Genomic DNA, 115,343 nt, shown 5'->3' on the forward strand with positions numbered 1-115,343 from the left:
CCATTTTATGACTTTACCGTGCCGGTTATTTTAGGTGAACATGTAACTACTGATTCAGGTACTGGTTGCGTACATACTGCCCCTGGACATGGTGTAGAAGATTTTGTTGTTGGCAAATTATACGACTTAGAAGTGGCTAACCCTGTTGGCGCTAATGGCGTATACCTTGAAGATACGCCATTACTTGCCGGACAACATGTATTTAAAGCCAATGCCAGTGTGGTTGAGCTATTAAAAGAAAAAGGTGCGTTAGTGCATCATCATGCGTTAGAGCATTCTTACCCGCATTGCTGGCGTCATAAAACACCATTAATTTTCCGAGCTACGCCGCAGTGGTTTATCAGCATGGACAAAAAAGGTTTACGTCAAGATTCATTAAACGAAATCGAAAAAACACAGTGGATCCCTGACTGGGGTCAACGTCGTATTGAGTCTATGGTTGAAGGCCGTCCTGATTGGTGTATCTCACGTCAACGTACGTGGGGCGTGCCTATGGCATTATTCATTCATCAAGACAGCGGCGCCTTGCATCCACGTAGCATTGAACTCATTGAAGAAGTTGCCAAGCGTGTAGAAAAAGAAGGCATCCAAGCGTGGTTCGATTTAGAGCCAAGCGAACTCATCGGTGATGATGCGAATGAATACATTAAAGTACCTGATACTTTGGATGTGTGGTTTGACTCAGGTACCACCCATGAGTCAGTTATCAAGGCACGTGAAGAATTTGACGGTATTGCGGATTTATATCTTGAAGGCTCTGATCAACATCGTGGTTGGTTTATGTCATCAATGATTTCATCAGTAGCGATGAATGGCAAAGCGCCATATAAGCAAGTGCTTACTCACGGTTTTACAGTTGATGTTAAAGGTCACAAAATGTCTAAGTCATTAGGCAACGTGATAGAACCATCAAGTATTACTAAAACTTTAGGCGCAGATATTCTACGTTTATGGACAGCATCTGTTAACTACACACAAGAAATTACTGTTTCTGATGAGATTTTTAAACGCCAAGCTGATGCTTACCGTCGTATTCGTAATACATCACGTTTCTTATTGTCTAACTTAACCGGTTTTGAACCAGCCAACCACATGGTTGCTGTGGAAGATATGGTTGTGCTTGATCGTTGGGTAGTTGATAAAGCGGCACGTTTACAAGAAGAAATTATCAACGCGTATGATGAGTATGAATTTCATGTAGTAGTACACAAGTTAATGAATTTCTGTACTAACGAGCTTGGCGGTTTCTATCTTGATATCATCAAAGACAGACAATATACCGCTAAGAGTGATTCAAACGCACGTCGTTCATGTCAAACGGCTATGTACTTAATTGCTGAAGCAATGACGGCATGGATGGCACCAATCTTGTCATTTACAGCGCAAGAAATCTGGCAAGCATTACCGTTACCAGTTAGTGGTGAGCGTGATGAGTTTGTCTTTACTGGTGTTTGGTTTGATGGCCTTACTAAGCAAGAAGAGAACAATGAATCTTCAGATGAGCTTGGTAATGAATACTGGACAGAATTGCTGACTGTTCGTGGTGAAGTTAACCGCGCCTTAGAGCAAGCAAGAAAAGATAAGTCTGTTGGTAAGGCACTAGAAGCGCAAGTTACCCTGTTCGCTGCTGCTGATCTAGCGGCTAAGTTAGCGAAACTAGGTGATGAGTTACGCTTTGTATTGATTACCTCAAAAGTAACCATTGAAACTGTTACAGCAGCGCCAGAAAATGCGCTTGAAACTGATGTGGAAGGATTGTGGTTGAGCGTTGCACCAGCAGAAGGTACTAAATGTGAGCGTTGTTGGCATGTAACTACCGATATTGATGAAAGTGAAACACACCCAACATTATGTGGTCGTTGTATCACCAATATTGATGGTGCTGGTGAAACAAGACAGTTCGCTTAATTCGAACTGTCAATTTGAAGTGAATTTTACTTAAGTTAGCTCAGCTAAATCAATTAAAGTATTTCAATTGAAGTAAAGTTATCAAGCTATTATCCGCGAGAAGATAGGTCGTTGGTAATAGCTTCTTTCATTAAAACACTTAATTACAACACTTAATTGTGCTAAATGAGATTATCAACATTGAAAAAATTATTTAATGACACTGGATTACGCTGGTTATGGTTGACGTTATTGTGTTTAATCATCGATCAAGTAACTAAACACTGGGTCGCGGGTACTTTCGAATATGGTGAAACATTGTCTGTTTTGCCCTTTTTCAACCTCTATTATGTGCATAACACTGGAGCGGCTTTTAGCTTTTTAGCCGACCAAGGCGGTTGGCAACGTTGGTTTTTTACCGCTATTGCTAGTGTTGCCAGTATTGTTTTTCTGGTCTGGATGGCAAAAACCCCCAAACAACAACGTTTATTAAGTATTGCTTTTGCGCTGATTTTAAGTGGTGCGGTAGGTAACTTAATCGATAGAGCTTTATTTGGTTATGTTATCGACTTTCTCGATTTTTATTGGGGCGATTATCATTTTGCTGCTTTTAATATTGCCGATTCAGTTATTTTTATTGGTGCGGCCTTGATGATCTTTGAATCTTTCACCAATAAAGATGCTGCTCAGGAAGCTAACCCAGAAGCTGTTGATGAAAGTAATAACGACAAACAAAAGAAAAAAACTAATAAGATAGGTAGTTAGTAATGACCGATTCAATACAGACACAGATCCAAAAAGACTCAAATATTCTTGTTCATATTACTATGAAATTAAGTGACGGCTCTGCTGCCGATAGTACTAAAGTAAACAATAAACCAGCAAAAATAATCATGGGCGATAACAGTATTTCTCCTGCTTTTGAGGCTGAGCTAATTGGTTTGAAAAAAGGTGAGTCAAGAGAGTTCACTCTAGCAGCTAATGATGCCTTTGGTGAGACTAACCCAGATAATATTCATTATATGGGGCTTGATAAATTTTCAGCGGAAGTACCGGCAAAAATAGGTAATATTATTACTTTTACACAACCCGGTGGTGAATTACCCGGTATGATTAAAGAGATTAATGGTGATTCGGTTACTATTGATTTTAATCACCCATTAGCAGGACAAACGGTTACGTTTGTTATCGACTTAGTCGACATCCTTTAAAATATTCGATCCGTTTAAATGCCTTTTGCTCTTTATTGCGAACTTGTTTTCTAGAAATATCACATAGATAAACTATGCATCATTTCTAACGCCTCGAGCAAGAAAGCATTTAATTCGAACAAATATTATTATAAATTTTAAAGATAATAGAAAGATATAACCAACTATATCCAACTTTATATAGGTAAGTAAGTATTGTGAATTATTTGGCTCTTGATGCTTCAACGGAAGCATGTTCAGTAGCACTGCAAGTAAATGGTAAAGTCTTTTCTCGTTATGAACTTTGTCCACAGTCGCATAGCCTACATCTACTGCCAATGATAGATGCAGTGCTTAATGAGGCGAGTATTAAATTAGCAGATCTTGACGGTCTAATATTTGGTCAAGGGCCAGGCAGTTTTACTGGTGTTCGTATTGGTGTTGGCGTAGCTCAAGGGTTAGCTTTTTCAGCTAACTTACCTGTTGTTGGCGTTTCTAGTCTACAAGCTATGGCCCAAATGGCTTATATGAAACACGGACAAAAGCAAGTTATTGCCGCAATCGATGCGCGCATGTCGGAAGTTTACAATGGTTATTATACCTTGGATGAACATGATGTTATGCAAGCGCAGCAAGCTGAAGCAGTTACTCCGCCTGAACAATTAGCAGAGCAGCTATCGGCTGTTGTAACTACGCCATTCTATGCAGTGGGTACAGGTTGGGATGCGTATTCTGAAAAATTAAGTGAAAAATCAGGTGAGCAATTGTTCGCATTGCAAACTAATAATGGCAGTCCTGATATTTTATTCCCAAGCGCTGAAGCGATGTTGGTAATCGGCAAAATAAAGTTAGAATTAGGCCAGGGCGTTAGTGCAGAAGAAGCACAGCCAGTATATGTTCGCGATACAGTTTCCTGGAAAAAGCTTCCGGGTAAATAACTCAAAATTATAATGGTCTAAAACTATGACAGGTAATAATCTCAGGAAACTATCTGACGAAGTTATATCACGAAGTTATATCACGAAGTAATGGCAACAATCTATGATCGTAAAATATGGCAGTAAAGTATGACTAATAGCCCACAAAGCTCCTCCGCCAGCTTTTGGCAAAAATACCAATTGTATTTCTTGTTGGTAGCGGCCATTATCATCAGACAAATTCCGATTGTGTCTATCCCACTAAATTGGTTGGAGACATACTTTCATGAAATAAGTCATGGTATTGCTGCATTGCTTACTGGTGGCGAAATCATCAGTATTCAACTGTATGCTACAGGCGCTGGTTTATGTACTACCCAGGGTGGCTTGAGTTTTTTTATTACTGTTTTTGGTTATGCAGGAGCAACACTTTGGGGCTGGCTGATATTTAAATTAGCGAATAGTCATCAACGCACCGCACAAATTTTTTCCGGCTTAATGATTGTATTACTGCTTGCTTCAATTATATTTTGGGCAAGAGATTTGTTTACTATGATTATCATCGCAAGCTTGGCGATTATGTTTGTTATGACTATAAAAATGCGTCGTTTGCATTATCTACAATTATTACTAAAATTCTTTGGTTTGAGTATTCTGTTAAATAGTCTATTTAGTCCAACTTATTTATTTGATGGTCGAGATTTAGGTGATGGGGCTGCTTTAGCTTCAATGACAATGGTACCTGAACTCGTTTGGGTACTGTCATGGTGTCTGCTAGCACTAGGTGTTCTTTACTCCTTAATTAAAACCAACAAAAAGTCTTATTCTTAAATCAAGGGCATAACCCTTATGACTGATCCCGAAAAAAGTAATGAATGCCTAATTGATGTAAGCAAAATTGACGAGATCAGCTATAAACTAGATGATTTAACCTTAGCTGCAATAGCTTGTGGTAATAAGGATCATCAGCCAGTGTTATGTTTACATGGTTATTTGGATAATGCCGCCAGCTTTTTACCTTTAATGCAGCAAATAACACAAGAAAGAAATTTACTGGCTGATAAGTATGTCATAGCCTTGGATTGGCCTGGTCATGGTCACTCGGACCATCGTAATGTTGGTGCTCACTATCATTTCTTTGACTATGTTAGTGATTTAGTGGCTTTGTTCAAACTCAATAACTGGCCAGCAATCGATATTGTTGCTCACTCAATGGGTGCTATGGTTGCTAGTGCATTCGCCGCCGCTTTTCCTGAAAAAGTAAAATCACTGACCTTGATTGACTCATTTGGTTTCATTTGCGCACCAGTAGAAGAAACAACTAAGCAGTTACGGCATGGCGTTTTAAGTCGTATCAAGACTGTTAAGTCTAGTCGATCATTTACTGAAGATACGGCGGTTAAAGCCCGTATGAATGTGTCGGACTTACAGATTGACCATGCTAATTTAATTGTACAAAGATCATTAGTAGCGGTTAAGCCTGAGTTAAACAGAAAAACAGCAGAGGAAGGTGCTAGTACTTTATATCGTTGGCGTTCAGACTCTCGCTTGCGTACTGTTTCGCTTTATCGATTAAGTTTAGTGCAGGGGCAGCAGCTGTTTAGCGATATTAGCTGCCCTTTACAATTAATATATGGTGATAAAGGCATGGACATGGTTAACACTGGGCTGGAGCAGTATTCCTCATGTATTACTAACTTAACTATTACCAAGTTAGATGGCGGCCATCATGTACATATGGAGCAAACTCAAGAACTATCATCTTTACTCAGTGAATTTTTAAGTAAAATTAAAACAAGCGTTTAAATTGGTGGCGCAACGAGCAAAAATTTGATAAAACAGTGGTATTAAAATAAGAGTTACCCGAAAATAAAATAATTGTCAGAATGATTAATGTCTAATTACCTACTGAGGAAAGCCATTGTGGAAAAGATTTGGTTAGAAAAAAGTTACCCAAGTGACGTGCCGTTTGAAATAGATGCCGATAAATATCCATCTATTGTCGCCATGTTTACTAAATACTCTACTCAGTTTAGTGAAAAAACTGCTTTCATCAATATGGGTGCTTCAATCTCCTATGAAGAGCTTGCTATACAAGCACAAGCATTTGCTGCTTACTTACAACAAGATTTAGGTTTAGAAAAAGGTGATAAATTCGCCATCATGGTTCCTAACTGTTTACAGTATCCCATCGCATTATTCGGTGCTTTACTAGCAGGCCTTACCGTTGTTAATGTTAACCCTTTGTATACTGCCAGAGAGCTTGAACATCAGCTAAAAGACTCTGAAACGAAGGCAATGCTAATCATAGAAAACTTTGCTCAAACGCTTGAAAAAGTAATTGATAAGACGCCAGTAAAACATGTCATCATGACATCTCTAGGCGATCGCCTAGGCTTAGTTAAAGGTACCGTTGTAAATTGTGTAGTTAAGTACGTGAAAAAAATGGTACCTGCTTTTAACCTGCCAAATGCGGTACGTTTTAATAGTGCTTTAACTAAAGGCATGAAGCTTAATTTGTCCCCAGTTGAATTATGCGGAGATGATTTAGCCTTTTTACAATATACCGGTGGCACCACAGGTTTATCAAAAGGTGCAATGTTAACGCACCGTAATATGGTGGCAAATTTACAACAAGCTAAGGCTGCGATTTGCCCATTATTAGAAGAGGGTAAAGAGTTGGTGGTAACCGCTTTGCCGCTTTATCATATCTTTGCTTTAACGGCGAATTGCCTAACATTCTTCACCATGGGGGGCACTAATTTACTTATCACCAATCCAAGAGATATGCCGAACTTTGTTAAAGAGTTATCAAAGTATCCATTTACTGCTATTACTGGGGTTAACACTTTATTTAACGGTTTATTAAATACCCCAGGTTTTAATGAGCTTAACTTTAGCACATTGAAAATGTCACTTGGTGGCGGTATGGCGGTGCAACGACCTGTAGCTGAGCTTTGGCAGAAAATTACTGGTACTCGTTTGTTAGAAGGTTACGGTTTAACTGAGTGTGCACCACTAGTGACACTAAGTCCGCATAACCTTGTCGCCTATGATGGTAGTATTGGTATTCCAGCTTCTTCAACCGATGTTAAAATTATACGTGATGATGGCAGTGAAGCAGATATTGGCGAGTCAGGTGAAATGTGTGTCAAAGGGCCGCAAGTGATGCTTGGTTATTACAATTGTCCAGAAGCCACTGCTGAAGTTCTAAAAGATGGCTGGTTCGCTACTGGTGATATAGCTATGATGAATGACAAGGGTTGTTTCACTATAGTAGATCGCAAAAAAGACATGATTATTGTTTCTGGGTTTAATGTTTATCCAAATGAGATTGAAGAAGTACTGGCCATGCATGATGGGGTACTAGAGTCCGCTGCTATTGGTGTTCCACATGAGGTTTCCGGTGAGGTAGTTAAGGTATTTGTAGTAAGTAAGTCGGATGACTTGACTGAAGAATCACTGATTAAACATTGTCGCGAAAACCTTACTAACTATAAAGTCCCTAAACTGGTTGAGTTTCGTCAGGAGTTACCTAAAACCAATGTTGGTAAAATATTAAGAAGAGAACTTCGATAAACTTTCTGATTAGTCGAGAAAGTATCTCGTAAGTTATAATCAATAAAAAAGGCAAGCTCATTGAGTTTGCCTTTTTTATTGATAAATTGTCTAACGTTTTACTCTAGACAAATAAGCCTACTGGGCTTTTAACGTTTGGCCATTTACTGCGACACTATCATCAGACATTAAATAAACATATAAAGGCATAATATCTTCTGGGCTAGTAATCTCTGCTTTATCTTCTGCAGGGAAAGCACACGAGCGCATATTGGTATTTGTCGCGCCAGGATTAATTGCATTGGTACGTAAAGTTGAATCATCATATTCATCAGCAATAACTTGCATCATACCTTCAGTAGCAAATTTGGACATACTATAAGCTCCCCAATAAGCACGACCTTGATTACCAACACCAGATGAAGTGAAAACTAGAGAAGCCTTAGGTGATAATGCTAATGTTGGTATCAGTGCTTGGGCCAGCAGGTATTGCGCCGTGACATTAACTTTCATCACATCATTGAATACTTGCTCGTGAATTTGAGTAAATGGCGTAAGCTCACCTAAAATAGAAGCATTAAGTAATGCTCCATCTAAATGACCGAATTGGTCAACAATAGTTGAACACATATCAATATAATTTTGCTTAGTGGCACCTTTTAGGTCTAAAGGGATAATAGCAGGCTCCGCTAAACCAAGGGCAATAATTTCATCATAAACAGCTTCAAGCTTACTCACCGTTTTACCAAGTAAAATAACGGTAGCGCCTAATCCGGCATAAGTTAATGCAGCAGTGCGGCCGATACCGGCGCCAGCACCTGTAACTAGAATGGTTTTGTTGTTTAAGCAGGCATCTTTTATCGAATAATTAAACATATTAAGTTCTTTTAGCTGTGAGTAAGAAAATTGCCTGTCTATTCTACGCGTTGCTATTTTCATTGACGAGAAAAAAGTTTATTAACAGCACTAAACAGCGCAAAACAATACAAAGAGGTACAAAATCATACAAAAAAGTAAAAAAATACTAGCACCTTGTGACATCTTGCGGTAACTTTGACTGGTCTAACGAGTTATTCAAACGTTAGTTTGAACTTTAGTTTTATTAATAAGGTGCATACTGAAAGTAAAATAACTTTAACAACTATACATAATAAAAAATTAAGGCATTGGGGAATTCAACATGAAAAAGCTAGCTCTCAGTCTTGCGATTATTAGTGCACTAGGTTTAAGCGCCTGTGGTAGCGAGTCAATCGAAGATGTACAACAAGAAGTTAAAGATAATGGCTCAGCGGTTATGCCGTTAGCACGTATTGTTTTTGACCCTTCTAATGGCGTTTTATCAGTCCCTAATGATTTATTATTCTCGGGTTCACCTGATGGTACCTTACATATGCCTATCAAAAGGGATGATGAGGGCAATATAATTTCAGGTGAAAAGGATGAAGAGGGCAATGAGATTGAATCGCCTAATTATGCTGAACCATCAACTGCAATGGGAGCTATAGATGGTTGGTCAACGACTAATCCATTTGTACTTGCTATTGATTTTCCTGTGGGCACTTCACTTGATGGCAGCTCTGTGGTAAATCCTGCTTCAGTAAAAATATTTGAAACCTTAATGGGTGGTGATCCTGGTTGTGAAGAAGTGCCTCGTGGTGCAGCTTGTACGGTTGTTGGTGAATTAACCTTTGGTGTTGACTTTGCAGCTCAAGCATCTGGCAATAGTATTGCAATTATTCCTTTAAAGCCCCTTAAAGCGAAAACAACTTATATTTTAGCGTTAACCAATAACTTAAAAGATAGTAATGGTACCGCTATTGCGGGATCAGGTACATATGAAGCAGTTCGCCAAGACTTGACCACTAACCCGTTAGCAACAGATGACCAAAAGAGCTTGCAAGGTGTTATAAATAGCTATGAAAATGCTATTGTGGTAGCAGGAGCCGATAAAGATGCCTTAATTTACACTATGGCGCTAACTACACAATCAACCACTGACGTATTGGCTACTGCAAAAGCTTTAATGGCTAATAATGTACCTGCGATGGTTGCTAATGCAATGAAAGGTATTCCAACAATAGGTGTTCAAGATACCGGAATGTCTGTTGCTAATATTTTGGCTCCTTATCCTGAAGGGCATCCTGATTTTGACAAAAATAAAATCCCACAGTCATTAGTTCCTTTATATTCTACCGCTAACTTTATGCAAGGTAGCATTACTTTACCGTATTACTCTGGTGTGCCTAGCGTTGAAAATGGCATGGCACCTGTAAATGATTGGTGGAAGTCTTTATGTGACTCTGGCGCTATATTAGCTGGTGTAGCAGCAAAGATTGCTGCGGGGGAACTTCCTGCGGAAACAATTCCTGCTGAGCCTATAAGTGTTGATGATGGCACTTGTATGGCAATATCGGCGGCAAAAGAGTTACCTGCTCCAGGTCTTAGATCTCTAGGTTTTGATGCAAAGCGTCACTTAACCAAATTTAGCCCCGTTCCTAAAGCAAATACGAATATGCCTGTTGTTGTGCAAATGACCACGCCAGATGTCAACGTAGCGAATGCTGTTCGTCCAGGTTTAAATTTACCTGCTGATTTAGTTCAGCCAGACAGTGGTTGGCCTGTTGTTATATTGCAGCACGGTATAACATCGAAAAAAGAAGATATGTTAGCCATAACAGGTATTCTTTCAGCATATGGTTTTGCCACAGTTGCTATTAATCATCCTTTGCATGGTGATCCTGATGCCCTTGGTGGTTTACTTCCTGGTGGCAGTCGTGGTTTTGATATAACTGGTCCTGATGGTATTCCTGATGGCATTGATGATATTAATGCTTCAACAGTTTCAGCGACACATTATATGAACCTAGCTAGTTTACTAACTACTCGTGATAATTTACGTCAGTCAACATCCGATTTAGTTGGTTTACGCTTAGGTTTGAATTTCTTAGGTGGTCTTCATACTGAAGGTAATCCAATAAAAGTTGATGGTAGTAATGTACACTTCTTAGGACATTCTTTAGGTGCTATTACCGGTATAAACTTTGTTGCTCTAACAAACTCTGCACTTGATGCACAAGTAGACCCATTATTTGCCGTTAAAACTAATACGCAAGCAATGCCGGGTGTGATGATTGCTAACCTCTTGATGGAATCAGGTTCTTTTGGTAATTTGATAAAAGCCAACTTAACTTACAGCGCTTCACCTGAGTTTAAAGCTATGGTTGATGCAATGTACCCTCTAGATGCTAATGGTAGGACAACTGCAACAGAAAAAGAGATGGTTGCAGCATACTTAGCTTTTTATGCGGCATTAACTGCTGAACAACAAGCTGGCTTAAATGCTACTTTCACTCAATTTGTCTTTGCCGCGCAAACGGTAACTGATGCTGGAGACCCTGCAAACTATGCCAATATCATTAAAGTAAATGGCACACCAACACACTTAATAGAAGTCGTGGGTAATGGCGTTGATAGTGATGGCGGTGTATGTAAAGACATCTTAGCCACTGATAACTGCTCTGATCAAGTTGTACCAAATAGGGTAACTACTACACCATTTGGTGGTACTGAAGGTGCAATAACTTTACTTGGTTTGCCAATTGTTAGTAGTGATACTGAAGGCTCTGGTGCGGTACGCTTTATGTATGGCCATCATGGTTCAATATTAGATCCAGTTCCTAACAGCGTTTCAGTGCAGGATCCTCTTATTACAGGTGCCGTCACTCAAGAAATGCAAGGTCAAGTTGTCGGGTTCTTCGCTACTATGGGGCAATTGATAAAAGTGACTAATACAGAAGTTATTAAATAAATTTAATTTGTATATCTTATGATAGAAAACCCTCATTTGAGGGTTTTTTTTTGCTTGATTTTTATGTTTTTTAACATTTGTTTGCAAGCGAATAAAATAGTGTAGAATTAGCGTCATTTCTTTACACTTAAATCCTCAGGAGTTCTTTTGGAATTTTTATATGAATACGGTTTGTTTTTAGCAAAAGCCATTACCTTTGTTTTAGCTGTTATCGCTATTATTATTGCTATCGCAGGTGCAGCTGTAAAACAGCAGCACAAAAAGGGTGAATTAGATATCACCGACTTGTCTGAGCAATTTAGCGAGACAGAAGAAGACATCATTCATGCTTTATTAACTAAAGATGAATTTAAAGAAAAAGAAAAAGCAGATAAAAAGCTAGCCAAAGAAAAGGCAAAGGCTGACAAGGCAAAAGCTAAGTTAGCTAAACCTGGTGAAGAAACCGAGCCAACTAAGGCTCATGTTTTTGTTGTTGATTTTAATGGCAGTATCGACGCTAAAGAAGTTAGCTCTTTACGTGAAGAAGTAACAGCGATACTTTCTGTAGCAAAACCGACAGATGAAGTATTTGTTCGTTTAGAAAGTGGCGGCGGTATGGTACATGGTTATGGTTTAGCCTCGTCACAACTTGATCGTATTCGTCAGCATAATATTCCCTTAACAGTATCGGTTGATAAAGTAGCTGCTAGTGGCGGTTATATGATGGCGTGTGTTGCCAATAATATTATCTCAGCACCCTTTGCTATTTTGGGTTCTATTGGCGTTATTGCTCAAGTGCCAAACTTTAATAAGTTATTGAAAAAACATGATATTGACTTTGAACAATTTACTGCCGGTGAATTCAAGCGTACTGTTACCATGTTTGGTGAGAATACCGAAAAAGGTAAAGAGAAATTTATCGAAGAGTTAGAAGAGACTCATGTGTTATTTAAAAACTTCGTTAGTGAACGTAGACCGAGTTTAGATATTGTCAAAGTAGCAACGGGTGAGCATTGGTTTGGTACAACAGCGCTTGAGCTTGGTTTAGTTGATAGCATCCAAACGAGCGATGATTACTTACAAGGGAAAAGTAAAAGCCATAAAGTAGTCGCGATCAAATATGAAGTGAAAAAAGGCTTGGCTGAAAAGTTTTCTAAAGCGGCTTCGTTATCAGCAGAGAGTTTTTTAGGCAAGTTATTCCAACGTAATAATATTTTCCCTGGTTAATATTTATCATCCAGAGTTCTGGTTAATTATAGAGTTAGTATGATAAAAGAAAAGCCTTGCGGATATTACTCGGCAAGGCTTTTTTGTTTTCTACTAAGTAATTTAAACGTTAGTGTTTAGTTATCTTTTAAATGTTTAAAATCTATTTCTTCAATATTATGACCCGCTTGCGGATCAACATACATTTCGTTGTCAAATTGATCTTCACTCTTAGCTACAACAATACTCACCATGCTATCACCGGTAACATTAACTGCGGTTCGAGTCATATCAAGTAATCGATCAACACCAATGATAAGGGCAATACCTTCAACAGGTAAGCCAACTTGTTCTAACACCATAGCAAGCATGATTAAACCAACGCCAGGTACGCCAGCAGTGCCAATTGAGGCGAGGGTAGCGGTAAGTACAACAGTTAAGTAGTCAGCCAATGTTAAGTCTTGGGTAAATACTTGCGCGATAAAAACAGTTGCTACACCTTGCATTATCGCTGTGCCATCCATGTTAATGGTAGCGCCTAGCGGCACGGTAAATGAAGCAATAGAGTTTTTAACGCCCATCTTCTTTGTTGCCGTTTCTAATGTGACAGGAATGGTAGCGTTTGAGCTAGCTGTTGAGAAGGCAAAAATAGCGGCGTCACGCATTTTCTTTAAAAAGATAATTGGATTCAAACCAGTTAATAATTTTAAAATAACCGGGTATGTCACTAAAGCATGGATAACTAAGACAAAAAACACCACTAGGAAATATTCAATTAAATTACCGAAGGTGGTTAATGAAACAGTAGTAAACAGTGTCGCCAGTAAGGCAAATACACCATACGGGGCAATATTCATTAAGATAGTAACTAAGCGCATGATTACTTCACTTAAGTCTTCAAAAAATGAAGCTATGCGTTCACCGGCTTTGCCTGAAAGTGCAATGGCAATACCAAAGAGTAGGGCAAAAACAATTACCTGCAACATGTTACCTTGAGCAAAAGAAGCAAATGGATTGGTCGGAAACATTTGAATAATAACTTGTGCTAAAGAAGGGGCTTCTCTACTCGTAAAACTACTGTTAGTTACCATATTAACTCCTTCTCCAGGAGCAATGATTAGTGCGATGAAAATAGCAAAACTAATGGCGATTGCCGTAGTTGCCAAATATAAAGCTATAGCTTTACCACCAATTCGACCAAGTTTACTGGTATCTTTTAACGAGCAGACCCCACAAACCAGTGATACAAATACCAATGGCACAACCAACATGCGTAAACTGGCCATAAATATTTGGCCAATAACCTCTAACACACCATCAACCAGTAGGCCTTTTAGGGATAGATCAAATAAATAAAGGTTAATGACTTTGTCAGAGCCGTTAGGCATTAACCATTGTAAAAAGGTACCTAATAAAATACCGGCCACCATGCCAATAACAATTCGGCTAGTTAAACTGGTTTTTTTGAGCACAGTGGGGCTGGTTTGTTCTATTGTCATAGTATCTATATTACTTCGGCTAGGTTGTAAGTTATGTTGTAATTATTATACATCTATTACACATCCAATTTTCAGCGTTAAGATTAACAATAATTATCCGGATTAAGTACTATTTTATTCATTATGTTTCTAAGGGGATAAAGTTACAATTTGGTTAACGAATTAAGCAAATGTAATTTTTTTCTAATAATCAGTACCTTTTTGTTATTTATCGGTTAATATGGTTTATTAAGTATTATTAAAAAAAGAAACTGAGGATGCTTTTATGCAGTTACTTCGACGTTTAAGTTTTACCATGTTACTAATGTCAATGATGACACTTGTGGCGTGCGGTGATGGAGATGGTGACCTTACAGGTGACGGTACAACACCAACTGAAGAAATAACATTAACCATGGCAACGTCTGATGGTGAACTATCAGCAGCTAATGATATTACCATTTCTACAACGGTTGCTAATAATGGTAAGGGTGTGGGTAATAAAACAGTTACTTTTAGCTTAGCGGTTGTAGGCTCTGCTACATTTGATCCGATTGCAGGAACAGCAACAACGGACGCTAATGGTGTTGCAACAATAGTGGTAAAAGTAACCGATATGAAAGGCTCTGTAAATGTTATCGCAAGCTATGAAAGCACAGTTAATAATATTAGCTTTGATAGTGCTGGCGATGGCGAGAGTACAGGTGGTTCATCCGGTGGGGCTAAAATTAGTATTGAAAAGTCTGAGGGTGATTTATCGGCAGCTAATGATATTATTATCTCGGCTAGTATATTAGCAAATGACACTAATGAAGGAGTGGCAGGACAACTTGTTACCTTTACCCTAAATGACTCGGCCATGGCAACTCTTGACCCTGCTATAGGAACCGCGGTTACTAATGATTCAGGAATAGCTACAATTACTGTTAAAGTAACTGATGTTGCGGGCGGTGTTGAAGTAACAGCTAGCGTAGGAACTGATTCTAATCTAGCGGTTACTAGTGTTAGTTTTACCAGTGTCGGTGATGGTGTGAAAGTAGTTGAAGGTGAGCCTAAAGCTGCCTCTATTAGTTTATTTGCTAGTTCACAACAATTAGCTTCAAGTGGCTCACAATCTATTGTATTGACCGCCATTGCAAAAGACATAAATAATAACTTGCTTGAAGGCGTTACCATTAACTTTTCAACTGATTCTGGCGCGCTCGGAAAAATACTTGATGAGAATGGTGCTAGTTCGAGTAAAACAGGACCAGATGGTAAAGTTGCTATGACATTATCCACGCTGGATGAACCGAGCAATAGACTGATTACGGTAACTGTTCTTACTGGCGATATTTCCGATTCGTTAGAGATAGAAGTGGTGGGAACTACCTTGACTTTAACAGGTACAAGCTCTTTAGCACTAAATGATGAAGCAAGTTATATTATTAATGTTTTAGACTCGGATGGTAATGGGGTTGCAAAAACAGCTGTTGCTATTTCATTGTCTGGTATATCAACTGAAACCCCTGCGGGCAACGTAGCTGATATTACGCTTCCCACTACTAGTAGTGTTACTACCGATAATGAGGGTCAAGCGACCTTAAAAGTAACTGGTACTACTGGAGGGACGAACAGTCTTATTATAAAGGCATTGAATGCAACAACAATTCAAAACGTTTCAGTTCAATCAGACTCTTTCTTATTTACTCGTTTTACCAATGGTACAGACACAGTAAACCCTTCTAATACGCCAATTGTTCCAGATGTATCCTTAGCTCAAACTGCTTCGGCGACGTTAACATGGCTTAGGGATGGGGCTGTCGTTGCTGATGGCACCTCTGTTACATTTACCACAACCCGTGGTGTGTTATCCGTTAACTCTGCAACAACAATAGATGGTAAAGTGACTGCAACTTTAACATCAAATGATGCCGGTAAAGCCTTAGTTACTTTAGTTGGCACTGATATTGTTTCTGGCAAAGCTATCGAGTTAACCAACCAGCTAGAGTTCGAATTTTTTGCTAGTACTGCAGCAACGATTAAAGCACAAGCATCACCTAATTCTATTGGTCCTAATGAGCAAACGTCGACAATCTCAGTTGTAGTAAATGATGCGAACGGTAATTTAGTTAAAAATAAAAAAATTAAGTTTGTATTAGAAGATGTTAGTGGCGGTACAATTTTCCCGGCAACAGCTGTGACAGATAGTAATGGTAGTGCTTCCACTATTTATACTTCAAATAGCACATCCGCTAAAGATGCAGTGTCTATAACCGCAGTTGTAGAAGATACTCCAGCAATAACGGATACTGTTAATTTAACTGTTGCTAACCGTGAGCTATTTATAGCTATTGGTACTGGTAATGAAATTGCAGTGCTCGATAATACGGATTATATCAAAGAATACTCAATCTTTGTTACTGATGCGGAGTCTAATGCGGTTGCAAACGTTGAACTCACAGTCTCAGCCATTCCTGAAAATTATTATAAAGGTCAGTGGATACAAGTTTATGATGAAGAAGTTTTTCAAGGGTGGGCGGCAGCAGGACTGATAACACTCGGTCCAAAACCAACGACTGCGGCGGAGAACAAACAAGCGTGTAGAAATGAAGATGCCAATTTTAATGGTATTCTAGATGCCGGGGAGGATGATAATAGTGATGGCGTATTAACACCCGGTAACAAAGTTTCGATAAGTGGTACTTTTGTTACCGATAGCGATGGCCGATCAGTTATTCGTATTATTTACTCGCAAAGTTATGCGCAATGGTTAGATATTAACCTCATTGTTTCGGGTAAAGTTACAGGTAGTGAAGGCTCTGCTCAGACTATATTTACCTTACCGATTGCAGCTGAAGATACTAATCAAGAAGCAATAACACCCCCGCATCAGGGTGTTGGACCTATAGGACCATTTGGTTTCAATAAAGATTGTAGTTTAAGCGTTGCTATTGGAGGCTAATATTGCATTAGCTAAAGTAGTATTTGTTAAAAAAGGCTCCTAAGGAGCCTTTTTTGTATTTATCAACTGAGTACCTATGACTCTATGACTCTATGACTATATAAACACTCAGTGGATAGTTTTTAATAATAAATTACTTTGCCATCTCTTTCAGTAAAAATGCCGAAATTTCAGCACCCACTTTTAAGGTTTTTTCTTGTCCTGCGACGCCTTGGCCACAGCTATCAGTAAAAGGGGCTATCTCCATCATATCAGCACCTGTAATAGGGTACTTAGCTGCTAGGGCGCGTAATATATCCATAGCATCACTTGGCATTAAACCATCAGGCTCAGGTGTACCAGTAGCGCTAGCAAAGCTGTCATCTATGGCGTCAATATCAAAACTTACATACAACTCATCAATGTTTTCATCTTTAAGTTGTGCAAAGATGTTTGATATCGTTTTTTCGATACCTTGACTTTTAATATCTTTTGCCCAATGCTGCCTTACGCCAAAAGTATCTTCCCAGTGACTTTGTGGTCTACCACTAGAGCGAATACCTACTTGAATTAAATGATGCTTTTCAGGTAAGTCATCTAAAATATGGGTACACCAAGAGCCAAAACATAAATCAATACCTAAGCGCTCTACTAATAAGTCGGTATGAGCATCAAAGTGGATTATTGCGGCACGTTTACCTTGTTGTTTTTTGGCTTGTAGGTAAGCTTTGGTTAATGGATAGCTGACACTGTGATCGCCGCCAATACCAAAAATTCCTTTTTCTGGAAACGCAGCATAAAAATCATGCAATACATCTTCAGTGATACTTAATGGGCTAATCGGGTAAGCACTATGTTCATCTTGATAAAGCGCCTTTCTGCAATTGGCTATTGTTGCTTCGTTTAAATACTTGTCAGATAATAAATGTGGGATAACACGCACATCACCTAAATCAAATGCGGTTAATTCAGGGTAAGACTCTAAAAGGGTGGAGCGCAAAAATAATGGACCCCAATTAGCACCACGTAAAATTCCACCGCCACAATCTGATGCTATACCTAAAATAACAGCTTTAGATGCCTCTGGAAGTTGTTTTAATGAAGCTTTCCATAAATCTTCAATACCAACCGCTTGTCCGAAAATAGTTTGATGTAGTTGCTCTTTACGCTCTTTAGCAGTGTTTACCGTAAATACGCCATTACCCGGTGGGCATAAACAATTGCTGAGTTTGTCATAAAGTGTGGATGTTATTGTTGTCATGTAAGGTCTCAGTTAGGTTATAAACTTGGGTTATCAGTGACAGCAGATGACCCCTATACTTTTATTTTTTAAAATTATTTAACATTATGCTCTTATGTTTTATCGTAAAGTCGATTATGATTGCCGCTAATCGTAGGCAAAATGTGACTAAGCGCACAGTGATATCAAATAATGTCTATTATAGCTAAAACCACTAAGTGGGTGAATAGCATTTCCTGTGAAGTAAAATAATTACTTGTCAGTTTGCATATTTATAGATATACCTATAAATAGTTATGCAGAGAATAACTTTAAATAATATGTTTTTTTTATCGCTAGCAGTGTCGTAACAAGTACGCTCGCACTTTGTTGACTAGATTAGCGTCTGAATAAAAAGGCAAAAAATAATTTGCCTTTATCGAAGGATTATAAATTTTTATGGCAAAATCACTGGTTATTGTCGAGTCGCCAGCCAAAGCGAAAACAATTAATAAATATTTAGGCAAAGACTTTATTGTAAAGTCTAGTGTTGGTCATATACGTGATCTTCCGCACAGCAGTACGGGTAAAAAAGTTGCTGCTAAGTCTCCGGCTGAGGTGCGTAAGATGGCACCTGAAGCAAAAGCAAAATACAAAGCTAAGCGTGATAAACAAGCGCTAGTTAATAGGATGGGCATAGATCCCGAGAAAAACTGGGCAGCCAATTATCAAATACTGCCAGGTAAAGAAAAAGTTGTTAGTGAACTGCAAAAGCTGGCAGAAAAAGCTGATGTTATCTATCTCGCAACCGATTTGGATCGCGAGGGAGAGGCGATTGCTTGGCATTTAAAAGAGATTATTGGTGGCGACGATGAAAAATTCCGCCGGGTTGTTTTTAATGAAATAACTGAAAGCTCTATTCAACAAGCGTTTTCTACCCCTGGTGAACTGAGTATGCCAGGTGTTAATGCTCAGCAAGCGCGGCGTTTTCTCGATCGTGTGGTTGGCTTTATGGTCAGCCCACTATTGTGGAAAAAAGTTGCCCGCGGTTTATCTGCAGGACGAGTTCAATCTGTTGCCGTGAAGTTAGTCGTTGAAAAAGAACGTGAAATTAAAGCGTTTGATCCAAAAGAATTTTGGGACATCGCTGTTGATACTCATGCAACGACTGGTGAAGTGTTAATCCTTGATGTTACCCATGAAAATGGCAAAGCTTTTAAACCAACAACTGAAAAAGAGACTAATGCCGCTTTAGCAATATTAAACCCGGCTGATTATGCTGTCAGTAAACGTGAAGATAGACCGTCAAAAAGTACACCGTCGGCACCTTTTATTACTTCGACATTACAGCAAGCAGCCAGTACTAAATTAGGCTATGGCGTTAAACGCACTATGGGTTTAGCTCAACGTTTGTATGAAGCGGGTCATATAACTTATATGCGTACCGATTCAACCAACTTGAGTAAAGACGCTGTAGAAACGTGCCGCAAATATATTGCTGATAGTTTTGGTGAAAATTACTTACCAGAAAAAGCAAAAACATATGGCTCTAAAGCTGGTGCACAAGAGGCGCATGAAGCAATACGCCCATCAAATGTTAAACTTGAGGCTGCATTTCTTGAAGGTATTGAACCTGATGCGAAGAAGCTTTATGAGCTTATTTGGCGTCAGTTTGTTGCCTGTCAAATGACAGCAGCGCGTTATACAGTTAGTACCTTAACGATTAGCGCCGCTAACTTTGATTTAAAAGCTAAAGGACGAGTGATGCAGTTTGATGGTTGGACTAAAGTTCATCCACAGCTAAGTAAAGGTGATGATACTCACTTGCCTGATTTAAAAGTGGGGGAAAAACTCACCTTAGATAACATTGAGCCAAGCCAACACTTTACTAAACCACCAGCACGTTTTGGTGAAGCATCATTAGTAAAAGAGTTAGAAAAACGTTCAATTGGTCGACCTTCGACTTATGCTTCAATTATTTCAACGATTCAAGATCGTGGTTATGTTCGATTAGACAAAAAACGTTTCTACGCTGAAAAAATGGGTGAGATTGTTACTAACAGTTTATCTGGCAGCTTTGAAAAGTTAATGAGCTACGAATTTACTTCGAACATGGAACAAGAGCTTGATGAGATAGCAGGTGGTACTGCTGATTGGAAAGCTGTTTTAGATGAGTTTTATAAAAACTTTACCAAACAATTAGCAAAAGCAGACCAACCATCAGAAGATGGTGGTATGCAAAACAATGAGCCAGTATTAACCGATATTGATTGCCCGACCTGTAATCGTAAGATGGGTATACGAACTGCTCAAACCGGCGTGTTTTTAGGTTGCTCTGGTTATGCATTACCGCCAAAAGAACGCTGTACCAAAACCATGAATTTAACCGCCGGTGAAGAAGCCGAAAGTGTTTTAGCAGAAGATGCTGAAACCGAAGCGCTTATGGCAATGCGTCGTTGTGATAAATGTGGCACCGCGATGGACAGTTACCTGATTGACGAAACACGTAAGTTACATGTTTGTGGTAATAATCCAGTATGTGATGGCATTGAAGTTGAAAAAGGTGAATTTAAGATTAAAGGTTACGATGGTCCAATTTTAGATTGTGACCGTTGTGAATCGCCAATGGAGTTAAAATCTGGCCGTTTTGGAAAGTATTTTGATTGTACTAACGAAGAGTGTAAAAATACCCGTAAGTTATTAGCCAGTGGTGAAGCTGCGCCACCGAAAGAAGACCCGGTGCAATTGCCTGAGCTTGAGTGTGAAAAGTCCGAAGCCCACTTTGTTCTTCGTGATGGCGCGGCCGGTATTTTCTTAGCCGCAAATACCTTCCCTCGCTCAAGAGAAACTAGAGCGCCGAAAGTAGCTGAGTTACAAAGGTTTAGAGATAGAATCTCAGAAAAATTCTATTACTTGGCTGATGCACCAGCAGAAGATAATGAAGGTAATTTATCCGTAGTTCGTTACAGCCGTAAAACTAAAGAGCAGTACGTAATGACGGAGATTGCCACTGATGAGGGCAAGCCAAAAGCAACGGGTTGGACTGCAAAGTACATTGATGGTAAATGGGTAGAGGATATTCCTAAGCCGAAAAAGAAAGCAGTTAAGAAGCCTGCAGCAAAGAAGGCAAAAGTAAAGAAAAAAGCGAAAGATCCAGCTGAGTAAATTCACTCTGAGCAGGTCAAAAAAAATAGATACCCTTTGGTATCTATTTTTTTGTCTGGGGTATTATTAGGGATAGCGCTAATCTAAGTGCTCTAATCAATGCCCTCTAATGCATCTAATACCTTTCTTGCTTGGGCCAATGTACAATCTGTTTTAGCCATTAAGGCGGTGATCGTAATTCCGCTCATGGGGCTTGCTAACGCTAAAAGGCTTTCGTGACTTAAATGTTGATACTCTTTTCGGAGTAGTTTAACGAGCCAGAACCAGCTTTCTTCTTGCTCTTGTTCAATAAATTCAATTATGGCTTGTATTTGACTGAAGTTGGCTTTTAGTTGCCAGTTTCTAGAGCGACCAATACGGCTTAAACCACAACCTAATTGTTTTATATGAGCTTTCAGGGCGTATGCTTTCAATGTTCGTCTAACAAAGCTTGGTAAGTTTATGGCGTTAATTATTTCCACTGGGATTAGGGGCTTAGATAGTTATAAGAAAGCCAGAAATATTCTGGCTTTGACGAGAGGTTACCATTTTTTCTTCGGTTGGAATAATAAATCCAATTCGTCTTCTTCACTTTTAGCTTTTTTCGCGGCATCTTTCGCATTGGTATGTTTTAAAGCATCGGTAATATCTTCTAATTGCTGAGTAATATCAGCTTGTTTCGCGGTAACATAATCATTTTTGACTGGGCTATTTGCTAAACTTTGCAAGGCCTTCTCAAAGTATTGTCTGGCTGAGCCAAGCATTTCTTTATTAAATGCTTGAGTACCCCGCTTGACTAAACTTTCAATGTTGATTTTTAATTGCATAGCCGCTAATTTTTGGTCTTCAGCGGTAAAGGTTTGTGCATCTAAAGCACCTTTACTTTGCTCTGACTTAAGCACGACTCTCAATTTTTTAATACATTGTAAAATGCCAACAAGCTGTTGTTCATTATCAGGCAAGGTAAAGCTATCTTCCATACCAGATTGGCTTTCAGCCAGATCTTCTGAGGCTTTTAATCGAGACGTTAATTCTTGTACTCTTTTTTTAATGCCTTTTACTTCAGGCATCAGCTCTTGCATAGTTTTAGCTGCATTTAAACTGCGGCGGTTTAATATTTTCACAATATTAGGATTGCTAGGTAAGTTAGCTAAATTAAAAATGAGCTCTTCGCTTTCATCAATAATTGCTTTTTGCTTAGAAACTTTTACACGCTTTTCTGCTTCTAATTTTTCTTTATGTTGTTGAATAGAGCTAACAACAACAACAATGACAATTAAGGCAATAATTAAACCAACAATAATAGCGACCATCTAAGACTCTCTTGAATAAATTAACTGCTAAACAGTCTACAAAAATTGTTATGTTTAGCATAGAGCTAGTTGCACATTTGGCTTAAAAAAAGCTCGGAAAATAACAATTGTGTCTACAGTATAACTAAGTGAAAAATATTTTTACCAAATTTAATAATAAGTGGATAATTATATTTACAAAAAGTAAAAATATAATGGAATAAATGTTCAATTAAGTATATTATTTTGGCATAAGAAGGCCACAATTCGCATTTATTAATGCTACTTGAGTATTTATATGAAATTACAGCAATTGCGCTACATAGTTGAAGTGTTAAATAACAACTTGAATGTTTCTGCTACGGCAGACAGTTTATTTACCTCCCAGCCAGGCATCTCCAAACAGGTGAGAATGCTTGAAGATGAATTAGGTATTCAAATTTTTGGCCGTAGTGGTAAGCATTTAACTCATGTTACAGAGGCCGGACAAGATGTTATTGACATCGCAACCAAAATTCTTTCAAAAGTAGAAGGTATTAAGGCTGTTGCCAGAGAGCATACCCAACCTGATGAAGGTAAGTTACGCATAGCTACTACGCATACTCAAGCACGTTATGCCTTACCAGATGTAATTCAAGGTTTTATTAAAAGATACAGTAAAGTGTCTTTGCATATGTCACAAGGGACACCGGCACAAATAAGTGATGCAGCAGCTAAAGGTGATGCAGATTTTGCTATCGCCACCGAGTCATTACATTTGTACAACGACCTGGTAATGTTACCTTGTTATCACTGGAATCGAAGTATTATTGTTCGTCCAGATCACCCGTTAGCTAAAAAGCAAAGTATTACTATAGCTGATATTGCGAAGTACTCGCTAGTTACTTATGTTTTTGGTTTTACCGGTCGTTCGGAACTTGATGCGGCTTTTGATAGCGCAGGGGTAAAACCAAAAATAGCCTTCACAGCTACTGATGCGGACGTTATTAAAACTTATGTGCGTCTAGGGGTTGGGGTTGGGGTCATTGCTTCAATGGCAATTGACCCACGTATCGACAGTGACCTTGTTGTGATTGATGCAAGTCACTTATTCAAAGCAAGTACAACTAAGATAGGTTTTAGACGAGGCAGCTTTTTACGTGCCTATATGTATGATTTTATTCAAAGATTTGCTCCACACTTAACTAAAGATATTGTCACTCGAGCTATGTTATTAAAGAATAATCATGAAGTTGATGAGTTTTTGAAAGATATAGAATTACCCACTCGATAAAAACCATATAACTAGAGCAATACTTACTTTTTGCTCTAGTTATAAATACATCAAATTAGCCATGTAAGTTAATAAACTTCGTTAACAAATCATCTTCACTTTCGACATTCTCTGCATCTGGTTTTACACAGTCAATAGGACAAACACTTACACAAGTAGGCTTTTCATAGTGGCCTATACATTCTGTGCATTTATCTACGTTTATTTCATAAACTTTAGCGCCAAGGGTGATTGCTTCGTTAGGGCATTCAGGATCACACATATCACAGTTTATGCAGCTGTCTAAAATCTTTAATGCCATATTGTTAATTTCATGTACTTAATGAGATGTTATTAATCGCCGGTATAGTCATCATTATTATCATCGTTGAATTGCAATTATTTAGTTTATTTGTTCTGTGCAAAGGGATGACGCGTAGTGCCACCTTCATCTAAATAGCGCATGATAATGCCAAAATCTAGTGTTAGCTCTGTATCAAGTTCAATAGCTACTTTATGGCCAGAGCCTTTAGCATCAGTGATAACTTCACCTGTTTTACTGTTAATCATATAAGTTAAGGTAAAAGTGTGGTTTCCTGCTGGTGTCATTAGTTCAAGTTGGTCGCCGGTAAGGAACTTATTCTTAACGTCAATTTCAATCAAGCCATTTTCCTGATTTAGCCCGAGTACTTCGCCGACAAATTGCTGAGTATCACTCTTTGAATAGCCATATTCATAGTTTTGAGTATCGCCGTGGCGGTGACGCTGCAAGAATCCTTCAGTGTATCCACGATGTGCTAGGTGCTCTAAATCAGTATTTAAGCTTGGGTTAAATGCTCTATCAGCTACTGCATCGTCAATGGCTTGGCTATAAACTTGCGCGGTTCTTGCGCAGTAATAAAATGATTTAGTTCGACCTTCAATTTTTAATGAATGCACACCCATTTTAACTAAACGTTCTATATGTTCAACAGCGCGTAAATCTTTAGAATTCATGATGTAAGTGCCATGCTCATCTTCAAATGCAGGCATATACTCACCAGGGCGACCTTGCTCTTGAAGTAAAATAATATCGTCAACAGGTTTTTCTGGTGGTAGTAACATGTCCTTTTCAGGCGTATAAATATCAACATTGTCAGGCTGAATTGCGATAATATCACCGGTTTCAGTTTCTTTTGCTTGATGAGTATCATACTTCCACCGACAAGAATTTGTGCAGGTTCCTTGGTTCGGGTCTCGTTTATTGATATAACCAGAGAGCAAACAGCGGCCAGAGTAAGCCATGCAAAGTGCGCCATGAACAAACACTTCTAGTTGCGTTTCAGGACAATGAAAGCGGATATCTTCAATTTCATCTAGAGAAAGCTCTCTGGATAATATTACCCGTTCTACGCCTTGTTGCTGCCAAAACTTGACAGTGGCCCAATTGACCGCATTGGCTTGCACTGATAGGTGAATTGACGTGTCAGGAAAATTTTCTCTAACAAGCATAATTAAACCGGGATCGGACATAATTAATGCGTCTGGTTTCATGGCAATAATAGGTGCTATATCTTTAAGGAAAGTTTTTAACTTGCCATTATGTGGCGCAATGTTATTAACTAGATAGAATTTTTTACCTATTTGGTGGGCTTCATTTATTCCTATTTGAATGTTTTCTAAACTGAATTCATTATTTCTGACACGTAGAGAGTAGCGCGGTTGGCCTGCATAAACAGCATCAGCACCGTAAGCAAATGCATAACGCATGTTTTTTAAGCTGCCAGCGGGAGAAAGAAGTTCAGGTTTGATCATGGGGTACTCAAATTAATGAAGGAATGGATCGAAAAATCAGCGGCAAATTATACTCAATAGCTATTGGCTCTGCCATTTCGAATTAAGGCAAGCATGATCTAGATCAACGTTTACTCTGTACTTGCCAGAAGCGCGGTGAGGACAAGCTGCATATGATAAATAACTAATTTAGCTATTAGCTTGAAAAACATTAAGAAAACATATTACTTTTAAAAAAATGTGCTACTTTTAAAAGTAAGCACAATAAAAATAAAGGTGGATTTATGGCAACTGAAAATGCCCTGTATACTATTTTGACAGAGAAGATTAAACAAGACACTCTTGTACTCCCGACACTACCTGAGGTTGCCTTAAAAGTAAGAAGTGCTGCGGATGATCCCGATATTAACTTAAATCATATGAGTGATATTATTGCTCAAGACCCTGCTTTATCTTTAGGTATGCTAAAAGTTGCAAACAATGCTATTTTGGGACGTAGTGTGAAAGTTGAAACAGTGCCACAAGCAGTAACACGTATTGGCTTAAGACAAATTAAAAGTATTGCAACGGCAATGGCAATTGAACAAGTCTTTGTATCACATAATGATGTTGTGACTATGTACATGAACAAGGCTTGGCTTAAAACTATTGATATTGCTTCTGTAGCAATTAGCTTGATGGATTTATATCTAAAAAAGCACAAACATACATCGCTTTCTCTTGATACTATTACCTTGGCGGCGCTGGTCCATAATATTGGTGTTTTACCTATTTTAACAGAGGCAGAAAATCACCCTGATGTTTTTGCTAACCCAACATTTTTACAACAAGCCATTATTAAGTTATCAGGACGAGTAGGGGGAGCTATTACTCGTAGCTGGGGATTTTCTGAGGAGTTTACTCTATTGGCTGAAAGCTGGAGTGATTTAACAATCCTACCTACAGAGGTACACTATCTAGACTTCATTCGAGCTGGAGCTATCTATCATAATGTTTTTAAAAACGAGTCAACGAAAGAGGCACTTTTAGGCAGTTATACTAAGAAAGGTCTTTTACCTGAAATAGATTATATGGATTGTGATGAATTTAAAGAAAAATGTGATGCAGTCAGAGCTATGTTTATTTAGCTAGTAGTTCATCGCGATATTATAGACAGTTGTGAAGAAGAAAAGGGCGGAATAAAATCGCCCTTTTTATTTGATTAAATTAAAGCTATGTTAATCTTTTTCTAAGTGATCTGTTGTCTTCATAGAAAATTCAGCCAATAAATCGATAATAAATCGGTTGATCTCCCCAGCCATCAGCGCAAAATCAGCATCAAGTTTAGCAACTACATCATCACTATCAATATCGTCATTTTGTTCGTGTATAACATCAAAAAATTTAAGACGTTTTATCGCTAGATCATCACATAAAATAAATGAGAGTGATTCATCCCACTCAAGTGCTACCTTCACTACATATTTATCGGCATCAAGGTGTGACTTGATCTCATCACCAATAAGATCTTGATTCTTTACCCTAACAATAGCGCCATCATCACCTAATGCGTTAAATTCGGCCTCCATTCCTAGGGTAAACTTACCACCTAAGCTTTGATTATTTAACCAATCAGTCATTGTTTCATCAACACAAATATCTGGATCAAAACTGGTAACAGGGAGAGTGCCAAGGACTTTTCGTAATAAGGCTAATAAATCTTCAGCTTTACCACGTGAACTTGAATTGATAACAATAATATTGTTAACAGGGCTGATGTAGGCATGAGTATCGGTAATACGGGAAAAAGCACGCGGTAATAATTCAAAAGTTATATCTTCTTTGAATTGCTCTTTTTCTTTTTTAGTCGCGCCACGTCCCTGTTCTTGCTCAAGTAGATTTACTTTTTTTTCTACCATATCTTTTATAACTGATGCCGGAAGCATCTTTTCTTCTTTTCGTGCACAGATAAGAAAATTACCGTTTGCAGTATGAACACTCGTGTCACCGTGTTTTCCTAATGCGTTTATCCAGCCAAAATGAGCTATCTCTGTAGAGCCTAATGGAGTAAACAGGTGCTCTGATAAGTGTTTTTCTAAGTCTTTCTCTGACCACTCAAATGGGCGAGTGAAAGCAAAAAAGTAAAGGTTTTTAAACCACATAAGTAAATCCTAGGCTGATAAGGGAGTATTTTGCCGATTATCATACCTGAATTCTATTATTTAGGCAGTAGCTTTTAACTATACCTCATATCTGGAAAAGTCATACTGTAGCTTAAACCTTCATTCTCTTTAGAGGACGCGTCAATGGATCCATTAAGTGTATCTACAATAAGATTTTTTATAATATGAGTTCCTAAACCGGTGCCACCTTTATTTGCTTGAGTTGTATAAAAAGGGTCGAATAACTTCTCAAGCTGTTGCTCATTGACTCCCACGCCGTTATCGCTATAAAGAATTATTAACCTTTGCTGCACCATGCTTATATCGATAGTCATTTCGCCGCGGTTTATATTAGGGAAACCATGGGCGATTGAATTGATAATTAAATTAATGATAATTTGTGCTATGGCGCCAGGGTGGGTATAAATTTCAATATGGGGATCGCAATGAACCTTAATGCAGTGGGTCGTTTTTTTTAGTTTAGGGTGAATAGACTGAATGATCTCATCAAGATATTTAGCAACATTAATTAATCTAACTTTGTCATTGGTTTGATCTACCGCTACTTGTTTAAAGCTGGTAATTAATTCAGCCGCCCTTTGTAAATTATTTAGTAGTAAGTCAATACTCTGTTGTGCATTAACAATAAAGCTATCAATTGTGCGCTTTGACAGCTTTTTCTCATTTATATCTTGCTGTAATTTATTGATGACATCGGATAAATAACTTGTTGAAGTAATACTGATTCCAATTGGTGTATTGATCTCATGGGAAACCTCTGCACTAAGTTGTCCTAAAGAAGACATTTTTTCAGCTTCTAATAATCTATCCTGTGCTTTGCTTAATTCAATTATGGAACTTTTTAAATCTTTGTTTGTAGTGATAAGCGTACTTTCTGTTTTACGCCGACGACTGTTTTCAGCTTCTAATTGATGTTGTTGTTTTAACATTTCTTTTTGCTGAACCTCCATGCGCAATAAAGTACTGCTTAGTGTTGATGTTTTTTTAGCAACTTCTTGTTCTAACAATAAGTTCTGTTCATCTAATTTATCATTGGCTGAATTGGTTTCTCGTTGGGATAGCGCAAGTTTATCTTTAAATTCAATGAGTTCATCAATGAGGTTGTTGTAAGCGTCCTCAAGGATATTTAACTCATCTCTTTCATTATTCATGCTGTGAAACTTAGAGGCTTCTGGATCATGAAGATCAAGTTGCTTCATTTGGTCGGTTAGTTCTTGTAATGGTTCAGTGAGTAACTTGGTGAAAGCTAATGAGAATAGGAAGACTAAAAAAGCCGTTTTTACAATGGCATTACCAATGAGAAAATATATTCCGACCTCAATTCGACTAAATATAACATCATTACTTGACAATAAGGTCACAGTGCCAACGGTAGTTGTGCGCCCTGAAAATTCGAAGATAAGTGGGAATGAATGACCAAATAACCCTTCACTTAGAGAGCTTATACTTTGATGTTCACTATAAGCTTCTTGAGACGTTTGAGCAGGCAGAGTCAGTACTTCACCAAGCTGAGTGATAATGTCATTTGCTTCGTCAGTAACTGTTATTCCCTTAATTAGCGGAATGGCGATTAAGCCTTCTGAAATGTCGACAGCTTGTTTAGTATTTAACTCCCAAACTGCACGAGTTAGACTGCCGCTAATTGTTTTCTGTAAAGTGAGCAACTCACTATTGATGTGACTTTTGGTATTAAAATACTCAGCTATAATTTGCACGCCAGTAACACTGATCGTTAAGATGAAATAAACAGAAAGTACTCTTGTTAGCAGCTTACGCGATATGCTGGTTATTTTCATATCAGTTATCTTTTAGGTAATTTTTAGGAACTTATTGTTAATTCTAGTAAATCATTTTTAAAGTGCGCGAAAAGAACACATATGGTCTAAAATTATAGTACTTATTCTATCATTCTAACTGAAGCATTATTTTAATTAAATAAATAGTATGACCTCTATAAGTATTATTTATGAATATATCTTTACGTTTGTAACAAAACTTTAATAAAGATCTTGTAGAGTACCCACATTAGTTCAATTACTTACAATTAAAATTATTTAGGAACACTTATGAAAGACGTTAAAAGCTGTATAGTATTAGCAGTTTGTTCATTATTGACTATGCCAGCATTAGCAGCAGATAAAGAACCTAGTCAGACCCCCAAAAACAAAGAAGTTATCGATTTTTACGGGAAATTAAATATCTCATTACAAGCAACCGAAGAAAAAGGTGATTCTTTTAATGAGTTAAAGAGTAACGCTTCTCGTGTTGGCGTTAAAGGTAAGTATTATTTAGATAGCGGTTTAACGGCAATCTATAAACTTGAATGGCAAGTTAACGTTAATGATGACACTAAAGATACATTAACTGCTCGTAACCAATGGGTTGGTATAAAAGGTAACTTTGGTGAAGTCACCGTTGGACGATCAGATACTACTTTAAAAGTATCACAAGGTAAATTTGACTTGTTCAACGATTATGAGGGGGACTTAAAACATCTTTTTATTGGCGAAAACCGGGTTGCTGATTCGATTACTTATAAATCACCTGCCTATAATAACCTTCAAATACTGACCAGTTATATTATTTCTGATGACCATGATGCTAGTGATCCTTATTCAATAGGCATATTTTTTGGTGATTTAAGCTTGAAAAAAACCGACTTTTTCTTATCTGTTGCCCATGATGAAAACATGCCTGTTAAATTCAAAGGTGTTGACAGTGAAGGTGAATCAATTTCAACGACTGAACCTCTGGCTAATACACGGGTTACAGGTATGTATAAATTTGGCAAATTACGTTTAGGAGCAATGTTTGTTGATACCGAAGTTGTTACTACCGGAAAGTCCGAAACAGGGTATGCTGCCAATGTCTCTTATAAAATAGGTAAAGTTCTGGCTAAGCTTGAATACCAAGAGTTCGCTGGTGCTGATGCTATTAGTGTTGGCGCAGATTATAAATTGGGTGACAAGACTAAGTTGTATGCTTGGTACACAGATAGGGAAGGTAATGTTGTTGAAGGTAATGACGGTAATTTCTATAAATTTTCTGAAGCTGGTAAATATTTTGCTGTAGGCATGGAGCAAAAATTTTAGACCTTAGACCTTAGATATTAATATGAAACAAAGCCGCTAACTCATTATGTTTTAGCGGCTTTGTACATCTATTAACTTGCTAAATTATCAAGCTTGCTTGATAATTTTCATTTTGTCATAAAACTGTCACTTAACTTCTGCACAATAACTTATCGAGTGTAATTTTTTGTTAATATTCATTAGCAACAGTAGATTACATCAGTTAGCCATATTAATAGGATGTATACATGAGCCGTAAAATTTTAGTTGTTGAGGATGAGACCCCAATCAGGGAAATGATTAGTTTTGTATTAGATCAAAATGGTTTTAATGCCATTGAAGCTTGTGATATAGAGCAAGCCTTAGCTAAAATCCATGAACCTTATCCAGACTTGATATTACTTGATTGGATGTTACCTGGTGGCACCGGAGTTTCGTTGGCAAAAAAGCTAAAGCAAAATGAATATACCCGTAATATTCCGGTAATCATGCTTACGGCCCGTAGTGATGAAGACGACAAAGTAAAAGGCTTTGAAGCGGGTGTTGATGACTATGTCACTAAACCCTTTTCGCCTAAAGAGCTTATTGCTCGGATTAAAGCGGTAATTCGTCGAGTTTCGCCTACCTCTCTTGAAGAGGAAGTTGATTTTCATGGTTTAAAGCTTGATCCTGTTGCCCATCGTGTTGCTATTAATGGCCGAAGCTTAGAGCTAGGGCCGACAGAGTTTCGTTTATTGCACTTTTTTATGACTCATACCGAGCGAGTGTACTCAAGAGAACAATTACTTGATAATGTATGGGGCACAAATATTTATGTTGAAGACAGGACTGTTGATGTGCACATTAGACGCCTACGAAAAGCCATCTCCGGCGAAGGGCATGATGATTTTGTGCAAACAGTTCGAGGAGCAGGTTACCGCTTTTCGAGTAAATTAAAAAAAGTCAGTTCTCTATAACTATACCTCTGTTGGAAAGTAATTAGACAAGCATGCATTTCCGTTTATCTTTTAAAATCATTATATATCGTTTATTCGCCTTATTGACTGTAAGTGCATTGGTAGGCTGGCTATTTGATTATGTGTTGCTAGCCATGCTTGCTAGTAGTATTTTTTTATTAGTTTGGCATTATCATCATTTATTTAAATTAATCAATTGGTTGTGGCGCTCTAAAACACTTTCTCCGCCTCAGGCAAGTGGGGTGTGGGGCTACTTATATGATGGTTTGTATCGTCAAGTTAAGCAGCAGCGTAATAAGCAAAAGCAGTTAAATGAGAAAATTCGCCGTTTCCGTGATGGCGCTGAAGCCCTCCCTGATGCGGCATTAATGTTGTCCAAAGAGCTCACTATTGAATGGGGTAATAAAAAGGCACAACGACTTTTAGGCGTTCGCTGGCCCGATGACTTTGGTCTACGCATAGATAACTTACTTCGAGCGCCTGATTTTTCGGAGTATTTAGCCCATGAAAACTTTGAATCACCTTGTTCGCTAATTTCCCCTATGCACCCTGAAGTGCAGTTAGAAATTAGGATTATGGCTTATGGTAGTGATCATGTTTTGCTATTAGCCAGAGATATTTCTAATATTCAACGGTTAGAGGAAATGCGTCGCGATTTTGTTGCTAATGTCTCTCATGAGTTAAAAACCCCTTTAACTGTTGTACGGGGTTATGTTGAGATGATCCAGGCCTCACAAGAAACATTTGAGCCACATTGGCAAAAAGCATTTCAGACTATTGAAGGTCAGGTTTCTCGAATGGATCGTTTAGTGGAGCAGTTGCTGAATCTAGCTAAAGTGGAAAATAATAGTTATGACGAGAAGCAATCAGTCAATATGGTGCAATTAATTCGCACTTTAGTTGAAGAAATAAATTGGCTTAATCAAGATAAACAACATCAAATTACCCTAGATATCAGTACTGATATTAATATTATAGGTTTTGAAACTGAGCTAAAAAGTGCTTGCGCTAACCTTTTATCAAATGCGATAGCTTATACCCCACCCAATGGTTGTATTGACGTAAGTTGGCAACTATTAGGTAATAAAGCTATTTTTTCAGTTAAAGATAACGGTGATGGTATTAAACCTGAGCATGTGAATCGTTTAACTGAACGCTTTTATCGTATTGATAGATCTCGATCGAGAGATACAGGTGGTTCAGGTTTAGGTTTAGCAATAGTCAAACATGTCTTGCATCACCATCAAGCTGAATTAGTCATTAGTAGCCACTGGGGACAAGGCAGTGAGTTCTCCATTCACTTTGATCAAAGTACCCTGGCTGATACCTCGAGTTAACTTGTTGGTCGTCATAATTGTGTAATATAACTTACATATAATCGTCATATTCAATTCGTATAGTGTTGATAATCAAATCGTTCAAGCTCTTATCGGAGATAACCATGAGTTTAAAGAAAATTATAAGTATTATTAGTTTATCAAGTTTAGTTAGTTTCTCAGCACTGGCACTCGATGAAAATTTACCAGAGTATACTAAGGTCAGTGGTATTTCAGGAAACGTATCCTCTGTTGGCTCTGATACCTTAGCGAATATGATGACCTTTTGGGCTGAAGACTTTAAACGAACTTACCCCAACGTAAATATTCAAATTCAAGCTGCGGGCTCATCTACTGCACCACCGGCTTTGACAGAAGCAACATCGAACCTTGGCCCAATGAGCCGCAAAATGAAAATGCGTGAAATTGAAGCTTTTCAAAAACGCTATGGTTATAAACCGACTAGAGTCAGGGTTGCTATTGATGCCTTAGCTGTTTTTGTTCATAAAGATAACCCATTAAAAGGATTAACTATTGCGCAAGTTGATGCAGTATTCTCAAATAATCGTAAATGTGGGGCAGATAAAGATATTGACCGTTGGGGAGACCTAGGCTTGTCAGGAGCATGGACCGGTAAAGATGTGCAGTTATATGGACGAAACTCGGTTTCTGGAACTTACGGTTACTTTAAGAAGAAAGCTCTTTGTAAAGGTGATTTTAAAAATAGTGTTAACGAACAACCTGGTTCAGCATCAGTTGTACAATCAGTGTCAGCTTCACTTAATGGTATAGGTTATTCAGGCATTGGTTACCGTACTTCTGGAGTTCGTGCGCTACCGCTAGCTAAAAAAGGTTCAACCTTTATTGAAGCGAATATGGAAAATGCTATTTCAGGTAAATACCCACTATCGCGTTATTTATATGTATATGTTAACAAACACCCAAATAAAGCACTGCCGCCAATGGAAGCAGAGTTTTTGAAAATGATTCTTTCCAAATCAGGTCAGAAAATTGTAGAAAAAGATGGTTATATCCCTTTACCTAGCAAAGTCGTTGCTAAAGAGTTTAAGAAATTAGGGCTACTCTAGTTTTAATTTATCTTTAAGTCTAAATAAAGCGAACTCAACCCTGAGTACGCTTTCATCCTTTTCCTCTATTTACTCCTTATTACTGTCATTACCTCTAATACCAAATACCAAATACCAAAAAATTGAATTAATGTTTAGGGTTAAAAGATAGATAATTTTTATATTTCATTGATATAATGTAAGTCAGCTTTTTGTTACTGCTTATTTTGAAGGAAAGGTATGGAAATTATTTTAGCTAACCCGCGTGGCTTCTGTGCGGGTGTTGATAGAGCCATTAGTATTGTTGAACGTGCTCTCGATTTATTTGGTGCTCCTATCTATGTTCGTCATGAAGTTGTCCATAATAAGTTTGTTGTTGATGGCCTTAAGGAACGAGGGGCTATTTTTGTTGACGAACTAAATGAGATACCTGACGATAATACCGTCATTTTTAGTGCTCATGGTGTATCTAAATCCGTTCGAGAAGAAGCAAAAGCTAGAGCGTTAAAAGTATTTGATGCCACTTGCCCCTTGGTAACTAAAGTGCATATGGAAGTATCCCGTGTTAGCCGCAAGAATATTGAGTGTATTCTCATTGGTCATGCAGGTCATCCTGAAGTAGAGGGAACTATGGGACAATATAGCTCAGAGTCTGCGGGTATTTACTTAGTTGAATCACCTGAAGATGTGGCTAAATTAGTAGTTAAAGATCCAGGGAAACTATATTTTTGTAGCCAAACGACGCTATCAGTGGATGATACAATGGATGTTATCGCAGCGTTGCAAGCCAAGTTTCCGCTAATAGAAGGACCCCGAAAAGACGATATTTGTTATGCAACGCAAAATCGCCAGGACGCAGTTCGTGAAATAGCCGATAAAGTTGATCTAATGTTGGTTGTCGGCGCAAAAAATAGTTCTAACTCTAATCGTTTAAAAGAATTGGCAAGTAAAATAGGTGTTACATCTTATTTAATTGATACCGCTGAAAATATTGAAGAAGAATGGTTATCGGGTGTCAATAAAGTAGGGGTTACTGCGGGAGCATCTGCACCAGCAGTGCTAATAAAACAAGTTGTTGAAGCTTTAAAAGGTTATGGTGGTCATCAGGTTATAGAGCATCCCGGTAAAGAAGAAAGCATAGTATTTGCAGTACCTGCTGAATTGCGCTAATCTTAGTTTACTAATTGAATGTAAAAAACTTGTTATGTTGACGCTTTGTTGTGATTTTTATATGCAAAGTGTTAATGTGCAGTTGTCGGTTGATATGTATTAACATAAGCCTACTTCATATTCGTAATATATCATTTTCAGTGATTTAGGATGAATATTAATAAGACTTAAACCGTGAGTAGTCGCTGTACACATTAAAAAATAATGATTAAGTGTTAGAAACTACTCAGAATGAGTTGTGCTGCTATATACATTTTAAAGTCGTAACACGTTCTTTATGTATAGTTGGTGCAGCTAAAAAATGACCATGGAAATGGTAGGGTAGTTATAACATGCAGTTAAAATGTCAAAGAATAAAACCTCAATTTAACCTTGTCGTCAGAAATCTGCGTTGGCCCATTTCTGTTTGCACAAAAATCAGTTTACTGATCTCTTCAATTTGTTTCGTTAAAAATAACCCTCACCCTCCTTACTACCTCCTATGTTTAAACCTTTTATTAAGGAAGGATTATGAATAAATCTCTTTTGCGGTCTTTAACTAATAATACTCAAAAAGGCATGACCTTTATTGAGGTGCTTGTTGCCTTGGTAATAATGGTCACAGGGATATTAGGCGCAGTTGCGATGCAAGTTACCGCCAAACAAGGCAGCTTTGATGCGATGCAACGTTCAATAGCATCAAGTTTAGCGCAAGATATAATTGCAAGGATTAGGGCTAATGATGCTAATAATTTAGCCGCTTATGCTACAAATGGTATAGAAGATTATGGCGTTACGTTGAATCCATTGCCGGCAATAACGTGCAATGGAATTAATGCCCAGTGTACCCCTGCACAGATGGTTACTAATGATATATTTGAATGGGAGCGTGCTTTAGTTGGCGCAGATGTAACTTCAGGCGTACAGAATTCTGGTGGGCTGATTAATGGCCGAGGCTGTGTTTTACGAACCGGCAATGCATTAACTGTTGTTGTTAGTTGGCAAGGGCGAAATGAAATGACTGATAGTCAAAAAAGTGATGGTTGTGGTGCCGCAGGCAAAAAAAGGCGTCAAGTTGTTGTTCAAGCATTTATTATATGAAAATCTCTACTTGTAGGCTAAATATGAATAATCGAAAATTGTCGCGTTTCCGTCCTATCGCAAAAGGGTTTACGCTCGTAGAACTAATGATCGCGCTATCCATTGGTTTAGTACTTTTTGCAGGAGTTATGAGTGTTTTTGTTGGCATGCGTACTACTACTGTTGAAACGTCTAGTTTCGGAGAATTGCAAGAGAATGGGCGCTTTGCTATTAGTGTTTTGACAGATGACTTACTCAGACAGAATTTTTGGGGAGATCTTTCAGGAACATTCAGCCAAAGTAGCTTAACTACCATCCCTGGCGCTCCAGGTAATGATTGCGTTGGTGGAGGGGTGAATAATGCTACTTTCCCTCAGGCAATTGGTCCATTTCGTACTTTATGGGGGCAAACTATAGCTGCAGGAGCGTTAGACCCCTTAGGTTGTTTTATTATGCCAGCAAATACCCAGACAATGGTCGGCTCTGATGTTATTCAGATAAAAAGGGTTATTTCTAATCCTGTTGCTGTACCCGTTGTTGGAAATTATTACTTATCATCAAATTTATCAACCGGTGGTGTTTTTGCTGCAGGAGCCGCTGTTCCCGTCGTTAACAATGGAAGGTTGTGGCAATACCAACACCATGTTTACTATGTTAGACAAGAAACTGTTGGTAATAACCTTGTTCCAGTATTAATGCAGGGACGATTAACTAATCTAAGCATGAACTTTTCTCCAGTAATTGATGGCATTGAAATGATCCGCTTTATGTATGGTGTTGATACCACTACAGATCCTTCGCTACCAGGTTATGGCGTTGTTAATGCCTATATATCTGCAGGTGCTATGAATCAAAATTTGTGGGATAACGCTGGTGGGAGTCGAATTTTGGCTGTTAAAATGTTTGTTTTAGCGAGAGGAGCTTTACCTGATCCGCAATACAATAATACTAATACCTATCAACTTGGTGATTTAGCTTTCCCTGTAAACGATAATTTTAGACGCTTACTTTTTAGCTCTACTGTCACATTGTATAATACAAGTGTGGACTCTTGGCCATAAATAATAAACACGCAATAATGAGCGAGATAATAATGACTAAATTTCATAACAAAGCAAATCAAAAAGGTGTTGTCCTAGTAGTATCACTTGTATTTTTGGTTGCTTTGACAGCTGTCGCTGCAGCACTGATGCAAAATAGTACTACAGATATGAAAATGTCGGGTGCGAGTGAAGAGAAATCTGTTGCATTACAAGAAGTAGTTAGCGCTGTCGATGAGGTAATATTTAATCAAGTAGCCCCCGGTCAAAATAATAGTTTTAGCAGACCCGTGGCAGGTAACTTTCCAATAGTAGATCAAAATATTTTATTACCGGGTACAGCAACATATGCAACCGCCGCTGTAAATGTAGCAAATAATCAATTTAACTTAGATATTACCTGCCCACACTTGAAGTTAGCATCATCTACAGAAGTATTTAGTTGTAACATCTTAACAGTAACAGCTAACCGGAACTACGGCAGAACTGGGCAAAGTAATATTTCAGCTAATTCTGGCATAGCACAACAATTATTAAAATAAGGGAATAGAATTTAACTTCATATTCTCTTTCAACTTAAGTTAATTACATGGTGTCGTACATAGATTTTGGAGTAGTCAAAATGAACTTGTCAAAGGAAAGAAATACAGTGACAAAGGTAGTTAAAAGAAGATATAAAACATTCGTTAGCTGTATCACTACAGTATCATTATTATTAGTCTCTACTTCTGGCTTTAGCGAAGATATTGAACTTTATATAAGTGATACCATAAAGAAAACAGAAAACCGTCCAAAAGTCCTTATCATTTTCGATAACTCAGGCAGTATGTCCAATAATGGCGATTACTTCAAAAAAAAATATGATCCCAGTTTTACATATGACGCACTTCCGGGGTTATCTAAGAAGTCAGGAAAACGAATTTATTTTTCCAAAGGCGATTCATCTGTAAGCAGTGTGCCTATTCCTGATAGCCCTACAGAAACTCGCTTATTTTTAAAAAAACTTAATGGTTGTCAAATCGCACGCGATAGTCTTGATAAATATGGTTTATACACAGGAAGAGTGCGTGAATATACTTTCCAAGGTAACTCCGGAAGTTGGACAGAAATTCCCGAGAAGACAGGGGAGAATATTAAAGTTATCGATTGTGAAGATGACGTCGATGCATTAAACGCTAATAATAAAAAGATGATTAATAGTGTAGGAAGTGCACAAAGCATTCCTGATGGTTTTCCTATTGATGGTGAGGGCTCTCAAGCCGCTCCTCAACCTCACACGCCTAACGCTACTAACTCTAATGTTACTTGGTCAGGGCAATTCGTTACACTTTATACCGATAATTATCTTAGATGGAGTCAAAGCACTAAAGAGGTTATTGGTACAAAATATAAGTCTCGATTAGAAGTCGCTAAAGAGAGTGTTACCAGCTTGATAAACTCAACCCCTAACGTAGATTTTGGTTTGCAAGTCTTTAACGGTAATAGCGGCAGTGATAATGATAATGGCGGGCGTATTGTACATGGTATTCAAGAGTCGACCTTAGATTCACGGACTAAGTTGCTTGGGATAATTGATAATTTATTAGGCAACACTTGGACACCTTTGTGCGAAACGTTGTACGAAGCAACTCAGTACTTTGGCGCTAAACCAGTGTACTATGGCGATGATGATGACTTTGTCCCTAAAAGAGATCCAGACATCGAAAAAAGTGGCTCTTATATAAGCCCTTTTTCTGCATGTTCGGATAGAGTCTATGTAGTACTTATAACTGATGGTTCGCCAACTTATGATATTGATGCCGATGATGAAATATTTAAATTGCCAGCTACAGGACAAGACCCTTTTTTAGTAAGCGACAACTTTTTTGTTAATGGTTATAAAGAGTATGATGCCGAGTGGAGTTACTTAGCAGCACTTGCTGGCTGGATTAATAATAATGATTTAAATCTTAACCTTGATGGTAAGCAGACCGCAGAAACTTACACTATCGGCTTTGGTGAAGACGCTAAGAAAGACGCAGCACCGCTACTTATTGAAACCGCAAAGCGAGGAGGGGGGGAATATTTTTATGCTGAAGATAGTGCTTCGTTAACCACCGCTTTAACAAATGTTCTCGCTAACTTAGAACCAAGTAATGACTCTTTAACATCTGCATCAGTAGCCGCAAATAACTTTGATAAAACAGAGACTCTAGATGCAGTTTATTATGCGATGTTCCAACCTGATAGAGGGCCAAGGTGGCAGGGTAACCTGAAAAAATACAAAGTCTCAGACAGTATTCAAAAAGGCATCAATGGGGTTGCTGCAATAAATGAAGCAACGGGACACTTTTCTGACGACGCACAAAGCTATTGGTCCAGTACTAAAGATGGGAATAGCGTACAAGAAGGTGGTGTTGCTGAAATGTTACGCAATAAGTCTAATCGTATAATTCTCAGTGATTTAGGTGAAAATAATGCTTTGGTAGGGCTGACATACGCAGAAGCAAGCAGTAGCGAAGTGTTTGAAACACAAAGCGAATTAGCGACAGCATTAGACGTTGCGGATGATAAAGTTGCAATTGAAGCTAGTCTTAATTGGATTAATGGCAAAGACGAAGATGATGCCGATGAAGATGGTGATAAAAATGAGAATAGAGAGGATGTTTTTGGTGACCCTCTACACTCGAAGCCTGTCGTAATAAATTACGGTAACGATAATATCTATATCGCTGTTGGTACCAATCATGGGGTACTACATATGTTTAAAGACATTGATAGTACTAATACTATAGAAGAAACCTGGGCATTTATGCCAAAAGATTTCATTTCAAATATTAAAGCATTACGGGAGAACTTTACTTCCGCTGACAAGGTTTATGGTGTCGATGGACTCATAACAGCTCACATCACTGATAAAAATGGTAATGGTATTGTTGATAGCGATGATAAAGTCTGGCTGTTTTATGGTTTTCGTCGAGGTGGGAATACCTATTATGCCATGGATGTTACTGACCCTACCAATCCGTCTGTAATGTGGATCATAAAAGGCGGAGATCTAAATTTTGAAGAGCTAGGACAAACCTGGTCGCAACCAAAAATAGCATATTCACTCTTAAATGTTGTAGGTGGAAAAGCTAAACCCGTACTAATTTTTGGTGGCGGATATGATATTTCAAAAGACTCACACGGTATCGGCGGCGTAAATGGAGAAGATAACCTAGGCAAAGCTATTTATATGCTTGATGCGGAAACGGGAACATTACTATGGAGTTTATCACCTACAGGAGACACTATTTTTACTGGAACCGATAGTATCCCTTCTAGTATAGCAACTCTAGATAGCGATGGAGATGGCTTAACTGATAGATTATATGCAGGTGATACTGGCGGCAATGTTTGGCGTATAGATATGCCTGGTAGTGATACAAGTAAATTTTCAGTCTTTAAACTTGCTAGCTTAGGAAACGCAAACTATGCATTATCTGATAAAACTCTAGCTAGGGACAGGCGTTTCTTTAATGAGCCAGCTATAGTTAGAGCCTTTATAACAGAAACAATAGATTCCGGTCAGAGGGATTCCGACAATAATCCAATAATTGTTCAACAAGACATCCCTTATGATGCTGTGTTACTAGGAAGTGGAGATAGAGCCAACCCTATCGGAACAGATACTAATGATGTGTTTTTTATGATTAAAGATATCAACATTAAAACACAGCAATTTATTGGGGTAGGCACCCCTACTATTCCTGCTATTCCTACGCCTATTACCATAAATAATTTGGCCGATTATACCAATAACCCTTTTGGGGCTTCATTAACTTCGCAAGAAAAAGAGACCTTGTCACTTCAAGTCAGTTTAATGTCTGGCTGGTATATGGATTTAGAAGAAAAAGGGGAGAAAAGTACTTCATCAGCATTAGTGATTAACAATGTTGTCAATTTTACTACTTTTATACCAGCGCCACTAGGTGTTAACTCCCTTAGTTGTGATTTACCTAATGGGCAAGGTTGGTTATATGCTGTTGATTTAGCTTTGGGAGTACATAAGTACAATTGGCAAACAGAAGATCCAGATAGCGACGATAATAGAAAAACGCTTATCAGTGAACAGTTTCTGGGGTCTCCAACGCTAATAGTGACAAAAACACTCAATCCCGAGACTAATATTTTAGAGCCGGATGGTAATATTATAGTCGGTAGGGAAATAATACCCGTAGGATTTCAGTTGCAAACCTTACGAACCTACCTTTATGTAACGGAGAATTAGATTTATGTTTAGTCATCATGAAAATATAAATGGGCTTAATAGGGGGAAGTTGAAGGGGTTTACTCTTATAGAGTTAATGATTACCGTTGCCATTATTGGTATATTAGCCATGGTTGCTTATCCTTCTTATAGTGATTATGTTGTGCGCTCAAATAGAGCTGAAGCACCTCTTGAGTTAGTCCGTTTAGCTAACTTACAAGAACAGTTATTTGTTGATAGTAGGGCTTACACTACAAATATTAGTGTTTTAGGTGTAGGTACTACTGCCGTATATGAAACGCCAAATAGGCATTATTTAATTTCATCAGCTGTTGTGGCCAATAGTTTTACATTAACAGCGACAGCGCAAGGTGCACAGGCTACTAATGATGCTGCTTGTGTAACAATTACAATTACAGATACAGGTAGGAAATTGCCAATTGCCTGTTGGGGAGGATAATATGAAAAACCTGATTATATCAACTTGTTGTGTTTGTTTGTTTGTTTTGTTTTCTGCTCAAGCGGTAGTACCTGGTGAGGATAGCAATGCAAAATCCTCTGAAAAAAATAAAAAAGTAACAGCTAAGTGTCATGTCACTCTTGTTGATGGTACCGAAGCAATTATATTCAGGCTAACTCAACCTAGAAGACTTTCTGAATTAGCTCATAATATGTCAGGGAAAAGAGTCTCAACTCAAAAGTCTCTAGAAAGAATAAAAGTATACCGTTCTTATCAATGTGTATTAGAGGGCGATGAGTTTACAAGTCTGAAAGCTAAGACATTGGATAAGAAGACCCCACGTTAGCGGCTGATGCTCCTTTTTTATTGAAAAGCGATACTCCGTAAAGGGTATCGCTTTTTTACTAATAGAGCCGGGAAAATTTATTATGATTATTAATTACATACAATGTTGTTATTATTTCTATCTTGATCCTTTCCATCGCCATTATTATCGGAGCTTAGGTAAGGTCTGCCTGACAAAGACAAGTCTATACCGCGAGAATAATCAGTAAGTCCTCTAGGACAATAGGTAAATAGACCAATATTATTATTACTGAGTTGGCCACTAGGATTATAAGTTACGCTATTAAAAGCAAACTGGAGTCTATCGCCTGCTTGAATTGCCTCTCGCTCCCTTATTAAGCCATCAATTGATACCACTCCGACCCTACCAGCCCAGTTATTAATATTTTGACAAGTATCATTAGCTTGCAGTGAACATAAACTTGCATTTTGCCCTGAGTTAATAGCAGCATTACGGGTTGTTAGTAATAAACGTTGTAGTTCAGAAACCTCGTTATCAACACGCATCTTGGCAGTAAAGCTGCTTAAACTCGGTATAGCAATTGTCACCGCAATCGCTCCAATAGCAACAGTTATCATAAGCTCAATTAAAGAGAAGCCTATATTTCTTTTTTTTGAAAAAACGTGTTTTTTATAGGTAAGAACTGTGGGTATTGTAGGACAACCATGTTCGGTCTTATTTAGATTTAATGAAATGTAACGCATAATATTTAACCAACTAATACAACTTATTTAATATATATAACACTTTCCTTGAAAACTCGCTAGTACTGCATGCTGTTTAAACCCGGGCATGCAGTACTATTTAGTTATTTATGGCTAAATCTCACTACTCGGTACGCTCGTTGGACTAATATGCTCAATAGGATAGCAACCTAAAACTTTGATGAAATTAGTGTGTGGGGTCATTTCTTGAATTGCTTCTTGCAAGGCAAAACTCTTTAAATTGGATTCTACATCAATATAAAACATCTCTTCCCAAGGTCTTCCCTGAATAGGGCGCGACTCAAGTTTGCACATATTAATGCCTTTTTCTTTAAGTACTAACAAACACTCAACTAAGGCGCCTGCTTTTTGGCCCGTAGCAAGAATTATTGCCGTTTTAGCTGGGATTTGCTCAGCAACATCAACGGCTTTTCTAGCAACTAAAATAAAGCGAGAGTGGTTTTCGGTTTGATTAGCAATTGACTGCTCAAGGGCGTGTAGTTGATATAACTGGCCACCTTCCTCACTACCAATAACGGCAATGGTATCGTCTTGCAACTCTGCAACTTGTGCCATTGCATCTGCTGTACTATCACAATACTCAATACGAATACCGCTTTGCTTATCTAAAAAATTACTACATTGAGCAAAGGGTTGTCCGTGTGCATAAATAGTTTTTATTTTTGTTAAACTGGTATTTACCGCGGTTAATAAACAATGCTCTATAGGCTGAGTAATTTCACCTACTATTGATAAGCTTGTGTGCTGAAGTAAGTCATAGACCTCATTAATACTACCTGAACTGGTATTCTCAATAGGAAGCATGCCGTAATCAACTTGTCCTGATTCAACCTGTTGTAATATATCATAAAAATTTTGACAGCCTGATTCTATGATTTTTTCTGCTCGGCGTGAAAAGTAACGGTGACTTGCAAGGTAACTATATGAGCCTTTATCACCTAAAAAAGCAACACTGACTGTTGGTACTTGAATATCAGGATTCGCTAAACTTTGTAAGTATGCTTGCTGATTTAAGACAGAGTCTTCGATAATTGTTTGAAATACACTGGTAACATAGTGAGCATCTAAACCTAAACTTTTGCCATGTTTGATTAAGCGTATTAAAAGCTCTTGCTCACGCTGTTGATCTCTAATCGGGCGAATTTGTTGTACTTTACTCTTGGCTACATTCAGTGTTAATGCACGGCGTTTTGCAAACAAGGCTAATAAATCCTGATCTAAAAGCGTTATTTCTTGGCGTATTTCATTTAAATCTAACTTATCGCTCACTTGTTTACCTTTTTAATGTTGATTGTCTGATACTTTGAGTAGTTACTCTAGCTAGCTTAACCAAATAGTGTCAACTACTTCTTTAGACATTTTTTGTTAATAGATACCTTTTAGGGCATGCATTGAAAGACTATGGCAAAGCTACAGAAAGTGGCAATTGCCCATATTACTGATCTCAATAAGCCCATATTTAATAGATATAAAATATTATATAGCACTCTTGAAACAACATGAACGACAGCTAAAACTAATATTGACTGCTGAGTATTTCCCGTGGCGAGTGCTAAAATAACGGCCGGTGCAAAAAGGATTACTGACTCAAAAGCATTTTGATGTGCTGCCAGAGCACGAGCGCCAAAACCTGTTAGCTTACTTTGCTGTTCTCTCGGATGATAATTATTGTAGCCACCCAGTTTAGCCATAGAAAAAGCTACAGGTGCTTTTGCTAAAAGTGGTAAAAGTAATGCTGAAAATAAGCAAAGAATTAATATAGTCATAGTTTATCTCGTAAAATTTCTTGTATCTCTGTGTTGATATTGAAGCTGTATTAAGTGCAGTTTAATAACTTAGCAATGTCAGCTTATAGGCTGTTTTTCCGGGTAGAAATGGTGAAGCTATACCTTCTTCCCAGTCACTATGTCCTTTGCCATAGTAAGGGCTCCAGGGATGCCCAGATTGACTGGTTGGCATATGAAAGAGCCCCTCACTTTCAAAACCTGGTGAAATTACCATGCGCTCGGAGGCGCCAAAGGTTTTGCCTTGTACTCTTGGCATATAGCTGTCACCGGGTAATGCTTTATTAGGCATATCTAGCCAATAGTTTAATAGCGGCAGGGCACTACTCAGTGGGTGTTTTATCGCTGAGTTATTTTGCTGCCCCCAAGTTGCCGCTTCTAATGCTTGGTTATCTGTCATATCTGCAAGTGTTAAGTCCAGAGCCTTAGTAAATACATCTTGCCAACTGGCCTCACCTAACATCATGAAGTTTTCTGGTTGCTCATTAATTAAATGCCATAAAGGCACTTCAATTTGATTGCGAATACTTTTGAAATTAAAAGTTGTATCAATGTTTGTTAAACTATTATTCAACTCGAAAAAAACACTATTTCTCAAATTTATACGAAAGTTACGAATCAAGCGATAACTAACCGAGTCAATACTTGCTCTTAAGGCTTCAGCTTTTTCTAACAAACTCTTAACCTGTTTAAAGTTTGTATGTTGTGCGAGTACTTGTTCAGTTAACACTGATTTTAGAATGAACTCTTGCCACCGTTGTAAAAACACGGCTTCATCATCTAAGCCTATTTTCAGTAAGCTTTGTTCGTCAAATTTTTCCAGATTGAATAAATTATCTCTAATTTGTTTAGACCTAGCACCAAGGGCGTAACCACCATTGCCAAGCTTTTCCAACATCTCGCCACCTACTACCCGAGAATTGGCTGTCCATAACCTTTGATTTTCGGGATTTTTAATCTGGGGATATTGCTCGGGAGTTAAGTAGCCTTGCCAGCCATTTTTACCTGAACTCCATGATGAAGGTGTTTCTCCTATCATGCCTTTTTTATGTGGAATTGGTCCCATAATAGTCCAGCCAATATCACCGCTTTTATCCACAACCAACATATTTTGAGAGGGAATTCCTGAACGTGCGGCTATGTTAAAAGCTTGGTCAACAGTTGTTGCTCGCTCTAGTTCAGTTGCCACTAAATTCACTGCCTCTTTGTCATGGGCAACCCAGCGATAAGCGAGTAAATCACCTTGATGGTTTTTACCAATAACGGGTCCCCAGATCGTTTCTCTTACGGTGATTTCTTGTGCTTTTTGCCCTTTAACTGCTATTACTTGTTTATGAAAAGTAAAATCTAAATAGCCGGTTGGCGACAAGTATTGGTTATCGTCAGCATTACTTGTTAGGGCAATAACATCGCTGTAATCACCATAACTGTTGGTAAAACCCCAGGCAATATTGCCATTACTACCAATAACCATATTAGGGGTTCCTGGTAAAGTAGCACCCGTTACTTTAATTTGCTTAGCAATAGCGTTTGAACTATTAGCTATTTCATTTGGGTATTCAAAAGAAGCGCGAAACCAAGTATTAGGCACACGAAGTCCAAGGTGCATATCATTAGCTAATATTGCACTTCCTGTTGCGCTTAACGCGCCTGAAATCGCCCAACTGTTAGAGCCAGGTAGATGATCTCCTTGGTATTTATCTTCCTTATTACTGGCTAGTTCACTGGTTGTTCTATTTTCAATGTTAAAACTTGAAGCAGAGGGCCAAACACCTTTTGGCATAGATGCTTGGGGTAACCGACTACCATCAATTGCGGCATCCCAAATACTACCTTTGGGATCTAAAAAAGCGTAGACATCACCGGATAAAACAGCTTTCATTAAACCGAGAGTGCGCTCGCGCCTACCATCATGATACTGAAGGTCAATGTACATACTAAAAATAGTGAGGATTGAGTCTTCTTCGCTCCATTGCACAGGCTCTTGTTGAAGTAATAAGTACTCAAACGGTGAAGAGTTTAGGTATTTTAGTCCTTGATTGACACCTCGTGTATAGGCTTTAACTAAATTAAGTTGTTCTTGAGGTAACTGAGCAATTATTGCTCTTGCTCGATCGCGAAAGCGATGCCTACGAATTGACTTGTCATAATCAAGTGCAACAGCGCCAAAAAGGCTTGCCAATTCACCTGCAGAATTTCGTCTTAATAGATCCATTTGAAAAAAGCGTTCTTGAGCATGAACAAAACCCAGCGCTACAGAGATATCAGCTCTATTTTGTGCTTTTATGGTGGCAATTCCCTGCTTATCTCGCTCAATTATTGCCGTGGTTGTTAAACCAAAAACTGTTTTTTTACCATTTAACACAGGTAAGGCGCTATCTACTTTACTGTAAAGCCAAGTTAATGCTGTAGCTAATACCAACAAACTGATAAGCATGATGCCGGCGATTATTGTTTTTATCTTTTTCATGGATTAAGGATACAGCTAAATAAAATTGATAGTGCAGGGTAACGCATAATCTCTTTGGAGAATATTTTTAGTTACGTTTTTAGTCAGACTTTAACTAGGTTTATAGTTAAGTAGGGAATTTAAGCTAAGTTGGTAGGCAATAATTATAACTTAGGGGGGATATGTTTTTATTAAAGAAAACTCTTCTTCCTTGCGGGAAGAAGTAATCTAAAGCTACCATTGAGCAATAATGAGTTAAGTTTAAAACTACTCGAATCAGCTTTAACTAAAGTTGATAGAGCCATTACATTTTTCTTTCAATATATCACCTTCTGGTGATAGCTCTTGCTGTTCGCTAACCTTTACTTTAACGGGGGAGCTGAAATATGACATAAATTGATTTAGCTTGTCACTAACGGTCATAGCACTACTAAAAAATTCATTGGTATGTTTAGCAACATTTATGGCTAAGTTTGCGTTTCTAGCTGTCAAAATAGAGCGGCTTGATAGAATTAAACCAGAAGAGAAGTTGTTACTGTATTGCACAGGTAGCTTAGTTGGTACTTTTCCTATTGCTCTAATTATATTGTAATTGTTGTGTGTAGCAGTAAGCGCATTATTAAGTTGTAAATGTTGGACTTTAACTGAAGGTTTGGCAATGGCAGGCGAAATAGTCATTAATGCGACCAATGTGATAGTAAAACTAATTAACAGTAATTTAATTGATTTCATTGCCTATATCCTTTTAGCTATGCCTGTATTTGGTTAAGTGTGGAGTTGTTTCTACCACCTTGCATTTTTATCTCTTGAGCATGTTTTCTTCTACTCTAAAGTTTACTTAATTGTTACAAATGTTACTTTAAGGTATATCTGAACATTATACTAGCAAGTTGAGATAAGCTGCCTCATTCACAAGATAGATGGTAAAAGCCTCGGACTGAAGTAATGTAAAACGAAATAATTAGCTCTAGAGCAAAGCCATTATCATAGATAGAACTGGTTAAGCTAATAAACATTTCAAATTATTTAAATGAGTAACAACAAATTTAAGCAAGGTGAGTGATTGCTATCACCTAATTTGTATGTTTTTCGTTGTACATAAGGGTAAGAACTGACGCAATTACTTAATTTATAATTGCGTCAGTATTGATTTTTTCAGGGGCAGAGCTGACTGTTGATATGGTAACTACAAAAGCTACTGTAATTATAAATTAGCTTAGCTGATGTTTTTTTTCTAAACGATACTGATGTAATAAAGGCTCGGTATAACCATTCGGCTGTTTAGCGCCTGCAAAGATTAGTGCTGTAGCTGCATTAAAAGCAATACTGTTAGTAAAGTCATCGCTCATTGCTTGATAACTGGTATCACTTACATTTTGCTGATCAACAATAGCGGCCATTTTCTGTAAACTTGCTTGCACTTGTGCTTTGCTACATATGTTATGTATTAACCAGTTGGCAATGTGTTGACTAGAAATACGTAAGGTGGCTCTATCTTCCATTAAGCCAACATTATTGATATCAGGAACTTTAGAGCAACCGATACCGTCATCTATCCAGCGTACCACATAGCCTAAAATTCCTTGGCAATTATTGTCTAACTCATCACTAATTTCCTGCTCACTCCAATTAGTATTTTTAGCCAAAGGAATAGTTAAAATATCATCTATACTGGCTTGCTTACGTTTGCTAAGTTGCTTTTGTAAATCAAATACATTCACCCTGTGGTAATGCAATGCATGCAGTGTAGCTGCGGTAGGAGAGGGGACCCAAGCTGTATTTGCACCAGCTTCAACATGGTTTATCTTGGTTGCCAACATGTTTGACATTTGATCTGGAATTGGCCACATGCCTTTACCTATTTGTGCTTTTTGGCTAAAACCACAAGCCAATCCTACGTCAACATTGTTATTTTCATAGGCACCAATCCAAGGCGTTAATTTAATATCTGCTTTTCTAGCCATAGCACCTGCCATCATTGAGGTGTGTATCTCATCGCCAGTTCGGTCTAAAAATCCGGTGTTGATAAATACCACGCGATCTTTAGCAGCAAAAATGCAGTTCTTTAAATTAACACTGGTACGCCTTTCTTCATCCATAATACCCATTTTGATGGTATTTTTTGGTAATGATAACGCGGTTTCAACACGAGAAAACAGAGTATTAGCAAAAGCTACTTCTTCAGGCCCATGCATTTTGGGCTTAACAATATAAATTGATCCTTCACTACTGTTAGAAAATTCGCTATTACCTTTTAGGTCATGCAAAGCAACCAAGGAGGTAATCATTGCATCGAGTATGCCTTCGGGTATTTCATTACCTAGGTTATCAATGATGGCATTGTTGGTCATCAAATGACCAACATTACGAACGAACATTAAACTACGACCTTTAAGGGTAACAGTATCACCATTAAGTGTTTGTACACTCAGGTTATCATTCATGGTACGGGTGATGGCTTTACCCTTTTTATTAAGTGTTGCCGATAACTTTCCTGTCATCAAACCTAACCAATTTCTATAAGCGAGTACTTTGTCTTCGCCATCAACTGCCGCCACAGAGTCTTCACAATCCATGATGGTTGTTAAAGCCGACTCAAGCATAATATCACTTAAACCCGCAGCATCTTCTTGACCAATGGCGCTGTTATCATTAAACAATAAACTTAAATGCAAACCGTTATGAATTAACATCAATGATTCTGGTTTGTTAATACTACCAGTGAAGCCAATAAAAGCTTCTGGAGCTTTCAATGGGCTTTGTTGGCCGTTAACCAAACTAACTATCAGCTGTTGTTCGGTTAAATGGTAGCTAATAGCGTCGTTATGGCTACCAGATACAAGTGGCAAGGCCTGATCTAAATAATTTTTGGCAAAAGCGACAACCTTCTTACCTCGTATCGGGTTATATGTTTTACCTGACTGTGCGTCATTTTCATCACTTATTGCATCACTGCCATAAAGAGCATCATATAAACTTCCCCATCTCGCGTTCACCGCGTTTAAGGCAAAGCGTGCATTCATAATAGGTACAACAAGTTGCGGGCCAGCCATTAGTGCTAATTCATTATCAACATTACAGGTATTAATACTAAAATCGTCTACTTGCGGTACTAGATAATTAATATCAGTTAAGAATTTTTTATAGTGAGAAAAATCAAGCGGTTTATTATTTTGATGATAGTTATCAATACTGGCTTGTAGAGTATCTCGTTTTAATAAAAGTTTTTTGTTTTCAGGGCCCAGCTCACTAATGATATTAGAAAATGTTTGCCAAAAATGCGTTGAACTAATAGCGGTACCTGGTAATGCTTCATACTCAATAAAATCAAAAAGACATTGGCTTATTGTTAAATTCTCTTTTGTTACTGTCGTTGACATTGTTACTTCACCTTATTTTCAATACTTGCTATTAAACCGCCAAGAATGTTTGTATAAAAGTTTCTATTTCTAGTATCACTTTAATAATTGTTTGCCAATTATAGGTGTAGAAATAACTATTAGTGATAATCCTATGGCTTATTATCACTGCTGGCAATAGTACTTTGAGGCTATTATTTTCTATAGGAAAATAATATCTTTAGATGTGTTTGTGCTAAGTAATTGTTAAGTAATGTATAATTATTGCTTTTTATAGAGGTATTTAATGGCGATTGATATTATTGTACTTTATGATAAACACCATTCATATTGTGAATGGTGCTTGGAAAGCGGACAGTTAAATAAATTTTAACTAAATAATTGCTGTAATAATGGGATTAACCATGGGCTTATCAGTGCAGTGAGTAATGCCGATAAAATGAGTGAAACTGAACTGTATGCACCATGCTCAGCACTGACTCTAACCATAATTGCGGTACCAATAACGTGACTCGCACTTCCTATCGCTAAACCTTGAGCTTTGGCTGATTTTACCCCGATGAACTCAAGCCAAGCAGGTCCTAGCAAACCACCAAATAGACCGGCAACCATTATCGCAAATGCTGTAATAGAGCTATCACCAGATAATTGCTCTGTTAACGTAATACCAATGGGGGTGGTTACAGACTTAAGTGATAAAGCTATAGCTATTTCGGGCGCTTTAATCAATATCATTGCCATAATAAAGCTAACGCTAATTACCGCAGCAATGCCTAAAGCTAAAATAGACATAATCTCTCGCCAATGAAACTTTATTTGCCTGAGCTGTTGATAAAGTGGGAAGCCCAGTGCAACAATTGCAGGCTCTAACAATAGATTTAGCAATTGCGTGGTTTTACTGTACTCCTGATAATCAATATCTACCAAGAGTAGTAAAGGTACTAATATGGTGATGGTTATCAACATTGGGTTTAGCCATATTGACTGCCACTTTTGTTGGAGTCTAGCCGATAATTGATAGGTTGCCACCGTGATCATTGTGATGATAAAACTTGCTAAAATAGGGGAGTTAATAAGGAAGCTGTTAATCATAATTTCGCCTGATCAGATAAGCTTTCATCAGCTGGTATAGATCTAATTAAAAAACGCTCACTGAGGAAGCCTATGACAGTCAGTAAGATAAAAGTCGAGCTGAAAATGATAAAAATTAAAGCTATACCGTGGTTTTGAATTAATTGGAAGTGATTGATTATGCCAACGCCGGCGGGAACAAAACAAACACCCATATGTCTAACAAGCCACTGATTAGTTGTTGACACCTTTTTTGCACTAAACCAATTTAATTGTAAAAAAATAGCATAAATAACCATACCGTATAAGCTCGCAGGTAAACCCGCCAACAAATGATTAGCAAGTTTTCCGAGCAGTAAACTTATACTGATGGCAAAAAGGGTGTAAAGCACATTTTTCATGGTTAGTTAACTATTCTCCTGGCATTTTATTGCAGCAGCAATAACTAATTGCCTGAACCAAATATGGCTAGCATCATGGTGAAGTAAAGGGCTCCAGATCATTTTTAATTCTATATCAGGAATGTCAAATGGAGGCTTTACAATAGTATAATTACTGTCATTCTTGTGCAAAAGAGCTGCTTTTGTCGGTAAAGTGGCAATTAAGTTATCTTCATAAGCTAGTTGCATAGCAACGTGATAATTACGAGTGAAAACCTTTATGTCACGTTTCTTGCCTAATCGAGCAAGCGCTTCATCAACCCAACCTAGTTTTTGAACATCTTTGGGGTCCATACCCACACCCACACCAAAGCCTGTTTTTGAAACCCATACATGTTTGGCGCCTAAATAAGCATTTAAATTAAACTTACTAACTAAAGGACTATCTGCACTTAATAAACAAGAAAAAGAGTCACGCCAAATGGCTTTTTGATGGAAAGATTGTGGTAATTCATCAAAGCGGTTAATCGCCATATCAATCTTACCCGCTTCAACGTCATGAAAGGTTACATCACTGGGGGTCATAATATCGAGCGTAATATTAGGAGCAACTTCGTTTAATGCTTTTAATAGAGTAGGGATCAGTGTTGATGCTGCGTAATCACTGGCCATGATTCTAAAAACACGTTGACTGTTAAATTCGTTAAACTCTTCTTCCCCTTGTAAAGCCTCTTCTAATTCAAGCAAAATTTTACGAATACTTGGTGCTAACGATCGAGCTCGTTCTGTGGGAACCATGCCATCAGAAGTACGTACCAAAATAGGGTCGTTAAATAATGTTCTGAGTCGTTTTAAGCCATTGCTCATTGCTGGTTGAGTAATGTTAAGTTGGCTTGCTGCCCGAGTAACATTTTTCTCACGCAATAATACATCTAAATAAATAAGTAAATTTAAATCAATTTTAGAAATATTCATGTCGTTAATGGCTCTCTCAATAAATATAAGTCAGGTAGATATAAGCTAAATGTAGGGCTAATTCAATGAGTTTTTACCATTTAACTGATAAAACTGGTCGATAAGTGCCATAAATATGTTTGTACATTCATACTGTGAATGCTAGTTATTGTGATTATATATTTTAAAAATACCCTAGCCATGAGTTATTGTTTTTGTAGTCCGGTATGAAAGCTTACTTTTTGACATTCATTCTATGTATACGAACATCAGGGTGAGACGTTAACAGTCAATACTAATAACTATTTATAACGATAACTTTATCTACAACAAGACTTTTGGAGAATGATATGTCTAACTATCAAAGTGCAATAGAAGCGGTTAAAGCAATTAAAGAACAAGCAGGTAGCTCTTGGGATGCTATTAACCCTGAGTCTATTGCTCGTATGCGAGCACAAAACAAATTCAAAACGGGTTTAGATATTGCTCAATATACGGCAGACATTATGCGCCGCGATATGGATGCTTATGATGCAGATAGTTCTAAATATACTCAGTCTCTAGGTTGCTGGCATGGTTTTGTTGGCCAACAGAAAATGATTTCTATTAAGAAACATTTTGATGGTAAAACAGATCGTCGTTACTTGTACCTTTCAGGTTGGATGGTAGCTGCACTTCGCAGCGAGTTTGGTCCTCTTCCTGATCAATCTATGCATGAAAAAACGTCAGTGGCTTCTTTGGTTGCAGAACTTTACACTTTCCTACGTCAAGCGGATGCACGTGAATTAGGTGGTCTTTTCCGTGAGTTAGACAAAGCAAGTGAAGGCGACAAAGCCGCTATCCAGGAAAAAATTGATAATCACGTTACTCACGTTGTACCTATTATTGCCGATATCGATGCGGGTTTTGGTAATGCAGAAGCGACTTACCTAATGGCTAAACAAATGATTGAAGCGGGTGCTTGTGCGCTTCAAATTGAAAACCAAGTTGCTGATGAAAAGCAATGTGGCCATCAAGATGGGAAAGTAACGGTTCCTCATGCTGATTTTCATTCTAAGATCCGAGCATTGCGTCACGCTTTCCTAGAGCTAGGTATCGACAACGGTATTATCGTTTCTCGTACTGATTCTGAAGGTGCTGGTCTTACTAAAGAAATTGCAGTGGTTAAAGAGCCGGGCGATCAAGGTGATATTTATAACTCATTCTTAGACGTTGAAGAAATTGACGTAGCTGATATGCAAGAAGGCGATGTATGTTTCAACCGTGACGGTAAGTTAGTGCGCCCTAAGCGTCTACCTTCTGGTTTATACCAATTCCGCCAAGGTACGGGTGAAGAGCGTTGTGTCTTTGATAGTATCGAAGCAATTAAAGCCGGTGCTGATCTGCTTTGGATTGAAACGGCGACACCCAACGTTGCTGATATCACGGCAATGATGAATGAGGTACGTAAAGAAATCCCTAATGCGAAACTCGTTTACAATAACAGTCCATCATTTAACTGGACGTTAAACTTCCGACAACAAGCATTTGACGCCATGGTTGCTGAAGGAGCTGATGTATCTAGCTACGTTCGCGCTGATTTGATGAATGTAGATTATGATAATACTGAATTAGCGACTGCAGCTGATGATAAAATTCGTAGCTTCCAAGCTGATACCTCACGTGAAGCGGGTATATTCCATCATTTAATCACGTTGCCTACGTATCACACCACTGCATTATCTGTAGATAACTTAGCGAAAGAGTATTTCGGTGATGCAGCTATGCTAGGTTATGTTGAAGGAGTACAACGTAAAGAAATTCGTCAAGGTATCGCCTGTGTTAAACACCAAAATATGTCAGGCTCTGACATGGGTGATGATCACAAAGAATACTTTGCGGGTGAAAACGCACTTAAAGCAGGTGGCGAAAAAAACACCTCTAACCAGTTTTAGTTAGTTTCGATTAGTTCCCGAACCAACTGATGACAAAACCAGCCGTATGGCTGGTTTTCTATTTATATGGATAATTTTTATTGCCTAAAGCAAGGCAAAGTGATTATAGATAATAAAAAAGGCTGTCTTCATCATTGAAGAACAGCCTTTTGTGTTAATGAGCCTAACTAACCTGAACTCTGGATAAGCAGCACTTGCTCAATATCCCTTTTATCCGATTTTCAGCGTTAAAACGTCGATAAATAACCCGTTATTCATAAACGTTTTGTCTTGATTATCGAATAAATTGAATAAATCGAAACATTGATAGAGTATATCACTACTTAATCTTGTAAGTTTTGTTGCTAATAACCTAAGTTATTGTTTTTACTTAAATATAAAGTACTCATTATCCAGGATTCAGGCTAACTAAGTCAAAGCTGTTAAGCAAAAATTAGAAGCTATAAACTAGCGTCACAGAGGTTTCAGTATTAGTATTTTCAAAACCTTCCTCTACTTCAGTATCGTAATCAACACGAAAAGCGAATTTAAACTGTAATGATTCAATTAGCTTGGTTGTTAGTGAGGTTTCTGATTTGTAGACACTGTTTTTATCAGACTCAAATGCTTGCTTAGCAACAAAGTATTGTTTAAATTCAACAAAATCATTGATTTGTTTAGTATATAACGCTTGCGCTTGTACAATCGCAGCTGTTTCACTACTTTCAAGAATTGCCGCGTCTGTTGCTGTTGCTGGCATAGCGCGAATAACATCGTATTTTACACCAGGACCAATATCTGCGAAAAAGGAGCTAGTTTCAGTTTCCATCCAGTGACGACCCCAACCAAAAGAAGCTGACGTTTGGTATTCAAAACTACTGAACTTATCTTGTTCATAATAAGCACTGCCGTAAAGGTAGTTTTTACCACCTTCTTCTAATGAGTAATTAGACTGACCAAGGATATCCCACTTATTATCAGTGCTCTCAAAAGAATCTTTACCCGTATCTTCGTCTTGAGTTTCAAGCTTTTTAGCAAGGGCATTAAATGCCAATAGATTTAGCCATTGCCCACTTTCATGTTTAATATTTAGAGCTGCTTTGATATCACCACTTTTGGTGTTGCCTGTTTTAAATAAAAAGCCAAGTTCAGCTGATACAGTTAACTCAGGTTTTTCTTCTGCAGTTTCTTCAGCCAGGGCATATTGACCTGATAAAGGCAATAAAAGCAGTGCAGCAATCGCTATTTTAGATTTCATGTTCATCCTTAAAAAATGATTATTAATCGATTAAAATGTAGGGGGATTAAATTTTCCGCGATCCTATCAAATTTTGGCCATTCAGCCAACTTGTAAAGCCTTTGTTAATGCAAATAAGCTCTTAAGTTTTATGTTTTCGAAGTAGATCAGCCAATTAGCCTGCCAAAGTCACCATTATTTACATTTATGCAGATTAAACATCAGGAAAGAAAACTTAACTTAAAGCTTCATTCATCACGACAAAACTTCTCCTGCAAAACCTCTAACAAGTCTGCAATTTTAGGGTTAGCGATACGATAGAATATTGTTTGAGATTGTCGTCTAGTAGTCACTATATCGCTTTCTCTTAATTTTGCTAAGTGCTGAGAAAGTGCTGATTGTGAAAGGTCTATACGCTGGTTTAAATCACCAACGGTGAGTTCACTTTCGCTTAAACAGCAGAGGATCATTAATCGGTAGGGGTTGGAAAGTAGTTTTAAAATCCCAGCGACTTCCAAGGCATTTTCTAACAGTTTCTCTTGTTCGGAATTCATCAGCCGTCCTTGAGTATGGGGCTCTGTAGTCAGAAAATTATTTTATACTTGCTTTGTAAATTAGTAAAGGCTAATGTATGATTTTGAATATTAGAAAATTCTAATGTGTTGGTTTTAATGTACAGGTTTAGGTTTTGACTACAGATTAATAACAGCCAATGGCTATGCTGTAAAAACCTATGCATATGAATTATGAGGAAACAGCATGACCATAAACGAAGCGTTAAGACTTACCGCCGGTATTTTTATTTTATTAACACTCTATTTAGCCGTGAATTATAGTAACGATTGGCTTTGGTTTACTGCTTTCATTGCCACTAATTTAATACTTTCATCTTTCACTAAGCTTTGTTTTATGATGTCAGTGTTTAGGAAGCTGGGCTGCAAAGAGGATTAAAACCCTTTTAAATGTTTGCGTGCAGTTAATCACAGTGAATAACTGAATTTTCTTAGCGTTAACTCGTTTTTACAAACTTTAAAATGAGAATTAATATGTTGAAAACAATACCTGAACTAGTAAAGCAAGCACGTGAATCTTTGCTTGAAATAAGTATTGAAAAAGCCTTATCACTGTCTAAGCAAGAAAATAGTGTCATTATTGATGTACGAGAGCCTAACGAACATGCTCAAAATTCAGCACAGGGTACGATCAATATTCCTCGTGGTTTACTTGAAATGAAAATGTTGCAAATGTACCCCAATGAAAATCAATTTATATATTTACATTGCGCGACAAGCGTACGAGCTATTTTTTCTGCGGAGCAATTAAAGCGAGTAGGTTATCTTAACGTGGCTGTAATTACCTCAAGCTTAGATGATATTTGCAAGGCTTGCAGTTAACGCTTTGAGCTGATTTTAGTGCTAAATACGCAGTGAGAATTACCGGTAATTAGACCAATAATAAATAGGAAAGAACCATGAAAACCCCAGTGGTATTAGATTATTACAGTGATATTTTATGTGTTTGGGCATGGGTCGCACAAAGGCGCATTGAAGAACTTAATGATAAGTTATTGGGTAAAATTGAAGTGCGTTATCATTACCTTGATGTGTTTGGTGATGCTGGTAATAAAATCCCAACACAGTGGGCCGAACGAGGAGGATATTCGGGCTTTGCAAAACATGTCAATGACTCAGCTGAACCTTATCCTGATGCAATGATAAACCCTGATATTTGGCATAAAGTTCGCCCCAAAACTTCGGCTAATGCTCACTTAGTACTTAAAGCTATTGAACTCAGATATAGCAAAGAAAAAAGTATTGAAATGGCATTATTAATTCGCCAAGCGTTTTATATTGATGGACAAGATATTGGCCAATTAAACCTATTGTTTTTCTTACTTGAGGGCGCAGGTATTGATAAAGAACTTATCAAAAAGGCGCTAAATGATGGCAGTGCAATGGCTGCACTAATGGCTGATTACCAACAGGCAAAAGTTTTATCTTTGAAAGGTAGCCCATCTTATATTATTGATAATGGTAGACAGGTACTTTATGGCAATGTAGGTTATCGGGTGCTGTTAGCCAATATTGAAGAGCATTTAAAACAGCCGACGGAAGAAGCTAGTTGGTGTTAAATGCTAAAAAATAGTGTTCGGTTATCAGTCGATGAGCATAACGTGCTCATCGACTGATGGTTTCAGTAAACTTTACAACCAGCTTGGGGTAATATCTTGTTTAATAATGTCTTCATAACTAGGACGTTTTCTTACTATGGCAAACTCATTACCTTTAACCATCACTTCAGGGACTAGCAAGCGGGTATTGTAACTAGACGACATAACCGCGCCATAAGCACCGCTGCTCATAATCGCGATCAAATCCCCTGCATCAGATTGGTGTACTTCTCTGGCTTTAGCAAAAGTATCTCCGGTTTCACATACCGGGCCAACCACGTCATAAGTTTTTAAAACATTACTGCTTTTATCAACGGCAATAATCTGATGATATGCTTCATACATACTTGGTCTGATCAAATCGTTCATACCGGCATCTAGCATTAAAAATTGTCGTTCTTCACCTGTTTTTACAAACACCACACTAGAAACAAGAATACCGGCATTACCTAAAAGCGAGCGACCGGGTTCAATAATTATTTTGCAATTAAGGTGACTCAGTTGTGCTGTTACCATATCGGCGTAGGTCTGTTTACTTGGGATGATTTCATCTAGATAAGTAATACCTAGTCCACCGCCGACATCAACAACACTGATGTCATGGCCGTCAGATCTAAGGTCAATAACTAGCTCAGCAATACGTTTATAGGCTTCTGCAAAAGGTGCCAAGCTGGTTAACTGTGAACCGATATGTACATCAACACCCTGAACTTTGATACCGGGTAATGCAGCGGCTTGTTTATAAGCCAATCGAGCTTTTGAAATGGGTACACCAAACTTGTTTTCTGCGTTGCCAGTAGATATTTTTGCATGGGTTTGCGCACAAACATCAGGATTTATGCGAAAAGCAATCGCAGCCGTTTTATTTAATGATGTAGCTACTTTTGATATTAATGCTAACTCTGGTTCAGACTCAACATTAAATTGCAGAATATCTAAAGATAAGGCATAGCTGATCTCTTCAAGTGTTTTAGCAACACCGGAATAGACAATTTTATTTGCTGGAATTCCAGCAGTAATCGCTCGGCGAATTTCCCCCATAGAGACTACATCTGCACCTGAGCCCAATTTTGCTAAGGTAGCAAGCACAGCTTGATTACTATTCGCTTTAACGGCATAACAAATTAATGCATCTTGAGTGCTAAATGCCCTCTGATAATCTTGATAATTTGTTTCAATGGCAGTACTTGAATAGCAATAAAAAGGCGTTTGTATCTGTTTGGCAATATCGCTAATAGCAATACCTTCAACATACATATGGTTATTTTGGTGCGGGAAGTAGCTAACTGGTGTCATAGAATAATCGTGGGTATTGAGCAAAGATAATATTAATCAATTTATGCTAACTGGCCCCACTATTCAAGGGGCTAAATGTAATAATGGCAAGCTAAAAAGTTATAGCTCATAACTTGAATCGACTAGAACAGGTGCTTTTTTGCTATTTTTAATCGGCCAATAGATGAATCTAATAGGCTTACTATCAAGCAATTGTTTATAGGTGGAAGGTAAACCTTGTATATTTAGCCTCAAACTTAGTTGTTAGTTCAGCCATTAACTCAGTAACCGACTCAGTAATTATTGGCGGTTACTTCGCTAGGTTTAGCACTATTTTTACGCTAATTTAGCTAAGCTGTGCAAGGACAGATTGCAATTCATCCAGTATTATTGGATTAGTGATTTGTTGCTTTTCGTTGTCGAAATTATCAAAGAAACTTGGAATTGATAAACTGCCTTTTACATCCGCTGCAAAATAAGGGGCCGAACCTGTTGCCGCTGTAAGTACTGTTTTAGCGCCACCAGGTCCAGGTGAAGTGGCTAGTAAAACCATAGGTTTATTTTGGAATAACTTCATGTCGATACGAGACGTCCAATCAAATAAATTTTTATAAGCGGCAGTATATGAGCCGTTGTGCTCGGCAAATGAGATGATAATAGCATCCGCTTGGCCCAGTTTTGCGTAAAAAGCTTTGGCAGCATCAGGTTGACCTAAAACTTCTTCTCTATCTTGACTAAATAACGGCATTTCATAGTCATTAATATCTAATATTTCTACTGTGGCATTAGGTACAAGTGAGGCGGCGTAAGTGGCCAATTGTTTGTTGATGGATTTTGAACTGCTGCTTGCTGCGAAGGCTAATAATTTCATGGTGATGCTTCCTTTAACTTTTAATAAGGTTTAATTAAATATCTAGTGACTAGTAAATAAATGACTAAACACTTTGGTATGAAGCAAGTATATAACTATAATCGAACGTAATTAATACCCTTAAATGAGAAAAACTATTTCCATATGACTCATAATAACCTTAATCCAAGTAAAGATACTAAGCTTTTTGATGGCATGGTGATCTTTACCCAGGTGGTTGAGTGTGGCAGTTTTTCTGGTGCCGCAGAAGCGACGGGCCACTCAAACTCTTACATTAGTAAAACACTTAATAAACTTGAGGCACGCGTAGGTGTGCGTTTATTAAATCGTACTACCCGCTCTATTAGCCTTACTCCTGAGGGACAAGTTTATTATGAGCAATGCCAGCAGTTAGTGCTTGATGCGCATGATGCAATGTCGTTGTTAACACAAAGTCATATAGAGCCCAAAGGTGTGCTTAAAGTGAGCTGTCCGACCTCTTTTGCTGAAAGTCATTTACAGGAAGTAGTATCGACATTTATGCGACAGTACCCTGAAGTAAGCTTGGTATTAGATTTAAACGATAGGCATGTCGATTTGGTACAAGATGGATTTGATCTCGTTATTAGGGCGACTGAGCAATTGGCTGAGTCCAGTTTAGTGTGTCGTAAAATATACAGCTGTAAAGGTTATACCGTCGCATCCCATGATTATTTAAAGCGCTTTGGCGTGCCTAAAACGATAGAGCAGCTTAAGTCTCATCAGTGCATTTGTTATAGTAATTTAAAGCAAGCCAATAAGTGGTCTTATACTCATATCAATGGTACTGATAGCCAGGTCGAAGTGAAAGCTAAGTTACTATGCAACAGTGCAAGTATGGAGTTATCTATGGTACTTGCTGATCACGGGATTTGCCGCTTACCAGAGTTTGTTATGGAAAAAGCACTTAAAGAACAAAAGTTAACAATATTATTTAGTGATTATCTCATGCCTACTATTAATGTTTATGCTATTTATCCGAGCCGAAAACACTTATCCCCTAAAGTACGGTGTTTTATTGATTTACTGGTTGAGAAAATGCCTAAGAATACCGATTAACTATATATTTTATCCAGTGTTATGGTGATTTTTAGAGTACAGTTCTAAAGTACAGCTACATAAATATAACTCAGTTATATTTTTCAGAAGATCTCTTGCATTGATTGAGTAAGCTACAAAACTCATTAAGTTCGCGATCAAGGGCGGTCTCGGGGATAAATAAGTGATAGCCCAATGCTTTATGTAATACGCTAGTATGATGCATAAATGCTGCTAGAGGCCCTTTCAATACTTCACCAGAAGGTAATAGAAAGGGGCTAAAGTTGATCTGGCTTTGCTCTAGGGTAAGAAATTTTAACTTGATAGCCAAGGCTAACAGAGGCCTTTGCTCGTGTATGAGTCGATTCGCCAAGCGTGGTGATATGGTGTTGGCAAGTGTCGAAAGCTCGATCAAACGTATACCGATATAAGGCAATCGTATCTGAGTTAGCCCTAAGGTTTCATTCATTAAAGATATACGTTGGATTTGTTGCCAGTCAAGTTGCCATTGACCGTAACTATGTTGATATTTTATGCCAATAGGATTAAGGCATAAGCTGTATCTTGGTTGAAGGTATTTCGCTAAACCTGTTATGAATAACACCAATTCAGCCAAGTATAAAAAGGTGATCACTAACTGAAATTGTCGCCAATACCCTTGGCTAATGGTTAGTGTAATAATAAATAAAATAACTGCAAGCAACATTAAAAAAAGCGCATGGTGATTGCCTTGCGCTTTAATTTTTATGAGAGGTAAGCTTTTTACCATTTTTATCTCAATCAGGAACTAACTAAATTATATTCTGGTAATAAAACTAGCGACAGCTTTTCTTAATTAACTTAGTGAATTTTTTCTTTTGAGCAGTTAGTTGTTGCTCACTTTGATAAATTCGCTCACCATCTGGTGACATTAGGTAAAGCCGACCGCCTTGTTCATAAACTGCAAGTTCGCTTTTGAGTTGATTGCAATAATTTTTGTTTTTTTGAACTTGTTTAGCATCTTTCTGTTGTTGCTCTGCTTTAGCTTGTTTTGATTTGTTATAGTCTTGCTGCCATTGACTATTGTTACTGACAGAATTTGAAATGTTATTATTTTCTTTTGGTTTTATTGTGGTGACTTTTTCATCATTAATTGGTTTGTCGCTAAAGTGAACTTTGCCGTCTTTATCTGTCCAAGTATAAATCTCTGCGCTTAAGTTAAATGACACAGTACTACTTGCAACGAGTAAGATAGTGCTTATAAGTTTTAGCTTTTTCATGAAATCCCTTTTCTATTGTATTGCTTAATTTGTGATTGAAGAAGTTAACCCACCTTTATGGTGAACCATAATCATGGCTTTATTTGAATGTAACAGCTTGCTATGATTATTTTAAAGTTTTTTATAAGTTAAACAAGGATGATTTTAATGAAGGGCTTATTGTTAATATTACTTATCGGCATTACTTATTCCCACGCTGGTCAAATGTACAAATATAAAGACGTGAATGGCAACTGGGTTTTCAGTGATAAACCACCAGAAAAAAAACAAAGTTTTGAAACGTTAGAGTATAAGCAAGATAAAAAGCCGACTACTAGAGTTAAGCTCTATTATGTTAAAAATACTGAAGGTTTTACCCTGCATGCTGAAAATACATTTTTCATGCCCATTGAAATCGGTTTCATTTCACCGATCACTCAAAAATCGATAAGAAAAGTCATTCCTGCCAGAGATAGTCTTGCGTTATTTCACAGTAATAAAAAAACTGCCAAGGTAAGCTATCGTTGGGTACTAGGCGACCCCGCCAGTATTGCTGAAAACTACCAATATCATGCGCCTTTTAGTTCACCTAAGGGGCATAGGATAACTCAAGCCTTTAATGGCAAGTTTTCCCATACCAATGAATACAATAAATATGCAGTTGATATTGCAATGAATGTTGGCACTTACTTAACTGCTGTGCGTGCAGGCACGGTAGTATGGGTAAAAGATGATTACCATATGAGTGGTACTACGCGTTATTTTTTAGACAAGGCCAATGTCATTAAAGTACTGCATGATGATGGCACTTTTTCCTCTTATGCACATATTTTGATGGATACCGCACTGGTAAAAGAGGGTGACAAAGTTGCTCTTGGCGATAAGTTGGCTCGCTCAGGCTCGTCAGGATTTTCTACCGGACCTCATTTACATTTTTCTATTATTAAAAATTCTGGTCTAAAGAATATTGCTATACCTTTTAAGTTTCTCGATAATAAGGGCGTGGCATTTACCCCAAAAAGAGCAATGATAATGGTAGGTTCCAGTAAGCCTTAACTTCATGTTAACGCTCTGTATTAAAGCTTACTTTGTCGTTTAGGCTGTGTACTAAATTGCTAATCAAGAGTCTTCTTAAAACGAAGTGCAGCAACAAGTAGTCCTATACAGGTAAATGCAACCAACCAGAGCATATCAAATCCCATCTCAACCACAGTAACATCACGTAATACTACGCCCCGAATTAAGCGAATAAAGTGTGTTGCAGGCAACGCTTCGGCAATATATTGTGCGGCCTCTGGCATGCCCTCATAGGGAAACATAAAACCGGATAACAATATCGATGGCAGTAAAATAAAAACAGTCATTTGCATTGATTGTAATTGGCTCTTGGCAATGGTTGATATCACTAATCCAAGCACTAAGCTGGCGCAAATAAACAGCAAGGTAGCTAGGGCAAGTTGGGCAAAGCCGCCATTAAAGGGCACGTTAAATAGCCAGTAACCCATGCCTAAAATAATAGCAACTTGAATGATGCCAATAAAAATATAGGGCACTATTTTACCTATCATTAGTTCAAGTGAGGCTAGTGGGGTGGTAATTAACATTTCCATATTACCGTGCTCTTGCTCTCTCACGATCGCGGCAGAGGTGAACATTATCATGGTCATGGTTAATATCACTGCAACTAACCCAGGCACTATATTAACGACACTACGTTGCTCTGGATTATACAATAAAGTGACTTCAAAGGTTGGAGTATTGCGGTTAGTGGGTTTATCTAATAGCTCGGAAAGTGGCATATTACGCAAGCTTTTAATACTACTGGCTATCATAGTATCTGAGCCATCCACTAACCACTGCGCTATTGGCCGGCTAGTTTCTTCTTTACTCGATGGCGGTAAACCAAAACCGACGCTTGGGTGTCTGACTAAACGCTGACTAACATCTTTTGGAATAATCAATACCGCACGAACTTCACTAGTATCTATTGCCATTTGTGCGGCTTTTATCGAATGATAACTGTGAGTGAAAGTAATAACACCTGTGGCTGATACCGTTTGTTGTAATACTCGGCTGAGCGCAGTTTGGCTGTGATCAACAACACCGACCGGAATATCTCGAACATTGGTATTTATCGCAAAAGCGAATAACAGTAATTGAACCAGCGGGATCATGATGACCATACCAAAAGTCATTTTATCGCGACTAAGCTGTAGTAACTCTTTGATAACGATTGCTTGTATTCTTAATAAAGATGAGTTCATCGTGAGATTGCCTCCTTACCAGTACAAGTAACAAAAACATCTTCTAAGCTTGCTCTTACTAAGGTGAACTTATCCTTGTTAGTTAAGCAAGGCTGTTGCTGTAAGAAGTCTATTGGTTGTGCAACGGTTTCGTTAATTAATACTCTTAGATGAGTACCTAGTTGCGCAGCTGAAATCACCTGCGGCAACTTAGTTAAATTGTCTTTGATGTGACGCAAATCATTGGCTTGAATTTCAACAATTTTTGCTGGCAGTTTGGTTATTAATGCCTGCGGAGAATCGTCAGCTTTCTTGATGCCATCTTCTAAAATAGCGAGTTTATGACAACGTTCTGCTTCATCCATGTAATGGCTTGAAACTAGAATAGTGGTGCCTTGATCACAAAGATCAAATAATTGCTCCCAAAACTCCCGACGATTTTGCGGATCAACAGCGGAAGTCGGCTCATCTAAGAATAATAACTTAGGTTTGTGTAGCACTGCCGCGGCAAGCGCTAAGCGCTGTTTCTGTCCGCCACTCATGCTGCCTGCAAGTTGTTTGCTCAACCTTGTTAACTGATAAATACTAAGCAATTCACTTAAACGTGCCTTTTGCTCGTTCGCGGTTAAACCATAAATTCGGCTAATAAACTGCAAGTTCTCTGTAACAGTAAGGTCATCATAGAGTGAAAACTTTTGCGTCATATAACCAATTTGTAAACGCAACTTATTGGCTTCTTGCGGTAAGTTGCAGCCTAAAACACTCACTTGGCCACTGGTCGGTTTTAACAAGCCTGTCAGTAAACGAATAGCCGTGGTTTTACCTGAGCCATTTGGGCCAAGAAATCCATAAATAGTTTGTTTTTCAACAGTTAAATCTAACGCTGATACGGCTGTTAATTGACCAAAGTTTCGCGTTAATTTACTAGCACTTATGGCAAAACCATCAAAATTTTCAGTGTCCTTGCTAATACTCATGGCATTTGCACTTGCGTTGGTATGCCCATAGGTAAGTTTGCAGCACTATCAGGTAATTGTATCTCAGCTAAATACATTAAGTTGGCGCGCTCTTCTTGGTTTAAAGCAAAATAGGGGGTAAAAGCAGGCTCTGATGATATCCAACGAACTTTACCTATAATAGGATCGCTTAAGCCATCAATATGTACAGTTAACTTATCAGCAACCTTTATCTTTACTCGGTAGGGCTCAGGCACATAAACGCGTGCAAATGGTGCCTTGCCGGCTAGCACTATCGCCACAGGGCTGCCTAAGGTGACACGCTCTCCTAAATTCCACGGCAAGTTATCTAATAGACCATCACGTTTAGCGGTAATAGTTAAGTCTTTAAGCTTTTTCTTTTCGCTATCTACTACTGCAATTGTCATTGCTAAAGCAGCCTCGGCAATTTGTAGGTCTTCAATACGCGCACCATTAATAAGCTGTAATAATTTTTCTTGGGAGTTATGTAATTTTGCGGTATTTTCATCCCGCGAGGCGAGGGCTGTATCTAAGGTTGCTTGACTGGCTAATTCTTTTTCAATCAGGGCTTGAGCACGTTGATAGTTGGCTTCACTTTTCACTAATGCTGCTTTTGCGCCAGCAACTTGTGCCGATGCTGCAGCCACTTCTTCTGTCCGGGCGCCATTATGAACCTTTTCTAAATTCGCTTTTGCTTGCTGCATTTGTGCTTGTGCTTTAGCAACGAAGGCGTTTTGAATCGTATCATCGAGTTTTACTAAGACAGTACCTTTAGTTACTTGGCTCCCTGGGCTAACGGGCAAAGCGGTAATTATTTCACTAACCGTAGCTGTATGAGCAATGCGCTCTCGCTCTAATGTACCTAAGGCAAGGCCAGGTTTATTACTATCGCAAGCACTGAGTGTAACAAGTGCAAAATGTAGTAACAACAGATAGGAAAAAGTATTGAAAAATTTAGCCGGCATGATCATTCATCTCCTTGAAATATAGACTGGTTTTTAGTCTAATCTCAATCAGTTAAAAGTCAATTGATTATCTAATTAGTGGTTAGCTTACTGGTAGGTAAATCATCTAACTCACCTAGCCAAATTGCATGGAGTAGTCGGTGAGTGATTAAATGTTTTGATTAATTATTTTTTTAACTGAGGTAATAGATCGCAGAAACCCTCAGGAATTTAGCACTATAATTAATCGTACTGCTGTTCAAAGTAGCTCTCAATAATTAGTCGTGCCGATTCCGCATCAATGTTATCTTTGGAAAGGTTTTTATAACCCCCACGAGAAAAAAGCTGTTCTTTGGCATCAGCAGTGGTTAAACGCTCATCTTGAAACTCTACTTTTATACCAAAACGGCCATGCACTCGGTTACCAAATTTCTTAGCGTCTAGGGTAAGTTGTTGCTCACTTCCATCCATATTTAACGGTAAACCAACCACAATAAAATCTGGTTGCCATTCTTTCAAGTATTTAGCCACATTGTCCCAATGTGGAACACCATCATTCGCTTTAATTGAGCCAAGTGGTGTAGCACTACCCGTAATTTCTTGCCCTACGGCAACACCAATATATTTTTTACCAAAATCGAAGCCGATAACTGTACGTTGGCCAATAGGTGATTTACTTCTAATAGACATTTTTTTCCTTGGGCTGTATTTAATATGTAATCAAGATTGAATACAGCGGTGATTAAGATAAGGCAGTTGAAAGGCCAGCAATTACGCATGACCAATATCAGAAGATAAATGAGCGAGATCTATACCCAGTTTTTCAGTCGCTTTTTTCCAACGTTGCTCAATGGGAGTTTTAAAAAGAATATCACTGTCAGCTGGCGTTGTTAACCACGAGTTGGCTTGCAACTCTTGCTCAAGTTGACCAGGGCCCCAGCCGGCATAACCCAAAGTTACCATAAATTGTTCTGGCGCTTTTTCGGTACCCAAAGCCATTAAAATATCTTTTGAAGTGGTGATCATTAACTCTTTGCTTAATGCTAATGAACTGCTCCAGCCAGTTTGTGAGCTATGCAGGACAAAACCACGCTGCTGAGCAATAGGGCCACCAGACAAGACTAATTGCTCTAAGCTGTTGGTGAGATCCGTCACTCTATGCCTTTCAATGTTATCAGTTAAATTACTGTTATCATCGATATCATTGCTTGTCCGGTCACACTCATCTCTAGATTTTTCATCTTTTTCTGGTTCTATTTGTTCAAGAAGCTCCGACAAGGTGATATTTACCGGCAAATTAATGATCAGACCCATCGCGCCTTCTTCATTGTGCTCACAAATATACGTAACCGTTTTATTAAAATAAGGATCGCCCAGAGCAGGCATGGCAATTAATAATTGGTTTTCCAAACTGATCATCGCTGTAGACTTACCTGTTTTAAGTTCGCTTTTAAACTTTGCATTAAGCTCTGATATTTGTAGTTTTGCCATGCAAGATCCTCTTATTTTTTAATATTATCTTCAATAGCATCCATCAGCTTGCCGCTAATATTTATTGGGTAAGCGGCTTCAATTTCACGGATACACGTAGGGCTGGTGACGTTAATTTCAGTAATTTTATCACCGATAACATCAAGGCCAACAAAGTACAGACCACGTTTTTTCAATTCAGGTGCAATAGCATCTGCAATCGCTTTATCACTGACACTGAGCGGTCGAGCAACACCTCGTCCGCCAGCAGCCAAGTTACCACGAGTTTCACCTTTAGCAGGAATACGCGCTAAACAATATGGCATAGTTTCACCATTAACAATGAGGATACGCTTGTCACCATCGGCAATTTCAGGCATAAATTCTTGTACCATGGCATATTGCTCGCCATGGTTAGTTAAGGTTTCGATAATAACACCAACGTTAGCATCATTCTGTTTTATACGGAATATTGAAGCGCCACCCATACCATCAAGGGGCTTAATAATGACATCTTTTTCTTTTTGGTGAAATTCGCGAATCTTATCACTGCTACGGGTTACTAAGGTTTTAGGGGTAAAGTCACTAAACCAAGCGGTAAATAATTTTTCATTACAATCACGTAAGCTTTGTGGCTTATTAACAATAAGCGTACCTGCAACTTCTGCACGCTCAAGCATATAAGTGGCATAAATAAACTCAGTATCAAAGGGGGGATCTTTACGCATCAATACTGCATCTAAGTCACTTACGGCTATATCTTGTGGCTCAGACAATTCATACCAATGTTCGCTATCATCAAATACTTTAACTCTGTGCATTGTAGCGCGACACTGGCCTTGCTCAAGGTATAAATCCTTCATTTCCATATAATAAAGTTCATAACCACGTTGTTGGGCTTCAAGCATCATCGCCATTGATGAGTCTTTTGCCACTTTAACTTGGGAAATAGGATCCATTACTATGCCGAGTTTTATTACTTTACTTGTAGTCATTTTTTATCCTGCTCAATGTTGATTTTAACGCTGTAGTTGAAAGTCGCAATAAATGTTGCTTAACGTATATCTATCTTTGTTCATCTTATAATTAGCTGTTTTTAATTTGAATATGCTTAAATCAATAACAAGGGCAACCCCTAATCGATATTAATCAAGAAGGTAACTTTTAACCCAGCTGTAGTGAAAAATAATTATAAACTTAGTGTAAATCACCAAAACGACATTGTAATGCGGTAATTGCAGTTAATGCCGCTGTTTCTGTGCGTAACACTCTAGGTCCTAGCAGAACATCAACAAAATTATTATCATTGGCTTGAATGATTTCTTCATCACTTAAGCCACCTTCAGGGCCGATTAGCAAGCGAACACGAGTATTCTCCATGGGTAAACTCATAATTGAGTGTTGAGCCTTAGGATGTAAATTTATTTTTAAAGCGCTAGTTGGCTGTGTTAACCAGTCAGCTAACAACATTGGCTCAGCAACTACGGGGACACTCGTACGGCCACTTTGCTCACAAGCACTAATGACTATTTTTTGCCATTGTTGGCGTTTTTTCTCAAGACGTTCTGCATTGAGTTTTACTCCACAGCGTTCGGTAAATAGCGGCGTGATAGTATTTACGCCAAGCTCAACCGACTTTTGTAAGGTAAAGTCCATTCTATCACCGCGGGATATACCTTGGCCCAAATGGATATTAAGTGGCGACTCACTGTTATTTTCTTGTTGCGAGTTTATTTTTATATCTGCAGATTTTTTACTGACATTACATAGTGTTGCTGAATATTGAAAAGGTTCTTCGCCATTAAAGAGGGTAATGGTATCGCCGTTTTTTAGGCGTAAAACACGTACCACATGTCCAAAAGCGTCATCTGATAAAGTCACAGTTTCATTAACTGCAAATTGGCTTGCTTGATAAATTCTAGGGTTACGCATAAATAAGGCTTATAAGTAATTCATAATTATTTAACTAAAATAAGGGCGATACAGGTAAAAAACAATGTGTATGTGTATAAAAATGTGCTCTTTTATCGGTTTCATTTGACTCCCTATAAGATTACTTGTAATTTCTTAGGCAATATAAATAAAAAGGAATGACAATGAAAAAAATTATACTTACCACGCTCGCGGCGGGTGTACTTTCGTTAGGTTTAGCCGGTCAATCAGCTATTGCTGGTGAAATAATATCTGTAGATAAGAACTTTGCTAGCCCAATTATTTCATTAAGTGGTTACAATAAAGTTTATATCCAAGACTTAGACCTTTCTCATACTAAAATTATTTCACCACCTTGGATTGAAAAAGATAGTTTTCATTGGAAAGTTACAGACAGCAACAAAGCTCATTTAAAAGATCGCTTTAAAAAAGGCGTTGAAGCAGGTTTAACTGAAAATAACGGTCGTTATGAAGTTGTTGGAAAAGAAGGTAAAGGCGTATTGATTGTTGATGTTGAAATTATCAGCTTTATGCCGTATGCCCTTCAAGAAGATAAAGAAGTGACAACAAAGGGAGCCGGTGAGTTTCATTTGTCAGTTCATTTACGTGACGGCAAGAGTAGAAGCCTGATTCACATATTTGAAGGTACGGTTGCGATTGGCAGTGATTACCAACCAAATACTGAAATGGCGCGTGCTAAAGAAGCTAAAGAGTTATTTAAAGCGTGGGGCAAGAGCTTACGTAAGAAGTTAGACGCTGCTAACTAGGCTTTTCTTTAATACAGTAACAGCTAAACAGTAAACATAAAAAAACCAGCTTATCTAATAGATACGCTGGTTTTTATGTATAGGATATACAGTAGCTAGTGGAGACAGGATGTCTAGGAGCAAGCTAACTATATACCCGCAGCTTTACGTAAATCGTCAGCTTTATCGGTTTTTTCCCAGCTAAAGGCGGTGAAAGTATCATCACCAACAGTCATTTCAAATGGTTCACGACCAAAGTGACCGTATGCAGCCGTTTGCTGATACATAGGGTGTAATAAATCTAACATTTTAGTAATGCCGTATGGACGTAAGTCAAAATGCTCACGTACTAACTCTACTAACTTTTCTTCAGATACTTTGCCGGTACCAAAGCTATCGATTGAAATTGAAGTAGGCTCAGCAACACCAATAGCGTATGAAATTTGAATTTCGCAGCGTTCGGCAAGGCCAGCAGCAACAATGTTTTTAGCAACGTAACGACCAGCATAAGCGGCACTACGGTCAACCTTAGATGGATCTTTACCTGAGAAAGCACCACCACCGTGACGTGCCATACCGCCATATGTATCAACAATAATTTTACGACCCGTTAAACCACAATCACCTACCGGTCCACCAATAACAAAACGACCTGTTGGGTTGATATGATATTTAGTTTCAGGAGTAAGTAACTCAGCAGGTAATACATGCTTGATAATGTTTTCCATTACCGCATTAACTAAATCTTCTTGTTTAATATCAGGGTTATGCTGAGTAGAAAGTACAACGGTATCAATTGCTACCGGTTTGTTATCTTCATAGATAAAGGTTACTTGTGATTTTGCATCTGGGCGTAACCAAGGTAAAACTCCTGATTTGCGTGCTTCAGCCTGGCGTTCAACTAAGCGATGTGAATAGTATAATGGCGCAGGCATAAGTGTAGGTGTTTCATTAGTGGCGTAACCAAACATTAAACCTTGATCACCAGCACCTTGCTCTTCTGGTTTGCTTCGATCAACACCTTGAGCGATTTCAGGTGATTGTTGACCAATCAAATTCATGATGCCACAAGTTGCGCCATCAAAACCAACATCTGAAGAGGTATAGCCTATTTCACTAATCACATTACGGGTAAGTTTTTCTAAATCAACCCAAGCATTAGTTGATACTTCACCAGAAATAATAGCAACACCTGTTTTTACCATAGTCTCACATGCAACACGGGCATGTTTGTCTTTGGCAATAATAGCATCTAATACCGCATCAGAAATTTGATCGGCAATTTTATCAGGATGGCCTTCAGAAACAGACTCGGAAGTAAAAAAGTGTCTAGACATAAGTCCTCAGAAAATTTGAGTTATACAAAATAATGTGGAGATTCTACACCTGTTGAAATCAACTATCTAGCTTTTTTACGCCTAGACGGCTAAACGTCTCTATTTTTTTGGATTTATTGAACTAGATTAATTTGTCGGATATTACACTTTTAATTCAAGTTTTTGAATAGTAATGTATTTATCTTATAGTTGCTTTAAGGTAAGTGGTTTTTGCCAAAGTATATTAAATACATCTTCTTGTTCACTTGTCATGAGTGAACTGAAAAATTGGTGTTTTCCTTGCCTTTTACTGAATGAATTTAGGCTTTTCTCAGCTAAAATTTTAGTTAATTGTTGTGTTACCGGTGCGGCTGTTTCAATAATATTAACTTGGCTACCCGCTATAGCGCTTATTTGGTGTTGAACAAAAGGGTAATGAGTACAGCCCAAAACAAGGGTATCTATGCCTTGTTTAATTAAAGGTCTTATATATTCCCTTAATAACTCATGGCATGCAGGGCTATGTTGTTTTCCTTGTTCAATAAATTCGACTAAACCAGGGCAGGGCTGAATAAGTACTTGTGCGCCATTATGATGAAGATCAATCAAGTCTTTGAAACGTCGATTTTCACTTGTTGCTTGAGTCGCTAATATTGCCACTTTTTTACTGATGCTTTGCTTGGCGGCGGGTTTAACTGCGGGTTCAACACCAATAATAGGCACGGTTACTTGTGCTCTAAGTTGCTCAATGGCGTTAACTGTTGCGGTGTTACAGGCAATAACTATTGCTTTAACGCCTTGGGAGATAAGTAGCTTGCTAATAGTGTTAACACGCTCAATGATAAAATCGACCGACTTCTCACCGTATGGGGCATGAAGACTATCGGCAATATAGATGATGTTTTCATGGGGAAGTTGCTGAGCAATACATTTTGCGATTGAAAGTCCACCAACACCTGAATCAAATACGCCGATAGCAGCTGAGTTATCAGTGACTATATGGCTAAGTTCTTGATTATTTTTCTGAATAGGTTCTTGATTAGAGATGATCTTTGCTCAATTACATTAAATAGGTTGTTCTAGCTAAATTGTATTGCTTTTAACAGCAAAAAACCAATACAATTAGTTATATAAGGTTTTTTGTTTATAAAGTGTTGTTGTAGTTTGTACTAAGTTGTTTCAGCTTGTCTGCTGATAAAGGAAATTCATGTCAAATGTTGTCTCAGTAAAGCGCTTTAAGCAATTCCCACAGTTAATGTGGATCTTATTATTTGGTTCATTTATTACCCGTGGTAGTTATTACATGGTATGGCCATTTTTAGCGGTTATTCTCTATGAAAAATTTGCTTTGTCTGCCACCAATGTTGGTCTTATTCTTTCAAGTGCAGCGGTTATTTCAGTATTCGTAAGTTTTGTTGGTAGTGCGTTATCTGACCGGATAGGTAGGCATCAGTTAATGTATGCCAGTGGTGTTTTATATATCATTTCGTTTTCGTTATTAGCACAAGTGGACTCTATTACCGGTTATGCATTAGTGATAACTTTATGTTCAATTGCGACCGCGTTATGGCGACCATTAACCTCGGCGTTAATTGGCGATATCATTGATGATAAGACTACACGTGAGCTGGCTATGCAGTCACTGTATTTTGTAGTTAATGTTGGTTGTGCAGTTGGTCCCATGTTAGGGCTTTGGATGGGTCTAACAGGTGAACAATCAAGCTTTTATATTACCGCAGGGGCATTTGCCTTTTTATTAGCGTTGTTATGGTGTGGGTTTCATCAACACAATAAACTTGCTAATGAAAATGAACTAACAGCTAATCAAGAGCTAACCAAGCTAACTGCAGATAACAGAGAAATCGACTCTGTAGATATTCAATGCCAAGCTAAAGTAAAAGCAAAAAGCGCTGAAGGTAACCAAATTATCAATGTTTTAGTTGCTGATAAGTTATTGCAGTGTCTTATTTTTGCCAATATCCTCTGTATGTTTATTTATGCACAAATGGATAGCTCGCTTATACAATATTTAACGCGTGCTGAAGTGCCTGACTTATTGCAGCTCATTTCTTCAATGATTTTTACCAATGCCTTAGTCATTATTTCAACGCAATTTTTATTATTAAAATTAATGGCAAATTTATCATTAGTTAGTCGAATTCAAATAGGCTTAGTATTGCTGATGTGTTCACAAATTTGGTTAGCGGTGAATCCATTAACACTCTTTTGGGGCTGGATAGGCGCTATTGTGGTAATGAGCTTGGCGGAAACTATTTTATTTCCAACCATGAATGTTCATATTGACCGTTTAGCACCTGATCATTTACGTGGTGCATACTTCGGTGCTGCTTCGTTTTATGAGTTTGGTTATGCTATTGCTCCATTAGGAGGAGGCATCATTCTCGACCAACTTGGAGGCCCTTGGTTGTTTTTCATTACTGCAGCGTTAACCTTGATAGTGATGTACCTTTATAGCACTTTAGATAAGATGCCTCGACCTGATTTTACTAATGTATTAGCGGTGCAAAAAAGACTTAGTGAATAATAAAGTGGCCACTTTAAATGCCATCATCTTGACCAGCAAGGCATTGATAAAAGCGTTTATCTTTAATGCACTGAGGACAAACACCGTCGTAAAAGGCGGTAATGCACTTCTTCTCATTAGTCATAACACCCTCACTTTATACAATAATACCCCCACCTACTTACTTAAAGTTCACCGTTCCTGCTCAAGTTGATGCAGAGTATATTCTCTTAAATTCAAGGCTAATTTAGTTGATGATAAAGAGAAAAAACGTATCAAAATAAAACTAACATTAACCGTGCATACTATGATGACGCGATAGTAAAAACTATTTTTAATTCATTAAAAAATAAAAAAACCTTATAAAAAACCAAATAATTATTTTCATGTTAAAGCAAGGCTTACAACTTAACCTATTGAAAATAAATTAAACATTTCTCAGATGACTTTAAATTAGATTAAGTTATGTTGAATATCGTATGCAATAAATCACTCTGTAGTACTGTAATGAAAATCTAGCTAATAGCTAAATGATTGTGGGTGGAATATAGCAATATTAAAAATAGCTTACTCCTCGTACTACTCTTTTCTTATTTTATTCAAACGCCAGTCATTATGAAGAAGGAAAATTTATTGGTAATAATCTATTTATCTTATTCAGCGAAAAATCTAAAAAAATAAAAGCCTAAAAATATAAGTACAAAAAATAAAAGGTATAATGAAAAATGAATTTACTTAAACAAATTAAAGTAGCGACGATAGTCGTTTTCAGTGCTGTTTGTGGTCAAGCTGTGGCTGAAAATAGTTTAAGCCAAGATACACCCATAACAGGTATTTCGGCACTGACCGATAATGAAGCTTTATATTATATCGATTTGACAACAAGAAGTGATTTAGCCATTGACATTGCTGCAGATAATGGAGACGCCGATTTGTTTGTCACTCTCAATGGCGAAACTGTCTGCTGGGCAAGAAACGGCTCAACTAGTCAAGAAAGTTGTGCCATTAGTAATGCTGAACCGGGTCGTTATGAAATAACGATCAAAGCGTTTGCAGCGTTTAATAACCTCATCTTAAGCGCTGGTACACAGCTACTAACCTATCAATATAACTGTGAAGGTGCGATTGACAATATAATCATTCGTACAACCGATGATATGCTTGATGGCACAGAAGCTTGTCAACGTATTGTTGCTACTGAAGCACGGTTTCACCAGGTATTCCCTGGCAGTGACTTACCACTTGATGGTGATTTAAATGAGACTCTATATATCAATGTTTTTTCTAGCCATGAAGAATACGAGAATTTAGGTCGCGATATTTTTAATCAGAACAGTGATACAGGGGTTTACCTTGAATCAGCCCCCGAGAGCGTTAATGCTCGTGCTAACGTGATTACATTCAATGCCAGGGATGACTGGTCTGATGGTGAAAGTTTCATCTGGGCTTTTACCCATGAGTCTATCCACTACCTAGACGGCCGTTATCATAAAAAAGGACGTTTTGGCGGATACACCGGCAGTCATAGTATTGATTGGTGGACTGAAGGTTTAGCTGAATGGTTGTCAAAATATGACGAAAGCATGAATGCCAAGCTTGCTTTAAGCCCACATTCCTATACGTTATTAGACATTTTTGACTCGACCTACGATTCCGACGTTGATACATATGCTTGGGGCGCTCTAGCGGTACAGTATTTAGCAGAGCAACAAGCTGCAGGCACGAAACAACTAATCAACGCCATGCGTATTGGAGACTGGTCGACTTATGACTCCTTACTGGAAACATTTTCCAAAGATTATCAGCAAGGCTTTGAAACGTGGAAAAAAGGTCAATTGCTTGATGGTCTTCTCGTGAATGCAAAACCACTAATCTTGGGGGTAGAGCAAAATACCACCGCAGAATTTGGTCATCTTTATTATATCGACATTGATGAGACTACGAATAATTTTTCAGCCGTATTGACTGGCGGTGGTGGTAACTTTGATATGTATATAGCCAAAGATCGCTTGCCAAATATGTATGATACTGACGCTATTGATTGTTTTTCGATAAACGATGATTACAATAATGAGGAACGTTGTAATTTCGCTGCTCCTGAAACCGGTCGTTATTATATTTTATTGGATGCACCTGGATATTATATCAGTGTCAATGCCACGTTATTAGTGAGCGAACAGGTTGCCAGTGAGCACGTATTCGAACGTTGCCAATTAGAATTACCTTATTATGACCGTACTAATATTACTGCTGAATTATCTATTGCCAACAACCAAGCCGAATTAATAAAACTCTACTGGTTACGTAATAATAATAAATCAGGAAAAAGCACTTTTATAACAGATATCAATGCCGGTTCTACTTGGATTGCTGATAACTGGGTGGTCGGTGACCGCTTGATATTAGCTCATAGTGATTATAGCTGTATCGGCGTTGCCGCACTCGATGCCTTGAATAATACGTTGGTCGTTGCCGAAGATGACTCGATAGCGCAGTCGTCAAACAATAATGATGAAACTTTTTCAGGAATATGTGCTGCTGAAACAGCTTATGCCACGCCTCAAGATATCGAAGCGCATATCGCGTTAACTAATACCTTAGATCAATCTATTCGAATTTATGGCTTAAATTCAGCCAATGGTCAACGCAGTCGCAATACCTATGCCGAAATAGCCGAAGGCGAACAATGGAATAGCTCTGGTTTGAATGTTGGTGAAAAACTTGTTATCACCGATGCAAATAACAACTGTCTTGATGTATCTGAGTTAACGGGCAACGATAATCAAGTAAATATTACTGAAGCAGGCACTGATAATAACAGTCAAAATGTTCCATATGGCGCTATTTGTGTAGCTGAACAAAGTTATAAACCAACTGATTTGGCAGCGGTAATTAACATTGTTAATGAAGATGATCAGGAGCTTCGTTTGTACTGGTTAGTGCCAGAAACAGGAATGCGCTACTCTGGAAGAGAAGCGGTGCTTGCTAAAGGAGGCTCTTGGAGTGGTGGTCAGTATTGGCAAGAAGAGGGCATTAACTGGTACCAAGGTGAAAAAGTTGTTATTACCGATAAATACGATAATTGCCTGTCAGTATCAACCATGGAAAAAAGTGTTACCACAACAATCGTAACCAGTGAAGGTATCACTTCGGTATTTGAAGAGGCTGAAATTGGCGCTACTTGTGCAAACGAACAAGCCTATGATGATGTTTTCAGTTTGAACGTTGGTGTTTCAGTAACTAATGAGCTAGATGAAACCGTAACAGTGATGTGGTTAGACACCGATGGTAGTCGCGGCAGCTGGATGTCGGATCTTACTCCGGGACAAAGTTGGGATCGAGATAACTGGAAATTGGGCGATCGTCTAGTGATCACCAATCAGTACGGCAGTTGTTTAGATGCGCCTCGATTAGATGGTTTAAGCAATAACTTTACCGTCACTCCTCCTGATAACGTAGAGAAAGAAATACTAGATATCCCTACTGGCGATGTAGGTCTTACTTGTGATGCAGAGCAGGCTTATGATGATAGGACAGACATCACTGCCGCATTTTCAATGACCAATACCAGTGAGCAAGCTTTTAAAGCTTACTGGTTAAGTACAAGTGGTAACCGTAGTAGTTTTATGGGCAGTTTTGCGCCAGGGCAAACGTTCAGTGATGACCATTGGCTTGTCGGCGATCGCATGGTGATCACCGATAAATTTGATAATTGTTTAGATGTAGCAATTCTTGATGCAACCAGCAATCAATTTAAGGTGACGCTTGATAGTGTTAACAATATTGACAGTGATCATGATGGCATGGATGATGAATTTGAACTCGCTAATGGCCTAAATGTTGGTATTGATGATTCTCAACTTGATGCTGATAATGATGGTTTGAGCAATATAGAAGAATATCTTAGCGGTACTAATCCACAAAATGAAGACAGTGATGGTGATGGCGTAAATGATAAAGATGATTTTGCTCCTAATAACCCCGATGTTACTGAGGCACCAGAAGTTACTATTTTAGTCATTGATGATGACAACAATGGACCAGATGTACTTGATTTTTATACTGAAGCCCTCGATGCCCTTTATTTAGGTTATGAAACTTGGGATACAGAAAATAGTGATAATGAACCAACGGTTGAACAACTTAGCCAATATCAACAAGTAATTTGGTTTACTGGTGGTAACGATAGTGACGCTACAGGACCAAGCACAGAGTCAGAAACAGCATTAGCCAGTTATATGGACAATGGCGGTTGTTTAATGTTTAGCTCGCAAGATTATCGTTATAACCGTAAAACTACGGATTTTGCCAAAGAGTACTTCGCTATTTCCACGATTAGTGAAGTTGACGGTGCTAAAGATGAAGTTATTGCTTCAGATTTTTTATCTGGCTTGGGTAATTTTGCATTAAATCCACTGTTTAAAAATTACAGTGATGCGGTCACCCTTGATGGTGCACAAGCGATATTTGAAAATGGTGACGGTGAAGTGCTTGGTTCATATGTAAACAATGGCGTTTATCAATCGGTGTTTTTAGGTTTTGCCCTTGATGCCATTGTTGATGTTAACGAGCGTGTCGCTATTTTAGCGCCTTTAATCGCTGATTGTGCCGAAATAGGGAATAGTGAGCCAGGGAATAACGAACCAGTTATTTCAGGTACACCCGAAACATCAGTAGTGGCAGGAAACAGCTATAACTTCATACCCCTGCTCTCAAACATTGAAAATGATGGTTTACTGTTTAGCATTGAAAATAAACCTCATTGGGCAGATTTTAATAGCACAACAGGCGAGCTTAGCGGCGCACCATTATTTGCTGACATCGGCACGACTACAGATATCATCATCAGTGTTAATATCGATGAAATACCGCTTTCCTTGCCGTCATTTTCATTGACAGTTACTGAAGCAGCTGAAATTCCAACTAACTACTGCAACATTACTTCAAATAATAATAGCTATGAATGGATTGAAAGTATCAGTATTGGTGAATTCAATAATCAAACGGGCCAAAATGATGAGGGTTATGGCGATTACACTAGCAGTGCCGTAGAAATTGCAGTTGCTCAACCGGTAAACATCGAATTAGTCAGCGGTTACAGTGGCAGCATCTATCAAGAGAAATGGATAGTTTGGTTTGATTTCAATCAGAATAATGAGTTTGATGAAAGTACTGAAAAATTCTATTTAGACAGAGTGAAAAATAGCTACATTGGTGACTTAGTTATTCCTGCTCAGTATCTTGGCATAACTACTAGAATGCGGGTGGTGATGTCAGCTAACTCCGACGATATAGTTTGTGGTTCGATAGCTTATGGTGAAATTGAAGACTATACAGTGACTTTTATCGATACAGCTGCTCCACCTACTGAGCCTGAAGACGTAACAGAGCTAATCAATATTACTGCTACAACTCCACTGCGCGCTATTTATAATCGAGCAACTCGGAATATGGTTGCTTCAGCAACACTGTCATATAATAACAACTCAGCTCAAACCTTAACTCAGGCAAGAGTATATTTTAATATCATCGCAAATGGCGATGTTGATATGCCACTCGCTGATGGCGTTGATGATCAGGGGCGCTTTTATCAAGACCTGAGCATTGAGACACAAGAAATTGCGGTAGGCGAGTCTGTTGAACTACCTATTCAGTTTGTCTATGGGCGTCGTACTAGAATGAGCTATACCACGACAATAATGGCAGTAAGCCAATAAACGAGTAAAAAACAGTTAAGGGTCTCTAGGGGCCCTTTCCCTTGTTAGCTTAAAACCCAACTTTAAAAATAAATTAAAACTTAAATAAAATATAAATTAAAAATAAAGAAGTAGGAACAATTATGATTAAATTATCAAAAATATTACTTGCCGGCATGTTGTCACTTTCTGCATTAACATTGCCATCAGTGGTACAAGCCAATCTCATTGGGAATGGTGATTTTAGCAATAACCTCAATGGTTATGACAGCTGGAATGTTGAAGTTAGCGGTGAGCAAGCCATGTTAAATGATGCTGACTTTGAAGCCGAATTGTCACAGGGCGTTGCCATCGATAGTTCGATATCATATCTATTCGAGTTTGATTTTGTCAGTAATATAGCGGCACCAGATCCACAAGGGTTTTCTGACATGTTCATTACCAGCTTGTATTTTTCCGTAGACAATGTTTTAGATGTTTTCTCTGATGATTTTATCGGTCTTTTAGATATAGACGGTTATGGAATCGCTTATGATGAAAGCTTCGCTTTAGATCCATCGTCGACTTCGGCTACTTTTAGCTTTGAATTTAGTGTCGATGACTTGCTTGGCCCTAATAACATAGGTTATGTATTTATTGATTTCTTGTTGTTCGACAATGATGGAATTTGGGCTAACAGCACAGTGAGTGTAGATAATATTTCTTTAACCGCAGCAGCGACCGCTATTCCTACGCCATCAAGTATATTGTTAATGTTATTGGCGCTAGGTCTTATGGCATACCGTAAGAATAATTACAGTCGTTGAATACTGTTTGAGTTAAAATAAAGACAAAGCAAAGGCCGTATTTATGGCCTTTTTTATTTGAGTTATTCCTCTTTGTTTAAATCAGCCTGATGTTCTTTCTACAGCATGTACTTTCATAAAGACAAACTTTCACTAATGTAAGGGCAGAGTCACGCGGAAATTTAGTTGATATTGTGAGGCGGATAATAAAGAAAGTCGTCGCTTCCAAGGTGCCGCAGGGAGTTAGTTCTGAACACTGTGTGTCATTCGTTAAGGTAAAAGTAGAGTTACGCGGAAATATGATTGATATCGATTGTTGTACAAAGAATTTTTTTGAAGAAAGTCGTCGCTTCCAAGGTGCCTCAGGGAGTTAGTTCTGAACACTGTGTGTCATTCGTTAAGGTAAAAGTAGAGTTACGCGGAAATATGATTGATATTGATTGTTGTACAAATAATTTTTTGAAGAGGGTAGTCGCTTCCAAGGTGCCGCAGCTAGCTTAGTCCTGAACACCGTGTGTTCAGGGCGGAAATATCATGCTAACCGTAGGCTTCCCGATACGAGCCGGGCTTGCGCAAAAGTTAATAGTCAATATCCTAAGGTAAAACTTATCGGCTCAGGGACATAGTTCGCACACAAACACCCCAGAAGACAAAACCAGTATAGCGAAAAAAATATCATCAAATAAGCTTTTTTTTGTAATCTTTTACTGAGTGTTGAGTAATCATTCGTTATGTTTTATTTTTAAGCTTTAACTGTTGTTAAATAAGGGGGGACCCATATCTGTGAGTCATATGGATTGCTATGCCCAAAGTAGTAAGTACTGTTAAACATAAAACAGCCTGTTTTTCGTGATGCCCTTTTTGTCAAGTCCTACCTTCCCATCGAGCACATTGTAACAATACTCACGTTTTGTATAGTCATAACCTTCGAAAAGACAAACTAAGGCGTGATTCTTAGGCCTAATAGCTATGCTCAAAACAGAAGTGTTATCGTTATCGACTCCGAACCCCATAATTTTCTTGTATATCAGGTTTATCTTGGCTCCAAATGAAATGACTGTCATTAGCCTAGGTTACTGAACTATAAATAATTATCAGAATAGCTAGTAAAACCTTCATAAAAGTATCCATCCTCATTATATCATTAACCTGAGATCTGCTTAAAAAGACTCTTTTTCTAGATCGACATTAATCCAAATTCACTCGGTGATAGCTTAATACGTAGTTTTTGTTTTTTTAAGCAATAAACCGCTATGCCTGAAATGACATTCAACATAAAAGCTGCCTCACTATATAAGAAAATTTAACAGTGTGTAGCGAAAGTATCGGGGAGCTCCCGTGCTGGATAGTGTTGATTGGGCGAAGCCTAGTCGAGATTATCTAGCATTGGATTTTCAAAGCTTTGGGCTACCTTAAAACTTGGTCGCTTGCGGCCGAAATATTTATTGCTCCAGCCCATACCAGATAAGTAAGGATTTTTAACTGTGTAATGCCGTGTAATATTTTATACATTCCTTTCATGTTACATTGCCGCCCGAAATTACATCTCGTTTACAGTTTGTTTACAGTTCAGCTACATATTGTTCGTAGCTTGTATACATTGAGTTGCAGATTACACCAAGAAATGGAGGCAATATTTTAATCTATCAGCCCCCTATATTTGTTATCCGTAACTCTTTACACAACGCGCATTTTGTATAAGTGACAACGGAAGTTTTAATTCGTCCGCAGGAATAGGTTTTAACCCACCTTCTTTTGACTGTGGTTATTTTGTATAGATAGGAATATTCGTATGAAATATCAGCTGAAAAAAAACGAAATACGGTATATATACAAAAGATATTGGTTTTAAGTTGAGATTATCCGAATGGTCTAGCTTTTTAAATAACTTATGTATCTGCCTAATACTAGGATCGGTATTTACTAAGGTAAAGATATGGACATGAAATTGAGCTTTCCGCTTAAAGCTTTAAATGTAGACAGCTGTGCGGTGAAATATACACAGATTCTTGTGAAAAAACCGTCGGTTACACCTCATGATTTTGGCTGCCAAGCATGGATTGCAGACAAATTAGCGTCATTGGGTTTCAAAATTGAACATCAGAACATTAATGGTGTTTTAAACACCATTGCGATATTAAAACGTTCTGAACACAACTTCGCTTTTTGTGGTCATACTGATGTAGTACCTGTTGATGATGAAAGTCAATGGTTAGCCCCACCTTTTTCAGCTCAAATTATAAACAATAAATTAATTGGCCGTGGCGTCGCCGATATGAAAGGCGGGATTGCTGCTGCATTAAGCGCGATTGAAAAATTAATTGCTTTTCAAGGACAACCTAAACATTCTATCTGGTTTTTATTAACCAGTGATGAAGAAGGGGAAGCTAATTTTGGTACCAAAGAAATTGTTAATACGCTATTAAGGAAAGGTGTTCAATTTTCAGCAGCACTTGTTGGGGAGCCTACCTCAGACAAATTTATTGGTGATACAATTAAAATTGGTCGCCGTGGTGCCATTTCTTTTAAATTAACCGCATTCGGTAAAAGTGGTCATGTTGCTTTCCCTGAGCGAGCAAAAAATGCGGCTCATATTGCTCAACGTATAATGTCAGCTTTACTGAGCATAGACTTAAATCCACAAGCAAGTTCTTCCGGATATACATCACTACAAATCACTCATTTAAATTCTGGAAATTTTGTCGATAATATTATTCCTGCACAGTGCGAAATTAATTTTAACATTCGATATAACAATCAGTTTTCAGAATCATCTTTGACTACTTTGATCAATAAATGCATTGAAGAAGTCACTACTGATTATAAATTAACATCACACTGCGGTTGTGAACCTTACTTTAGTGACCCTACTGATTCAGCTATTTTGCAAAGTCTAGCTGAAAGTATTGGTCAAACTGTAGGCAAAAGACCCATTTTTTCAACGACAGGAGGAACATCAGATGGCCGTTTTATGGCCAATATTTGTCCTGCTGTTTTTGAATTAGGTTTAAAAAATCATAGCATCCATCAAATAAATGAGCATGCAGACATTGATGATATTCGTACTTTAGAAACTCTTTATTACAACATATTCAATCGTTTTTTATATCAAGAACAACCTACACCTATTAAAGAATTAGTAGGTGATAACCCCTCATTTGTCACTCAAACATTAAATTTATAACTAACTTAAAAGGAATTTTTATGACTTCGGAAAAAACGCCAGAGATTAACGCTCAGCTATCAGCAGAGCCAATTGCAATAATAGGAATGGGCTGTCGATTTCCAGGTAAGGCAAATAATCCTGATTTATTTTGGGATAATATCAAACACGGCGTAGATTGCTTAATTGAAACACCTCAATCCCGTTGGAATAAAGATACACATTATTCTGCCGTTAAAGCGAATAAAGGAAAAATCAACTCTAAATGGGGTGGTTACATTGAAGGGGTTGATGAATTCGATCCAAGTTTTTTTGGTATTACACCGCGTGAAGCTGAACATATGGATCCTCAGCAACGTAAGTTACTTGAAGTTGCATGGGAAGCGCTAGAAGATGGTGGTCAGCAACCGAGTAAGCTTGCAGGCACCTCTGTAGGCGTGTTTATGGGGGGATTTACTTTAGATTATAAAATAATGCAGTTTACTAACCCTGATTTCGATAACATTGATGCGCACACTGCTACAGGCGTTATGATGACTATGCTGTCTAACCGGGTGTCTCATGTGTTTGATTTTACCGGACCAAGTATGTCAATCGACACAGCCTGTAGTTCTTCGCTAGTTGCATTAGACATGGCATGTAAAAGCCTTCAATGTGGTGCTAGCTCAATGGCACTTGCTGGGGGAGTATTAATTCATTTAGCACCTCAATACACTGTATCTGAATCAAAAGGTGGATTTTTGTCACCAACGGGTTTTTCACATGCTTTTGATTCTTCTGCAAATGGGTATGTGCGAGCTGAAGGTACAGGAATTGTTGTTTTAAAACGCTTAAAAGATGCGATAGCTGATGGTGATCCAATTCATGCTGTTATTTTAGCATCGGGTGTAAATCAAGATGGTCATACTCAAGGTATTACAGTACCTAATGGTGATGCGCAACTGGCATTAATGAAGCAAACCTATAAAAATGCTGGTGTTAATCCCGGTAAAGTTCAATATATCGAAATGCACGGTACAGGTACGCCAGTAGGGGACCCAATTGAAGCTAAATCTGTTGGTCAATTACTCGCGATTGATCGTGATTCAAAAGATAAATGTTTTATTGGCTCAGTAAAAACAAATATTGGTCATACCGAAGCCGCAGCAGGTATGGCTGGTTTAATGAAGACCATTAAAGCAATGCAAAATAAGCAAATACCTCCACATTTGCATCTTAAATCAATTAACCCAAAAATTGATTATGAAAATGCAGTTTATGAAATCCCCACACGTTTAAATAGTTGGCCCAAGCATGAAGGACTTGCAGTTGCTGGCGTAAATTCGTTTGGTTTTGGTGGTACTAATTCGCACGTAGTGCTTCAAGAATATATTACTCCACCAATAAATAAAATAGCGCCTACTAATCCTGAAGCTTATAAATTATTACCTCTTTCTGCTCGAGATGAAGAAGGTGTTGTTCGTAATGCTAAAGCCTATTTATCTTTTGTTGAAGATAATAGTGAACGACTTGATGACATTGGTTATACCGCAGCAATCAAACGTGAACATCATCAATATCGCTCAGCTATATTGTACAAAAATGACATTGAGTTATCTGAAAAATTACGCCAATTTAGTCAAGATCCAGAGCTAGCCAAAAACAATACGTTGAGAACACTAAAAACTAAAGAGAATAAAATTGTTTGGGTATTCACTGGAATGGGGCCACAGTGGTGGGCAATGGGGCATGAGTTATATCAAAGTGAACCAACCTTTAAAAATGTTATTGATCAATGTGACTTACACATGGCGAAATACGCTGATTGGTCTTTAAAAGAAGAAATGTTTGCAGCAGAGTCTGCTTCAAACATGCAATATACTTGGCTTGCTCAAACTGCCAATTTTGCCGTACAAATTGCCCTTGCAGCACTATGGCGAGAAAAAGGTATTATGCCTGATGTTATTATTGGACACAGTACTGGTGAAGCCGCGGCATTTTATGAAGCTGGTGTATATTCATTAGAAGACGCTTGTAAAATCGTTGTGCACCGTAGTCGCTTGCAACATAGTTGTCGTAACACAGGAAAAATGATGGCAATTGGTTTGTCAGATATTGAAGTGAGCCAATATCTTAATGACCAAGTAGAAATAGCTGCCGTCAATAGTCCTAATTCCGTTACCTTAGCAGGTGAAGAGTCAGCCTTAAATGCCATTGCAGAACGTTTAGAAGCACAAGGTGTGTTCTGTAAATTCTTAAGAGTTGAAGTGCCTTATCATAGTAAATTCATGGAGCCGATCAAAGCCGAGTTACTTTCTTGTTTAGACGATATTACCGCGAATGAAGCACATACTCCTTTATATTCTACTGTAACGGGTAACATAGCGCAGGGGCCTGAGTTAAATGCACACTATTGGTGGTTAAATGTCCGTCAAGCCGTACGTTTTGTAGATGCAATTCGCAATTTAATTGATGACGGATTACGTACTTATTTAGAAATAGGCCCACACCCAGTACTTGGTGGCTCTATTACGGAAACTTTTGAAGAGAAAGATGTGCAAGGCAATGTGCTGTCTAGCTTGTATCGTAAAGCGGATGAGCAAACTCATTTTTACAACTCTGTAGCACAATTCTTTCAATTAGGTTTTAATATTGATTGGCAAGCCATTCATGGTATTGCTACGTATATTCATTTGCCAACCTATCAATTTAGAACAGAGCGCTATTGGACAGAGCCTGAGTATTTTAATAATTTACGACAAGGAAAAAATGTTCATAAATTATTAGGGCGAAAACGTTCTGAAGCTGAGCATGTTTGGGATTGTAATACCTCTGTCGAACGCGATACCTTTTTGAGTGATCACCAAATTCAAGGCAATACAATTTTCCCTGCTGCGGGTTATATTGAAATGGCTTATGCCGCTGCAGAAAATGTTTGGGGGCCGGGCTGTTATGCTATTGATAATTTAATAATAGATAAAGCATTATTTTTGAATAATGAAGCTGCACCTAAAGCGCAATATATTTTACATAATGATAATCCTGTATTTAGAATCATTAGTAGTGATGACCAATCAACTAATAACCAATCTATTAAGAGCCAAGTAACTCAGCATGCACGAGGTAAATTACGCCGAGTTCAATCATCAAGCTTAAGCGACAATGTTGCGTTAGAAACACTTAAAAGCACTGCCTCTGCAATGCAAAACCATGAAGAGTTTTATGCACATTTACATGAATTTGGTTACGAGTACGGTCCTTGTTTTAGAGCTATCTCTGAAATTTATCAGACCCAAGATGGCGTGCTTGCCAAAATTGAATGGCCTCAAGCGCTGAAAAAAAATGACGAATTTCATCTGCACCCATCGTTGTTAGACGCATGCTTTCAAACCTTAGTACATACAGAGCTTAATACAGCGGATGCGAATAATTTTTCTATACGTTTGCCTGTAATGCTTAGTGAAATTTGTATTACTAAAAATACCGTTAATAGTTTTTGGTGTTATACCAAAATTACTCAGCGAGATGATGATAAAACCGTGGGTGATTTATACCTGTGTGATGATAACGGCGTTACCTTTGGTTATATCAAGGGCTTTATCGCGCAAAGTGTTGATTCTGCGGCAAGTGGTATAACTACCAGAACTATTGATAGTTGGCTTTATGATATCAATTGGTTAGCGCAGCCTAAGCAAGTAAGCGAAGAAGCACTTGATGAAAATGAAACACAAGCTAAATCTGAAATAGATAGCCAGCAATGGTTGATTTTGGCTGATGATGCCGGCATTGGACAAGCCGTTGCGCAATCGCTTATCGCGTTAAAACAACCTTGTTGTTTAGTCTCAGTAGGTGAATACTTTGATTATGACGCGGAGCAAAATCATGCTTGGTTAGTACCTGATTCAAAAGATCATTTTTTACAATTGTTTGATACCTTAGGTAAAGATAATATTCGCGGAGTCGTACATTGTTGGAATTTAGACACGCCTGATCTTGATAGCTTAGACATAGGTCAAATACAACGCGCTAAACGCCTAGCTATACATTCAGCATTAAACCTCACTAAAGCAATTAATACGGCGAATGTTAAGTTTCCACTTTATTTTATTACTCGCGATGCTAGCCAAGCACCAGCAACCAACAAAGCGAATGTTTTGTCTGGCTCTCTAACCGGTTTTTGTCGCGTATTAGCACATCAAGAGCTAGTGCAAAACTTTGGTCGCTTGATTGATGTTGACGGAATAAATGATGTTGAAAATATTGTTACTGAGCTTAATGCAGATAGCACTGAACATGAAGTAGCTTATCGAGACAATGAAGCATTCGTGCCAAGACTTGAACAAGCACAAGAGTTACAAACACCATTTCCCACTGTTTTGAAGTCTGATGCAGCGTATATTATTACTGGTGCATTAGGCTCAATTGGGCAACTTGTTTGTCAGTTGTTGATTGACCGTGGTGCTAAGTCATTGATTTTAGTCGGTCGCTCTAAATTTCCGGTAAAAGAAGAGTGGGCTTCACTTACTCCAGACCATACTAGCTACGAGCGTATTTTATTTATTCGTTCACTTGAAAAACAAAATATCAACATTACGCTCTGGAATGCTGATATTACTCGCGAACGAGATTTAAAGCGTTGTTTAAATGAGTATGCTCAAAAAGACTCACCAATCATTCGTGGCTTATTCTTCTGTGCCGGAGTAGTGAAAGATACTCTGCTAGATAAAATGGACACGGCAGCATTTGATGCGGTATTTGATACGAAAGCGCTGGGCGCAGTAATGCTTCATCGTGCGCTAAGTAAAACGCAATTAGATCACTTTGTGTTGTTCTCATCAGTAGCTGCACAAGTTACCACTGCCGGACAAACTAACTATGCCACTGGTAATGCGTTTTTAGACTCATTAGCTCACGCAAGACGTCAAGATGATCTACCAGCGTTGAGCATTAACTGGGGTCCTTGGGCAATAGGTATGATCAAAGAGTTGAATTTAGCAGACCATTATAAAAATCAACGAGGCATGAACTGTATTCAACCGTTTTCGGGTATGGCAGTACTAGATCGAATTATCGATTTAGACAATGCTCAGCTGATGGTGTGTGATGCAGATTGGTCGGTAGTTACCAATTGGTATGAAGGAAAACCTTCGTTGTTTTCTCATCTATCACAAAAGAAATCAGGTTCACAGAATGATAAAAAACAAGCGTTTGGACCTCTATATCAACAAACCGAAGTAGTTCAGCGCCAAGTTTTAGTTGCCGACCATTTTGCCTCGGCAGTAAGTCATGTTTTACGCTGTAAACGAGACCAAGTTGAACTCGATTTATCGTTAGGTAACTTGGGCATTGACTCAATCATGGCCACCGAGTTACGTAATAAAATCACCACGCATTTCGGTGAAACATTGACGATAGTACGCTTATTAAGTGGCGCTACAGTTAATGAGTTAAGTGCAGAATTAAACGATAAGCTTATCGAGACACATGGCAGCCATGTGTTGAGTGGAGAGGACGATGTTGTTGATGCTGAAATTAATGCAGAAGGAACTACAAGCAGTAGGTTAGTTCTCAAAACAGCTCACAGCGCTATTGAAGCTGAATTCCCTTTATCTTACGGTCAAAAAGCAATTTGGTTTATTAATCAATTAAATCCAGATAGCGCATCCTATAACATAGGTGGCGCAATGCATATTCCTGCAGAGCTTAATATTGATGCGCTTAAAAAAGCACTGAGTGAAGTTGTTAGTCGCCATCCAATGTTACGCACTAACTTTTTCTTTAAAGACTCAGAACCATACCAGCGTGTATGGCAAAGTCGTGACGATGCGTTAACCGTTATTGATGTTGAAAATAAGTCGTGGGAAGAGATACAACAACTCATTGTTACGGATAATGAACGACCATTCGATTTAGCAAATGATCCATTATTTAGACTAAATTTATATCGTCAAAATGATCAAAGCTATTATTTTGCGGTAGCAATTTATCACATCATTTCTGATGCATGGTCGAATTATATGTTTATCGACGAAATGCAGGCTTTGTACGCTCATCACGCTAAAGGAGACAGTCTTGACTTAGCTCCTGTAGCAGGTAGTTATGAGAATTTTGTTAATTGGGAAACGCGGTTAATTAACTCTGCACGTGGCGGGGCTATGTATAGATTTTGGCAGAATCATTTGCCAGAAACAGTACCTGTTCTTGATTTACCAACTGATAAAGTTCGACCACCCGTTGTAACTAATGTTGGAGCGTCTTATCAATTTGAATTAAACCCAAGGTTAACGGAACAATTGATTAGTGTAGCAAAACAAAACGGTGCTACACCTTTTATGGCGCTATTAAGTATTTATTATACTTTGATGCATAAATACACTCATCAAGACGAGATTATTATAGGTAGCCCAGTTGCGGGACGTACCAGCCCCGATTTTGCAAACGTCTATGGCTATTTTGTTAATCCATTACCACTTTGTGCTCGTTTTGATCAAGAAACAAATTTTGAAAACTTAATTGCTCAAGTCAAAGGCATCACTTTGTCGGCGCTTGATAATCAAGAGTTTCCATTTGCATTATTGGTTGACCGTTTAGGCATTGAACATGATCCAAGTCGTTCAACAGTATTCCAAGTATTATTTGTAATGCTTAATCACCGCGTTGAACAAAGTCATATGGATGAAAACAATGTAGCTTACTACAAAGGGTTTCCAATGCAATTTATGGAACTTCCTGAGGAAGAAGGGCAGTTTGATATAACGTTATCAACGTATGAAGAAAATGGTGTATTTAAAGCAACGTTTAAATACAACACCGACTTATTTGAACTTGATACGATTGAAAGAATGGCAGAACATTACTTACAGCTGGTTAGCGCCTTTGTTAGTACGCCAGCTAAACCAATTCATCAAGTTTCATTATTGAGCAATAACGAGCTAGAACATTTATCAACACAATTACCAAACTGTATTAATGATGATGTTTTAATCCATCAGTTAGTAGAACAAGCAGCAGTAAAATTCCCAACGGAATTAGCGGTAAGTTACGCCAACGAAGCAGGCTTTCTTGATTCAATAACGTATGAACAACTGAATAATCAAGCTAATCAAATCGCACAGGTTTTACACGAACATAGTGGACTGAAAGAGTTAGATAATGCTGTTATAGCATTGCAGTTTGATAAATCTGTGGCATTAATCACTATGATTTTAGCTGTATTGAAGTCGGGTCATCAATTTTTGGTGTTAGATCCTGAGCTGCCAGCAGAACGAAATAAAACTATACTCCAACAAAGTAAAACAGCGTTAGTTATTACTCAAGATCACACTGAAGTTGAAGAGGTTATATCTATTGATTGGGGCACAATTAACACGTTAGGTAAAGCTCACAGTACTGATAATTTATCTCTGTCTTTAGCTGCTGATGCTCTTGCTTATATGGTGTTTACTTCAGGTTCGACAGGTGTGCCAAAAGGGGTGCAAGTTAGCCATAATAACTGGCGTTCAATTCAAGCTGCTTGGCATCAAGAGTTTGATTTAGCTGATACAACAACGCATTTACAAATGGCTAGTCCAACATTTGATGTGTTTTGTGGTGATTTTGTTCGTGCATTATGCTCAGCGAAGCATTTAGTTTTATGTAGTAAAAGTTTAGTACTTAATATACCTGCATTATACGAACTTATTGTTAATGAACAGGTTGATTGCGCAGAGTTCGTCCCTTCAGTTGTGCGTAATGTGATCTTGTATGTACAGCAAAATAACCTATCACTTCATAGCTTTAAACGCTTAATGGTTGGCTCAGAGCAGTGGAAAGTATCTGAATATACGCAACTGAAAGGCATGCTAACAACAGATGCACGTTTATTTAATACCTACGGTACTTCAGAAACAACCATCGACAGCACATATTTTGAAGGTGAGTGCGAGGGTTTAAGTCCTGCGAGTGTTGTTCCTATTGGCAAAGCGTTTAATAACACAACAGTATTTTTGTTAGATAAACATGGTCAGCCAGTGCCACAGAATATTATTGGTGAAATAGTTATTGCTGGCGAAGGTGTTAGTCGCGGTTACATTAATAATGAAGAGCAAAATAACAGTCAATTTGTTGAGTTAACTATTCCAGGTTTTGAAGGCGTATTGGCTTATAAAACCGGTGATTTAGCGAAAAAAGATAGAGTAAATAATTTGCATATTCTTCAGCGCATTGATGACCAAGTAAAAATAAGAGGCCATCGTATAGAGCTGGGTGAAGTTGAAAGTTCGTTATCTGCTATATCAGGTGTCGTAAGGTCTTGGGTTAAGGGTGATACGATTAACGGTAAAATAGAACTGGTTGGATACTACCAATTAGAGTCAGGCTTGGCGATAGAGCAAAGCTTTATTGTTGAACAAATTGAAAATCAATTGCCAAACTATATGGTGCCAAGTTATCTAATACAGTTAGACAGCTTTCCTGAGTTATCAAACGGTAAAATAAATGCAAATAAATTACCTACTCCAGATGTTGGAACACAAGAAAAATTAGTGGTCTTACCAAGTACTATGTATGAGGTTGAGTTAGCTAAAATTTGGTCAAACATGCTGGGTACTAAAAACCTGAGTATTCATGATGAATTCTTTTTATTGGGTGGTAATTCATTATATTTGATTGAGTTGATGATACGTATACAACACACATTCAACATAAAAATGGAAGTGAGTCAGTTATTCCGTTTTACAACATTGCACGGTATGGCTAGTGCAATTGAAGATGTAGTAACGGGTAAAGAAGAAGGCGCACAACCTTATTTAGCATTTAACCCCCAGCAAAAAAATATGTTGTTTGCTTTCCCACCTGCGGGCGGTTACAGCATTGTTTATCAAGCATTGGCAACTGAGCTCAGTGATACGCAAATCGTTTCATTTAACTACTTTTCAGGTAAAGAAAAGGTAGTTGAATATACTGACAAAATTTGTGCATTACAGCCGAGTGGCAAGCTAAATTTATTTGGTTATTCACTTGGCGGCAACTTAGCATTCGAGGTAACTAAAGAACTTGAATCTAGAGGTCGTACAGTTGCTCAAGTGGTTATCTGGGATTCCTTTAGAATCACCGAAACAGTGGAAATGCGTCAGCAAGACTTTGATCAATTTGAAATTGAATTGAAATCTCATTTTAAAGATCATACTGGCTCAGATAATGTTCAACAACATACTTTAGATCAAGCCAAAGAGTATATTAATTGGTGTTATCAAACGCGTAATTTAGGTGAGATTTCAGCGCCATTACACTTTGTTATTGCTGAAACACAAGCATCAGAGTCAGACAAAAATAAAGAGTTGAAACAAAGCTGGCAGCATGCTTCTTCAACGAAAGTCTCTGTTTATCAAGGTGTAGGTCATCATGCTCAAATGCTTTCAACTGAAATGATAGCGGCAGGCAATGGTGACATTATACGTAATATTTTGAGTGTAGATACGCCAGTATTAGTGACGCAATAAAAAGGACACAAGCAAACGTGTAACCTGTAATGGTTGCGCGTTTACCTGAACAGAATAAGGAACTTCGTTGTGACAGATAAGAGACAATCTATGATCATCATTGGTGCTGGGCTTGGCGGAATGTCAACAGGCTGCTACGCACAAATGAATGGTTATAAAAGCATTATTTTAGAAATGCATGATTTGCCTGGAGGCTGCTGTACTTCATGGGATCGTAGAGATTATACCTTTGATTGGTGTATTAGCTGGCTACTTGGTAGTGGTGAAGGTAATAGCATGAATCAAATATGGCAAGAATTAGGAGGGCTTGATAATAAAAAAATAATCGACTTTGATATTTTCAACTCAGTGATTGATGAAGAGCTAGGTGAAGTGCATTTTTATGCAGATCCAGATCGCCTAGAAGCGCATTTATTAGAGATTTCTCCTGTTGATAAAAAATTAATAAAGCAATTTTGCGACGGTGTTAGAGAGTTTATGACCTTAATTGATGCATACCCTTTTCTTGTCCCCGTTGGTATATTAAATCGATGGCAACGGATGAAAATGATGTGGCCATTCATGAAACGTTTTAATTTAATACGTAAATCAATGAGCACTTTAATGTCTGATTTTGCAGATAAAATGCAAAGCCCGCTATTAAAAAAAGCCTTCAATGTTATTTTCTATGAACAGCATCCTAGCTTTCCACTTTTACCTTTCTATTTCAATTTAGCCTGTGCGGCTAAGAAAAATGCAGGTGTTCCTGAAGGAGGATCGTTAGGGTTAGCTCAATCAATTGAAAGCCGATATAAATCTTTAGGTGGTGACATTATTTATAACAGTCGTGTAGATAAAATATTAGTTGAAAATGATACTGCTATTGGTGTTGAACTCACAGATGGCCAAATAATTCATGCGGATATCGTTGTTTCTGCATGTGATGGTAATACTGTTGTAAAACATATGCTTGGTGAAAAATATCTCAGTAAAAAATTATCACATTTATATAATAAATTGCAAGATGAACCCGGACAAATGTTTCCTGGTTACACCACAATTTTTTTTGGCGTCAACAAAGATTATCGAGATTTAGCCCATTGCCGAACACATTTGCTAACAGAAGAGGAGCATGCGCAATGCCCCGGAATGACTCACCCAGGTATGAATGTACAAGTACGTAATGTTCATTACCCCCATACAGCTCCCGAAGGAAAGTCAGTTTTATATATTACTTATTTCTCTGATTATGAACCTTGGGCAGAGTTAAACAATCAAGAAGTACAAAAGAAAACCATAAAACGTCATACCAAAGTAAAACGCAGTGTTAATTATCGGATTGCTAAAAAGAAATTGGCAGAATTTACTATTGATAAGCTCAGTTCACACTTTCCTGACCTTAAAGAACATATTGAATATATCGATATTGCCACCCCGCTAACTCAAATTAGGTACACGGGTAATAGCAAAGGAACTGTATTAGCTTGGCAGCCATTCTTAGAGAGTGGTGAAAGTTTAGAAGATGAAATTAATGCGATGGGCACCACAGGCTTACCCGGCCTAAGAAACTTTTATATGGCAGGCCATTGGGTGACAACAGGAGGGTTAATTCGTGCAGCGGCAACAGGCCGACATGTTTTACATTTTATCTGTCGTGACGATGATAAGTCTTTTGATGCCTGGATAGGTGAAAGAGTAGGCTTTCAAGGTAAATCATTTCAAATTAAACAAGGCGATGTGGCTTAAGCCTGAGCATAAGCTTCGTTTTTAACTTACAAATTTAAGGAAAAATAATGAGTATGAAAATTGGTCTTTTTTATGGCAGCACTACTGGAAATACAGAAGCAGCAGCCGAGTTAATTCAACAAAAATTATCCATGCATGAGGTTGAGTTACATGACATTTCAGATGCCAGTGTTGAGGACTTTAGTCGATATGAGTTCTTAATTCTTGGCATTTCTACTTGGGAATACGGTGGCTTGCAAGATGATTGGCAAGCGTTTTGGGAGCAACTCGATAAAGTAGATATGGAAGGGAAAATTGTAGCTGTTTTTGGTCAAGGAGATCAAGTTGGCTATGACGAATGGTTTCAAGATGGCATTGGTATTTTACACGATAAAGTAGTTGAACGCGGTGCGGTAGCTATTGGTTATTGCCCAAATAAAAATTACAACTTTGTTGCATCTTTAGCGCTTAATGAAAATAAAACAGAATTTTTGGGCTTAGCGCTTGATGATGATAATCAACCCGAACTGACAGAAGAAAGAGTAGATAACTGGTGTGTAGAGTTGAATGTTATGTTCACCGATATTGCGGTAGCTATGGCATAACTTCCCCACGGTATTTTTGAACTTTCTATAATACTTCTGAAGCTATTAGCTAAATACTAACTATTCATTAATTAAGTGTTAACTAACTAATAGCTTCATCTTAAAAAATTTAAAGAAGAGTGAGTGATGTCAGAACAACAAAAATCTATCATTGTTATTGGCGCAGGAATGTCAGGTATGGCGACAGCTGCATATGCACAAATGAATGGTTATCAAAGTACTATTTTTGAATTACACGAAACGCCCGGTGGTTGCTGTACAGCATGGTATCGTAAAGACTTTACCTTTGATTGGTGCATTAGCTGGTTAAATGGCTCAGGTACTAACAATGAAATGGCGACTATTTGGGATGAGTTAGGCTGTTTGAAAGGTGTGGCAATTAATCACGCCGATGTTTTTAATACAGTTATAGATACCCAAGGTAATAAAATTGAGTTTCATGTTGAACCCGATAAGTTAGAGGCCTCTTTAATTGCATTATCTCCTGAAGATGAACCCTTAATTAAGGAGTTTTGTGATTATGTTAGAAAACTCAGAGGATGCATGAAGCATTACCCCTTTTTGAAAAGTCAGGGGCTGATGACTCGTTGGGACAAAGCTAAAATGATGTGGCATTTTTTGCCGTATATGCGCACATTTATGAAAACCTTAGCTTTGACGATGGAGACGTTTTCATCAAAATTTAAGAACCCTCAGATCGCAGAAGCCATGAACTGGATTTTTTACGACAGGCACGATCATTTCTCTTTAATGCCCTTTGCTTTTAACCTTGCTTGTGCAGCTGAACGTAATTCAGGTGTACCAGAAATAGGATCGTTAGGTTTATCGTTTAAACTCGCGGATAAAGTCACTTCATTGGGCGGAGAAATTCGTTATCAGAGTAAAGTTGAGGAGATTTTAGTTGAAAACGATGTCGCTGTAGGGATCCGTTTATCTGATGGTACAGAGCATTTTGCCGACCATGTTATTGCCGCATCAGATAGTTACAGCATGACAAAAATGTTATTGAAAGACCGTTATCCACATCCAATACTCGAACGTATGTATGATGAAATGAAGCATAAAGCTGATGGCATGATTTTTCCTGGCTGTGTGACTATTTTTATTGCCGTAGATCATGATTATAGTGATCACCCTGCTTACAATACCTTCTTACTTCCTGATAATGTGAAAAGTAACTTCCCCGGTATGCTCCATAACGGTATACATGTACAGGTAAGAAATAAACTTTATCCTAACCAAGCACCTGAAGGTAAATCTGTCTTATATATTACTTATTTGTCCGATTATGAACCGTGGAATAACCTGAACCCAGAATCCATTAATACTCAAGGTAAAAATAAAACACGTAATCGCCATACCCGTCGTCGTCGCAGTGTTGAATATAAAACAACCAAAAAAGAAATAGGCCAGCATGTAGTTAAGTTCTTAGCGCAGCATTTTGACAAAATTGAAGAAAAAGTAGAGTACATAGATGTATCTTCACCATTAACATCAGAGCGTTACACCGAGAATTACCAAGGGACCATTTTTGCTTGGGAGCCCTTTATGCCTGTCACTGAAGAACTTGAAAAATACCAAGATAAACATGGCCCAACCTTACCAAATTTAGCTAACCTTTATTATACAGGGCAATGGAGTGCTCATGGTGGTGTGACACGTTCTGCCTCGAGTGGTCGTCATATTGCTCAGCATTTATGTATTGATGACGGTAAAAAATTTAAAGTGTTGATACCAGAGCTAGAAACTGAAAATTTACCAAAAAACATATTAGAAAGCGACAATAAATATGCTTAGCTATACAACAAATTATTTAACTTCCAAATTTAACTTATACCTTGTCTTTTCGAAATTATGTTATCCAGTTATTGCCTTCATTGTTGGTTGGATAGGTTATAGCAGTTTAATAACTGGCGCTGATTTGGGCTTGAGTTCTTTTATCACCGTATTTGTGGTAATGGCTTACTTTATCGTTATGGAACGAATTATCCCTTTTAATAAATCATGGCTGCAAACCAAAAAAGAATGGAGTAGAGACAGTATTTGTTTTGTTTTGGTTATTATCTATGGTGCATTGAGTGAAGGTATTGTTAGGTTAATTGCTCTGTCATTGGCAGTTGATGAAAACAACCTGTCACTTTGGCAAAATGCTGGTTTGGGTATTCTATTAAGTTCTTTCATTGGTTATTGGCTTCACCGATTAGAGCATAGGCATTTATGGCTATGGGCTATCCACGGTATTCATCATGTACCTAACACCGTTAGTTTAACTAATAATAGCGTGGTGCATGTGTTTGAAGTTCTGCTTAGTGCTGTTGTTACTCAATCGGTATTATTGCTGTGTGGAATTTCTGGGGAAGGAATGTTTATTGCTGGCTTATTTACCATATTACAGGGGTATTTTATCCATGCTAATGTTTCTGTACAACTTGGTTTTTTAAATCATGTAATTGCTACGCCTGAACTGCATCGTTTTCATCACAGTACTTCGTTAACACAAGCAGGTAACTTTGGCTCAGATCTGAGTATTTGGGATAAATTATTTTCAACGTTTTATTATCGAAAAGGGGATGCACCAGAAACTGTAGGGGTGGTTAAGCCATATTTATTTCCCTCTTCTTTTCAAATCCATAAAGGGATTTTTCATCCATTTAAATGGTATATGAGTAAACGTGGTTACAGACCAAGGTATATAAACGGTAAGGAGAAAAATAATGACATTAACTGAACCATCACTCGCTCCTTGGTTTATAAATCATAACTCCAAAAAGAACAGCCTAGCACGTTTATTTTGTTTTCCTTTTGCTGGGGGAGACGCTCAGCTATTTGCGAGTTGGCAAAAATATTTGCCTGACTCTATTGATGTAGTTGCCCTACAAACACCGGGGAGGAGAGAGCGTTTACTGGAAAATCCTATTGCTAACTTAACACAATTGGTGTCAGAAATACTTGATCATATAGGGCCATTCACGGATAAACCATTTTACTTTTATGGTCATAGTAATGGGGCGCTGGTGGCATTTGAACTTGCCCGCCAATTAGAGCTAAAAGGGCATGGTAACTTGCGGCATCTATTCATTGCAGCACGAAAGCCGCCTTTGTTATTGAATCGTGCTAATCCGTACCATTTATTATCGGATAAAGATTTTATACTGGCTGTTAATGCTATAGGCAGCATGCCAAGTGCAATGCTAGTCGACAAAGAGTTACAACAATTATTATTACCAACGTTAAAAGCAGACTTTTGTTTAGGTGAAACCTATCTATATGAAGATAATCAATATCAAAGCCAGAAATTAACTGTCGGGACAACGTTATTTTATGGCACTCGGGATAAGTCGGCGACCTATGAACAAATGTTAAATTGGCAATCGTTATTAAGCGATAACTTTCAATTAAAAGCGATTCCAGGAAAACATTTTTTCATGCAAGAGCAAGAAGATATTTTACTGAGAGAAATAAATACTGTGATTAGTGATGACTTGATTAGCGGAACTCAATCAAATTAATCCTAAAAAAGGAATGTAAGTAATGAAGGATCTGACTCAAGGGTCAATATTAAAACACCTAGTCACCATGGCACTGCCTATGACTATTGGCATGTGTATTCAAACGTTATATGTTTTAACTGATTTATACTTTGTTGGTGAGTTAGGGGGAGCTGCGATTGCAGGTTTAAGCTTAGCGGGTAACATCATGTTTTTTATCTTCGCACTAAGCCAAATTTTTAATATTGGTACTGCTACTACAATGGCTCATGCTGTAGGTGAAAAGAATCAATTAATTGCTAATCGTATTTTTAATCAAGCAGTTATGAGTGCGGTTGTCGCTACATTTATTGTATTATCCTTTGGCGTTTTTTTCTCCCAATGGTATTTAGTCAATAGCACACCTGATATTGAGACCATTAAGGCAGGCCTTAGTTATCTTTATTGGTTTTTACCTTGCATGGCACTACAGTTTTTAATGGTGACGTTTGGGGCCGCGCTTCGTAGTTGTGGCCTAGTGAAACCTATGATGATAGCTCAAGCAAGTTCGTTAATTATAAATATTATTTTATCTCCCATTTTAATCACTGGAATAGGTACTGGCTTTGCTATGGGCATTGCTGGAGCTGGGCTTGCAAGCTCTATTTCTGTGGTCGTTGCTGTTGTATATTTATGGTTTTATATCGCTAAAAAACAGCAATATATCACTTTGAACCTCAAGCAATGGTTACCTGATAAAGCCATTATTCTAAGAATTGTTAATATAGGTTTTCCTGCAGGTGCTGAATTTTTGTTAATGTTTGTTTATATGACGGTGACTTACTGGGCAATTCAAGGATTTGGACCTGATGCACAGGCGGGTTTTGGCTTAGGTTCAAAAATAATTCAAGCACTCTTTTTACCTGTAATGGCATTAGCCTTTACTTTACCAGCAGTTGCTGGGCAGAATTATGGAGCTAAAAAATATAAACGAGTAAAAAGTGCATTTTATTGGACTGTGTTACTAACCATCATATTTATGTTAATGGTGAGTTTAGTAAGCTACTTTCAGCCTTATTTATTAGTACGTTACTTTTCAAATGAACCTGAAGTTATCAAACAAAGTACAATTTTTTTACAAATTGTTTGTTTCAATTATTTAGCCACAGGGTTTATTTTTGCCTGTTCAGGCTTTTTTCAAGCGATAGGTAATACGTGGCCTGCATTTTTTAGTACTTCAACACGATTAGTTAGTTTTGTACTTCCTGTTGTTTACATGACTGAAAATGGGGGGTATTCGTTAGCAGATTTTTGGTACCTATCGGTATATGCCGTTATTATTCAAGCCGTAATCAGTGTTTTTTTACTCATTATAATATGGAATAGATTAGGTAAAAAAAGGGGCTTAGTACCTATTAACAATAATACAGTAGCTAATTCATTCGAAGGTTAATAATGATCGGTGTAAGCGTCATCTGCTTAAACCTTGGATATACCATTTAGAAAGATTTGGTTATTTAGTTAGCAAGATCTTCAGTTATAGGAAATAAAGTGATTATCTAGCTAGCAGTCATAAATTGAAATATTGATAGAGTATATCGTTACTTCAGCGTGTAAATTTTGTTTTTAACAACCGTAAGTTGTTGTTTTCATTTAAACATCAAACACTCATTATCCAGAGTTCAGGTTAGTTATCATAACCTTTGTCAACGATAACAAAATCACGTTGAGGCAATAATTCAATCAGGGCATGGCAATCTCGTTATGTTTTTTTGACGAAGTGAATTATACGAGATTACCATTTACGTATAAAATTCAAAAAAAGATCAATAACCCCTAATCATCTCAGATATTTTTAATTCAAATTTCCATAGTTCCACTTAAAATACTAGTTTCAAGATAATGAGGGAATGGACAAAAAAACCTGATAAGCTAACGATAATACAGGTTAAGGGAGGGGGAGATAAAAGGTTAAGCGATTAATGACTAGGCAATTTTTTTCTTTAGAGGTGATAGGGCTAGTTCAATAGTTGATTGCAATAAGGCAATTTTTTCTTGATTATCTTGCTGTTCAATTTTTAGTTGCTGCTGAGTTTTTAATAAATCATTAGCCAAATTTAACGCGGTCATTAATAATGTCTGCTCTGGTGTACTGATTGCCTTGCTCGCCCCTGCTTTTTCTAAACGGTCACTTAACTCTTGCGCCGCAGATAATAAGGCGGTTTCTTGCCCTATTGGACAAGCGATTTTCAGCTTGCGATCAACTATGTTGATTTCTACGGTTCGTTGCGCCATTTACAAAATTTCCAAGTATTATTAATAATATAGCTATTTTTTTAGCCTATTATTTCAATGATAACGATGCTAAGCCCCCTATGCAAGTAAATAGCGTGCTTTATCGCCATTTTTTGTTATTTTCCTTTTCTGTTATTTTGCTCAATGATACCATTACTTACTTAACTCCCCGCAATCATAGAAAGTAAATCATGACTGAAGCAAACTCAAACAACGATGCCAACAATAACTTGATGGACTTTGCTTCTATGCAAGCCATTTTGACTAGCGAAGATGTAAAGTTTCATGCCAGTGAATTACATGGTGTATTAACAGGGTTAGTTTGTGCAGGTTTTGAATTTGAAGACCAAGGTTATATGGTAATGCTAAGTGACTTATTTAATGACGGTGATGGTTTTCCACCAGCAGTAAAAAAAGCGTTCAAACAAATGTACAGTGAATTGTGGTCCAACATATTAGATGACAACTATAGCTTTAACCTTTTATTGCCCGATGATGATGACAGTATGGCCGAACGTGGTCACGCTTTAAGTGTTTGGGTACAAGGTTTTAATTTAGGTTACGGTTTACAGCAAAAAGACAGCCCTGTAGTTTCAGACGAAGTTAAAGAAGTACTTACCGACTTTGGTGAAATTGCCAATTTATCTGATGAAATGGAAGAAGATGAAGATACTGAACAAGCGTATTTTGAAATCAGTGAATATGTTCGGATTTCAGCATTGTTGTGTTTTAGTGAACTAGCGACACCACCAAATAGTGAGAGTCTTAGCTCAGATAAAAAAATACTTCACTAATTTTATAGCTGAAAATAACGGTTAGCAAAAAATTAACTCCACTATATAGGCGCGTAAATCAACATGACCACAGTTTCTTCAAATACAGTACCTTCAACTAAAGCACCTCTGAGCCAGTTACCCTTAAGTGATTTTGGCAAACATCGTGCTGCATTAATGGCAAAAATGCCAACCAACAGTGTTGCTTTATTTCCTGCGGCCAGTGAACTTACCCGAAGTAATGATACTGAATATGCGTTTTGTCAAAATAAAAACTTTTTCTACTTAACCGGTTTTAATGAGCCAGATGCATTATTAGTATTGCTTAAAGGTGAACAGGGGCAAACCGAGTCTATTTTATTTTCATTGCCTAAAGATGCCTTACATGAAATTTGGCAGGGCCGACGTATTGGTCAAATAAAAGCGGTACAAGATTATGGTGTTGATGCAAGCTACCCTATTGCTGAAATTGAAAGCTTAATAGCTGATTACCTTGAAGGTAAAAGCCAAGTGTATTTTGGTTTTAGCGATCATGGTTTTGCAGCGCAAATATTTTCTTGGTTAAAACACGTAAATAGAAATATTCGCCAAGGGGCGAAAACGCCACAACATTTAACCGATGTTGACCCTATGGTCGCAGAGTTACGTTTAATCAAAACTGAAAATGAATTGGCCTTGATGCGCCAAGCTAATCATATTTCAGGCTTAGCCCACCAACGCGCCATGCAAAAGTGCCAAGTGGGTAAATTTGAATATCAAATTGAAGCCGAAATTTTGCATGAATTCGCGCGACATGGCGCTAGACATCCTGCCTACGCCAGTATTGTTGCTGGCGGTGATAATGCCAACATTCTTCATTATACCGCTAATAGCGATGTCTTAAATAACAATGAACTTTTGCTGATAGATGCTGGCGCAGAGTTAGCGGGTTATGCTGCTGATATTACTCGTACCTTCCCAGTTAATGGACAATTTACCGCAGCGCAAAAAGCTATTTATCAATTGGTACTCGATGCTAAAAATCTCGCTATTGACGCCATTAAACCTGGTATGTCTTTTGCCAAATTAAATGTGCTAACTAATGCCTTTTTAACAAAAGGTCTCGTTGATTTAGGTATTTTGACTGGTGATCTAACTGAACTTATTAGTGATAAAAAAGTGAAAGAATACTTTATTCATGGTCTAGGTCATTGGTTAGGTTTAGATGTACATGATGTTGGTGATTATCATATCAGCAGCGATAGAGAACAGCTTCGTGCTTTTGAAGAGGGCATGGTGATGACTATTGAGCCAGGTATTTATATTCCGCTAACCGATTTAACTGTTGAAGAAAAGTGGCGTGGTATTGGAGTCCGCATTGAAGATAATATTGCGGTAACTGAAACGGGTTTTGAGAACTTTACCGTTAACTCACCTCAAACCATTGCAGATATTGAAGGCTTGATGGCAGAAAATGCAAAAAGCATAACTTAATGATAGCTAAATCAAGAAAAGTCTAAGCGCAGTTAAGTAAACTCAGCACAAGTTAAATAAACATAAAAAGCTAAAATGAGCGTAATGGAAAATTTTAAGCAAAACTTTAAGCAAAATACGAGTCAACATTTTGATGTTATTATCTCAGGTGGTGGTTTATCGGGTAGCTTAATGGCGTTAAGCTTAAGTAAGTTAACTAAAGCCGATGGTAGCTTATTATCCATTGCCATAATTGAAACGTTAGCTTTTAAAGAAAACAGTCCAGCAAATGACAATGCTTTATTTGATGCCCGCGTTTTAGCGCTATCTCACGGTAGTGCTAAATACTTGGCAAAACTTGGCGCTTGGCAATACTTAAAAGATGAAACCTGCGCAATTACAGATATTGATATTTCTGATCGCGGTCACTTTGCTAAAGCGAGATTAACAGCCAAAGAATATGGCGTTAATGCGCTAGGTTATGTCATCGATATGGCACTTATTGGCAAAGCGCAATTAAAAGCCTTAGCTCAAAATACTAAAAGCAATCACAATTCAAACAGCAGTTCTGCAAAAAACATCCACTGGTTTAGCCCAGACTCAATAGCTGATATTACTTGGCAAGATAGTCAGCAAGAAGGTTGTCAGTCACAAGACAAAGCAATTGAAGAAAAAGCTAATCAAGATAAACAGCAAGTCAGTGTAACGCTAAATTCAGGTAAAGTATTATCTGCACAACTGCTACTCGGCTGTGATGGTGTGCAATCACCGGTGAGAAAACTAGCTAAAATAGCGGTCAGTTGTGATGATTATCAACAGGTGGCTTTAATTGCCAATGTTACCACCAGCAAAGCTCATTATAATAAAGCCTTTGAACGTTTTACCGAATTTGGCCCTATTGCCATGTTACCGCTGAACTCAGTAAACTCGAGCTCATCAACGGATGGAAAGTCACGATGTTCACTGGTGTGGACAATGACACCAGAGCAAGCCCAAGAAATTCAAAAACTCGATGATGATGCTTTTAAAATCGAGTTAGAACGTGCATTTGGCAGTTATCTTGGCGCAATAACTCATGTAGGGACACGTGATACTTACCCGTTAGTATTACTGCAAGCTCAACAGCAAACCTATCATCGCATGGCACTTATTGGTAATGCTTCACACACTATTCACCCTATTGCTGGCCAAGGCTTTAACCTAGGTTTGCGCGATGTTCAGGTGATGACTGAGTTAGTGGCTAAAGCACTAGTGACAAACAAAGATATCGGTAACTTTGCCTTATTGCATAATTACCAAGTAAACAGGGCAAAAGATCAACGTGAAGTTATTCAGTTAACTGACTCACTAGTGACCTTATTTGCTAATGATCTACCGCCACTGGTCGTAGGCCGTAATATCGGTTTACAGGCACTTAATATTATTTCGCCACTTAAGAGTGCTTTAGTTAAGAAAACTATGGGCTATTAGTAGCGCGGAAATCGATAGTGTCTTATAAGAATTTAACAAGAGAAAAACATGCAAAAATTTGATGTGTTAATTGTCGGTGCTGGCATGGTGGGCTTAACACTGGCACTAGCGTTACGTAAATCAAGCCAATTAAAAATTGCTCTGGTAGATACCTCAGTGGTAACTGAGCTTGATCAAAATATTGACGTTCGGGTTAGCGCTATTAATGTTGCCAGCAAAAACATCTTTGCCAACTTAGGCATTTGGTCTGCTATTGAAAATAGCCGGGCGCAAGATTATCAACATATGCATGTTTGGGATAAAGCCGGTGTGGGTAAACTAGATTTCTCTGCAAAAGATAGTAACAGTTTCCCGCCTGAAAATAACTTAGGTTGGATCATTGAAAACAAAGTGATTCGCCATGCATTATGGCAAGAAGCGCAGCTTGATGAAGGTATTCACTTTTTCACTGACAATAAACTCGCCAGCATTAGTCATGGTGATAGTGAAGTGTTTGCTACTTTTGCACATGATGCCTCTTCTCAAAGCTTCTCGAACAGCGCTCCAGCACAACCTATTATCGCTAAACTGGTAGTTGGCGCCGATGGCGCTAATTCTTGGGTACGTCAACAAATGGATATGGCGATGATCTTTAAAGATTACGACCACCACGCTATTGTTGCTACCGTTGCTTGCCCACAAGGCCATAAAAATACTGCTTGGCAGGTGTTTTTGCCTACAGGGCCACTGGCTTTTTTACCTCTTAAGCAAGCCAACGGCGAAGATTCAGCGAGTGACTTATGTTCTATTGTTTATTCAACCTCTCCTGATGATGCCCAGCGCTTAACAGCCCTTGGCCCAATTGAATTCGCCAAAGAGTTAACTGCAGCCAGTGACGGTAAGTTAGGTGATATTGAACTCAAAAGTGAATGTTTTACTTACCCACTAACTATGCGCTTAGCACAAGATTTTGTAAAAGAGCGTGTCGTACTTATTGGCGATGCTGCTCACACTATTCACCCGTTAGCGGGGCAGGGCGTTAACTTAGGTTTACTTGATGCTGCCGCATTAGCACAAACCTTAACGGCTAAACTCGATAAACATGAAGAAATAACTACCGAGTTAGTGAATACAACCGAGCTTAAAGCCTTTTCACGCTGGCGTAAAAGTGAGGCCACTGAAATGATCGCTGCCATGGCTGGTATTAAGCAAGCTTTCACGCCGCAATCAGCACCGATTCAATTACTGCGCGGTGTCGGCATGAATATTCTTAATAATTTCGGCCCAGCTAAAAATCGTTTAATTGCACAAGCGCTAGGCGCCAAGGCAGATCTACCTGAACTTGCCTATCAAAAAGATAAGCTGTAATGCAGCTTATGAACTAGTCATAACTGCTGCTTTTTAACGAGCATTACCAACAAGTCTCTCTACGAACAAAATAAAAGCCAAAAATCTTATTGGCTTTTATTTGTTCTGTACCTCAATCATCAAGATATTGATGTGAATAATTTCAAAAAAATGTAACTTTGCAAATATAATTCTGTTATTCCATGGAACACGGGTTTATATTTTTAAATTGTAAGTTTTGTTGTTGAATCAACGGTACGTGACGGTTATAATTAGCCAACTTTGATAATTCCTTTTGATAACTCTTAGGTACACACATGACGAATAAAACAGTATTACATGCCAAGCACTTAGCTTCAGGCGCAAAAATGGTTGATTTTTATGGCTGGGAAATGCCAATTAACTATGGCTCTCAAATTGAAGAGCACCATGCAGTAAGAACTGATGCGGGTATGTTTGATGTATCACATATGACTATTGTTGATGTGCAAGGTACTGACGCCAAAGTGTTTTTACGTCGTTTAGTGATTAATGACGTTGCTAAATTAACCGTACCAGGTAAAGCGTTATACACAGGTATGTTAAACGAAGCAGGCGGCGTGATTGATGATTTGATCATCTACTTTTTCTCAGACACTAACTACCGTTTAGTCGTTAACTCTGCAACACGTGAAAAAGATCTTGCTTGGATGACTAAGCAAGCTGCTGGTTTTGATATTACCATTACTGAGCGTCCTGAGTATGGCATGATTGCCGTACAAGGCCCAGAAGCTATCGCTAAAGTTGGCACTTTACTTTCTGCTGAAGAGCGTGCTGCTGTTGAAGGCATGAAGCCCTTCTTTGGTGTACAAATTGGCGATTTATTTATCGCAACTACCGGTTACACCGGTGAAAATGGCTACGAAATTATCGTTCCAGAAACTGCGGCAGAAGATTTCTGGCAAAAATTACTAGACGCAGGCGTAGCGCCATGTGGTTTAGGTGCTCGTGATACTTTACGTTTAGAAGCCGGCATGAACCTTTATGGTTTAGATATGGACGAAACAGTTTCGCCAATCGCGGCTAACATGGCATGGACCATTAGTTGGGAACCTACAGACCGTGATTTTATCGGCCGTGATGTATTAACTGCCCAAAAAGCTGCTGGCGACCAACCTAAATTAGTTGGTCTAGTATTGGAAGAGAAAGGCGTACTTCGTTCACATCAAGTGGTTGTTACTGAATTTGGTAATGGTGAAATCACTTCTGGTACTTTCTCACCAACATTAGGTCACAGTGTTGCTTTAGCACGTGTACCACGTAGCGTAAAAGTGGGTGATGTAGTAGAAGTTGAAATGCGTAAGAAATTAGTTAAAGTTACTGTAACTAAGCCTAGCTTTGTACGTAACGGCAAAAAAGTATTCTAATTCGTCATACTTGGAATTAAAGCGGCATCGTCATTCGTCCTATTACTTAGCAAACTTATATTAGTTAAGTTCAAGGGCTCACAACTCGACGGCTTTGTTGTAATTCCAATTATTTAGAATTTATATTATTATCTAGCGGCTTTTGTGCTATATAAATTACAGAAATTTAATCTATTGATCTAATCAAGTAATTGATCAATTAACTAATCAACTTACTAATAAAGTAAGAATAGGAAAAATAAAAATGAGCAACATTCCTTCAGAATTAAAATATGCAACATCTCACGAGTGGGTTCGCCTTGAAAGTGACGGTACTGCAACTATCGGTATTACTGAACATGCACAAGGCCTTTTAGGTGACATGGTATTTGTTGAATTACCAGATGTTGATGATTCAGTAAGTGTTGGCGATGATGTAGCTGTTGCAGAATCTGTAAAAGCGGCTTCAGATATCTACGCACCTGTTTCAGGTACTGTGGTTGAAATCAACGAAGAACTTGAAGATACACCAGAGTTAGTTAACTCAGATGCTTTTGGTGGCGGTTGGTTATTTAAAGTGAAACTTGACGATGCAAGTGAGTTAGAAAACTTACTTGATGCTGCAGGTTACGCTTCTTCTATCGACGAAGACTAATTTTCAGTCACATTCAGCATTTATGCTGCGTTGCCTTTGTTATTCGTTTCCATCGCTTAGTGTACTAAGCTCAGTAAACTCATAACTTCAGCGCCTTGCCTAAAAGCCGACTGTTTATGAAAATGATTATTTAGCTTTACTGTTCAGTGTTAGACAAAACTGCCTAAACATTGATTAGCATAGCTAAAATAGTTATCTAATATTAAGCCTCTTTCTTCTATTAAGAACATGAGGCTTTCTTTTATTTTGTATTTAGTAAATTTTATTTAAGTGAAACTGTTATGACTTCAAAAGTAATTGTTAACTCATTAACTGAGTTAGAGCAAACGCAAGACTTCATCCGTCGCCACATTGGCCCTAATGAATCACAAACTCAAGCTATGTTAAATGACATAGGTGCAGAGTCGGTTGATGCCTTAATTGATGAAATCGTGCCGAGTGATATTCGCCTTGCTGATTTGCCAAACATCGAAGAAAGTAAAACAGAAGTTCAAGCATTAGCTGATTTAAAAGCCGTTGCCAGCTTAAATAAAGTGAACGATACTTACATTGGTTTAGGTTACTACGGTACCTTAACGCCAAACGTTATTTTACGTAACGTGTTAGAAAATCCAGGTTGGTATACAGCGTATACGCCGTATCAACCAGAAATTGCCCAAGGTCGTTTAGAGTCATTATTAAACTTCCAACAAATGTGTATCGACCTTACTGGTCTAGAGCTAGCTTCAGCGTCATTATTAGATGAATCTACAGCTGCAGCAGAAGCCATGGCATTAGCCAAACGTGTTTCTAAAAACAAAAAATCAAACTTATTCTTTATCTCAGATGATGTTTTCCCACAAACAATTGACGTTGTTAAGCAACGTGCACAAATGTTTAATTTTGACATTATCGTTGCTCCTGCGGCAGAGGCAGCAGATCACGATGTTTTCGGCGCCCTTATCCAATACCCTGGTGCAAGCGGTGAAGTCACTGATATCAGCGACTTAATTGCTAAACTTCATGAGAAAAAAGCTATCGTTGCGGTTGCTGCTGACATCATGAGCTTAGTATTATTAAAGTCTCCGGGTGAATTAGGCGCAGATGCAGTTATTGGTTCAACACAACGTTTTGGTGTACCAATGGGATACGGCGGTCCACACGCGGCATTCTTCACCACATCTGAAAAGTACAAACGCTCATTACCAGGTCGTATTATCGGTGTTTCAAAAGATACACGTGATAACAACGCACTACGTATGGCTATGCAAACACGTGAGCAACATATACGTCGTGAAAAAGCCAACTCAAACATTTGTACAGCGCAAGTATTACTAGCCAACATGGCAGCGTTCTACGCGGTGTACCACGGTCCTCAAGGTTTAAAAACTATTGCTAACCGTATTCATCGTTTAACTGACATTTTATGTTTAGGTACAGCAAGCAAAGGCTTAATTGCTAAGCATGCTAACTACTTCGATACACTTACATTCAAGTTAGCTAACAAAGATGAAGTGGTAGCACGTGCATTAACTGCTGGTGTTAACTTCCGCACTGATGTTGCTGGTCAAATCTCTATCTCGTTAGATGAAACCACTACCCGTGACAACGTAGCACAACTTTTCGATATCTTATTAGGTGAAGGTCACGGTCTGGTTGTTAGTGATTTAGATGATGTTGTGATTGCATTAGATCATTCTTCAATTCCAGCGTCTTTAGTACGTGAGTCAGCAATATTAACTCACCCAGTATTTAACTCGTACCACAGCGAAACAGAAATGCTTCGTTATATCAAAAAACTTGAGAACAAAGATTTAGCATTGAACCATTCAATGATTTCTCTTGGCTCTTGTACCATGAAGTTAAATGCAACCGCGCAGATGATCCCAGTATCATGGCCTGAATTTGCAAACATGCATCCATTCGCGCCTGTTGATCAAGCACTTGGTTACAAGAAAATGATTGATGAACTAGCCGACTGGTTAGTAGAATTAACGGGTTACGACAAAATGTCTATGCAGCCTAACTCTGGTGCTCAAGGTGAGTACGCAGGTTTAATCGCAATTAACAAGTATCACGAAAGCCGTGGTGATTCACATCGTAACATTTGTTTAATCCCATCTTCAGCACATGGTACTAACCCAGCAACAGCGCAAATGGTTGGTTTTAAAGTTGTTGTAGTAGATTGTGACAAAGAAGGTAACGTTGACATGGCCGACTTAACAGCGAAAGCTGAAGAGTTAGCAGACAACCTTGCTTGTATCATGATCACTTACCCGTCTACGCACGGTGTATATGAAACAACAATTGCAGAAATTTGTAACATCATTCATAACAACGGTGGTCAAGTTTACCTTGATGGCGCGAACATGAATGCGCAAGTAGGTTTAACATCACCTGGCCATATCGGCGCAGATGTTTCTCACCTTAACTTGCACAAAACTTTCGCTATTCCACACGGTGGTGGCGGTCCAGGTATGGGGCCTATCGGCGTTAAAGCACATTTAGCACCATTTTTACCAGACCATGCGTTAATTAACGTTGGTGAAGAAACTAAAGGTAATGGCGCAGTATCAGCAGCTCCATACGGTAGTGCCGGTATTTTATGTATCTCTTACCTTTACGTTGCTCTTTTAGGTAAAAAAGGTGTTACTGATGCAAGTAAGTATGCAATCACTAACGCTAACTACATGGCAACTAAACTAAGCCAAAGCTACCCGTTGTTATACACAGGTAAAAATGGTCGTGTTGCGCACGAATGTATTATCGATTTACGTCCACTTAAAGTAACCTCAGGTATTACTGAAGTTGATATCGCAAAACGTTTAATTGATTACGGTTTCCATGCACCTACTATGTCGTTCCCTGTAGCGGGCACGTTCATGATTGAACCAACGGAATCAGAGTCTAAAGTTGAGCTTGACCGTTTCATCGAAGCAATGACCTGTATTCGTGATGAAGTACGTAAAGTTGAGTCAGGTGAATGGGCATTAAACGATAACCCATTACAGAATGCTCCACATACGCTTGCTGATATTACTGATACTTGGGATCGTGGTTACACAATTCAAGAAGCAGTATTCCCAGTACCGGCAGCAGCAGCTAACAAATTCTGGCCAACGGTTAACCGTATTGATGATGTATACGGGGATCGTAATTTGGTTTGTAGTTGTCCTCCAATTGAAAGTTATATGGACTAGTAACTGGTTGATATAGAATAATAAAAAGCGAGCTTAGGCTCGCTTTTTTGTTTTCTAAAGGTTATGTTTGTTATATCTAAACAGTAGAGTGAATGAGGGCAATGGAATGGTCAGGGTTAACAATCAAATTGAGTTAGCAGACGTTTTAAGAGAGTTTGAAACGAATAGATTAACTTTTTCAACAGACATGGTTTCTGAGCGAACTAGTTATCCTAAGAATACTATAAGTAAATACTTTAATGAAAAGTTGATTGGTAAATGCATATTTAAAGATACGGGAAGAAATAAATATATAGCAGAAGGTGTACTTGAGTTATCAAATGAACAATTTATAGATATGTTAAGGCAATCAGTAAAACCTAAGTTAATCACCCCAGAAAAAAGGCTACACGATAAACTCATAGAGAGAAGCCTTGACGGTTTTATTTTGGCTTTAGAGGTATATAACCGACCAAGCCTGAAGAATCGAGTTGAAGCCTTTACCATTATGATGGTTAATGCATGGGAGTTACTGTTAAAGGCTGAGTTACTTATCAGTAATGGTTATTCAGCTATTTTTTATAGTGAAGACAGAAGTATTTCTTTAAATGATGCTCTAAAGAAGCGGTTACAAGAAAATGATCCTGTTAGAAAGAATATAGAGAAGCTAATAGAACTTCGCGATCAAGCTATTCATCTTCTTATCCCTGAACTTCAGCCCCAGTTGTCGCGGTTATTTCAAGCGACAGTGATAAATTATCAAACACGCTATCGAAATGAAATGGGGAATGCTCCTCTTTCTGGACAAAGTGTAGGTATGTTGAGTTTGGTGATTGATGGTCCGGAAACTGAAATAGCTGTTATTCAAAAACAATACGGAGAGCTTACTGCGGAGGTTGTTGATAGGTTTATTAAATCTTTCACTGCATCATCAAAAGAATGTGATTCTAATGAGTTTTCAATTCCCATTGATTACAGGCTCGCATTAGTTAAACGGAAAGATAAAAGTGATGTGTCACTGACAGTTGGAGAGGAAGGAGATAAAGCAGTTATTATTCATAAAACTGTAGATTTAGATATATCCCATCCTTATCACACCAAGGAAGCTATAATTTTAATTAACGAAAATCAAAATATTGTTAATATTAAAACTGGCGCGTTTCAGGCTGTACTGCATAAGTATAAAGTGAAAGTGAGTAAGAAGTCTGACTTACACTATGATATAGATGGCAGACCTCGCTACTCGCAAAAATTTATAGATTGGTTTATTAAAAGCCTTAGCCAGCCTAATTGGTTAAAGCTTTCCAAAGCTAGTTATAAAGAGTTTTTGGGAACTACGAGGGAAAGTAAAAAAGCTGTTATTAGTTAGTTTAAATGATTTGTCGCGGTGGCGACGGCACCCAAGGGGCGTTACACGCCAAAAGCCCCTTGGAACCCCATGGCGCTGCTACATCAAACGTAATTCTACTTTCAGCATAATATCTTCGACGTAACAGCAATGAAGACACATCCATGTGCCACATTGCTTTTGCCATCATCCATGATGGCAATACGTGAATATTGTGCCTCACTTCGGCGTTTGAAGAAGCAGACAGGGCGCTTGTTGATCTTGTGTCATTTCTAACGAGTTAAAAATTTTATGCTCATTATTATCGTGGGTGATTACCAAACATTCCAAATCCCACCTCAGCAATTCAATCACCAACGAGCAAAGGTAGACCTCGACCCGAGACAGCAATAAAGGGGTCAGGTACACTTTAAATGACTTGTCGCGGTGGCGACGACACCCAAAGGGGGCTAAACGCCGAGACCCCTTTGGAAACCCCCGGCGCTGCTGCATCAAACGTAATCCTACATTCAGTACAATATCTTCGACGTAACAGCAATGAAGGCACATCCATGTGCCACATTGCTTTTGCCATCATCCATGATGGCAATACGTGAATATTGTGCTTCACTCCGGCGTTTGAACAAGCAGACTTAGCGCTTGCTGAGCTTGTATTTTAACTAATCAAAAGCTCTACTATTAGTTTGATGAAGCAGAGCATCCAAAATCTTCCAATCCCATCTCAGCGTTGAAAGTTTAATTTTGATCAGCAGTTAATCGATGACGGCCATGGATGGCCGGAACTGACGTCGCGCAGGGACGAGCATTCGTCAGGAATCGATAACGGCAAAAAATTTAACTTTCAGTTTTAGCTGAGCGGGCGCCACGGGGATTCCAAAGGGGCTTTTGGCGTGTAACGCCCCTTTGGGTGCAGTCGCCACCGCGACGTCAAACAGGGAATTAAACTCAAGCTAAAGTTGGATGTATCAAACAGAGTAAAACATTGGAGTTCGCCCATTGGGTGTGGTCGCCACCGCGACGTCAAGCAGGGAATTAAACTCAAGCTAAAGTTGGATGCATCAAACAGAGTAAAATATTGGAGTTCGCCCCTTTAGGTGTGGTCGCCATCGCGACGACAAACAGAGAAATAAACGCCAAGCCGTTCAATTAATCACATGAAAGATAAATAGTGTGCGATCTGGGGATTGAGAAGGGGAGCGGTGATCCCTATACGTTTACGTATGAACCTAAAAATCAACGACTTAATAAAAAACGTTAATTAGTCAAATAGACCGACAATTAGTTATTTTAACAAAAAGGTTAAAAGCAATAAAGTTTAACTTCATAAAAAACATAGAGTTAAATAGTTGGTTTTGTTTTTGCTTATAAGTAACTAGTCACAAAAAAATGAAGTTAATCAGAGGTATATAATGCGAGATATTAATTCTACAGAAACAAAAAATTGGAAAAGTACCAGCGTATGGAT

The 115,343-nt window shown here is 38.2% G+C and carries 85 protein-coding genes, 1 other RNA gene and 1 pseudogene (2 of these 87 cut by a window edge); 51 read left to right on the forward strand and 36 right to left on the reverse strand.

Translation table 11 applies throughout. The features are described from left to right. The 7 genes from ileS to fadD form a co-directional block, all read left to right on the forward strand. Window positions 1-1,908, forward strand: partial view of an isoleucine--tRNA ligase gene (gene ileS / locus GAB14E_RS09825; protein ID WP_033082712.1) — the 3' portion only. Its footprint begins 942 nt before the window's first position; only the last 1,908 of its 2,850 coding nucleotides appear in the window; the start codon falls outside the window, past its left edge; the stop codon is at window positions 1,906-1,908. Window positions 1,909-2,073: 165 nt separating this feature from the next. Next, entirely contained in the window at window positions 2,074-2,652 is a 579-nt protein-coding gene (lspA, locus tag GAB14E_RS0123095) for a signal peptidase II (protein WP_052093739.1), read from the forward strand. Window positions 2,653-2,654: 2 nt separating this feature from the next. Next, window positions 2,655-3,098 carry an FKBP-type peptidyl-prolyl cis-trans isomerase gene (fkpB, locus tag GAB14E_RS09820; protein ID WP_033082713.1) on the forward strand — a complete coding sequence of 148 codons (444 nt, stop codon included), beginning with the start codon at window positions 2,655-2,657 and terminating at the stop codon, window positions 3,096-3,098. A 197-nt stretch (window positions 3,099-3,295) separates the two neighbouring features. Further along, a complete protein-coding gene (gene tsaB / locus GAB14E_RS09815; RefSeq protein ID WP_081967823.1) occupies window positions 3,296-4,015 on the forward strand; it encodes a tRNA (adenosine(37)-N6)-threonylcarbamoyltransferase complex dimerization subunit type 1 TsaB in 720 nt (239 codons plus the stop codon). 129 nt (window positions 4,016-4,144) lie between these two features. Continuing rightward, entirely contained in the window at window positions 4,145-4,825 is a 681-nt protein-coding gene (locus tag GAB14E_RS09810; protein WP_033082715.1) for a M50 family metallopeptidase, read from the forward strand. An 18-nt stretch (window positions 4,826-4,843) separates the two neighbouring features. Then, window positions 4,844-5,800: an alpha/beta hydrolase gene (locus GAB14E_RS09805; RefSeq protein WP_033082716.1), complete on the forward strand. Its 957-nt coding sequence runs from the start codon at window positions 4,844-4,846 to the stop codon at window positions 5,798-5,800. A gap of 117 nt (window positions 5,801-5,917) precedes the next feature. Further along, entirely contained in the window at window positions 5,918-7,573 is a 1,656-nt protein-coding gene (gene fadD / locus GAB14E_RS09800) for a long-chain-fatty-acid--CoA ligase FadD (protein WP_033082717.1), read from the forward strand. A gap of 117 nt (window positions 7,574-7,690) precedes the next feature. Here fadD and GAB14E_RS09795 read toward each other — a convergent pair whose 3' ends face one another. Next, window positions 7,691-8,428 (reverse strand): YciK family oxidoreductase, encoded by a 738-nt coding sequence (locus GAB14E_RS09795; RefSeq protein ID WP_033082718.1) that lies wholly within the window; start codon window positions 8,426-8,428, stop codon window positions 7,691-7,693. Window positions 8,429-8,732: 304 nt separating this feature from the next. Here GAB14E_RS09795 and GAB14E_RS09790 point away from each other — a divergent pair, with 304 nt between their 5' ends. After that, the gene (locus GAB14E_RS09790; RefSeq protein WP_033082719.1) at window positions 8,733-11,360 is read left to right on the forward strand and encodes a VolA/Pla-1 family phospholipase; all 2,628 of its coding nucleotides are present in this window, start codon (window positions 8,733-8,735) and stop codon (window positions 11,358-11,360) included. Window positions 11,361-11,507: 147 nt separating this feature from the next. Continuing rightward, window positions 11,508-12,566 carry a protease SohB gene (gene sohB, locus GAB14E_RS09785; protein WP_033082720.1) on the forward strand — a complete coding sequence of 353 codons (1,059 nt, stop codon included), beginning with the start codon at window positions 11,508-11,510 and terminating at the stop codon, window positions 12,564-12,566. A gap of 116 nt (window positions 12,567-12,682) precedes the next feature. On the opposite strand, the gene GAB14E_RS09780 is transcribed toward sohB, so the two are convergent. Further along, window positions 12,683-14,044 (reverse strand): dicarboxylate/amino acid:cation symporter, encoded by a 1,362-nt coding sequence (locus GAB14E_RS09780; protein WP_033082721.1) that lies wholly within the window; start codon window positions 14,042-14,044, stop codon window positions 12,683-12,685. A 265-nt stretch (window positions 14,045-14,309) separates the two neighbouring features. Here GAB14E_RS09780 and GAB14E_RS09775 point away from each other — a divergent pair, with 265 nt between their 5' ends. Further along, window positions 14,310-16,967: a beta strand repeat-containing protein gene (locus tag GAB14E_RS09775; protein WP_033082722.1), complete on the forward strand. Its 2,658-nt coding sequence runs from the start codon at window positions 14,310-14,312 to the stop codon at window positions 16,965-16,967. A gap of 133 nt (window positions 16,968-17,100) precedes the next feature. Here the strand turns inward: GAB14E_RS09775 and GAB14E_RS09770 are convergent, their stop codons facing one another. Then, window positions 17,101-18,207 (reverse strand): arginase family protein, encoded by a 1,107-nt coding sequence (locus tag GAB14E_RS09770; protein WP_033082723.1) that lies wholly within the window; start codon window positions 18,205-18,207, stop codon window positions 17,101-17,103. A 417-nt stretch (window positions 18,208-18,624) separates the two neighbouring features. Between GAB14E_RS09770 and topA the strand changes: the two genes are divergently transcribed. Beyond that, on the forward strand, window positions 18,625-21,330 hold the full coding sequence (gene topA, locus GAB14E_RS09765; RefSeq protein ID WP_033082724.1) for a type I DNA topoisomerase: 2,706 nt from the start codon (window positions 18,625-18,627) through the stop codon (window positions 21,328-21,330). Between the two features lie 92 nt (window positions 21,331-21,422). Here topA and GAB14E_RS09760 read toward each other — a convergent pair whose 3' ends face one another. Both GAB14E_RS09760 and GAB14E_RS09755 read right to left on the reverse strand, forming a co-directional pair. Beyond that, window positions 21,423-21,791 (reverse strand): ribosome recycling factor family protein, encoded by a 369-nt coding sequence (locus tag GAB14E_RS09760; RefSeq protein WP_033082725.1) that lies wholly within the window; start codon window positions 21,789-21,791, stop codon window positions 21,423-21,425. Between the two features lie 60 nt (window positions 21,792-21,851). Further along, window positions 21,852-22,622 carry a hypothetical protein gene (locus tag GAB14E_RS09755; protein ID WP_033082726.1) on the reverse strand — a complete coding sequence of 257 codons (771 nt, stop codon included), beginning with the start codon at window positions 22,620-22,622 and terminating at the stop codon, window positions 21,852-21,854. Window positions 22,623-22,899: 277 nt separating this feature from the next. Here GAB14E_RS09755 and cysB point away from each other — a divergent pair, with 277 nt between their 5' ends. Beyond that, entirely contained in the window at window positions 22,900-23,874 is a 975-nt protein-coding gene (gene cysB, locus GAB14E_RS09750; RefSeq protein ID WP_033082727.1) for an HTH-type transcriptional regulator CysB, read from the forward strand. Window positions 23,875-23,929: 55 nt separating this feature from the next. Here the strand turns inward: cysB and GAB14E_RS09745 are convergent, their stop codons facing one another. Further along, the gene (locus GAB14E_RS09745; RefSeq protein ID WP_033082728.1) at window positions 23,930-24,175 is read right to left on the reverse strand and encodes a YfhL family 4Fe-4S dicluster ferredoxin; all 246 of its coding nucleotides are present in this window, start codon (window positions 24,173-24,175) and stop codon (window positions 23,930-23,932) included. A gap of 86 nt (window positions 24,176-24,261) precedes the next feature. Then, window positions 24,262-25,647, reverse strand: coding sequence for a prephenate-dependent tRNA uridine(34) hydroxylase TrhP (trhP, locus tag GAB14E_RS09740; RefSeq protein WP_033082729.1), 1,386 nt, complete (start codon window positions 25,645-25,647; stop codon window positions 24,262-24,264). A gap of 263 nt (window positions 25,648-25,910) precedes the next feature. On the opposite strand from trhP, the gene GAB14E_RS09735 reads away from it, so the two are divergent. Then, entirely contained in the window at window positions 25,911-26,753 is an 843-nt protein-coding gene (locus tag GAB14E_RS09735; RefSeq protein WP_033082730.1) for an HDOD domain-containing protein, read from the forward strand. A 90-nt stretch (window positions 26,754-26,843) separates the two neighbouring features. Here the strand turns inward: GAB14E_RS09735 and rdgC are convergent, their stop codons facing one another. Beyond that, a complete protein-coding gene (gene rdgC / locus GAB14E_RS09730; RefSeq protein ID WP_033082731.1) occupies window positions 26,844-27,767 on the reverse strand; it encodes a recombination-associated protein RdgC in 924 nt (307 codons plus the stop codon). A gap of 74 nt (window positions 27,768-27,841) precedes the next feature. Beyond that, window positions 27,842-29,584 carry a sensor histidine kinase gene (locus GAB14E_RS09725; protein WP_033082732.1) on the reverse strand — a complete coding sequence of 581 codons (1,743 nt, stop codon included), beginning with the start codon at window positions 29,582-29,584 and terminating at the stop codon, window positions 27,842-27,844. 270 nt (window positions 29,585-29,854) lie between these two features. On the opposite strand from GAB14E_RS09725, the gene GAB14E_RS09720 reads away from it, so the two are divergent. The 11 genes from GAB14E_RS09720 (at window position 29,855) to GAB14E_RS09670 (ending at window position 42,504) form a co-directional block, all read left to right on the forward strand. After that, complete coding sequence (locus GAB14E_RS09720; protein ID WP_052093740.1) at window positions 29,855-30,880, forward strand: porin; 1,026 nt, start codon at window positions 29,855-29,857, stop codon at window positions 30,878-30,880. Between the two features lie 227 nt (window positions 30,881-31,107). Continuing rightward, a complete protein-coding gene (phoB, locus tag GAB14E_RS09715; protein ID WP_033082733.1) occupies window positions 31,108-31,815 on the forward strand; it encodes a phosphate regulon transcriptional regulator PhoB in 708 nt (235 codons plus the stop codon). A gap of 32 nt (window positions 31,816-31,847) precedes the next feature. Continuing rightward, window positions 31,848-33,152 carry a phosphate regulon sensor histidine kinase PhoR gene (gene phoR, locus GAB14E_RS09710; protein WP_033082734.1) on the forward strand — a complete coding sequence of 435 codons (1,305 nt, stop codon included), beginning with the start codon at window positions 31,848-31,850 and terminating at the stop codon, window positions 33,150-33,152. Window positions 33,153-33,256: 104 nt separating this feature from the next. Continuing rightward, window positions 33,257-34,219, forward strand: a complete 963-nt coding sequence (locus tag GAB14E_RS09705) for a PstS family phosphate ABC transporter substrate-binding protein (protein WP_033082735.1) — start codon at window positions 33,257-33,259, stop codon at window positions 34,217-34,219. A 219-nt stretch (window positions 34,220-34,438) separates the two neighbouring features. Further along, entirely contained in the window at window positions 34,439-35,368 is a 930-nt protein-coding gene (gene ispH / locus GAB14E_RS09700; protein ID WP_033082736.1) for a 4-hydroxy-3-methylbut-2-enyl diphosphate reductase, read from the forward strand. A 510-nt stretch (window positions 35,369-35,878) separates the two neighbouring features. Continuing rightward, window positions 35,879-36,448, forward strand: coding sequence for a type IV pilus modification protein PilV (pilV, locus tag GAB14E_RS09695; RefSeq protein WP_052093741.1), 570 nt, complete (start codon window positions 35,879-35,881; stop codon window positions 36,446-36,448). Between the two features lie 23 nt (window positions 36,449-36,471). After that, window positions 36,472-37,488 (forward strand): PilW family protein, encoded by a 1,017-nt coding sequence (locus GAB14E_RS09690; protein WP_052093742.1) that lies wholly within the window; start codon window positions 36,472-36,474, stop codon window positions 37,486-37,488. 32 nt (window positions 37,489-37,520) lie between these two features. Next, window positions 37,521-38,009, forward strand: coding sequence for a PilX N-terminal domain-containing pilus assembly protein (locus tag GAB14E_RS09685; protein ID WP_231562050.1), 489 nt, complete (start codon window positions 37,521-37,523; stop codon window positions 38,007-38,009). 80 nt (window positions 38,010-38,089) lie between these two features. Then, window positions 38,090-41,719 carry a pilus assembly protein gene (locus GAB14E_RS09680; RefSeq protein WP_197061210.1) on the forward strand — a complete coding sequence of 1,210 codons (3,630 nt, stop codon included), beginning with the start codon at window positions 38,090-38,092 and terminating at the stop codon, window positions 41,717-41,719. Between the two features lie 4 nt (window positions 41,720-41,723). Then, the gene (locus GAB14E_RS09675) at window positions 41,724-42,158 is read left to right on the forward strand and encodes a type IV pilin protein (RefSeq protein ID WP_052093744.1); all 435 of its coding nucleotides are present in this window, start codon (window positions 41,724-41,726) and stop codon (window positions 42,156-42,158) included. Window position 42,159: 1 nt separating this feature from the next. Next, window positions 42,160-42,504 (forward strand): TapY2 family type IVa secretion system protein, encoded by a 345-nt coding sequence (locus tag GAB14E_RS09670; RefSeq protein WP_033082737.1) that lies wholly within the window; start codon window positions 42,160-42,162, stop codon window positions 42,502-42,504. Window positions 42,505-42,593: 89 nt separating this feature from the next. On the opposite strand, the gene GAB14E_RS09665 is transcribed toward GAB14E_RS09670, so the two are convergent. The 9 genes from GAB14E_RS09665 to GAB14E_RS09625 all read right to left on the reverse strand — a co-directional run bounded on the left by GAB14E_RS09665 (window position 42,594) and on the right by GAB14E_RS09625 (window position 53,247). Beyond that, entirely contained in the window at window positions 42,594-43,208 is a 615-nt protein-coding gene (locus GAB14E_RS09665; protein WP_052093745.1) for a GspH/FimT family pseudopilin, read from the reverse strand. A 114-nt stretch (window positions 43,209-43,322) separates the two neighbouring features. Beyond that, entirely contained in the window at window positions 43,323-44,498 is a 1,176-nt protein-coding gene (gene pheA / locus GAB14E_RS09660) for a prephenate dehydratase (protein WP_033082738.1), read from the reverse strand. A gap of 110 nt (window positions 44,499-44,608) precedes the next feature. Continuing rightward, entirely contained in the window at window positions 44,609-44,995 is a 387-nt protein-coding gene (locus GAB14E_RS09655) for an MAPEG family protein (protein ID WP_033082739.1), read from the reverse strand. Window positions 44,996-45,056: 61 nt separating this feature from the next. Continuing rightward, the gene (locus tag GAB14E_RS09650; protein ID WP_033082740.1) at window positions 45,057-47,483 is read right to left on the reverse strand and encodes a penicillin acylase family protein; all 2,427 of its coding nucleotides are present in this window, start codon (window positions 47,481-47,483) and stop codon (window positions 45,057-45,059) included. Window positions 47,484-47,744: 261 nt separating this feature from the next. Continuing rightward, a complete protein-coding gene (locus GAB14E_RS09645) occupies window positions 47,745-48,194 on the reverse strand; it encodes a hypothetical protein (protein WP_033082741.1) in 450 nt (149 codons plus the stop codon). Between the two features lie 479 nt (window positions 48,195-48,673). Further along, window positions 48,674-50,842 (reverse strand): malate synthase G, encoded by a 2,169-nt coding sequence (locus GAB14E_RS09640; protein WP_033082742.1) that lies wholly within the window; start codon window positions 50,840-50,842, stop codon window positions 48,674-48,676. A 348-nt stretch (window positions 50,843-51,190) separates the two neighbouring features. Next, complete coding sequence (locus tag GAB14E_RS09635; RefSeq protein ID WP_033082743.1) at window positions 51,191-51,913, reverse strand: LrgB family protein; 723 nt, start codon at window positions 51,911-51,913, stop codon at window positions 51,191-51,193. Next, on the reverse strand, window positions 51,910-52,293 hold the full coding sequence (locus tag GAB14E_RS09630) for a CidA/LrgA family protein (protein ID WP_052093746.1): 384 nt from the start codon (window positions 52,291-52,293) through the stop codon (window positions 51,910-51,912). The genes GAB14E_RS09635 and GAB14E_RS09630 overlap by 4 nt, the downstream gene beginning before the upstream one ends. A 6-nt stretch (window positions 52,294-52,299) precedes the next feature. After that, window positions 52,300-53,247, reverse strand: coding sequence for a LysR family transcriptional regulator (locus tag GAB14E_RS09625; RefSeq protein WP_033082744.1), 948 nt, complete (start codon window positions 53,245-53,247; stop codon window positions 52,300-52,302). A 329-nt stretch (window positions 53,248-53,576) separates the two neighbouring features. Here GAB14E_RS09625 and GAB14E_RS09620 point away from each other — a divergent pair, with 329 nt between their 5' ends. Continuing rightward, entirely contained in the window at window positions 53,577-55,160 is a 1,584-nt protein-coding gene (locus GAB14E_RS09620) for an isocitrate lyase (RefSeq protein WP_033082745.1), read from the forward strand. 433 nt (window positions 55,161-55,593) lie between these two features. Here the strand turns inward: GAB14E_RS09620 and GAB14E_RS09615 are convergent, their stop codons facing one another. Beyond that, entirely contained in the window at window positions 55,594-56,397 is an 804-nt protein-coding gene (locus GAB14E_RS09615; protein WP_033082746.1) for a DUF481 domain-containing protein, read from the reverse strand. 227 nt (window positions 56,398-56,624) lie between these two features. Then, a complete protein-coding gene (locus GAB14E_RS09610) occupies window positions 56,625-56,930 on the reverse strand; it encodes an ArsR/SmtB family transcription factor (RefSeq protein WP_033082747.1) in 306 nt (101 codons plus the stop codon). Between the two features lie 205 nt (window positions 56,931-57,135). Between GAB14E_RS09610 and GAB14E_RS09605 the strand changes: the two genes are divergently transcribed. The 3 genes from GAB14E_RS09605 (at window position 57,136) to GAB14E_RS09595 (ending at window position 58,507) form a co-directional block, all read left to right on the forward strand. Next, window positions 57,136-57,327 (forward strand): YgaP family membrane protein, encoded by a 192-nt coding sequence (locus GAB14E_RS09605; RefSeq protein WP_033082748.1) that lies wholly within the window; start codon window positions 57,136-57,138, stop codon window positions 57,325-57,327. Window positions 57,328-57,422: 95 nt separating this feature from the next. Further along, window positions 57,423-57,770: a rhodanese-like domain-containing protein gene (locus GAB14E_RS09600; RefSeq protein ID WP_033082749.1), complete on the forward strand. Its 348-nt coding sequence runs from the start codon at window positions 57,423-57,425 to the stop codon at window positions 57,768-57,770. Window positions 57,771-57,847: 77 nt separating this feature from the next. Continuing rightward, on the forward strand, window positions 57,848-58,507 hold the full coding sequence (locus tag GAB14E_RS09595) for a DsbA family oxidoreductase (protein WP_033082750.1): 660 nt from the start codon (window positions 57,848-57,850) through the stop codon (window positions 58,505-58,507). A gap of 72 nt (window positions 58,508-58,579) precedes the next feature. Here GAB14E_RS09595 and lysA read toward each other — a convergent pair whose 3' ends face one another. Both lysA and GAB14E_RS09585 read right to left on the reverse strand, forming a co-directional pair. Continuing rightward, complete coding sequence (gene lysA / locus GAB14E_RS09590; RefSeq protein WP_033082751.1) at window positions 58,580-59,842, reverse strand: diaminopimelate decarboxylase; 1,263 nt, start codon at window positions 59,840-59,842, stop codon at window positions 58,580-58,582. A gap of 325 nt (window positions 59,843-60,167) precedes the next feature. Continuing rightward, complete coding sequence (locus GAB14E_RS09585; protein WP_033082752.1) at window positions 60,168-60,692, reverse strand: NADPH-dependent FMN reductase; 525 nt, start codon at window positions 60,690-60,692, stop codon at window positions 60,168-60,170. 144 nt (window positions 60,693-60,836) lie between these two features. Here GAB14E_RS09585 and GAB14E_RS09580 point away from each other — a divergent pair, with 144 nt between their 5' ends. Then, window positions 60,837-61,769 (forward strand): LysR family transcriptional regulator, encoded by a 933-nt coding sequence (locus GAB14E_RS09580; protein ID WP_052093747.1) that lies wholly within the window; start codon window positions 60,837-60,839, stop codon window positions 61,767-61,769. Between the two features lie 70 nt (window positions 61,770-61,839). Here GAB14E_RS09580 and GAB14E_RS09575 read toward each other — a convergent pair whose 3' ends face one another. After that, on the reverse strand, window positions 61,840-62,517 hold the full coding sequence (locus GAB14E_RS09575) for a DUF2982 domain-containing protein (RefSeq protein ID WP_033082753.1): 678 nt from the start codon (window positions 62,515-62,517) through the stop codon (window positions 61,840-61,842). 46 nt (window positions 62,518-62,563) lie between these two features. After that, a complete protein-coding gene (locus GAB14E_RS09570; RefSeq protein ID WP_033082754.1) occupies window positions 62,564-63,007 on the reverse strand; it encodes a DUF4124 domain-containing protein in 444 nt (147 codons plus the stop codon). Between the two features lie 147 nt (window positions 63,008-63,154). Between GAB14E_RS09570 and GAB14E_RS09565 the strand changes: the two genes are divergently transcribed. Continuing rightward, a complete protein-coding gene (locus tag GAB14E_RS09565) occupies window positions 63,155-64,042 on the forward strand; it encodes a peptidoglycan DD-metalloendopeptidase family protein (RefSeq protein WP_033082755.1) in 888 nt (295 codons plus the stop codon). Window positions 64,043-64,101: 59 nt separating this feature from the next. Here GAB14E_RS09565 and GAB14E_RS09560 read toward each other — a convergent pair whose 3' ends face one another. From GAB14E_RS09560 to rsmE, 7 genes are all read right to left on the reverse strand, one after another. Continuing rightward, entirely contained in the window at window positions 64,102-65,250 is a 1,149-nt protein-coding gene (locus GAB14E_RS09560) for an ABC transporter permease (protein ID WP_033082756.1), read from the reverse strand. Beyond that, complete coding sequence (locus GAB14E_RS09555) at window positions 65,247-66,206, reverse strand: ABC transporter ATP-binding protein (RefSeq protein WP_052093748.1); 960 nt, start codon at window positions 66,204-66,206, stop codon at window positions 65,247-65,249. Before GAB14E_RS09555 ends, GAB14E_RS09560 begins: the two co-directional genes overlap by 4 nt. Beyond that, window positions 66,203-67,171, reverse strand: a complete 969-nt coding sequence (locus GAB14E_RS09550; RefSeq protein WP_033082826.1) for an HlyD family secretion protein — start codon at window positions 67,169-67,171, stop codon at window positions 66,203-66,205. Before GAB14E_RS09550 ends, GAB14E_RS09555 begins: the two co-directional genes overlap by 4 nt. Before the next feature lie 222 nt (window positions 67,172-67,393). Next, complete coding sequence (ruvX, locus tag GAB14E_RS09545) at window positions 67,394-67,840, reverse strand: Holliday junction resolvase RuvX (RefSeq protein ID WP_033082757.1); 447 nt, start codon at window positions 67,838-67,840, stop codon at window positions 67,394-67,396. Between the two features lie 81 nt (window positions 67,841-67,921). Beyond that, entirely contained in the window at window positions 67,922-68,569 is a 648-nt protein-coding gene (locus tag GAB14E_RS09540) for a YqgE/AlgH family protein (RefSeq protein WP_033082827.1), read from the reverse strand. 83 nt (window positions 68,570-68,652) lie between these two features. Continuing rightward, window positions 68,653-69,615, reverse strand: a complete 963-nt coding sequence (gshB, locus tag GAB14E_RS09535) for a glutathione synthase (RefSeq protein WP_033082758.1) — start codon at window positions 69,613-69,615, stop codon at window positions 68,653-68,655. 202 nt (window positions 69,616-69,817) lie between these two features. After that, on the reverse strand, window positions 69,818-70,552 hold the full coding sequence (rsmE, locus tag GAB14E_RS09530) for a 16S rRNA (uracil(1498)-N(3))-methyltransferase (RefSeq protein ID WP_033082759.1): 735 nt from the start codon (window positions 70,550-70,552) through the stop codon (window positions 69,818-69,820). Between the two features lie 164 nt (window positions 70,553-70,716). On the opposite strand from rsmE, the gene GAB14E_RS09525 reads away from it, so the two are divergent. After that, the gene (locus tag GAB14E_RS09525) at window positions 70,717-71,319 is read left to right on the forward strand and encodes a DUF3313 family protein (protein ID WP_033082760.1); all 603 of its coding nucleotides are present in this window, start codon (window positions 70,717-70,719) and stop codon (window positions 71,317-71,319) included. A 128-nt stretch (window positions 71,320-71,447) separates the two neighbouring features. Here GAB14E_RS09525 and metK read toward each other — a convergent pair whose 3' ends face one another. Continuing rightward, window positions 71,448-72,635 carry a methionine adenosyltransferase gene (metK, locus tag GAB14E_RS09520; protein WP_033082761.1) on the reverse strand — a complete coding sequence of 396 codons (1,188 nt, stop codon included), beginning with the start codon at window positions 72,633-72,635 and terminating at the stop codon, window positions 71,448-71,450. Window positions 72,636-72,818: 183 nt separating this feature from the next. Continuing rightward, the gene (gene murI, locus GAB14E_RS0123100) at window positions 72,819-73,664 is read right to left on the reverse strand and encodes a glutamate racemase (protein WP_331386601.1); all 846 of its coding nucleotides are present in this window, start codon (window positions 73,662-73,664) and stop codon (window positions 72,819-72,821) included. A 157-nt stretch (window positions 73,665-73,821) separates the two neighbouring features. Here murI and GAB14E_RS09515 point away from each other — a divergent pair, with 157 nt between their 5' ends. The 3 genes from GAB14E_RS09515 to GAB14E_RS09505 all read left to right on the forward strand — a co-directional run bounded on the left by GAB14E_RS09515 (window position 73,822) and on the right by GAB14E_RS09505 (window position 81,640). Beyond that, window positions 73,822-75,159 carry an MFS transporter gene (locus tag GAB14E_RS09515; protein ID WP_033082763.1) on the forward strand — a complete coding sequence of 446 codons (1,338 nt, stop codon included), beginning with the start codon at window positions 73,822-73,824 and terminating at the stop codon, window positions 75,157-75,159. Window positions 75,160-75,863: 704 nt separating this feature from the next. Continuing rightward, the gene (locus tag GAB14E_RS09510) at window positions 75,864-80,855 is read left to right on the forward strand and encodes a collagenase (protein WP_033082764.1); all 4,992 of its coding nucleotides are present in this window, start codon (window positions 75,864-75,866) and stop codon (window positions 80,853-80,855) included. A 122-nt stretch (window positions 80,856-80,977) separates the two neighbouring features. Then, entirely contained in the window at window positions 80,978-81,640 is a 663-nt protein-coding gene (locus GAB14E_RS09505) for a hypothetical protein (protein WP_033082765.1), read from the forward strand. 450 nt (window positions 81,641-82,090) lie between these two features. Here the strand turns inward: GAB14E_RS09505 and ssrS are convergent. Both ssrS and GAB14E_RS24875 read right to left on the reverse strand, forming a co-directional pair. Beyond that, window positions 82,091-82,271: non-coding RNA, 6S RNA (gene ssrS / locus GAB14E_RS24560), on the reverse strand. Window positions 82,272-82,796: 525 nt separating this feature from the next. Then, window positions 82,797-82,910: pseudogene (locus GAB14E_RS24875) on the reverse strand (IS982 family transposase); the annotation flags it as partial. Between the two features lie 645 nt (window positions 82,911-83,555). Between GAB14E_RS24875 and dapE the strand changes: the two are divergent. From dapE to GAB14E_RS09465, 8 genes are all read left to right on the forward strand, one after another. Then, a complete protein-coding gene (gene dapE / locus GAB14E_RS09500; RefSeq protein ID WP_052093749.1) occupies window positions 83,556-84,803 on the forward strand; it encodes a succinyl-diaminopimelate desuccinylase in 1,248 nt (415 codons plus the stop codon). A 20-nt stretch (window positions 84,804-84,823) separates the two neighbouring features. Beyond that, window positions 84,824-94,240, forward strand: coding sequence for a non-ribosomal peptide synthetase/type I polyketide synthase (locus GAB14E_RS09495; RefSeq protein WP_052093750.1), 9,417 nt, complete (start codon window positions 84,824-84,826; stop codon window positions 94,238-94,240). A gap of 69 nt (window positions 94,241-94,309) precedes the next feature. After that, complete coding sequence (locus tag GAB14E_RS09490; protein WP_033082767.1) at window positions 94,310-95,965, forward strand: phytoene desaturase family protein; 1,656 nt, start codon at window positions 94,310-94,312, stop codon at window positions 95,963-95,965. A gap of 47 nt (window positions 95,966-96,012) precedes the next feature. After that, the gene (locus GAB14E_RS09485) at window positions 96,013-96,549 is read left to right on the forward strand and encodes a flavodoxin (RefSeq protein WP_081967826.1); all 537 of its coding nucleotides are present in this window, start codon (window positions 96,013-96,015) and stop codon (window positions 96,547-96,549) included. 126 nt (window positions 96,550-96,675) lie between these two features. Further along, a complete protein-coding gene (locus tag GAB14E_RS09480; protein WP_033082768.1) occupies window positions 96,676-98,346 on the forward strand; it encodes a phytoene desaturase family protein in 1,671 nt (556 codons plus the stop codon). Beyond that, on the forward strand, window positions 98,339-99,277 hold the full coding sequence (locus GAB14E_RS09475) for a sterol desaturase family protein (RefSeq protein ID WP_052093752.1): 939 nt from the start codon (window positions 98,339-98,341) through the stop codon (window positions 99,275-99,277). Before GAB14E_RS09480 ends, GAB14E_RS09475 begins: the two co-directional genes overlap by 8 nt. Beyond that, window positions 99,264-100,058: a thioesterase II family protein gene (locus GAB14E_RS09470; RefSeq protein WP_052093753.1), complete on the forward strand. Its 795-nt coding sequence runs from the start codon at window positions 99,264-99,266 to the stop codon at window positions 100,056-100,058. The genes GAB14E_RS09475 and GAB14E_RS09470 overlap by 14 nt, the downstream gene beginning before the upstream one ends. Window positions 100,059-100,080: 22 nt before the next feature. Beyond that, window positions 100,081-101,469, forward strand: a complete 1,389-nt coding sequence (locus tag GAB14E_RS09465; protein WP_231562052.1) for an MATE family efflux transporter — start codon at window positions 100,081-100,083, stop codon at window positions 101,467-101,469. A gap of 533 nt (window positions 101,470-102,002) precedes the next feature. On the opposite strand, the gene GAB14E_RS09460 is transcribed toward GAB14E_RS09465, so the two are convergent. Further along, complete coding sequence (locus GAB14E_RS09460; protein WP_033082769.1) at window positions 102,003-102,311, reverse strand: cell division protein ZapA; 309 nt, start codon at window positions 102,309-102,311, stop codon at window positions 102,003-102,005. A gap of 191 nt (window positions 102,312-102,502) precedes the next feature. Here GAB14E_RS09460 and GAB14E_RS09455 point away from each other — a divergent pair, with 191 nt between their 5' ends. The 9 genes from GAB14E_RS09455 to GAB14E_RS09420 all read left to right on the forward strand — a co-directional run. Further along, complete coding sequence (locus GAB14E_RS09455) at window positions 102,503-103,105, forward strand: UPF0149 family protein (RefSeq protein WP_033082770.1); 603 nt, start codon at window positions 102,503-102,505, stop codon at window positions 103,103-103,105. Between the two features lie 108 nt (window positions 103,106-103,213). Next, complete coding sequence (gene pepP, locus GAB14E_RS09450; protein WP_033082834.1) at window positions 103,214-104,557, forward strand: Xaa-Pro aminopeptidase; 1,344 nt, start codon at window positions 103,214-103,216, stop codon at window positions 104,555-104,557. An 84-nt stretch (window positions 104,558-104,641) separates the two neighbouring features. Beyond that, on the forward strand, window positions 104,642-106,006 hold the full coding sequence (ubiH, locus tag GAB14E_RS09445) for a 2-octaprenyl-6-methoxyphenyl hydroxylase (protein WP_033082771.1): 1,365 nt from the start codon (window positions 104,642-104,644) through the stop codon (window positions 106,004-106,006). A 48-nt stretch (window positions 106,007-106,054) separates the two neighbouring features. Continuing rightward, the gene (locus GAB14E_RS09440) at window positions 106,055-107,353 is read left to right on the forward strand and encodes a UbiH/UbiF/VisC/COQ6 family ubiquinone biosynthesis hydroxylase (RefSeq protein ID WP_033082772.1); all 1,299 of its coding nucleotides are present in this window, start codon (window positions 106,055-106,057) and stop codon (window positions 107,351-107,353) included. 296 nt (window positions 107,354-107,649) lie between these two features. Then, entirely contained in the window at window positions 107,650-108,738 is a 1,089-nt protein-coding gene (gene gcvT / locus GAB14E_RS09435; RefSeq protein WP_033082773.1) for a glycine cleavage system aminomethyltransferase GcvT, read from the forward strand. Window positions 108,739-108,982: 244 nt separating this feature from the next. Beyond that, window positions 108,983-109,372, forward strand: a complete 390-nt coding sequence (gene gcvH, locus GAB14E_RS09430; protein ID WP_033082774.1) for a glycine cleavage system protein GcvH — start codon at window positions 108,983-108,985, stop codon at window positions 109,370-109,372. A gap of 281 nt (window positions 109,373-109,653) precedes the next feature. Next, window positions 109,654-112,551, forward strand: a complete 2,898-nt coding sequence (gene gcvP, locus GAB14E_RS09425) for an aminomethyl-transferring glycine dehydrogenase (RefSeq protein WP_033082775.1) — start codon at window positions 109,654-109,656, stop codon at window positions 112,549-112,551. Window positions 112,552-112,639: 88 nt separating this feature from the next. Beyond that, entirely contained in the window at window positions 112,640-113,899 is a 1,260-nt protein-coding gene (locus GAB14E_RS0123110) for a DUF3644 domain-containing protein (protein ID WP_197061211.1), read from the forward strand. A 1,388-nt stretch (window positions 113,900-115,287) separates the two neighbouring features. Then, a protein-coding gene (locus tag GAB14E_RS09420) for a DUF4389 domain-containing protein (protein WP_052093755.1) crosses the window boundary here: on the forward strand, window positions 115,288-115,343 show its 5' portion. 262 nt of this gene lie beyond the right edge of the window; the window shows 56 of its 318 coding nt (coding positions 1-56); its start codon is at window positions 115,288-115,290; its stop codon lies beyond the right edge, outside the window.

It is taken from the genome of Colwellia psychrerythraea (assembly GCF_000764185.1).
GTDB lineage: Bacteria > Pseudomonadota > Gammaproteobacteria > Enterobacterales > Alteromonadaceae > Colwellia > Colwellia psychrerythraea_B.

Excerpts from the sequence above, each read along its gene's own strand:
- trhP (WP_033082729.1), bottom strand. The coding sequence starts at position 25,647 with ATGATCAAACCTGAACTTCTTTCTCCCGCTGGCAGCTTAAAAAACATG.
- GAB14E_RS09600 (WP_033082749.1), top strand. The coding sequence starts at position 57,423 with ATGTTGAAAACAATACCTGAACTAGTAAAGCAAGCACGTGAATCTTTG.
- GAB14E_RS09510 (WP_033082764.1), top strand. The coding sequence starts at position 75,864 with ATGAATTTACTTAAACAAATTAAAGTAGCGACGATAGTCGTTTTCAGT.
- cysB (WP_033082727.1), top strand. The coding sequence starts at position 22,900 with ATGAAATTACAGCAATTGCGCTACATAGTTGAAGTGTTAAATAACAAC.
- GAB14E_RS09690 (WP_052093742.1), top strand. The coding sequence starts at position 36,472 with ATGAATAATCGAAAATTGTCGCGTTTCCGTCCTATCGCAAAAGGGTTT.
- GAB14E_RS09680 (WP_197061210.1), top strand. The coding sequence starts at position 38,090 with ATGAACTTGTCAAAGGAAAGAAATACAGTGACAAAGGTAGTTAAAAGA.
- GAB14E_RS09585 (WP_033082752.1), bottom strand. The coding sequence starts at position 60,692 with ATGAAATTATTAGCCTTCGCAGCAAGCAGCAGTTCAAAATCCATCAAC.
- GAB14E_RS09770 (WP_033082723.1), bottom strand. The coding sequence starts at position 18,207 with ATGACAACAATAACATCCACACTTTATGACAAACTCAGCAATTGTTTA.
- pilV (WP_052093741.1), top strand. The coding sequence starts at position 35,879 with ATGAATAAATCTCTTTTGCGGTCTTTAACTAATAATACTCAAAAAGGC.
- GAB14E_RS09780 (WP_033082721.1), bottom strand. The coding sequence starts at position 14,044 with ATGACAATAGAACAAACCAGCCCCACTGTGCTCAAAAAAACCAGTTTA.
- GAB14E_RS09575 (WP_033082753.1), bottom strand. The coding sequence starts at position 62,517 with ATGGTAAAAAGCTTACCTCTCATAAAAATTAAAGCGCAAGGCAATCAC.
- GAB14E_RS09485 (WP_081967826.1), top strand. The coding sequence starts at position 96,013 with ATGAGTATGAAAATTGGTCTTTTTTATGGCAGCACTACTGGAAATACA.
- GAB14E_RS09810 (WP_033082715.1), top strand. The coding sequence starts at position 4,145 with ATGACTAATAGCCCACAAAGCTCCTCCGCCAGCTTTTGGCAAAAATAC.
- ruvX (WP_033082757.1), bottom strand. The coding sequence starts at position 67,840 with ATGTCTATTAGAAGTAAATCACCTATTGGCCAACGTACAGTTATCGGC.
- GAB14E_RS09580 (WP_052093747.1), top strand. The coding sequence starts at position 60,837 with ATGACTCATAATAACCTTAATCCAAGTAAAGATACTAAGCTTTTTGAT.
- GAB14E_RS09675 (WP_052093744.1), top strand. The coding sequence starts at position 41,724 with ATGTTTAGTCATCATGAAAATATAAATGGGCTTAATAGGGGGAAGTTG.
- GAB14E_RS09745 (WP_033082728.1), bottom strand. The coding sequence starts at position 24,175 with ATGGCATTAAAGATTTTAGACAGCTGCATAAACTGTGATATGTGTGAT.
- GAB14E_RS09755 (WP_033082726.1), bottom strand. The coding sequence starts at position 22,622 with ATGGTCGCTATTATTGTTGGTTTAATTATTGCCTTAATTGTCATTGTT.
- GAB14E_RS09705 (WP_033082735.1), top strand. The coding sequence starts at position 33,257 with ATGAGTTTAAAGAAAATTATAAGTATTATTAGTTTATCAAGTTTAGTT.
- GAB14E_RS09595 (WP_033082750.1), top strand. The coding sequence starts at position 57,848 with ATGAAAACCCCAGTGGTATTAGATTATTACAGTGATATTTTATGTGTT.
- phoR (WP_033082734.1), top strand. The coding sequence starts at position 31,848 with ATGCATTTCCGTTTATCTTTTAAAATCATTATATATCGTTTATTCGCC.
- GAB14E_RS09670 (WP_033082737.1), top strand. The coding sequence starts at position 42,160 with ATGAAAAACCTGATTATATCAACTTGTTGTGTTTGTTTGTTTGTTTTG.
- dapE (WP_052093749.1), top strand. The coding sequence starts at position 83,556 with ATGGACATGAAATTGAGCTTTCCGCTTAAAGCTTTAAATGTAGACAGC.
- GAB14E_RS09460 (WP_033082769.1), bottom strand. The coding sequence starts at position 102,311 with ATGGCGCAACGAACCGTAGAAATCAACATAGTTGATCGCAAGCTGAAA.
- GAB14E_RS09525 (WP_033082760.1), top strand. The coding sequence starts at position 70,717 with ATGAAAAAAATTATACTTACCACGCTCGCGGCGGGTGTACTTTCGTTA.
- GAB14E_RS09630 (WP_052093746.1), bottom strand. The coding sequence starts at position 52,293 with ATGAAAAATGTGCTTTACACCCTTTTTGCCATCAGTATAAGTTTACTG.
- GAB14E_RS09480 (WP_033082768.1), top strand. The coding sequence starts at position 96,676 with ATGTCAGAACAACAAAAATCTATCATTGTTATTGGCGCAGGAATGTCA.
- GAB14E_RS09570 (WP_033082754.1), bottom strand. The coding sequence starts at position 63,007 with ATGAAAAAGCTAAAACTTATAAGCACTATCTTACTCGTTGCAAGTAGT.
- GAB14E_RS09620 (WP_033082745.1), top strand. The coding sequence starts at position 53,577 with ATGTCTAACTATCAAAGTGCAATAGAAGCGGTTAAAGCAATTAAAGAA.
- metK (WP_033082761.1), bottom strand. The coding sequence starts at position 72,635 with ATGTCTAGACACTTTTTTACTTCCGAGTCTGTTTCTGAAGGCCATCCT.
- rdgC (WP_033082731.1), bottom strand. The coding sequence starts at position 27,767 with ATGTGGTTTAAAAACCTTTACTTTTTTGCTTTCACTCGCCCATTTGAG.
- GAB14E_RS09550 (WP_033082826.1), bottom strand. The coding sequence starts at position 67,171 with ATGCCGGCTAAATTTTTCAATACTTTTTCCTATCTGTTGTTACTACAT.
- gcvT (WP_033082773.1), top strand. The coding sequence starts at position 107,650 with ATGACGAATAAAACAGTATTACATGCCAAGCACTTAGCTTCAGGCGCA.
- GAB14E_RS09440 (WP_033082772.1), top strand. The coding sequence starts at position 106,055 with ATGCAAAAATTTGATGTGTTAATTGTCGGTGCTGGCATGGTGGGCTTA.
- GAB14E_RS09515 (WP_033082763.1), top strand. The coding sequence starts at position 73,822 with ATGTCAAATGTTGTCTCAGTAAAGCGCTTTAAGCAATTCCCACAGTTA.
- GAB14E_RS09625 (WP_033082744.1), bottom strand. The coding sequence starts at position 53,247 with ATGAATATTTCTAAAATTGATTTAAATTTACTTATTTATTTAGATGTA.
- GAB14E_RS09470 (WP_052093753.1), top strand. The coding sequence starts at position 99,264 with ATGACATTAACTGAACCATCACTCGCTCCTTGGTTTATAAATCATAAC.
- gshB (WP_033082758.1), bottom strand. The coding sequence starts at position 69,615 with ATGACTACAAGTAAAGTAATAAAACTCGGCATAGTAATGGATCCTATT.
- GAB14E_RS09790 (WP_033082719.1), top strand. The coding sequence starts at position 8,733 with ATGAAAAAGCTAGCTCTCAGTCTTGCGATTATTAGTGCACTAGGTTTA.
- GAB14E_RS09665 (WP_052093745.1), bottom strand. The coding sequence starts at position 43,208 with ATGCGTTACATTTCATTAAATCTAAATAAGACCGAACATGGTTGTCCT.
- GAB14E_RS09560 (WP_033082756.1), bottom strand. The coding sequence starts at position 65,250 with ATGAACTCATCTTTATTAAGAATACAAGCAATCGTTATCAAAGAGTTA.
- GAB14E_RS09720 (WP_052093740.1), top strand. The coding sequence starts at position 29,855 with ATGAAAGACGTTAAAAGCTGTATAGTATTAGCAGTTTGTTCATTATTG.
- GAB14E_RS09475 (WP_052093752.1), top strand. The coding sequence starts at position 98,339 with ATGCTTAGCTATACAACAAATTATTTAACTTCCAAATTTAACTTATAC.
- GAB14E_RS09795 (WP_033082718.1), bottom strand. The coding sequence starts at position 8,428 with ATGTTTAATTATTCGATAAAAGATGCCTGCTTAAACAACAAAACCATT.
- ispH (WP_033082736.1), top strand. The coding sequence starts at position 34,439 with ATGGAAATTATTTTAGCTAACCCGCGTGGCTTCTGTGCGGGTGTTGAT.
- GAB14E_RS09455 (WP_033082770.1), top strand. The coding sequence starts at position 102,503 with ATGACTGAAGCAAACTCAAACAACGATGCCAACAATAACTTGATGGAC.
- GAB14E_RS09605 (WP_033082748.1), top strand. The coding sequence starts at position 57,136 with ATGACCATAAACGAAGCGTTAAGACTTACCGCCGGTATTTTTATTTTA.
- GAB14E_RS09540 (WP_033082827.1), bottom strand. The coding sequence starts at position 68,569 with ATGATCAGTTTGGAAAACCAATTATTAATTGCCATGCCTGCTCTGGGC.
- GAB14E_RS09615 (WP_033082746.1), bottom strand. The coding sequence starts at position 56,397 with ATGAAATCTAAAATAGCGATTGCTGCACTGCTTTTATTGCCTTTATCA.
- GAB14E_RS09775 (WP_033082722.1), top strand. The coding sequence starts at position 14,310 with ATGCAGTTACTTCGACGTTTAAGTTTTACCATGTTACTAATGTCAATG.
- GAB14E_RS09555 (WP_052093748.1), bottom strand. The coding sequence starts at position 66,206 with ATGAGTATTAGCAAGGACACTGAAAATTTTGATGGTTTTGCCATAAGT.
- GAB14E_RS09640 (WP_033082742.1), bottom strand. The coding sequence starts at position 50,842 with ATGTCAACGACAGTAACAAAAGAGAATTTAACAATAAGCCAATGTCTT.
- GAB14E_RS09650 (WP_033082740.1), bottom strand. The coding sequence starts at position 47,483 with ATGAAAAAGATAAAAACAATAATCGCCGGCATCATGCTTATCAGTTTG.
- GAB14E_RS09805 (WP_033082716.1), top strand. The coding sequence starts at position 4,844 with ATGACTGATCCCGAAAAAAGTAATGAATGCCTAATTGATGTAAGCAAA.
- GAB14E_RS09725 (WP_033082732.1), bottom strand. The coding sequence starts at position 29,584 with ATGAAAATAACCAGCATATCGCGTAAGCTGCTAACAAGAGTACTTTCT.
- GAB14E_RS09610 (WP_033082747.1), bottom strand. The coding sequence starts at position 56,930 with ATGAATTCCGAACAAGAGAAACTGTTAGAAAATGCCTTGGAAGTCGCT.
- phoB (WP_033082733.1), top strand. The coding sequence starts at position 31,108 with ATGAGCCGTAAAATTTTAGTTGTTGAGGATGAGACCCCAATCAGGGAA.
- GAB14E_RS09645 (WP_033082741.1), bottom strand. The coding sequence starts at position 48,194 with ATGAAATCAATTAAATTACTGTTAATTAGTTTTACTATCACATTGGTC.
- GAB14E_RS09685 (WP_231562050.1), top strand. The coding sequence starts at position 37,521 with ATGACTAAATTTCATAACAAAGCAAATCAAAAAGGTGTTGTCCTAGTA.
- rsmE (WP_033082759.1), bottom strand. The coding sequence starts at position 70,552 with ATGCGTAACCCTAGAATTTATCAAGCAAGCCAATTTGCAGTTAATGAA.
- GAB14E_RS09635 (WP_033082743.1), bottom strand. The coding sequence starts at position 51,913 with ATGATTAACAGCTTCCTTATTAACTCCCCTATTTTAGCAAGTTTTATC.
- topA (WP_033082724.1), top strand. The coding sequence starts at position 18,625 with ATGGCAAAATCACTGGTTATTGTCGAGTCGCCAGCCAAAGCGAAAACA.
- GAB14E_RS09465 (WP_231562052.1), top strand. The coding sequence starts at position 100,081 with ATGAAGGATCTGACTCAAGGGTCAATATTAAAACACCTAGTCACCATG.
- GAB14E_RS09565 (WP_033082755.1), top strand. The coding sequence starts at position 63,155 with ATGAAGGGCTTATTGTTAATATTACTTATCGGCATTACTTATTCCCAC.
- fkpB (WP_033082713.1), top strand. The coding sequence starts at position 2,655 with ATGACCGATTCAATACAGACACAGATCCAAAAAGACTCAAATATTCTT.
- ubiH (WP_033082771.1), top strand. The coding sequence starts at position 104,642 with ATGGAAAATTTTAAGCAAAACTTTAAGCAAAATACGAGTCAACATTTT.
- GAB14E_RS09735 (WP_033082730.1), top strand. The coding sequence starts at position 25,911 with ATGGCAACTGAAAATGCCCTGTATACTATTTTGACAGAGAAGATTAAA.
- GAB14E_RS09495 (WP_052093750.1), top strand. The coding sequence starts at position 84,824 with ATGACTTCGGAAAAAACGCCAGAGATTAACGCTCAGCTATCAGCAGAG.
- GAB14E_RS09505 (WP_033082765.1), top strand. The coding sequence starts at position 80,978 with ATGATTAAATTATCAAAAATATTACTTGCCGGCATGTTGTCACTTTCT.
- lspA (WP_052093739.1), top strand. The coding sequence starts at position 2,074 with ATGAGATTATCAACATTGAAAAAATTATTTAATGACACTGGATTACGC.
- gcvH (WP_033082774.1), top strand. The coding sequence starts at position 108,983 with ATGAGCAACATTCCTTCAGAATTAAAATATGCAACATCTCACGAGTGG.
- gcvP (WP_033082775.1), top strand. The coding sequence starts at position 109,654 with ATGACTTCAAAAGTAATTGTTAACTCATTAACTGAGTTAGAGCAAACG.
- GAB14E_RS09655 (WP_033082739.1), bottom strand. The coding sequence starts at position 44,995 with ATGACTATATTAATTCTTTGCTTATTTTCAGCATTACTTTTACCACTT.
- lysA (WP_033082751.1), bottom strand. The coding sequence starts at position 59,842 with ATGACACCAGTTAGCTACTTCCCGCACCAAAATAACCATATGTATGTT.